We start from the raw sequence: 115,343 nt of genomic DNA on the forward strand, positions 1-115,343 counted from the left end.
CAAAAACACAGCACTGTGCAAACTCGCAAGAGGAAGTATACGGTGTGACGCCTGCCCGGTGCCGGAAGGTTAATTGATTGGGTTATCGCAAGAGAAGCTCATGATCGAAGCCCCGGTAAACGGCGGCCGTAACTATAACGGTCCTAAGGTAGCGAAATTCCTTGTCGGGTAAGTTCCGACCTGCACGAATGGCGTAATGATGGCCACGCTGTCTCCAGCCGAGACTCAGTGAAGTTGAAATTGCGGTGAAGATGCCGTATACCCGCGGCTAGACGGAAAGACCCCGTGAACCTTTACTATAGCTTGGCACTGAACATTGACCCTACATGTGTAGGATAGGTGGGAGACTTTGAAGCGGGAACGCCAGTTCTCGTGGAGTCAACCTTGAAATACCACCCTTGTAGTGTTGATGTTCTAACCTCGGTCCATGAATCTGGACTAGGGACAGTGCCTGGTGGGTAGTTTGACTGGGGCGGTCTCCTCCCAAAGAGTAACGGAGGAGCACGAAGGTTGGCTAAACACGGTCGGACATCGTGTGGTTAGTGTAATGGCACAAGCCAGCTTAACTGCGAGACAGACACGTCGAGCAGGTACGAAAGTAGGTCATAGTGATCCGGTGGTTCTGCATGGAAGGGCCATCGCTCAACGGATAAAAGGTACTCCGGGGATAACAGGCTGATACCGCCCAAGAGTTCATATCGACGGCGGTGTTTGGCACCTCGATGTCGGCTCATCACATCCTGGGGCTGAAGTCGGTCCCAAGGGTATGGCTGTTCGCCATTTAAAGTGGTACGCGAGCTGGGTTCAGAACGTCGTGAGACAGTTCGGTCCCTATCTGCCGTGGGCGTTGGAAGATTGAGGGGGGTTGCTCCTAGTACGAGAGGACCGGAGTGAACGAACCGCTGGTGTTCGGGTTGTCATGCCAATGGCATTGCCCGGTAGCTACGTTCGGAATCGATAACCGCTGAAAGCATCTAAGCGGGAAGCGAGCCCCAAGATGAGTCTTCCCTTGGACCTTGAGTCCACTGAAGAGCCGTCCGAGACCAGGACGTTGATAGGCAGGGTGTGTAAGCGTTGTGAGGCGTTGAGCTAACCTGTACTAATGACTCGTGCGGCTTAACCATACAACCCAGATGGGTTTCAGATGGTAGTAGATAGTCTTGAAGAAACCAGACTTGATTGAAGTGATAACTCAACAATACAGAATACCGGTCGCTTAGCTCAGCCGGGAGAGCACCTCCCTTACAAGGAGGGGGTCACTGGTTCGATCCCAGTAGCGACCACCATATTTACTGCAAAGCAGCTTTCCGAATTGCATGTTCTTGCCCAAAGGCGAGAACATAACGAATTTGTCTGGTGACAATAGCGCTCTGGTCCCACCTGATCCCATTCCGAACTCAGTAGTGAAACGGAGCAGCGCCGATGGTAGTGTGGGGTCTCCCCATGTGAGAGTAGGTCATTGCCAGACGCCTAATTCTGATTTTTACATTTTTAATGTGAAATCAAAGAGTTTGCTGATATGGCTCAGTCGGTAGAGCGCATCCTTGGTAAGGATGAGGTCCCCAGTTCGATTCTGGGTATCAGCACCATTATTCGCCGCCAAGTACTAAATGGCAGCAACAAAATTTGCTTGGAAACCATAGCGCTGTGGTCCCACCTGATCCCATTCCGAACTCAGTAGTGAAACGCAGTAGCGCCGATGGTAGTGTGGGGCCTCCCCATGTGAGAGTAGGACATTTCCAGGCTTCAAATACGAGAACCCCGACGGCAACGTCGGGGTTTTTCTTTATCTGGGCTTCGGAGGCCAGATGCTGTTTTTAAGAGGGTGTTACGGCACGGCTGACGTAACACCTCAGTAAAGCCTGTAGAGGAAGTTCAGCTAAAGTCTCGCAGTATTTTATCAAGGATCGGTTGGTTGGCATCCGGGAACTGATAGTCACTGATGTCACGCAGTGACACCCATTCGATTTGTTGCCCTTCGATACCGCTTGCTTCACCACTGAAGTCTTCAACCAGATGAATATCCAGCAGTACGTGCTTGTCAGGATAATTGTGGCTGATTTCCATATAAGGTTGGCTGGAGTGCACCGTCAGGCCAACTTCTTCTTTTAGCTCGCGTTTGAGGGCTTCTGAGGTGTTTTCACCTGCCTCCACCTTGCCACCGGGAAACTCCCATTTTCCACCCTGATGCAGATGGCCATGACGCTTCGCCAGCAAGATGTGCGAGCCTTGTTTAATGATGCCTACGGCAACGTGAACACGCTTAGTCATAAGATGACTCTCTGATAGTAAGTTTTGGAATTGGCCTTGGGTCAATCAGCAGTTTTAAAGAAGTCTGCTTCTTCATAACCGAGCTGATCCAGCAGCTCTTCGCTGATGTCATCTTTTACTGGAATGGCATGCTTCTCGGACGCCCAATCTCCTAAGTCAATCAGTTTGCAGCGTTCACTGCAAAATGGCTTGAAGGCGGAGGAGGCGTCCCAGGTAACAGGCTTTTGGCACTGGGGGCACTTAACCGTCAATGTCATAAGAAAAACCTTTTGGATGGAATAACAATCCCAAAATGGGGAAGGCCTTATGGTAAAGCCTTCAGGCGCAGGTCGCCAGTTTAAAGGCGATGGTCTTATCTGAATGACGTTGATCTGCGAATTGAACGAAGTGAATGGCATAGCGGGTTTTGTGGCCGCTAATGGTGGGATAACAACCCTGGGCCGAATCAATCTTCACCCGAATGAGCGAGAGTGGCTGGGCATTGGTCCCCTGATAGAAGCCGCCGGCTGCGGTGGCGTCCTGATACTCGGCCGTGCTGCGAATGAGGGAGAGAAGCAAGCTGACGGGGGTAAGCAGGGGAGCAAAATGTTCAACCCACTGCAGGTATTCACCTTTGCGCTCATCCCATGGCTTGGCGAGCCAATAATGCAGTTGAGGTAAGTCGAAGTTACAACAAGCGCCGGGCATACCGAATCGCTGCCGTAATGCACTTAAAAATCTATCCTGTTTCAGGGCGCTACCAATTCGTGAAGGATTCTGGAGCTGTTCTCTGGCTTTAGATAAGCCATCAACGACATTTTGGACTTGGGAGGCATCAACGTGGGGTAATAGTTGCCACTTGGCGAGAATAAAGAGTTGTTTGTCTATTTCTTTAAGAAGATCGCCACGGTAATCGCAACGTTCATTTAATTCGAGTAAAGAAAATAAAGGATAGAAACAGCGCTGCTGATGGTCGTTTTCCAGATTATGTTGCACCTGCTGGGCGAGATATTCGAGCCGCAGATAGCTGCGGATTTTTTCGTTCAGAGGTTGCTCATATATCAGTTCAGTCATGCGGTGCTTTTGATGCCGCCAGTGCTAAATAATACTGGTGGAGCCTATTAACCTGCTCCTTAAGGTCGGCTATCTCTCCTCTGTTGTCTATAATGTCGTCGGCTTTTTGCAGCCTCTCTTCACGGCTGATTTGGCTGGCGATAATGTTGGCGATTTGGGCCTCGCTCACGTTATCTCGTTCGACGGTGCGTTGGATTTGTAAATCAGGTGAAATATCAACCACCAAAGTTCGATCAACTAAGCTATCCAACCCATTCTCAAATAGCAAGGGCACAACCAAAATAACATAATCTGAATCAGCATTTTTTGCAGACGACAGCATGGTTTGGCGAATCATGGGGTGAAGTAAGTTGTTCAGCCAGAGCCGCTCAGATTCATCGGTAAAAATCCGCTCTCTCAGCTTGGCACGATCGAGACTGCCATCGGCTTGGAGAATGTCACTACCGAAGTGGTCTTCAATCGCCTTGAGCCCAACTGAACCGTACTCGACCACTTCACGGGCGATAACATCGGCATCAACCAGTTCAATGCCTTGTTCGTGAAAGAGGTTAGCAACAGTTGTCTTGCCGCTACCGATTCCGCCGGTGAGGCCCAGAATAAACTCGGCCATCAAAGAGAACCCAGATACCAGCTGACAATATCTTGTCCCCAAATAAGTGCTATCCAGCCAGCGGCCGCGATATAGGGACCAAATGGGATGGGATTTTCACGCTTATGGCTTTTCCAAACCATCATCAGTATGCCAACGACAGCACCGACCAGGCTTGAGAGAAGAATAATTAACGGCAGCATTTGCCAGCCGAGCCAAGCACCAAAGAGCCCCATGAGTTTAAAATCACCGTAGCCCATGCCCTCTTTGCCTGTGGTGAGCTTAAACAGCCAATACACAGACCAAAGCGACAGATAACCGGCTGCAGCACCAATGAGTGCATCTTCCAGAGTGGTAAATAGGCCATGATAATTAAGCAGTAATCCCAGCCACAGCAGAGGAAGAGTGAGGCTGTCTGGCAGTAGCATTTCATCCAGGTCGATTCCCGACATGGCAATTAAGCCAAAGGTGAGTAATGCTGCTGTGACAAATTGCCACGTGGGACCAAAGTGCCACGCCAGTGCTGCAACAGTCAGGCCGGTAAAGGCTTCCACTATGGGATAACGGCTGGAAATTGGGGCTTTGCAGGAAGCGCATTTACCGCCAAGGATTATCCAGCCCAGTACAGGCAGATTGTGCCAGGGCTTAATGATAGTACCGCACTTAGGGCAGGATGAGCCTGGCACAATCAGGTTATAACGTTCTGGATAGCTATCAATTGGCTTGTCCAAATTCGCTTTGCCAAGCTTTTTTACAAGTTCAGGTTGGTACTCTTCAAGATAGGCATTACATTCCTGCTGCCATTCTCTTTTCATCATCACAGGCAAGCGATGAATTACGACATTGAGGAAGCTACCAATGGTGGCTGCGAACAGGAATGCGAGCAAAATAAAGAGCCAGGGAAACTGGCTCATTAGGGAGATAAATTCAGTCATCTGTTAAAATTGTTATAAGTTTTAAAATAGTGCTATTAGCCAACCACATTACCCATCTGGAAGATAGGCAGATACATACCCACAATCAGGCCGCCGACAAGGGTACCGATAACCACCATCATAATGGGTTCAATCAGGCTCGAGAGGCCATCAACGGCATCATCCACCTGCATCTCATAGATGTTGGCAATTTTGTTGAGCATATTATCCAGCGAACCTGACTCTTCACCAATCATCACCATTTGAATGAGCATATCCGGGAAGAGGTTAACGGTACGCATGGCCACGTTCATTTGCATACCGGCCATCACTTCGGTGCGAATTCGCAAAAGTGCTTTACGGTAAACGGCATTACCAGAAGCACCTGCCGCAGACTCCAGGCCATCAATCAGGGGAACACCAGCTGCAAAGGTGGTCGCCAGGGTGCGGGCAAAGCGGGCCATGGCAGCCTTGTGTAAGATTTCTCCAATCACAGGGATTTTAAGCACAAACTCGTCTTGCCTATCGCGTACTGCTTGAGAATTCCGGTGGGCGCGGACATAGAGCCAGATAGAGCCAACGATGGCGGTGAGGAAGAAATACCAAGATGACTGCAGAAATCGTGAGATATTGATAATGAGCTGGGTGAATGCAGGAAGTTCAGCACCGAAACTGGTAAAAATTTCTTCAAACTGGGGTACTACGAAGAGCAGCAGCAAGGTGGTAACAGCAATCGCAACCACCACGACCGCAGCGGGATAAAACATGGCCTTTTTGATTTTGGACTTCAGGGCTTCTGCTTTTTCTCTATAAGTTGCAATCCTGTCAAAAACAGTATCCAGTGAACCCGAGTGCTCACCGGCGGCCACCAGGTCTACGTATAAGTCATCAAAGTAAATTCTGTGGGGCCGCAGTGCATCAGAGAGTGGAATACCTGCCTGAATGTCGTTAAGAATGGTGCCAAGCAATTCTCTCATCTTGGGCTTTTCATGGCCTTTACCGAGGATTTCTATGGTGGTCACCAAGGGCACACCTGCCATCAGCATGGTGGCTATTTGGCGGGTGACCATGGCGATGTCCATCGCATTGATCTTTTTATTGCTGGCACCAAAAAGGCCATCAGACTTCTTACGAACTACCTTGGGGTTTATACCCTGATTTTTAAGAAGGGTTTTAATTTCGGCAACAGACGCGCCCCTGAGCTCACCGCTGGATTTTTTGCCATCTCGGTTTAAGCCCTTCCATTCAAAGTTATAGACCTTGGGAGCTAGCTTTTGTGTCTGCTTTTTGGATTTGTTTGCGACGGCTGTGGCCATATCTATTTCCTTTAGAGCGCTCGCGTTGCGAGTTACTTGATTCTAGCTTCTAGATTCTAGATGCGGCAGTTAAAAACTGGTCACGCGGTTAACCTCTGCAATACTGGTTACGCCTTGTATCACCTTAAGGAGCCCTGATAAGCGCAGGTCCCTTACGCCCTGAGACTTGGCCATGCGAGCAATTTCAAGCGAATTACCGCCTTCCATAATGACCCTTGCAATTTCATCACTCATGGGCATGACTTCATAAATACCCACGCGACCTTTATAACCACCGGAACATAAATCGCAGCCGCAGGGCTTAAAAGCGGTGAAGCCTTCGGCAATCTGCGCCTGATTAAAACCCAGGCGCTCCAGTTCGTGATTGGGGATCTCTTCCGGTTGTTTACACTCTGGGCACAGGCGCCTAGCGAGGCGCTGGGCAATAATCAAATTCACCGAGCTCGCGATGTTATAGCCCGGCACCCCCATATTTAAAAGACGGGTAAGGGTTTCGGCGGCAGAGTTGGTGTGCAGGGTGGATAACACCAAGTGGCCGGTTTGAGCTGCCTTAATGGCAATCTCGGCGGTTTCCAAATCCCTGATTTCCCCCACCATCACCACGTCAGGGTCCTGACGCAAAAACGATCGCAAAGCAGACGCAAATGTAAGTCCTGCCTTGTTATTAATGTGAACCTGATTCACGCCTTCAAGGTTTATTTCTACCGGGTCTTCGGCGGTGGAAATGTTGCGCTCTTCGGTATTGAGGATATTAAGGCCGGTGTACAGGGATACGGTTTTACCCGAGCCTGTGGGGCCGGTCACCAGAATCATGCCCTGGGGTTTAGCGAGGTTATCGAGGTACAGCTGCTTTTGGTCTGGCTCGTAACCGAGCTTCTCGATACCAAGCTGGGCAGAAGAGGAGTCCAGAATACGCATTACAATTTTTTCGCCCCAGAGCGTCGGCAGGGTACTTACCCGAAAATCGATGCTCTTGGTGCGGCTGAGTTTCATCTTTATGCGGCCATCTTGGGGCAGGCGGCGCTCGGCAATGTCGAGTTTTGACATCACCTTTAAGCGTGCAGAAATGCGCCCTGAGAGGTTAATCGGCGGCTCAGACACTTCATGCAAAATGCCATCGATACGAAAACGGATGCGGTAGCGCTTCTCATAAGGTTCAAAGTGCAAATCTGATGCGCCGCGGCGAATAGCATCTGTCAAAATCTTGTTGATATAGATAACTATTGGGGCATCGTCGGCGCCTTCATTATCATTTTCCGGGCGCTTGTCGGTATCAGTAACTTCAATGCCAGCAAGAGCTTCTTCGTCCAAGCCCCCCAAATCCAGAGCGCTGATGTCTTCTTCAAGGATTTTCTCCAGCGCTTTGGCAAGCTTATCGTCTTCCACCAAAATAGCTTCGGCGTGCAAACCTGCTGAAAACTGAAAATCTTCCAGTGCGGGAATGTTGGTGGGGTCAGATGTACCTATATACAGCCGGTTGCCACGCTTAAACAGTGGCAGGCAGCGGTGCTTCTCGATGAGCTTTTTATTGAGAAAATCTTCGGGAATGCTGGAAACATCAAACTCGGCTAAATCCAGAAGCGGCGTGCCGTATTCTTCATAACAAAGCTCTGCAATTTCTCTTGCAGATATTAGCTTACTGATCACAAGAGTAGTGACCAATGAATGCCGATTTTTGCGTGATTGGGATACTGCTTCGGAGAGCTGCTCTTCTGTGAGCAGTCCTTTACGTAAAAACAGCGTCGACAATCCTAAGTGCAAGCCGGTTGTTGGCATTATTAACCCAGTAAGAACTGGGGACTTGATGTCCCCAGAATGCTACGTCGCTGTTAACACAAACCAGCTGCTTTACAGGTACCTGATGGTGCCCAGTCCATAGAGCCTCCGGCGTTTGGCGTGCCGGTTAGAATGTAAGTGTATGGACCATCGGTGAATACTGGGTTACCCACAGATTCCACAGTGATGATAATCACGCCAGCAGGATCCACAATCTGTGTACCAGGATTCGCTGGGTCATCTATCATTTGCGCATCAATGGATACACTGGTTACTAAGCTACTTGCCGCCCATCCAGTAGAGTCTTCTTGCAAATTGTCACAGCTAGTACCGGTTTGAACACAAACATCTACAGCGGTTTTTGCTGGAGTCGCTGCCAAAACAACTTCACTGAACTTTGCACGTTGAGTGTAAGTTTTGTAAGCAGGCAGCGCGATGGCGGCAAGGATACCGATGATGGCTACTACGATCATCAGTTCGATCAGGGTGAAACCCTTGGCGTTCTTTTTAAAATTGATACCTTTCATTTCTCTCTCCGTTTATTGCTAATTAGTCGTTGGCGCTCACGCAGTTGTGGCTATCCAACTTCTGTGCAAATTAACTTTACTGTTGTCCGTAAGCCCGTGTCTGTATGCCGGTATCTGTAACCCCGTCATGCAGGATGGCGATTTACATGCAGCAGTGTTATGACCAAATGGATGCAAGCTCAATTGCCTGCGCCAGTTCTCACCCTGTGCGGTTGGCCTTGGGATAACTGTTACTGAAGCTACTTTTACGGAAGCTAAAAGTCGCTTTGTTAGTTATGCCCTCGAACCTGCCACCTTGGTTTATTATTGCCCCATCGTACAGAATGTGTTGAGACTCAAAGCGTTATGCACAACAGCTTTTAGCTCATCACTATCCACCCGTTGAGGTAGAAACCGATTATGGCCCTTTCGGCTGTCTCGGTTGTGTTCGTTATACCGACAAAGTTACTGTCGCTTCTGGTTCAGCATCAGTCCACTGCGCGGGTTTACGCCGCCGTTGGTTTTTGGCCTTCGTTGGTTTTTACGCCGCCGAGTGAACCTTGCCTTACCTTTAGCCATCGCCACAGATGCTTGCCTTTATGTCAGCCAGACTAAGGTAGCCAAGGTTGACAAAATGTAAACATCGAGGTTAGGGCATAACGTACTTTATTCCGTAGGTGCAGTAAAGTGAGCTTGGTTGGTATCAGCGTCAATCTGTTCGGTCTCTGGTCGCCGTATCTTAGAAATCTACCGTGACCAAAAAACCTACTGTTTTCGCTGAAAGTGCCTTCGATTTCATCCATCAGTTACCTGAGGAATGCATCACTTACACACCCTTTTCGCTACCTTGTTGCAAAAGCTTTTGCTAAAAGCATGGTGCTTTTTTGTACCCGCCGGAAAGGCCATAAAGCCTAGGCTAAAGTTAGTACAAAGTTTGCAAAAATGAAACAAGAAATTGCACGAAAGTCTGTGCTATTCGCTTAATTTTTCTAAGGTAGTTTGTTTTGTATGCGAGTGGTTATAACAATTTTTTGACTGTGATGTGCGGCATGACGGTTTTGTGTTCAAAGTCAAAAAAGCGTCGCTTGAAAAGTCATCAAATTGCCAACAGAGCTGGAAGTATTGAATTACTGAAATACAACTTATGGTTGATGTGCTTGCAAACGTTGTTCTGAATATTGCAGTTCGTATCAGTCGATTCTGTGGTGTCGGACTTTATATGTTATGTCAGTTATTTCAAACAGTTTTTGACTCTGCTATTGGTCTCAGCCCTCGGCTTGATACTCTGCATCTTGTTGCTTCCTTAGACATTCATTTAGCTGTGTATTTATCGGTGTCTGTTCAGGAGTTCGTCTCAGCAGTTCTTCTTAGGCTTTCGGCATAAAGCACATCAATTTGCTCGCGTAGGCAGCAACCTCGAGCGAACACGGTGATTGAATCAGAGAAATGAAGATAATTGCGCAAAGCTGGTGCTCATAAGCGCCGCTCTAGAGTGCTTTCGGTTTACGTCGATTTGGATACCGGCAAAGCGTGGCGAATGCCCATACGGCATAATATTTGGGCCAAAAGGTCCAGCTCAGATGAAACGTGATCGCAGATTACAGCCGGGCAGTTACAGAGCAAGATTCATGTCTTGTAAGCAACTGCCCAAACGTCAGCTTGTTAGTGTTTAAGCCTCAGGGAAAGATCCATTGCGCGGACGTGTTTGGTGAGTGCACCAACGGAGATGAAGTCTACACCGGTTTTGGCAAACTCGCCGAGGGTGTCCAGGGTGACATTACCCGACACTTCCAGTTTGGCACCGCCACCTTGCACCTTGAATGCATCGTTAATGGCTACGGCTTCTATCATCATGGTGACGTCAAAGTTATCCAGCATAATGATGTCGCTGCCTGCCTGCAGCGCTTCAGTCAGTTCGGCCAGAGACTCGACTTCCACTTCAACCGGTTTGTCCGGGTGCAAGGTTCTTGCTTTATCTATGGCGGCTTTAATGCCACCGCAGGCCATGATGTGGTTTTCTTTAATCAGGAAGGCATCGTACAGACCAATGCGATGATTTTTACCGCCACCACAGCTTACCGCATACTTCTGGGCGGTTCGCAGGCCCGGTATGGTCTTGCGGGTATCGAGCAGGCGGCAATCGGTTCCGGCCAGCTTGTCCACGTAAACCCGGGTCAGGCTGGCGACACCAGACAGGGTTTGGATAAAGTTCATTGCGGTGCGCTCGCCTGTAAGTATGGCGCGCGCGGGGCCTGACAACTCACACAGTACTTGATTCGGCACTACCCAATCGCCATCGTCCACGTGCCAATGCAAGGCAACTGTGCCTCCCAGCTGATTGAACACTTGCTCTGCCCAGGCTTTGCCACAGAAGATCCCTTCTTCACGGGTAATCAGTGTTGCTTCGGCAATTCTATCTTCGGGGATGAGCTGAGCCGTGATGTCGGCGCTGGCATCGCCATGACCAAGGTCTTCATCCAATGCGGCTTTCACTGAGAGTCTGATGTCATTTTCCAGCATGACGACGTCCTTTGCTTTACTTATTCTGGCTTGCTAACGGGTTTTAGGGCGTAATTTTGAGAACGCCTTGATGCTAAAAGGATACCATGTGCGCTGGCCCAGGTGCAGTGATTGCTTTATTGAATGGTACAGTTTTTGGCGCGTTTTTAGCGCCGAGAACGCGTTACTCTGAGCCAAGGTGATAGTGGTGCAGGGTAAAAATCGCTACAATCACAGCCGGTTATACTTATATCTGCCTTGGTAAAAGCAACGCCGCCAGCGCTCTTGGGCTTTGTACATAGCCGCTGAGAAGAGGTGGATACTGAAAGTCGTCTTATTGTGAATACGGAAACCACATGTCGTTGCAGCCTTTAATACAGTGGCATCAAGGGTGGATAAACCGCGCCCGACATAGCCAGTCACCCTTCTTTAATTCCCGTCCTCAAGGGGAGATAAGTCTGCTGGTTATTCACAATATCAGTCTGCCCGCAGGCCAGTTTGGCTTACCTTATATAGAAGCGCTGTTTCAGGGCTGCTTAGACTGCGATGCACACCCCAGTTTTGCGGATTTGCAGGGGCTTGAAGTCTCCGCTCACTTTCTTATCCGCCGAAATGGCGAGCTGGTACAATTTGTGTCCTGTGAAGACAGAGCCTGGCATGCTGGCGTGTCCAAGTTCAATGGCCGTGAAGGTTGCAACGATTTTGCGGTCGGGATTGAGCTTGAGGGGACGGACGACCTTCCCTTTACCGATCTCCAATATCAGGTACTGCGTGAGCTGACACTGGCTCTGATGGCCGAGTATCCCGATATCACCCAAGACCGAATAGTTGGTCACAGTGACATTGCTCCGGGGCGTAAGACCGACCCGGGCCCCAAGTTTGACTGGGCGAGGTATTTTAGGGAATTATCTCAAGAGTTCAGTGGGTAAGAAGTGAGTGGTTTTAAGCTTGCGCTTACCGCACATGGATAAGCCCGGCACGGTGTAACGTTAATGGGAGAACCAGGATGGCACTATTTTCATTGTTGATGGCGATACTAGCCGAACGCCTTAAGTTTTTACCCGAGACCTGGCAATTCGACACCCTGATATCAAAATTGCATCGCCGGCTGTGGAAAGATGAATTTACTCAGGGTCAAGCGTCTGAGTTTCAGGTGTTGTTTGCCCTGCTGTTACCCGCGGTGTTGGTATATCTGGCACTTATAGTGGTCAGTGGGATTGCCTGGGGAATGCTCACACTGGCGGTGTGGGTGCTCACCGCTATGGTGTGTTTCAGTCATCAGGAACAACGTAAAGCCTTTAAGCGGTATATTCAGGCGGCATGCAGGGGCGATACCCAAGCCTGTTATCGTCATGGGTCAGAACTCGATTGCTCTTCCTGTCTTGAAGCCGTGACTGCCGATGAGCTGGGGCTAAAGGTTGGACAAAGTGTTGCCTGGATAAACTATCGCTTTTACGGCGCTGTGGCCCTGTATTTGATAGCCCTTGGCCCTGTTGCGGCGGTGCTCTACTGCAGCGTGCGTTACTACGAGCAGATGCAAAAGCGCAGTAATCTGCAGCTCCCTTATGTGGATGCGCTACTGACAGTATTGGATTGGCTGCCAAGCCGCATCTTTGCATTTGGTTTTGTGCTGGCAGGACAGTTCAGCAGCGCATTCAATCGTTGGCGCAAGCTGGCATTCGACCCATCTACTCCCGCCAGACAAATTGTTACGGAAACCGCGACCGAGGCTGAATCTATTCCACAGCCCTCATCAGCACCTGTATGCTTGCAACCCACATTAGTACTGCTCGGGCTAAGTAAGCGCAATTTTATACTGCTGCTGGCAGCGGTGTCCCTGCTGACCATTTTTGGGATCATCAACTGAAGTCAATGTGTTGGCTGAAACTACCTTAAATGCAGTACTTGCGTAGGGTTTGTTAATTGGTCTGACCCCATGACAATTTTTTTCAGCTATGCTCTCATGTCGTGGGTGATATGGATCACTGTATGGACTTTAAAACCGTGATTTGATAAAGTGCGCTCACTCGCATAAATTGGTAAGACCAATTTACAATGGAGCTGAGGGCCCACATGGCATATAGCAAAATAAACCAGCCGAAGATCTCCGATGTGATCATGCAGCAACTCGAGCGCATGATCCTTGAAGGCAGTCTCAAGCCCGGCCAAAAACTGCCCCCTGAGCGGGAGTTGGCCATTCAATTTGAAGTTTCCCGTCCTTCCCTGCGCGAAGCCATCCAGAAACTGGAGGCCAAAGGCCTGCTGATGCGTCGCCAGGGCGGTGGTACCTACGTGAAAGAGCAGCTGTGGCAAAGCATGGCCGACCCTATCGTAGAGCTCATGCAGAGCGACACCGAGAGCCAGTACGACCTGCTTGAATTCCGTCATGCCACCGAAGGCATGATGGCGTACTTTGCCGCGCTGCGCGGTACAGATGCCGACATGAATAACATCCAAAAAATGATTTTGGAAGTGGAAGAGGCCCAAACTATCGAAAGTAAGGCCGATGCCATCGTGCGTTTTTATCGCGCCGTGGCCGAAGCCTCCCACAATGTGGCCATGTTACATCTGGTTTTAAGTTTAACTCCGGTGCTGCACAAGAATGTGGCACAAAACCTGGAGCTTCTGAGCCGCCGCGAAGATGCCTCCAGAATGGCGAACGAACACCGCCGGGCACTGCTCGCCGCTATAGTTCGCCGCGATCCCGAAGCGGCCCGCGAAGCCTCGAATGAGCACTTGAGCTACATCGAAGAGGTGATGTTGGCGGTCAGGGAAGAAGATAGCCGGTTGCAGCGCAGCCTGCGCCGATTAAAGAGTGGCGCCTGATGGCCGGGATGGTGTTTACCAGTACCTTGCAAGCCACTTTTCCCATAAATATGTATATATAAGGACAGTCTCATGTCTGAACCTATGCAAATGCTACAAGACTTAGATCCCATCGAAACCCAGGAGTGGCTGGCGGCCCTCGAGTCCGTTGTTCGCGAAGAAGGCGTCGAACGTGCCCAATTCCTGCTGGAGCAAGTGTTGGAGCAGGCCCGTCTTGATGGTGTGGACATGCCAACCGGCATCACCACCAACTATGTGAACACCATCCCCTTGACTCAGGAACCGGCTTACCCTGGTGATATCACCATTGAACGCCGCATCCGTTCCATCATTCGCTGGAACGCCATCATGATAGTACTGCGCGCCTCCAAGAAAGATCTGGAGCTGGGTGGTCACATGGCGTCTTTCCAGTCGGCGGCTGCTTTCTACGAAGTGTGTTTCAACCACTTTTTCCGCGCCCCCAACCACAAAGATGGTGGCGACCTGGTTTACTATCAGGGCCACATTGCCCCCGGTATTTATAGCCGTGCTTTCCTCGAAGGTCGTCTGACCGAAGAGCAGCTGGACAACTTCCGTCAGGAAGTGGACGGCAAGGGTATTTCGTCTTACCCACACCCCAAGCTGATGCCTGAATTCTGGCAATTCCCAACCGTATCCATGGGTCTGGGCCCTATCTCTTCTATTTATCAGGCACGCTTCCTCAAGTACCTGAATGGCCGTGGACTGAAAGACACCACCGAGCAGCGCGTGTACGCCTTCCTCGGCGATGGTGAAATGGACGAGCCGGAAAGCCGCGGTGCTATCTCCTTCGCTGCCCGTGAGAAGCTGGACAACCTGTGCTTCCTCATCAACTGTAACCTGCAGCGTCTCGACGGCCCGGTAATGGGTAACGGCAAAATTATCCAGGAACTCGAAGGCCTGTTTAAAGGCGCGGGCTGGAACGTAATCAAGGTAGTGTGGGGCAGTGGCTGGGACAAGCTGCTGGCCAAAGACACCACCGGCAAGCTGCTGCAGCTGATGAACGAAACCGTTGACGGTGACTATCAGACCTTCAAGGCCAAAGATGGTGCCTACGTGCGTGAGCACTTCTTCGGTAAGTACCCAGAGACGGCTGCTCTGGTTGCCGACATGACCGACGAAGAAATCTTCGCCCTAAAGCGCGGTGGCCATGAGCCTTCCAAGCTGTACGCGGCATTCAAAGCTGCCCAGGAGACCAAGGGGCGTCCAACTGTGATCTTGGCCAAGACTGTAAAAGGTTACGGCATGGGCGATGCGGCCGAAGGCAAGAACATCGCGCACCAGGTGAAAAAGATGGACATGTCCCACGTGGCCAAGCTGCGTGACCGTCTGGGTGTGACGGATCTGGTCAGCGACGAAGATCTGGTTAATCTGCCATACATCAAGCTCGAAGAAGGCAGTGTTGAGCACACCTATTTGCACGCCCGTCGTGAAGCCCTGCACGGCTACACGCCCAAGCGTCTGCCTAACTTCACCGGCGAGTTTGTTGCCCCTGAACTGTCTGAGTTCAAGCCGCTGCTGGAAGAGCAGAAGCGTGATATTTCTACCACCATGGGCTTTGTTCGTACCCTGAACATCCTGCTCAAGGACAAGAATATCGGCAAAAACATCGTGCCTATTATCGCCGACGAAGCCCGTACCTTCGGTATGGAAGGTCTGTTCCGTCAGATTGGTATCTATAACCCCTACGGCCAGAACTACATTCCGGAAGACCGCGATATCGTGTCTTACTACAAGGAAGACACTTCAGGCCAGGTACTGCAAGAAGGTATCAACGAGCTGGGCGCCATGTCTTCATGGGTTGCCGCTGCCACCTCGTACAGCACCAACAACCTGCCAATGATCCCGTTCTACATCTACTACTCCATGTTCGGCTTCCAGCGTGTGGGCGATATGGCGTGGATGGCAGGCGACCAGCAGGCGCGCGGCTTCCTTTTGGGTGCCACTGCCGGTCGTACCACCTTGAACGGTGAAGGTCTGCAGCACGAAGACGGTCACAGCCACATCCTGGCCGGTACCGTACCTAACTGTATTTCTTACGATCCGACCTTTGCTTACGAAACTGCCGTGATCATTCAGGACGGTATCCGCCGCATGTATGGCGAGCAGGAGAACGTGTTCTACTACCTGACCCTGATGAACGAAAACTACGCCATGCCAGCCATGCCAGAAGGTGCCGAGGAAGGTATCCGCAAGGGTATCTACAAACTCGAAAGCCATACAGGTGGCAAGGGCAGTGCCTACAGCCCAGCGAAGCCATCAAAAGTGCAGTTGATGAGCTCAGGCACCATCATGAATGAAGTACGTAAAGCCGCGGTTATCCTGGCTGAAGAATACGGCATAGGTTCAGATGTGTTCTCCGTGACTTCGTTCAACGAGCTGGCCCGTAACGGTCAGGACTGCGAGCGTTTCAATATGCTGCATCCTGAAGCTGACGCCCGCGTACCTTACATCACCTCAGTACTGGGCAGCGAGCCTGCCATTGCCGCGACCGACTACATGAAGAACTACGCCGAACAGGTTCGTGCCTTCATGCCAAGCGTGTCCTACAAGGTGCTGGGTACCGACGGTTTCGGTCGCTCTGACAGCCGCGCCAACCTGCGTCGTCACTTCGAAGTGAACGCCGGTTACGTGGTGGTTGCAGCCCTGAACGAGCTGGCCAAGCGCGGTGACATCGAGAAATCTGTGGTGGTTGCTGCCATCAAGAAGTTCGATATCGACACCGAGAAGATGAACCCACTTTACGCGTAAGAGACGAGACAATGGCAATCGAAATTCATGTACCCGATATCGGCACTGATGAAGTCGAAGTGACCGAGATCCTGGTCAAGGTGGGTGATTCCATCACTGAGGATCAGTCGCTGATCACCGTGGAAGGCGACAAGTCTTCCATGGAAGTACCGGCTCCCAAGGCTGGTGTGGTCAAGGAAATCAAAATTGCGGTGGGCGACAAGGTCGCCACCGGCTCACTGATCATGATGTTTGAAGGTGAGCAAGCAGCTGCTGCTCCGGCGGCCCAGGCCGCTGCGCCAGTGCCGGTTGCTGCAGCCCCAGCTGCTACAGCGGTAGCCGCGCTGAAAGACGTATTCGTGCCTGACATCGGCGGTGACGAAGTTGAAGTCACTGAAATTCTGGTGAAAGTAGGCGACAGCATCACTGATGAGCAGCCACTGATCACAGTAGAAGGCGACAAGGCTTCTATGGAAGTGCCTGCGCCGTTCGCCGGTGTGCTCAAAGAAATCAAGGTCGCCACCGGTGATAAGGTAGCCACTGGCTCCCTTATCATGGTGTTCGAGACTCAGGCTGCATCCGCTGCTCCTGTGGCCGCAGCTGCTCCTGTGGCCGCAGCTGCTGCGCCAGCGCCGGTTGCCGCCGCGCCAGTTGCCGGCGGTGACAAAGACATTCACGTGCCGGACATCGGCGGCGATGAAGTGGAAGTGACCGAAGTGCTGGTGAAGGTAGGCGACACAGTTGCCGCCGACCAGTCGCTGCTGACAGTGGAAGGCGACAAAGCCTCTATGGAAGTACCTGCGCCGGTTGCCGGTGTGGTTAAGGCCATCAAGGTGGCTGCCGGTGACAAGGTGTCTACCGGTTCACTGATCATGGTGTTCGAAGTACAAGGTGCTGCTCCTGCTGCCGCGCCAGCTGCACCTGTGGCTCCGGCCGCTCCTCAAGCTGCGGCTCCGGCTGCCAATGCCCAGGCCCAGGCTCCGTCTCAGGGGCAAAGTAAGACTGGTGAGTTCGTGGAAAACCACGAGTACGCCCACGCGTCACCGGTTATCCGTCGTCTGGCCCGTGAGTTTGGCGTTAACCTTGCCAAGGTCAAGGGTACAGGTCGTAAGGGCCGAGTGGTACGTGAAGACGTGCAGTCTTACATCAAAGAAGCACTCAAGCGCCTCGAGTCAGGCTCTGCTACCGCCGCCGCGGGCGCTGCCTCCGGCGCTGGCCTGAACCTGCTGCCATGGCCGAAGGTTGACTTCAGCAAATTTGGTGAAGTTGAGACTCAGCCGTTGTCACGCATCAAGAAGATCAGTGGTGCCAACCTGCACCGTAACTGGGTGATGATCCCCCATGTGACTCAGTTTGATGAGGCCGACATCACCGAGCTTGAGGACTTCCGCAAGGCGCAAAACGCCGAAGAAGCCAAGCGCGATACCGGTATGAAGATCACCCCGCTGGTGTTCATCATGAAGGCGGTGGCCAAGTCGCTGGAAGCCTTCCCATCATTCAACGCGTCTCTGTCTGAAGATGGCGAGAGCCTTATTCTGAAGAAGTACATCAACATCGGCATTGCGGTGGATACCCCCAATGGTCTGGTGGTGCCTGTGGTACGTGATGTGAACAAGAAAGGCATCTATGAGCTGTCCCGCGAGCTGGCTGACATCTCCAAGAAGGCCCGCGCCGGTAAGCTTACTGCCTCTGACATGCAGGGCGGCTGCTTTACCATCTCCAGCCTCGGTGGCCTCGGTGGTACCTCGTTCACCCCAATCGTGAATGCCCCTGAAGTGGGTATTCTGGGTGTGTCCAAGTCTGAGCTCAAGCCCAAGTGGAACGGCAAGGAATTTGTGCCTCGCCTGATGTTGCCACTGTCGCTGTCGTACGACCACCGGGTGATCGACGGCGCCGAAGGTGCCAAGTTCACCACGTATCTGAGCGGTGTACTGTCAGACATACGCAAACTCGTTCTGTAACCGTAAAGGCTGTCCTGAATAGGACGGCCTTTTTATTGTGATCCGTGTCGAACGCGGGTTAAAATGCGGCCACCTTACAAGCGGGCCGATAGTTGGTTTAAAAAGTCGCCTCCCTCAAATGCTTGAGCAACTTTTTAAACGACGGAATGAAGAAAAATTCAGAGGAAAACATGAGTAATCAAATCAAAACTCAGGTAGTAGTGTTGGGCGCGGGCCCTGCGGGTTATTCCGCCGCTTTCCGTGCTGCCGACCTTGGTCTGGAAACCGTAATCATCGAGCGCTTCAGCACCCTGGGTGGCGTGTGTCTGAACGTGGGTTGTATCCCATCAAAGGCCCTGCTGCACATTGCCAAAGTGATTGAAGAAGCCAAAACTGCTGCCGAGCACGGCGTAGTATTCGGCGAGCCAAGCATCGATATCGACAAGCTGCGCGGCTACAAAGAGAAAGTGATCGGCCAACTGACCGGTGGTCTGGGTGGCATGGCCAAGATGCGTAAAGTGCAGGTGGTGAACGGTCTGGGTAAATTCACCGGCCCTAACAGCATCGAAGTAACAGGTGCCGATGGCGCCGCTACCGTAATCAACTTCGACAACGCCATCATTGCTGCCGGTTCACGTCCAATCCAGCTGCCATTCATTCCTCATGAAGACCCACGTATTTGGGACTCTACCGATGCGCTGGAACTGAAAGAAGTACCCAAGAAGCTGCTGGTGATGGGCGGTGGTATTATCGGTCTGGAAATGGGCACTGTTTACCATGCGCTGGGCAGTGACATCGACGTGGTTGAAATGTTCGACCAGGTTATCCCAGCCGCAGACAAAGACGTGGTGAAGGTTTACACCCGTAAGATCAGCAAGAAATTCAACCTGATGCTCGAAACCAAAGTCACCGCGGTTGAAGCCAAAGAAGACGGTATCTACGTCTCTATGGAAGGCAAGAAGGCCCCAACTGAGCCTGTGCGTTACGACGCCGTGCTGGTGGCCATCGGCCGTACTCCTAACGGCAAGCTGATCGATGCCGACAAGGCGGGCATCAATGTTGATGAGCGTGGCTTTATCAAGGTAGACAAGCAGCTGCGCACCAACGTGCCACACATCTTCGCCGTGGGCGACATCGTGGGTCAGCCAATGCTGGCGCACAAAGGTGTGCATGAAGGCCACGTTGCTGCCGAGGTGATCTCTGGCCTGAAGCACTTCTTCGATCCTAAGGTGATCCCATCTATCGCTTACACCGACCCTGAAGTGGCCTGGGTAGGTCTGACCGAGAAAGAAGCCAAAGAGAAAGGCATCGCTTACGAAACTGCGACCTTCCCATGGGCTGCTTCCGGCCGCGCCATCGCCTCTGATGCCAGCGACGGTATGACCAAGCTGATTTTCGACAAAGAAACTCACCGCGTCATTGGTGGTGCCATCGTGGGTGTGAACGGCGGCGAACTGCTGGGCGAAATCGGTCTGGCAATCGAAATGGGCTGTGATGCTGAAGATATCGCGCTGACCATCCACGCTCACCCAACTCTGCACGAGTCTGTGGGTCTGGCGGCTGAGGTTTACGAAGGTTCTATCACTGACCTGCCAAACCCAAAGGCGAAAAAGAAAAAGTAATTTTCTGAAAAGCCAAAAAAAGACGCCCAAGGGGCGTCTTTTTTTATGGCTCTATTTGTGAATGGTGTAAAATTTGTGTAATTATCTCGTGGTGTTAGGCAGTTAGTTTCTGCCTGTGCTTGGTGTTCGGGTCGTGCTGCGATAACAACTATGATAAAAAAAGTTGCTCAATCTCTGCTGCTGATATTCGCACTTCTGCTGCCTTGGCTGCACGTCAGTTATGGCGGTGAATTTGTGCAGCGGATTTTTGCCAGTCGCGACGGCCTCTCCAATGGCATGATTAACGCTATCGCCTTTGATTCTTACGGGTTTGTCTGGGTCGCCACCGAAGATGGCCTGTTTCGGATCAGTAAAACCGTGGCGCGCAGGGTAGACACCCAGCAAGGTGAAAACCGCCTTAATGATTCATACATAATGGATGTGGTGGCACTGGGGCAGGAGTATCTGCTTGTCAGCGTATCTGACTCGCTTTATCGCTACCATATTCCCTCAGATACCTTCGAAGAAATCGGCAGTGAGTCTCTATTTCCCGAATACGAGGGTGGCGGGATTATTGATCGCACCGTCGTCGACCAACACTCCTTGATGTTGCTCAACAGCAAAGGGCAAATCCTGAAGCTGGACCACCACAGCTGGCAATTGGAGAAGGTTATTCAACTGCAGCAGGACCCCGATTTACTCTGGGACAAACTGCTCTATCTTCCCTCTGGGCAACTCATCATTGGTAAGAGCGACCATCTTGAAATTCGTTCTGCTCAGGGTGAAAAGCTGGTTGATTTACCCTGGGTTGAGGCATCGGGTCAGGCCAAACGTCTCTTCCGCGACAGGGCCGGGAGGGTGTGGCTGACGGCAAGCGAAGGCCTGTTTGAAGTGCTGCCCGACACACAGCAGATTTTGCCTGTGCCCCAAGTGCCCTTTTATGTCACTGCCATTAACGAAGATGGCAAGGGTAACCTGTGGATGGCGAGTAGCTCCGGGGCGCTGAAGTGGTCTCCGGTCGATCAGACTTTAGAAAAGTTCGACAGCGATCTGCGTCAGTTTGCCAATATTGACTCCGTACAGGATGTCGCCATTGATAATCAGGGCTTAATTTGGTTGGGCGGCGCCGGTGAGGGGCTGGTACTTGCGGCGGATAAGCCCAGCTTCCTGAGGGGTACCTTTACTGATCAGCCACCCTATTCACTGGGAAACCAGATGATTTGGTCCATTTTCACCGAGGGCGATCGCTATTGGTTAGGTACTGATGCAGGCGTTGTCAGTGTCCAGGATGGGGTAGCTGGTTCGGTGCTAAGCACACCGGAAGAGTTTGAGCCCAACGACACCGTCTACGCTATTACCTCACTGAGTAGTGAATACCTGCTGCTTGCCACCACCAATGGCCTGTTTTTGCAGCATAAAACCACGAATCTGACTAAGCGGTTCCATGAGTGGAGCAGCGGCAGCGATTCACTTAAGCGCAAGTGGATATATCAAGTTTACAAGGATCCCGGGATCCCGGGGCGACTGTGGTTCCTAACTTCCACCGGCTTGTTCTATTGGGAGCCAGGCCTGTTTGACCCCCAGGAATATGCCATTGTGAGCCGCAGTGGTGAACGCCACCAACCCGCGATTTACAGCATGCTGAGGGGGGCGGATGGCAAGCTGTGGCTGGGTGGCCCCGATGAATTCGGTTATCTGGATGCTGATGGTTACTTCATCGATAAGCGTGAGCTGTTCAGCGGGAAGCGGGGAGATTTGCTTGTAGGGCATATCCTGGAAATCGCACCCGGTAAGCTGTGGTTGGGGACATCCTTGTTTGGGGTGGTGGAATACCAGGTCAACACGGATACCCTGACGTCATTGCAGGACAGGTGGAAACTCAGTTGCTACACCACCTATGGTCTGATCGATACACCGGATTATCGTGTGATTCTTTGTCCTCGCTCCTTGGTGCGAGAGCACAAAGGGACGTCCGAAGTACAGGTGTTTACCGTTGAAGATGGCGTGGTCAATAACGAGTTTAACGACGGCGCCTATGCCTACCGTGAGGATAAGGGACTGTTTCTGGGCAGCCCCAACGGGGTGCGTTTGCTGGACGTTAATGGCCTGAAAAATCGCATCACTGACGAACGGGTATTTCTGGAGTCGGTGACGGTTTTTTATGATAGCCACACCGAAAAATCCCTGGTGCCGAGCGACTTGACCATGGTTGAACCCGGCGCCCGGATGATTAGTTTGCAGCTGACCAGTAACGACTTTTTGGATGATTCACCCATTAGGCTTAAATACCGCCTTGGCAAGCAGGGGCAGTTGGTGGAACCCAAGTACCTGCTGCTGGATGGCCAGCCTCAGCTCAACCTCTCGGGGTTGGATGCCGGTAAGCTGGAACTTGAGATCCTGAGCCTTCGCAATCAAATCTGGAATGACACGCCCTATATCCACCGTCTGCATGTGCAGCAATATTGGTGGGAGACGGCGCTGTTTAAATGGTCGCTGATAGTGATCCTGATGTTGTTAACCCTGGCCATCATTCTGATACGACATCGACAGGTAGAACGTTTTCGTCATATGAACACGGCGCTGCTTGAGAGTGAAGACAGGCTGCGCCAGTCGCTGCGCGGCAGTGATTCGGATCTCTGGATGTGGACCCGCAAAGATAACGCCTTTTATATGGATAACCGCAATGGCGTGTTATCGGTAGAGCAGCAAGTCTTAAAGGTCAATTTTGAAGAGTTTCCAATCCACCCGGACGACAGAGACAGGGTGGTGTCCCACTGGCTGGCGGTGATCAATGGTGAGATTGAGCGTTTCGAAGCTGAATACAGATTCCAGCGACGCACTGGCACCTGGGGATGGCTCAGGGTGCGGGGACGCCCCAGTCAACTGAACAAAGAGACGGGTGAAGTTGAAAAAATCAGTGGTATCTACAGTGATATCACCCAGCACAAGTTGCTGCAGAACGAAGTCGACCTCTTGGCACAGGCGTTTGAAAACACGTCTGAAGGTGTGCTTATTCTCGACGCCGATGAGCAAATCAAGGTCGCCAACCGGGCAGCTCAATCCATTTTGGGCGCTGGCATGGCAGAACTTGCCGGCCGCAAATTTATTGCACTGCTTACTGAACACGGCACTAATCGCAGTGAGATAGCGACCCTGCTGGCCAATGGCATGAGTTGGACCGGCGAACGTGAGCTGCGGATCGGGTCCGGGCAGGTGTGCCCGGTGTGGCTTAACGTTTCAGTGATGTTGGGGCTGCAGGGCAAGGTACAGCACTATGTGGTGGTGTTTTCGGATATTACTGAACGTAAGCGCAGCGAAGCCGACTTACGCCGTCTTGCCAACTACGATGTGCTGACCGGTTTGCCCAATCGCTCCCTGTTTGCCGCCAGATTGAATCAGGCCATTCACAAGGCGACCCAGAATGAAGAAAAGCTGGCCTTGATGTTCCTGGATTTGGACAGATTCAAGCACGTTAACGATTCTTTTGGTCATGGCATGGGTGACGCGCTTTTGGTGGAAGCGGCGGCGAGGCTGCAATCTTGCATCGACCCTGAATACACCCTGTGCCGTTTTGGTGGCGATGAGTTTGTGGTTTTAATTCACGGTGCTGAGGTCGATACCCTGAATCATCTCGCCAATACCATTCTTGGCCAAATCGAAACGCCATTTAAACTCTTTGGCCGCGAGTTCTACATCTCCACTAGTATTGGGATTTCAATCTGGCCGGATGATGCCCGCCAGCCCGAGGCCTTGATCAAAAATGCTGATTTGGCCATGTATCATGCCAAAGAAGAAGGGCGCGGTAACTTCCAGTATTACTCTCAGGAGCGTAATGCCGAGGCGCTTTATCACCTGCGTTTGGAGGCTGATTTACGTAAGGCGCTGGAGCGGCAGGAGTTTTGCCTGCATTACCAGCCGCAAGTCGATGTGAATGATGACAATCAGGTCATAGGGATGGAAGCCTTATTGCGTTGGCAACATCCCAAAGATGGCTACATCCGAACCGACATTTTCATCAAGGTGGCCGAAGCCTGTGGCCTGGTCATCGACATCGACAAGTGGGTGTTGCGTCAGGCTTGTTTGGATGGCGCCCGCTGGAGCCGTAAACTTAAACGCCCCTTTAAAATCTCGGTCAACATCTCTGCCGTGCATTTCCGTCAGCCCGATTTTATCGACCATTTGCGCCGCACCCTCGAAGAGACATGTATTCCGGTAGAAAACCTGGCGCTGGAAATTACCGAAGGCGTGTTGATGAAAGAGCTGCATATTGCCCGCGATCACTTGCGCCTGCTTCGGGAAATGGGAGTGCAGGTTGCCATTGATGACTTTGGTACCGGCTATTCGTCGCTGGCTTATCTGCGCCACTTCGACGTGAATCTGCTCAAGATTGATCGCTCCTTTCTGATAGATATCGCCGACAATCAGGCGGATCAGGCGATAGTCTCCAGTATTATCGAGCTGGCCCGCAACCTGAAACTCAAGGTGGTGGCAGAAGGCGTTGAAACCCGTGAACAGCTCAATCAGGTGTTGTCCCGGGGTTGTCATGTGATTCAGGGCTACTACTTTGCCAAGCCTATGGCCCGTGACGATATGGATGCCTATTTGATGCTGGATGGACCGGCATCGGCTTCCCCCGATCAGGTCTGACGTGTTCGTTACTGTTCAGTAATTGCTCATGTTTTTAACTTAATTACGTCATGTCTGTTAGAATGGCGGCCACTGAAACCCTTTCACTTAGCTCCCGGGTCACATGAAGAAACTTCTGTCACTGCTGCTGTTATTTCCTCTCTCTCTTGCCCAGGCGGCAGACCGTCCCAAGGTGGGCCTGGTCCTCAGTGGTGGTGGAGCCAAAGGCGCTGCGCATGTAGGTGTGCTCAAGGTGCTGGAAGAGCAAAACATTCCGGTTGATTACGTCGCCGGTACCAGCATCGGGGCTTATGTGGCCGGTATGTATGCCCTCGGTTACAGCGCCAGCGAAATTGAAGCCATCATGATGAATGTGGATTGGAACAGGGGTTATTCGGATACCATCCCCCGGGAGGCACTTAGCTATCGCGACAAGCAGCTCAGGGACAAGTACAACATACCGCTGAATATCGGCTACGCAGATGCAGAAGTGAAAGCCCCCAGCGGCGTACTCCGGGGCCAGACCATGTCGCTATTACTGCGTGAGTCAACCGATGTGGTCCGTGAATTTACCAGTTTCGATGAACTCGCTATTCCCTACCGTGCCGTTGCCACCGATTTGGCCACCAGTCAGCCGGTTATCTTATCCGGCGGCAGTGTCATCAAGGCGATGCAGGCATCGGCCACCGTGCCCGGTGCATTGCAGCCCATGTTGATTGATGGACGCTTGCTGGTGGATGGCGGTATCGCCAATAACATGCCGGTGGATGTGGTCAAAGCCATGGGCGCCGATGTCGTCATAGCAGTGGACATAGGCTCGCCACTGGTGGGCAATGAGGAGCTCGATAGCACAATCGCGGTGCTGAACCAGTTGTCTACCATGTTGACTGCAGCCAGCACCGAGGCGCAGAAGAAATTGCTGACCGAGAAAGATGTGCTTATCCGTCCGGCCATCGATGCCCTCAGTACCACAGATTTCAGCATCATGAGTACCGCATTGTCTTTGGGGGAAGAGGCGGCAAGGGGGCAGCTCGCGCAGCTTCAGGGCCTGGGCATTGAGGCGCAGCAATACGCAGATTATCAGCAGAGCAAGCGGGGCAGGTCCAAGGTGTGGCTGGATGACATGCAGCGTCCTGTAGTCGACATTGTCTATGACAATCACTCCAGAGTCAGCGAAAGCCTGCTGGAAGATACGCTGGGCATCAAGCCCGGACAGGTTGTGAAACGCGAAGATCTGGAAGCGGGAGTGAATCAGCTATACGCCCTGAACCGATTCGAGCGGGTGGATGCCGAATTTACTGACACGCCAGAAGGACGGGTACTGACAGTCTCCACCAAGGCCAAGTCATGGGGCCCCAACTATTTTGATTTGGGCTTTAACTGGGAAGACGACTTTACCGCCGACTCCGCTGTGACCCTGGATACTGCCTACACCATGACCAATCTCAATGAGAATGGGGGAGAGTGGCGCAACGAGCTGAAACTTGGTTACGAAAAGTTGCTGGGTACCGAGTTTTACCAGCCACTGGACCGCGATCAGGAATTCTATGGCCGTGCCCGCTATCAGTATGAAATTACCGCATGGGAACTCTTCGACGCCAATAACAAGGTGTTTGAATTCGATAAAGACTCTCACCGAATCGACATGGGGCTGGGGCTTAATTTTGCCCAGCTGGGCCAGCTTGAGCTGGGTGTCACAGGTGAAAAGGGCAAAATTTCCAACGAGGCACTGCTAACAGAGGACTTAACGTTTTCATCCTATGGCGGTTATTTCCAGATTGGTTACGACAGCCTCAACAGCATCAGCTTCCCCACGTCCGGCAACAGGGTCACGCTGCGCGTCACTGTGCGCAAGGAAGACTATGACATAGACGACTATGAGCTGGAATCCAGTACTCAGGTTCAGGCCGATTGGAAAGGGGCTTTGGGCGTTGGTAACCATGCCTTTGTGGGCAAGGTGTCACTGGAATCCTCGGACAACGACGGCGAGTCCTATGTGCACCTTGCCGAACTCGGCGGGTTTTTGAACCTGTCGGGCTATCGAAAAGACTCCCTGGTGGGAGCCCACAAGGTCTTTGGTGCCTTTGTGTATCAATACGACCTGGGGCGTGATGCCCTCGGCATGACGGACTACCCCCTCTATCTGGGTGCCAGTCTTGAGGCCGGTAACGTCTGGTGGGAGATGGACGAAGTCTCTCTGCAGGACTTGATATATGCCGGCAGCCTTTACATAGGTACGGATACCGATCTTGGCCCCGCAGCCCTGGGTATTGGTCTTACCGATGATGGCCAGCGCTCCTTCTACCTGTTTGTTGGAAAGAATTTTTAGCAACTCACAGAAATTTACAAAAACCCGCTTCGAAAGGCCTGACATCTCCTGTTAGGCTGTGCGGGACCTTTCCGCCCGCAGCTTGGGCACATAACAGAAAAATATCGGGGATGAATATGACCAAGTTATCTACTCTGGCGCTGGGTGTTGCCCTGGGGCTGGGTTTGGCTGGCTGTGCCGACAATAACAAAGCACCTGAAGCTGCCGTCACCAAGGCCGTAGCCGTTTCAGGAATCGAGAAGCAAAACTTCGACGCCAATGTGCGCCATCAGGACGATTTCTACTACAGCGTGAACGGCACCTGGTTGAAAGAAACGCCTATTCCGGCCGACAAATCCAACTACGGCGCCTTCTCAGTGCTGTACGACGAGAGCCAAAAAGCGCTCAAGCAGATCGTGGAAGACGCTGCCGCCAAGCAGAACAAGGCTGCAGGTTCAAACGAGCAGAAAATTGGTGACTTCTATGCCAGCTATATGAACACCGATAAGTTGGAGCAATTGGGCGGCACACCAATTAAGGCGAGTCTGGATGCCATAGTCGCTGCAGGCGATCACAAGGCGCTGGCGGGACTGATGGGCAAACTGCTTACCAACGGCAGCTCTATTCCCTTCGGTTTTTGGGTTAACAACGATGCAAAAAATTCTACCCAATATGCCGTGTACATGAGTCAGGGCGGCCTCACTCTGCCAGACCGTGACTACTACCTGAAAGACGATGCCAAGTATGTGGCCAACCGTGAAGCCCTGGCCAAGTACGTAACCGAGGTGCTGACCGCTGCCGGTTACGCCAATGCCGAACGTGCCGCCAAGAGCGTTGCCGACATCGAGCTCTTTATTGCGCAAAACCAGTGGAGCCGTGTTGAATCCCGTGATGCCAACAAGGCCTATAACAAGCTGAGCCGTCAGGAACTGGCTGGCCTGTTTGGTGAGTTTGACTTTGAAGCCTTCGCCGCCAATGCGGGTTTGGGTGACAAGGTCGCCGACGTCATTGTACGTCAGCCTTCTTATTTTGAAGCGCTGGGCAAGGGCTACAGCAGTTTCCCCGTTGAAGCCTGGCAGGATTACCTGGCCTTCCACCTCACCGATGGGGCCGCTGAGCTGCTGAGCGACAACTTTGTGCAGCTGCACTTTAATTTCCACGCCAAGACCCTGGCGGGTGTAGAAGAGCAGGCACCACGTTGGAAGCGTGCCGTGGATGCGGCCGATCAGGTGATTGGTGAGCTGGTGGGTGCCGAATATGTGAAAGCCCACTTCAAGCCAGAAGCCAAGGCGCGCATGGAGCAGCTTATCCATAATCTGATCAAAGGCTTTGAAGTGAGCATTAACGATCTGGAATGGATGACACCAGACACCAAGATTGCCGCTCAGGAAAAGCTGTCCAAGTTCACTTACAAGATTGGCTACCCCGACAAGTGGAAGGATTACAGCGGACTGGAGATCAAGGCAGACGACTTGGTGGGCAACTATGTACGCTACGCCAACTTCGAATATGCCGACATGCTGGCTAAGCTGGGTCAGCCAATCGATCGCAGCGAATGGCACATGACGCCACAAACCGTGAATGCCTACTACAACCCTGTGATGAACGAGATTGTGTTCCCTGCGGCAATTCTGCAGCCACCTTTCTTCAACATGGCAGCCGATGATGCGGTGAACTACGGTGGTATCGGTGCCGTCATCGGCCATGAAATCAGCCACGGTTTTGACGATCAGGGCTCCAAGTACGATGGCGATGGCAACCTGCGCAACTGGTGGTCTGACAAAGACCGCGAAGAATTCCAGAAGCGTGGCAAGCAGCTGTCTGAGCAGTATGGTAAGTATGAGGCTTTGCCTGGCAAGTTTGTGAATGGCGACCTGACCCTGGGCGAAAACATTGGTGACCTCGGTGGTCTGACTGTGGCCCTGCGCGCCTATCAGATGAGCCTGAACGGCAAACCTGCGCCGGTTATCGACGGTCTGACCGGCGAACAGCGCTTCTTTATGGGCTGGTCTCAGGTATGGCGTCGTAACTACCGCGACGAAGAGCTGGGCCGTCGTCTGCTGACCGACAACCACTCACCAAGCCACTTCCGCGCCATGGGCACACCCCGTAACATCCCCGGCTTCTACGAGGCCTTCGGTGTGACCGAAAACGACAAGATGTACCTGCCTGAAGAGGCGCGGGTGAAGATCTGGTAACGGATTTTCCCCATGAAAAAGCCGGGTCGCTGTTTAAGGCGCCCCGGCTTTTTTATTGTCTTTTTACAGAATGTTAGCCCTGATTTGCCAGCAGCTTGGGCAGCGCGGTTAAATCCTCCGCTTTCACATGGGCCACGGCCCAGCGGGTTTGTTCTCGCTCATGGGCGGGGGGAATGGCCAGGGTCTGCATGGTCGCGGCGCGGGCGGCAATCAGGCCATTGAAAGAATCTTCCACCGCCAGACAGTGGCGTGCGGGTACGCCAAGGGCATCGGCGCACTTGAGGTACACTTCAGGGTGGGGTTTGCCAAACGCGAGGTGCTCGGCCGACTCCATGGCATCGAAATAGTCGCGGATATTCAGGGTATCCAGCACTGCATCGATAATGGCCCAGCTCGACGAGGTGGCGAGGCCAATCTTAAGACCCTTCTGCCTGCAGTAATCCAGCGCCTCTATCACGCCCTTCATTGGCACGCCTTCGCTGAGGATATGGGCCACTACGCCGTCGACAATCTGTTTGGCGACAGCAGCGTTGTCATAGTTATCCCAGGGATAACGGCGATACCAGTAGTCCACCACCATATCGATACGCAGCCCCACGGTGTCGTGAATGTCTTCGGGCTTGATGGGCAGACCGAGTCCAGCGAGTACTTCGTATTCGGCCAGCTGCCACACAGGCTCAGAATCGATAAGTATGCCGTCCATATCAAAAATCACGGCATCAATGCGGTTGGTTAACATGCTGTCTCCTCGGCTGAATGAGCCGATATTGTCGCTCGGGCAAAAAAAATTTTCAGCGCAATTTTGCTTCAACTGAAAAATGGTGTGTTGAATTTTAATGGATGGGTTATTGGTAACGTTTTGTATTGTATGAAATTTGCTCTTGTTTCAAACTATTGTCTAATTTCGTGCGTTTAATCGCTGGGATAAGGTGCCGCTTGCCCACAGAATTTCCGCAGATTTCCCCCGCACAAGAGTGTGAGCTGATTCATACTTTTTCAAAGCTGTAGTATACTGCAGCCCGGAAATCCGGGTCGTCCTGTCGGACTGTAGCCTTCATCCACGAAGACGTGCAGTTTCGTTGAGAGCGCCAAACAAAGAGGAATGTTGCCGTGCTAGAAGCATATCGTAAACACGTCGAAGAACGTGCTGCAGAGGGCGTTGTCCCTAAGCCACTCGATGCCCATCAGGTAGCCGAACTGGTTGAATTAGTAAAGAATCCTCCAGCTGGTGAAGAAGCCTTCATCCTGGACCTGCTTGAAAACCGTATTCCCCCCGGCGTTGACGAAGCCGCCTATGTAAAGGCCGGTTTCCTGGATGCCATTGCCAAGGGCACAGCCACTTCTCCCATCCTGAACGCCGAGCGTGCCGTTGAGCTGCTGGGCACCATGCAGGGTGGCTACAACATCGAGCCGCTGATCCATCAACTGGACAACGACAAGCTGGCCCCTCTGGCCGTTAAAGCCCTGTCACACACCCTGCTGATGTTCGACTCTTTCCACGATGTGGTAGAGAAGATGAATGCCGGCAATGCCCACGCCAAGCAAGTGGTTGAATCCTGGGCCAACGCCGAGTGGTTCCTGAGCCGCCCCAAGCTGGCTGACAAGATTTCTCTGACCGTATTCAAGGTAACCGGTGAAACCAACACCGACGACCTGTCTCCGGCCCCGGATGCCTGGTCTCGTCCAGATATCCCGCTGCACGCCCTGGCGATGCTGAAAAACGCCCGTGACGGCATTGTGCCCGATGAGCCAGGTGTAGTTGGCCCAATCAAGAAAATTGAAGAGCTGAAAACCCAGGGTTTCCCACTGGTTTACGTGGGTGACGTAGTAGGTACAGGTTCTTCCCGTAAGTCTGCCACCAACTCTGTGCTGTGGTTCATGGGTGATGACATCCCATTCGTGCCTAACAAGCGTGCCGGTGGTTTCTGTCTGGGCGGCAAGATTGCCCCTATCTTCTTCAACACCATGGAAGATGCCGGCGCGCTGCCAATCGAGCTGGACGTCAGCAAGATGGAAATGGGCGATGTGATTGATATCTACCCTTACGAGGGCAAGGTACGTCGCCATGGCAGTGATGAAGTGATTTCTGAGTTTGAACTCAAGACCGACGTGCTGCTCGATGAAGTTCGCGCCGGTGGCCGTATTCCGCTAATCATTGGCCGCGGTCTGACCGACAAGGCCCGTGAAGTGCTGGGTCTGGGCGCGTCGAAAGAGTTCGTTCGTCCGCAGGATGTGGCCGACACTGGCAAGGGTTTCACCCTGGCCCAGAAGATGGTGGGTAAAGCCTGTGGCGTGGCCGGTGTTCGCCCCGGTCAATACTGTGAGCCCAAGATGACTTCTGTTGGTTCTCAGGACACCACAGGTCCTATGACCCGTGACGAGCTGAAAGACCTCGCATGTCTTGGCTTCAGCGCCGACCTGACCATGCAGTCATTCTGTCACACCGCCGCTTATCCAAAGCCAGTGGACGTGAACACTCACCACACCCTGCCTGACTTCATCATGAACCGCGGTGGTATTTCACTGCGTCCAGGTGACGGTGTTATCCACTCATGGCTGAACCGCATGCTGCTGCCCGATACCGTAGGTACCGGCGGTGACTCGCACACCCGTTTCCCAATCGGTATCTCCTTCCCGGCCGGTTCCGGTCTGGTAGCCTTCGCTGCTGCCACCGGCGTTATGCCACTGGATATGCCTGAGTCGGTACTGGTGCGCTTCAAGGGTCAGATGCAGCCAGGTATCACCCTGCGTGATCTGGTGCATGCCATCCCGCACAAGGCCATCGAAATGGGCCTGCTGACCGTTGAGAAGAAAGGCAAGAAGAACATCTTCTCTGGCCGCATCCTTGAAATCGAAGGTCTGGAACACCTGAAAGTAGAGCAGGCGTTTGAGCTGTCTGATGCCTCTGCCGAGCGCTCTGCCGCCGGTTGTACCATCAAGCTGGATAAAGATCCTATCATCGAGTATCTGAACTCCAACATCGTCATGCTCAAGTGGATGATCGCTGAAGGCTACGGTGACCGCCGTACCATCGAGCGCCGCATCAAGGGCATGGAAGAATGGCTGAAGAACCCAGAGCTGATGGAAGCCGATAAGGATGCCGAGTACGCTGCGGTTATCGAAATCGACCTGAACAACATCAAAGAGCCAATCCTGTGTGCCCCTAACGATCCGGACGATGCCGTGCTGCTGTCTGCCGTTGCCAACACCAAGATTGACGAAGTGTTCGTCGGTTCCTGTATGACCAACATCGGCCACTTCCGTGCCACCGGTAAGGTACTGGACAAGTTCGCCAAGAGCCTGCCAACCCGTCTGTGGATTGCCCCGCCAACCAAGATGGACAAGGACCAGCTGACCGAAGAAGGCTACTACGGTATCTTCGGCCGTGTCGGTGCCCGTATCGAAATCCCGGGTTGTTCTCTGTGTATGGGTAACCAGGCTCGCGTAGCCGATGGCGCCACTGTGGTGTCTACCTCTACCCGTAACTTCCCGAACCGTCTGGGTACCGGTGCCAACGTCTACCTGGCCTCAGCGGAACTGGCCGCCGTAGCCGCCCTGCTGGGCCGTCTGCCATCGCCAGAGGAGTATCAGGTATACGCCAAGGAAATCGACGCCACTGCCGCCGATACCTACCGCTACCTGAACTTCGATGAGATTGAGTCCTACACCAAGAAAGCCGGTGAAGTGATCTTCCAATCTGCGGTCTAAGTACTGACGCTTTGAGTCAAATGAAAAGCCGGCGCAAGCCGGCTTTTTTGTGCCTTTTCCCGTGTGTGGTATGTTGGCTAAAGTGCAGGGCTGATAGTCGTGGTCATTCTGATTTTCTAGGATGTATTCTTCAACAGAAGTGTTTTGGATGTCCTGATTCTTTTTGGTTTAAAGGCCCAGTAGGCACGTTGGAAGATCTGAGCCGCTACTGCGAACACTTACAGCAGCGACGACAGCAAGTGGACGCCAATTGCCAGAAGTGGCTTTGCTGACCGAAATTATCCAATAAAGGCCAACACACTACCTATCAAAACATTCTGAGGCTTAGGCTGTTTGTCAGCCGAAAAACTGCAGTATAACGACTGAAAAGTCGTGCTTTATCCAGCTGTATATTCGCAACTCTCATCCCAAATAAGCTGCCAGCGGCCAGTTGCTATATGGGTTTGGTTTAGTCATCATAATTATGGGTGTCTTTATTACTTCTGGTAGAGGTTTGAAAGGTATCAGGTAAGAATATGATAATAACCCAATTGGCTTCATACAGCAGATTATAGATGTCCCAGATATAAACCCTAGGAGTAATTGAAAATGCGTTATTTTCAAGATTTTATTGTTGGCGGATATGCATATTACAGAAATAAAAAGCTTGAACACGGTAAAGCTGTGACAATGCTAATATTACCAGTGTTTGGCTTGCCTGCTTTAATTTTTTCAGGGGTGGTTTTTTATGTAATTAAAGACCTTTCTGTAATTTTTGATAAGTACGTATTCGAACTAGTTTTCATGTTTTTGGTTGTTGGGCTAATTACTATTTATAAGATGGATGAATTTCTAGAGGCATACCAAAGCGACGAGGTGTTGAAGACTTTATCGAGAGAGATTAGCATTCATAATGTAAGCGTTTATTCTCTAGTGGCCATAAATTTTTGCGTTTGGTATTTTTTAAGGTAAAAATTAGATTTAGTAGAGATATAATTAACGCATTTAAAATAACGGCCACGGCTGTCTGTGATGAGTATCTTTGATTAGCCAATCAATATCAGCCCAGGCAACTGGGTTAAGCTGTCAAAGGACTTTACCCGTCTGTTTAAAGGCCGGTAGGCACGTTCGGAAGAGTCAGGACAGCCATAACACTTCACTCGCAGATTGCACCAGCTTTTACCCCCATCGAAGCCGCTTTGGCGGTTGGGCTGAGTGAAACGGGCAAGCCGAGATAGGGATATCGAGGCAGAGACCGTCGAGCTTGGAGCGAGTCGGTCTTGGTGACCGTTTTCAGCCCATAAGGCCAAAGTGCTCGGCTTCGTCTGGGGCGGCAGGGACTCTTATTTATAAATCGGCAAGAGGGGATTGCTGTAGATCCCCTCTTGGTCGGGTGTGGGTTGAAGACCCACGACCTTCTGTCGCTTGCAAAGCGACCGTCCTCACTCATTGATTCCACAGCTCAGGCCGCTGCTTGCGGCCTCTTAGATTAGCCCCGTGGCTTGCCTGAGTCCTTGCCCTTTGGTGGCCCTGATCTGGCGGCGCTGGTTCCATGCCGTGGGTTTGCAGGTTTTTTTCGTTGCGCCGCTGCCCAAGGGCTTTTGGCAGCAGTGCCGCCTTCGCTTGCCCTTAGCTTTTCTGTGCGCGACTTTCGTTGAGAGCTGGGCTGAGAGTTGCGTTGAGGGCTGAGCTCAGAGCTGGGCTGAGCTTTTGGCTGAGATTTGGGCTTATAGTCGAGAATAGACACAGGGATAGGCTTTTTGGGCTCAAATCCCTCAATCACCCGCCTTTCAATCACATGCCCCAGACGGCTTTCAATCATACACAGATTCTTGAAATCATCTTTTGACAGTAAAGATACCGCTTCCCCTGTCATGCCCGCGCGGCCGGTACGACCGATACGGTGAATATATTCATCCGGCGGGAATGGCAGATCGTAGTTCACTACCCGCTCCAGTTTATCGACATCAATCCCCCGGGCGGCCACGCCGGTGGCTACCAGATACTGCAAACTGCCGTCTTTAAATTCACTCAACACCTGTTCACGCACCGCCTGACTGCGGCCACTGTGAAAGGCTTCGGCGTGAATGCCACGCTTTTCCAGCTGGCTGACCAACTTGGCCGCGCCATGTTTGGTTTCAATGAAAATCAGCGCCTGCTGCCATTGTTCCGTTTGGATAAGATGGCTCAGGAGGGCCGACTTGGTGTCCTTGTCGACCGTCACCAGCCACTGGGAAATCTCTTTTTTGCTGGGCTTGGCAATGGCAATTTCGACCGGATCCGGCACCGCGGTTTTGGCCAGCTCGCGAATGCGCGGGGATAAAGTTGCCGAAAACAGCAGATTCTGGCGGTTCGTGGGCATACGGCTGATAAGGTCGTTAATGACCTCAATAAAGCCCATATCCAGCATGCGGTCGGCCTCATCCAGCACCAGCACCTGGATTTCTTCAAAATACACGGCACGCTGATGGTACATGTCTTTGAGTCTGCCTGGCGTCGCCACCAGAATATCCACGCCCGCAATCAGCGCCTGCTTTTGGGCCTGCATATCCACACCGCCATACATGGCCAGCACGGTCAGCGGCAAGTTCGCCGCGTAGGCGCTCAGATTGTCAGCCACCTGCACCACTAACTCCCGGGTTGGCGCCAAAATCACCGCCCGTACCCGTTTTTTCCGTTCGGTCTTGCCCTGGCTTAGGCGTTCAATCAGCGGCAGTCCAAATGCTGCGGTTTTGCCCGTTCCGGTTTGAGCTGCGGCCAGCAGATTGCGACCACTTAAGGCTACCGGTATCGCCTTTTGCTGGATCTCGGTGGGCTGTTGATAGTTCAGCGACTCAAGTGCCGAAGTAATGGCGGGAGCTAATCCCAGACGGGCAAATGACATAGAAAATCCAACTTAGTATTAAGGGCGGTAGCCTCAGGATGGGCGCGCATTCTATCGCTATTCATCCGGGATTCAAAGCCAGCGGCGTTTGATAGGGCCAGCCGACATGGCATTAAGTCTGGCACAGAAAGGCAGGACAGATATGGACGTATTCCACAGATGCAGGCCGTTTTTAATTCGCGGATAGCCATCCGTTGTGTGAAGCAAAAGTGAGGACAGCTATAACACTTCACTCGCAGATTGCACCAGCTTTTACCCCATCGAAGCCGCTTTGGCGGTTGGACTGAGTGAAACGGGCAAGCCGAGATATGGATATCGAGGCAGAGACCGTCGAGCTTGGAGCGAGTCGGTCTTGGTGACCGTTTTCAGTCCATAAGGCCAAAGTGCCCGGCTTCGTCAGGGGTCGTTGGGGGATTGGACAAGGGCTCATGCTCGCCAGAGCATCCATGAGCGCGAACCATGGATGGTGAGCTGGCCCTTTTGCAAGGAGGCAATTGCAAGTCGATACTGCCCCCTTTCCCCGGGTGTGGGTCGGCGACCCACGACTTCGAGCAAACTTTCCGTCATTTAGTCAAACGACACCCAAAACGCGCAGACAGCCACTATTCGGCCATCCTGTCGAACATCATGAAACTGATACCGTTTGCATCTGAAGTAAGCGCCAATCCATCACTCTGCCTTACCGTGTATCCAATCCAGCACTGGGCTTAGCCATTCGGGTAGGGGTTGATAAAAGGCGCCGTGCAGTTTGCCGGTATCGATTTTAAGCTCCTTGAAGCTTACCGGTTTTTCGGGAAAGTCCATAAAGTGGCGACAGCTGGCGCCCAGGGTATCGCTCGCTTCATAAATCGACAGCACCTTGCCGGATAATCTTAAGCTGGGTGGCACTGAGCCTTCGGGGCAAGAGGCCAGCAGCACGTAGCGCAGCTCTGGGCGATGCAGGTAGCTCGATACCCGGGTAGTAATGCCGCCGCCCTTTGAAAAGCCGACCACCACTATGTTGTGCTCCGGCACGCCCGCCTCAATCAATTGCTCAATCTGCGCCACTATGGTGCCCGCATAGGCGTACATGTTGGTATTGGCCGGGCGCTGGGATGAAATCACCACCGCGCCACGGGAAGCCAAGGCATCCAGCACTGCCGGGTAATCATATAAGCCAAAGCGTGGGTCGGTTGGCCTGGGGCCGCTGTTTTCGATGATGCGGCCGTGTAAATAAAAGAGATAGGTTGCCGAAGGGCTTGGCTTTTCCGGCGCCGTGGTGACCACGGTCCCCGCATGTGCCTGCATGGCTAAACTGCTTATCAACACCCATGTTGCCAATCTTATTTGCATCACTACCTCGTCAGTGTGTTTTTCCGTTCACTCTAGGTCACACAAATTGGCCGGCTTGAGAACAGATAACATTCCGGATGGGAAGGGTATCGGCGCAAGCCGGCTTCTTTGTATCCTGAATTCCGCTGCAAAGTACTCACCCTGCCTTGAGATAAACGCTAACAGGCCGTGAGCACGCAAGGTTACGGATGTTCTATTTGGCCGCGCGGGCCTGATAGTAAGAGCTAACCACAGGGTCGGCACCGATGCGCTCTGCATAGGCTTGAAGGGAGGGCGCGATACGCGTGACGCTGTCTGTCGGAATATGATCAAGCTGTCCCGAACCCAGCCAGCGCAGCAACATAAACACCTTCAGATCCGCTATGGTCAGCTTGCCGTTGGCGAAGTAGTTACCCTGCGCGGCAAGCTTTTGTGCCATCCAACCCAGGTACAGGGTCAGGGGACCGGTGACAAAGGCTTCACGGGCACTCTTGAGGGCATCACCCTGCAGGCCGAAGCTGGCGACCAGTTTATTGGTGAGGTCTTCAGAGCCATCTATGATTTCATCGCACAGCAGCGCCTGAAACGGGTCCTGGGGATAAAGGTCGGCCGCCTTGCCAAAATAGCGCAGTAAAGCACTCGACTGGGTGTACTGCACTCCCTCTATGTTGACAGTGGGTACCTGGCCCAGTGGCGTGGTTTTCCGCACGTCGGCAAATTCACCATAGCCGAAACGGAAATCCTCAAACGGGATGCCGGCGGCGTGGAGTACGATACGGATTGGCTCGCCGCGGCCGCCATCAACATCGAAATAACTGACTTTAATCTGGCTCATTGTGCTCTCCTGAGATGTTCATGTTGCTGGATATGGATTCTGGTCGTTTTTATACCCTGAGGCTTACGACAAAGAGGGGGCTTGTATCGCCTTGCAGCGTGGTATGCATGTATAGCTTGTGCCTGAAACCTGTCTGGAAACAACAAAGCCGGCGCTGGCCGGCTTTGTCTAACATCTGCAAGGTATTCAAGAGTGTTTGCTGTGCAGCACTTCGAGCAGCTGATCTTCCAGCTGGAAGCGGGTCTCCATGGCATCCCCAAGGTGGGAGAGATCTTCGTCGAGCTGCATCAGCACATTGTCGTCATCCACGCCCGTATACTTGTCGTTGAAGTCCAGTGCCATATCTGTGGTGTTGTGAATTTTGGGAAGCAGGTTCTTGGCGATGTCCTGGCTTGACTTGCCATTGGTTTCACAGGCGCTGACCACCTTGTTATAAATCTCGAAGTGGCCTTCGGAAACATAATCGACCAAGAGGTCGCAAAAGGCTTTGACATGATCGAAGGAGGGAAGACGTGCGCGGTCTTCATAGGGAGGTAAACCCGCGATTTGGCAGTAATGCACCAACAGGTTTCTGCGGTTTTCCAGCCACTGGTCAATGAGCTTATTGGCGCCGCCCCATCTTTGTTCGGCTTTTTCCAGCTGACTCAGCATTTCGGGCCTCTCTTCCTTAGATGTCGTTCTCTTACTGTAGGAGAGAAATCGGGTCCTGATCAACTGATTTTTGACGCATTCAGTCTCAGGTATTGAATGGACAAACCAGTTGTTTTGTATACAAAAAAGCAAAAATAAAAAGCCCGGCTACAGAAATCTGTGGCCGGGCGAGTCGGAATATATGCGGGCTCGATGTGACGAGCTTCTTGATTGTTCTTGCTAGCGCAGACTTTTTATACCAAAGGGGATCTGCCCACGCAACTTTTTTCTGTCTTCCAATTCACATAAGCGTCATTTTCCCGTCATCCTTTTGATCCTGATCAGAAGATAGGCTGATAACTTTTGTCCGGCCATTGAGGCGCCGTGCAGCTCACAGAAATGAATTTTGAAAGGTTACTTTATTCCCGTAAATGCTAAACTACCGCGCAGCTTTCATAAGAACAGGAATCACGCCAAATGGCAGAATTGAAAAACGATCGTTACCTGCGCGCCCTGCTTAAACAACCCGTGGATGTCACTCCCGTTTGGATGATGCGTCAGGCGGGCCGTTATCTTCCTGAATACCGTGCAACCCGTGCCCAGGCCGGTGACTTTATGTCACTGTGCAAAAACGCCGAACTGGCCTGCGAAGTAACGCTGCAGCCACTGCGCCGTTACGAGCTGGATGCGGCTATCCTGTTCTCTGATATTCTGACCATTCCCGATGCCATGGGCCTGGGTCTGTACTTTGAAGCCGGCGAAGGCCCACGTTTCGAGCGCAAGGCCGACACCCTGGAAGCCATCAAGGCACTGCCTATCCCGGATCCCGAAGATGAGCTGGGCTACGTGATGCGTGCCGTGAGCACCATCCGCCGTGAGCTTAAGGGTGAAGTTCCTCTGATTGGTTTCTCCGGCTCGCCATGGACCCTGGCCACCTACATGGTGGAAGGTGGCTCCAGCAAGGCGTTCGAAAAAATCAAGCGTATGATGTACTCAGAGCCAATGGCATTGCACCTGTTGCTGGACAAGCTGGCCGACTCGGTCATCCTGTACCTGAACGCGCAAATCGCCAATGGTGCTCAGTCGGTGATGATTTTTGACTCCTGGGGCGGCGCCCTGTCTCACAGCGCCTACCGTGAGTTCTCCCTGCGTTACATGCAGAAGATTGTTGACGGCCTGACCCGCGAAGCCGATGGCCGCAAAGTGCCTGTGACCCTGTTCACCAAGGGTGGCGGTCTGTGGCTCGAATCTATGGCCGAAACCGGCTGTGATGCCCTGGGTCTGGACTGGACCGTGGACATCGCCGATGCCCGCCGCCGCGTAGGCCACAAGGTTGCGCTGCAGGGCAACATGGACCCATCCATGCTGTACGCGCCAATCCCACGCATCGAAGAAGAAGTTGAGCAAATTCTGGCTGGCTTCGGCGAAGGTACTGGTCACGTGTTTAACCTCGGCCACGGTATCCATCAGCATGTGGATCCTGAGCACGCAGGCGCCTTCATCAAGGCCGTACACGAGAAGTCGCGCAAGTATCACAAGTAAGCTTGTGCAACTGCAAAGGCCCGCGATAGCGGGCCTTTTGGTTTTGGCTGTGTCCCCATACTCTGCAAAGGGTTAGACATCAGGCATAACACTTTTTGGCACAGCACTCTGTATTGCTCCTTTCAGCCACCAAAATTGGGCAGTTCATTGTCTGCTCGCAGCGCTGCCGTTTCCCCTTGATAAGCGAGTTTCTGATTTTTGCGGGCAAGCATGGTGGCCTGTGTTGGCAGTTTCTGGCGTAACGCGGTGCGAGACTCTTTCCTCTATATCAGGTGCTAACAGGGCCTGAATTTGAAAAATCCATTATGAATCACACCCCTTGTGCGCGAATGCTGCGCTCTGTCACGGCAGACTGATGTGCTTTTGGGCAATCTGCTAAAGTTTTTGCCTTGGAAGGCTCTGGACTGGTTTCGGCGCGGCTGCAAATAGGGTATGTTTCGGCGCGTTAATGCAGTACCCGTGATCAGGCTTGATAGACGGGATATTCACAGCCGTGGTTTAAGATGCACATTGGCAAGAAGTTTTTGGTTTTTATCGCGGCCTTTTGTATACCGGCAATCTTGCTGGTGTATTGGGGCATGGGACTTTGGTTTGAACGCAAGGCCTCCTCATTTCTTGAGCAATCCATTGCTCATGAACTCGCCAATATTAATGAGCAATATCAGCGTAGCCTCCGACGGCAATTACTGCTGAGCCACATCTATGCCGGCCCGCTGAGCAGTCTCTCTCCGGATGCGCAGGCAAGTATGGATTCAGCCTGGTATGAACACACACACGCGCTTGGGCTGCATTTTTATCGTTATTCTGATGCAGGACTGATTTCCTTCGGTGTCGGCAACGATTATCCCTTATCTCCCGAGATGGTCTCTGCGCTGGTGAACGGAACTGAGGATGTTGCGGTCGCCCTGCTGCTGGACTCAGGTCCCTTACTGATCACCATCATTACGCAGGGCGACTCCCGGGTGCTTGTGTCCCGCAGCCTGTCTGAGGAAGAACTGACCAGATTCGGGCGCTCTGGCTTTGTGGAGCGTATCCGGCTGGTCGATTCGCGGGATGGCGGGCAATATCAAATCCCGGTAGCCGGTATCGGCTCAGCCAGTTTGGTGCTCGATGTCAGTTTCGGTTTGCGTGATGTCTCAAGCCCTGCCATTCAGCCCGACCGAATGGTGGCTGGCATTCTGATGATGGGCATATTGCTGCTTGCCCTGGGTTATGTGTGGATCCGCCGCAGTCTTGTGGTACCGCTTAATGGGCTCATGTCTCAGCTTGGCAATATGGACCCCAGTGCCAGCCGGTATCTTCCCCTCAGCGCCGATGGCTGCGCCGAAGTGCGGCATTTCTCCCGGGTCAGCAATAAGTTGCTGGCCGAAATTTTTGCCCAGAAAGAGCAGGCCAGGGTGATCCTCGAAGGCATTGCCGATGCAGTTATTCTTACCGATGCCAAGGGGGATGTGCTCTACCTCAATCCCCCCGCCTGCCGCTTGCTTGGTGGACAGGCCGCGGATTTTGCCGCGACTTCCGTCAGCGGTATTTTGGGCATCAAACCGTCGCTGCTGGACCGCTTTCTGAAAGAGCAGGGCCAGGCGTGTAAACAAATCTCCCTGCGCTTTGCCGGCCGCTTACTGCAGTGCACCCTGAGCGCCATCGAAGATCACCAACACACACGCACCGGCGCCTTGTTGGCACTGCGGGACGTGACTGCCGAAGAGCGCTTGAAGTCCGAGCTCAGACGTCAGGCAGAAGAAGATGCGGTCACTGGATTGCCCAATAGAACCACCTTCGAGGCGCGAATGAAGCGGCTGGCGTCGGGGCAGGAAACCGTGGCGTTGTGCTATCTCGACCTCGAACAATTTAAAATCATTAACGACAGCTGCGGTCATCTCGAGGGCGATCGCATGTTGTGTATGGTGGCAAAGACCTTCCAATCCTGTTTGGCACCCGGTGAATTGTTGGGGCGCGTCGGTGGGGATGAGTTTGGCATCTTGCTGTTGGGGCGCAGTGCCCATGAGGTTGCCCTGCTGCTCAAAACCCTGCAGCAAAAATTATCCATGCAGGTGCTCGAGAGTCAGGGGCAATGTCATAGGGTCGGCGTCAGTATTGGGGTAGCTTTTGCCCGTGCGCCGCTGCCCCCTGTGGGTGAGCTGTTCAAAGATGCCGATATTGCCTGCGTAGCCGCCAAGCAGAAGGGCAGCAACCAAATTCACTTCTACGACGATAAAGACAAAGAGCTGAATTATCAGCGTAATGCACCCAAATGGGCACTGCGTATTGCCAAAGCTATCCACAACCGGGAACTGGAGCTTTACTTTCAGCCCATACATTCACTCCATGGCGGCAGCCCCCGCAAGCGGATGGAAATTCTCCTCAGGATCCGAGAGAGCAATGGCCGCATCTTGCCGCCAGCGCAATTTATTGCCTCGGCGGAGCGCTTTAAGCTGATGCCGGAGGTGGACAAGGCCGTGGTGTCCATGGCCATGGAGTGGCTGGCGGCGCATCCCAACTTTTGGCACGACCATTGTCTTTCCATCAATCTGTCGGGCAATAGCCTGGGGGTGGAGGGCATGGAATCCTTTATCGTGGAACAATTGCAGCGAAACGGCATCCCTCCAGCCTGTATCTGTTTTGAAATCACTGAAACCACGGCTATTCAAAATCGGCAAAGGGCGTTGGATATGCTCAGAAGCCTTAGAAAACAGGGTTTTGCTTTTGCTATTGACGATTTTGGCAGTGGCTTCGCATCCTATGGTTATTTGCGGGAATTGCCGGTGGACTATGTGAAAATCGACGGCTGCTTTGTTCGCCAGCTGGCCAGCAATGCCAAGGATTATGCCATTGTGAAGTCTATCCATGATGTGTGCAGCGTGATGGGGATAGAAACCGTGGCCGAATTTGTGGAAAGCCAGGACATCATGGCGCGGCTCGAAGAAATCGGCATTAATTATGCGCAGGGGTATGCCGTGGGACGTCCAAAACCCTTGAAAGACTACGCGCCGTTTCCGTTGCGGCAACCGGCTTAAGATTGCAAGTCAGCAGGGATTGTGACAGTGTAACTATCTGTAAAATTAGAAAATCTTAATTCGGGGGGAACTATGGATGGCCTGATGGACAAGGTGGTGATTTTAACCGGGGCGTCGGAAGGTATTGGGCGGGCACTGGCGAGAGAGCTTGCCAGGCTTGGCTGCCATCTGGTACTCACCGCCCGCAGCGAAACCCGGCTGCAGTCGTTGGCACTGGAGTTGGCTCAGGAGCAGGGAGCACAGGCGGATGTTCTTGTTCACAGCGCTGATCTTACTCATCCCCATGAATGTCGTGAGCTCATCGATGCCTGTATCGCCCGCTTTGGGCGCCTCGATATTCTTATCAACAACGCCGGTATGACCATGTGGTCACGTTTCGATGAGCTGGAAGATCTCGCCATTCTTGAACAGATCATGGCCGTTAACTACCTCGCACCGGCGCGCCTCACCCACATGGCCTTGCCGCATTTGAAACACAGCCAGGGGCAGGTAGTGGCCATCGCCTCAGTGGCAGGCCTGACAGGCGTGCCAACCCGTAGCGGCTATGCTGCCTCCAAACATGCCATGATGGGCTTCTTTGATTCTCTCAGAATCGAACTCGCCGATGACAAGGTGGCCGTGACCGTGATTTGCCCCGACTTTGTGGTATCGCAAATCCATAAGCGCGCACTGGACGGCAAAGGGAATCCTCTTGGCACTACCCCAATGAAGGAAGACAAGATAATGTCGGCCGAAGCCTGTGCGGTAGCCATGGTTCCGGCCATCGCCTGCCGCGAGCGGTTACTTATTATGTCCCGCCGTGGCCGTCTTGGCCGCTGGGTGCGTTTGCTGTGGCCTTCACTGATAGATAAGCTGGCCAAAAAGGCGATAGCCGGAGGGCATTGAGGTTACTCAGGCCTGTAAACACGGTTGAGTTACCCATTAAAAAACGCCCCGAAGGGCGTTTTTTTGTTTTACAAACTGCAACTTGCCGGTGAGCTGCCATCGCGCCACTGGGTGCTGGCATCTGAGAGTGACAGTGGCAGGAAGCTCAGGCCTTCACTCATGTTGGCTGGCGGCAGGTCTGTCTCCAGCACATACATGCCCATCGGCAGACTGCCTTTGGTGGCATTGGCCTGGGCCTGGGTGGTCGCGAGGCTTGAGTAGCGCAGCCCCAATATAAACGCTGTGGCCTTCGAAGGGATGCGGTTCAAAACTCATACTTATTTCCTGATGCTTGGGCTTACTCGATGAAGTATGAGTCATAGTTGAGGGCGGGCAGTTTTGCGGGCATGCAACGACTCAGTGAGAGGCGCACTAACCAGCAAATTTCAGGATAATGGCTTATCTAATGACAAATATCATCCATGCTCCCAGCATTAAATTGCTTAAAATCTCAATGATTTGTTGTTCAATATTATATGTTTCATTTTCCTCTATTAAATCCAATAAGGTTTTAAATCTCATCAGAGCATGGCTCTACTTTTATATGTGAGTAAATGTTAAAAATATAATTATTGGTCATAATATTGGTAATAAAGTTAAATATAATATTTTCAATGTGGATTAATATGTATGCGCGCATATCTTGTCGTATTTTTGTGCAGCAGATATGAATGATTTGTCTATTGCTGTGTAGCACTTTTGGGTGAATTTATTTTATAGGTGTATGGTGTTTATTTATAACATTTTGATTATCTTGTGTAATTTTTGATTATGATATAGATGTAAGTTATATGTGCACGTATTGATATACTGATTTGTTCAAGTTGAATGTAAATATTAAATTAGTGACTAATATTATTCGGCCAATGTTGTCATGGCATTATTTTAGTGTGTTTTTTCAGCTTTTAATGTGGAGAGTATGGAAATGGCTAAGTTTAATATCGGACGTTTATCACTTATTATGCTATTTTATGGGGTGTCAAGTAATGTTTTTTCTGCTCCTGTAGAGTACATTGCTAATGGCGACTTTGAAACCGGAGATTTCTCTGGTTGGAATATTACGGACTCTGGCTCCGGGGCTTGGGTTATCAATGATGGCACATTTGACCCAACAGGACCTGGGGAACCGCTACCACCCATTTCAGGCACCTATGATATTGTGAGTCATCAAGGGGGACCTGGCTTGCACATAGCAACTCAACCCATATCCCTGCCGACTGCGATCAAATCTGCAACCCTCAGCTGGGCCGACCGAATTCGCAGTTATGCTGAGTTCAGCGATCCAAATCAGGAATGGCGTGTATTGGTTGAGGATACCAACGGCAATCTGCTGCAAGAAGTTTTTTCTACCAATCCCGGTGACCCAACCCAACAAATAGGGCCAAATAACCGAAGCTTTGATTTAACTGCCCTACTGCAAACCTATCAAGGACAGCAGGTGGTTATCAGTTTTGAAGAGCAGGATGATCAGTTATATTTTAATGCAACATTGGATGATGTCAGTCTTGAAATTACCCAACTAACTCTGTCGTGTGTGGGTGGTGGGTTTGAACCTCCATTCTCTGACCCCATAGTGATATTTGGCAAAAAGAATATGGCGATTCCGGTTAAATTTAAGCTAATCGATGCTGACGGTGTTGAATATACTTTTGACGATATAGCACCACCTGTCGTGAATATCTCTTATTCACCATTGGTTGCCGGACCTACTATAGATGTTACCGACGATTTGTTGCCATTAGGTAATGCCAATGACGATAATATTTTTCGTTGGGATGTGGATGGTCAGAAATGGATTTATAATTTAGGCACCAAACCCTATAAGTCTCTAGGCACTTATACTGTATCAGTAGCACCGGGTTCCTCTGATTACACTGTTGATTCAAGTTGTGAACAGATTTTTGAAAGACAATAGTGTGAATTAAGCAATAAACAAGCGCCTGAAAGAGCGCTTGTTTATTCTAATGGGCTATAATGTTTTTCATATAGTTGCAGAATTAATCATACATCAATTGTTATTTCAGTATGTGTCTGATTATTTGATATTAAATAATGCCCAAAAAAAGCCGGCGGATGCCGGCTTTCTCAAGGACGGGTGTTTACTGTTTTTCGCGGGCAATGGCGCGATAGCCAATGTCGGTGCGGAAGTACATTTCATCCCAATGGATTTCATCCACCAGAGGGTAGGAAGGTTTTTGCGATTCGGTCACGCTGTAGTACCCAGCGCAGTAGCACATGACACACGGTATATGTAAGCGGCGCCTGCTATCGCCTGTCGCGAGCGCTTGCTTATCATGTCCCGCCGTGGCCGCCTCGGTCGCTGGGTGCGTCTGCTGTGGCCTTCGCTGATTGATAAGCTGGCCAGAAAGGCGATAGCCGGCGGGCATTGAGGTTACTCAGGCCTGTAAACACGGTTGAGTTACTCATTAAAAAACGCCCCGAAGGGCGTTTTTTTGTTTTACAAACTGCAACTTGCCGGTGATCTGCCATCGCGCCACTGGGTGCTGGCATCTGAGAGTGACAGCGGCAGGAAGCTCAGGCCTTCACTCATGTTGGCTGGCGGCAGGTCTGTCTCCAGCACATACATGCCCATCGGCAGGCTGCCCTTGGTGGCATTGGCCTGGGCCTGGGTGGCCGCGAGGCTTGAGTAGCGCAGCCCCAGCATATCGAAGTGGCTCTGCCAGTTGATGCCGGTGAGCTTGCTTAACGACACCAGCATAAAGTCGTTGCCCGGAATGCCCGCCACGGTGCGACCACCGTAGACGGCGTGGCCGCTGTAAGGGTACAGGCCAAAACCGAGGCGGTCTTTATTGGCATCCCAATCGGCCTGATTACCACTTAAGGAACCAAAGATGCGCTGGTGTTGGTACAGCAGGGTAAAGATGTTGAAACCATTGGCCAGACGGGTGCCATCGGAGAGCAACATGCCGTGGGCGCGCAGCGCCATCTGGATGTAAAACGCCATCCGATAGCCGTTGTGCACCGCATAGTCGTTGCTCCTCCAGGGGGCTTCGTAACGGTCGCTACCCGCGTCCAGCACCTTGCAATTTGCGCCCAGCACCACCCGGTTGCCGCTGCTGTCTTTCACGCCAGCCGCATCCGACATAAACACATAAAACAAATCTTTATGGTTCATATGGCCATCGGTGATGGGCGTGGTGTTGCCGTCACGCAGATAATGAGCCTGCCATTTCACCACGTAGGGGAAGATATTGTTGGAGTTCTCCCCGGCGCGGCTGCCGTAACCGGCCCAGTTGTCTCCGTCGCCTGCGGCAGCATATTGCACATTGAGGCGGTTGGTTTGCAGGTTGTGGCCCAGTTCGTGGTTATCGCCCCAGCCGGTTGGGCTGATGTTCCAGGCCGCATCCCAGGGGTTGCCGCTGCAACCGGCGCCGCAGTGGGCGTTCTGGTCGTAGTTGGCGTGCTGAATGATTTTACGGGTATGCAGGGTTTCATCAAGACACGCGTTGCCAAGTAGATTCGCGCAGGCGGCGTTCACATCGGCAGGCAGAGATTCAGCCAGGGTTTTGCCCTGAATTTTAAAGCCGGCCAGGGTGTAGACCGCATTGATATGATCTTCAGAGATGCTCTCAAGCAGTGCATTCACATCGGCCACGGCGCCGCCGATGGCATTGGTAAAGCGGTCGCGGCGCATATGCTGCTCGGCGCCATCGGTACGCAAATCCACATGGGGCAGTTCGGTCTGGCTCAGGCGCTCATTGAAGGCGGTGATTTGACTGGCATCGCTGAAATTCATGATAGCCGGATGACGGGTCACGCCGCTGGCACTGATGTCTGTGCTCAGGGCTTCACCGCTGCCACCCAGATACAGGTACAGAGGACCACCATAGGGGCTTGAAAAGCTGATGCTTTCGCCCTTTTCCAGTCGCAGGCGCTGGGTTGCCAGCTCCAGTGGCGCCCGGTACACCTTTTGCTCGAAGGCGCGGTTGGTGTTGCGTCTGTGGTAGTTGAGTTTGATTTCCACCCGCGCATCGCTGTTATCCAGTCGCTTCAGGATCACCGTTTGCCCCGGCAACACATACCAACCGGTGGTGGTCCACTGGTTGGGGTAGGGCACGCCTATGGTCTTGCGTTCGGTGACTGTGGCCGGGTGGGCGTAACTGGCGTGGCTACCTTTGGCGAGATTGTTCCTGTCGGTCACGTACTCACCGAGGTCGGGCTGAGCCGGGTTGTCGGTGCGGGCATAGTTTACCAGCCAGTCGGCGAACATGGCCTGTTGCCAGCTTTGCGGTTCTTCCCAGCCGATGGGGTAGTCGATGGCAGCGCGGTATTTGTCGGCAAGCAGCACGGCAGCATGCAGGGTGTCTGCACCACTCAGCGCCAAGGCATCCTGGCCCATATTGTCGAGGGTAATGGCGGCGCCTCTCAGCCAGTCGGCACCGGCTTTGAAGGCGTCGACAAACCCTTCCTCATCACATGAAAGGAAGTTGCCGCCACAGTTGGCCAGCAGTGCCGTATCGAAGTTACCTGAGCCGAGGTTGGCCAGCAGGCGGTCGACTGCTGCCAGGTTGGCATCGCTGGCGCGGATGTCGCTCACGGCCAGGTTCTCGGCATTGAGTTTTGACCAATAGTTGCCGTAAGTCACCAGCCCCATTTGCTGATACAGCGGGCTGAGCATAGGGCTGGCTTCACGCCAGTAGTTGGACAGCAGCAGCGGGATCCCCGCGGCCTTCGCCTTGGTGACGGCCGCGGCTATGCCCTCATGACCAAGCGATTGGCGGTCTATGTCCGACAGGATAATCAGGTCGGGCTTGAGGTTGTCTATGCAAGTAGATAATTCGTTGTAATCACAGACATTAGCATCGTTAATGCTGTGGGTGTTGGCATAGTTGTTCGCCAGCCAGGTGCGGATCCCTTCGTTATGGGGGAAGTACCAGCTGTCGGCGCGACTTGGCATTTGCGCCGTGACTATGCTGAGGCCATCGGTTTGGTCGGCGCCCTTGGTGAGCCAGCCAATGAGGCGTTTGAGCAGCATATCGGTTTCAGTGGAGGTGCTGACCGAAAACAGGTTTGCTGCCATGGCAGCGCTGTGGTACTCACCGTCTTGTGACACCATCACCAGGCCACGATTGGCGCTGTTACCGCTGCCATCTTTATTGGCGGGCAGTAAGCTGTGGGTGCGTTCCGGCTGGAAGCTGGTGAAGGTGATGGAGTCGTGGCTTGGGTGCCAGCTGATGTGGGAAATGCCCCGATACAAGTCATCGACCAGTGCCTTGCGTGCGTTCTCGGCCGCAGCAACGGCGTCTCTTGCGTGAGTGATAAGCTCGGCGTCACTGGCAAGGCTGTGGTCGCGGTGGCGAATGGCGTTGGCGGCATTGGTGATAAAGCTGGCGCTGACGGTGCAATCTGCGCCCATGGCTGCGGTGGTGTAGCCATTGTCCGACAAGGTGCCGCCACATCCTTCAATAGTATCCAGGGTATAGCCGCTGCTTGTGGTTACAGTGAAGCGACCCTGTTTGCCAGCTTCAATGCTGAGACTGGCGGGAGACAGCTGACCACCATTGCCACTTTGGGCCTTGGCGGTGTACAGGGTGACAGCGGGTGGCGTGGTGGTGCCTCCTTCACTGTCGGAAGAACCGCCTCCTCCGCAGCCATAAAGGCCCAGGCTCAGGCTAAGGGCGGTGAAAACCAGGGTATTTCGCTTGGCCACTGTGTTTCTCATGGGTATTCCTTGTGGACTTTTTGTACTGTTATTGTGCGGGCATTATAACCTTTCCCTCTTGGCTTTAAAGGATTAAGTATAATAAATTCATTGATTTACAGGGTGGTATCTTTGACGATCGTCAAAATGCAGGCACAAAAAAAGCCGGCGCATGCCGGCTTTCTCAAGGACGGGTATTTACTGCTTTTCGCGGGCAATGGCGCGATAGCCGATGTCGGTACGGAAGTAGACATCGTCCCAGTGAATTTCATCCACCAGAGCATAGGCGGCTTTTTGCGCCTCGGTGACTGTGTTACCAAGGGCGGTGGCACACAGTACGCGGCCGCCGTTGGTCACCACGCGGCCATCGACCATCTTGGTGCCGGCATGGAACACCTTGGCGTCGTTGTTGCCAAGGGACAGACCTTCAATCACATCGCCCTTGCGGTACTCATCCGGATAACCACCGGCGGCCAGCACCACACCCACGGCGGCGCGGCTGTCGTACTCAGCGGTCACCTGGTCCAACTCACCACGGCAGGCGGCCAGACACAGCTCAACCAGATCAGACTTCAGACGCATCATGATGGGCTGAGTCTCGGGGTCGCCGAAGCGGCAGTTGTATTCCAGCACCTTGGCCTGGCCCTGAGGGTCGACCATCAGACCGGCATACAGGAAGCCGGTGTAGACATTGCCTTCAGCGGCCATGCCATCCACAGTTGGGCGAATAACGTTGGCCATCACCCAGTCGTGTACGTCCTGAGTCACCACAGGGGCTGGGGAGTAGGCACCCATGCCACCGGTGTTGGGACCATGGTCGGCGTTATCGCGGGCCTTGTGATCCTGGCTGGTGGCCATGGGCAGAATGTTTTTGCCGTCCACCATCACGATAAAGCTGGCTTCTTCACCCTTGAGGAATTCTTCTACTACCACGCGGGAACCGGCTTCGCCGAACTTGTTGCCAGCCAGCATATCGTCGATGGCGGCATCGGCCTCGGCCTGGCTCTGAGCGATAATCACGCCCTTACCTGCGGCCAGACCATCGGCCTTGATAACCACAGGGAAACCGGTCTTGCAGGCAAGCTCGGCCACAAAGGCCTTGGCGGGCGGGATTTCGGTGAAGTTTTGGTAATCCGCGGTTGGGATCTGATGACGGGCCAAAAAGTCCTTGGTGAAGGCCTTGGAGCCTTCCAGCTGAGCGGCGCCCTGGGTAGGACCAAAAATGGTCAGGCCTTCGGCACGAAACGCATCCACAACACCAATCACCAGCGGCGCTTCCGGGCCAACTATGGTCAGGGCGATATTGCTTTGTTTGGCAAAGGCGAGCAGCGCAGGGATGTCGGTGGCGTCAATGGCCACGTTTTCCACTTTGGGCTCGAGGCTTGAACCGGCGTTGCCGGGGGCCACAAATACGGTATTTACGTCGGCATTCTGAGCGGCTTTCCAGGCCAGGGCGTGTTCGCGGCCACCACTGCCAATTACGAGAATATTCATCTGCTTATTCCTTAAATCTTGAATGCGAAAGGCAGCCCTAGGGCTGCCTCAATATTATCAGTGGCGGAAGTGGCGCATGTTGGTGAACACCATGGCCATGCCGTGCTCGTCGGCGGCGGCAATCACTTCCTCGTCGCGGATAGAACCGCCGGGCTGGATGATGCAGCTGATCCCGGCAGCCGCTGCGGCGTCGATACCGTCGCGGAATGGGAAGAAGGCGTCGGACGCCATCACAGAGCCCTCAACCACCAGACCTTCGTCGGCGGCCTTGATACCGGCAATCTTGGCACTGTAGACGCGGCTCATCTGGCCTGCGCCCACGCCTATGGTCATGCCTTCTTTGGCATACACGATGGCGTTGGATTTCACGAACTTGGCCACTTTCCAGCAGAACATCAGATCTTTCAGTTCAGCTTCGGTCGGTACACGCTTGGTCACGACCTTGAGTTCGGCCTCGGTCACCATACCCTGATCGCGGTCCTGAATAAGCAGGCCGCCGTTTACGCGCTTGTAGTCCAGACCCTTGGTCTGCGCAGTCCATTGACCACATTCCAGCAGGCGCACGTTGGTCTTCTTGGCAACCACGTCACGGGCGGCTTGGCTCACCACAGGGGCGATAATCACTTCCACAAACTGACGCTCAACGATGGCGGCGGCGGTTTCGCCGTCCAGCTCGCGGTTAAAGGCGATGATGCCACCGAAAGCAGAAGTGGGGTCGGTCTTGTAGGCGCGGTTGTACGCGTCCAGCAGGTTGTCGCCCAGGGCCACACCACAGGGGTTGGCGTGCTTGACGATAACGCAGGCTGGGGCGTCGAATTCTTTTACGCACTCAAGGGCGGCATCGGTGTCGGCGATGTTGTTGTAAGACAGAGCCTTACCCTGCAGCTGAGTGGCGGTGGCCACAGAGGCCTCGTCGCTGTTCAAATCCACGTAGAAGGCGGCGCTCTGGTGGCTGTTTTCGCCGTAGCGCAGGTCCTGCTTCTTCACCAGCTGGGTGTTGAAGGTGCGTGGGAATTTGGAGTCGTCGTGGCACTCGTCGCTGCTGTGAGCCGGAACCATGGTGCCGAAGTAGTTGGCAATCATGCCATCGTAAGCGGCGGTGTGCTCGAAGGCGGCAATGGCCAAATCGAAACGGGTAGCGTGGCTGGTAGAGCCGCCATTGGCGCTCATTTCGGCCAGTACGCGGTCGTAGTCTTTGGCGTTCACCACAATCACCACGTCTTTGTGGTTCTTGGCGGCAGCGCGCACCATGGTAGGGCCGCCGATATCGATGTTCTCGATGGCGTCTTCCAGGGTACAGCCAGGCTTGGCTACGGTGGCAGCAAAGGGATACAGGTTAACGGCAACCAGATCGATAGGGCCAATGTTGTTGGCAGCCATCACGTCTTCGTCCTGGCCGCGACGCGCCAGAATGCCACCATGCACCTTGGGATGCAGGGTCTTGACCCGACCGTCCATGATCTCAGGGTGACCTGTGTAGTCAGAAACTTCGATCACAGGTACGCCGTTATCGGCCAGCAGCTTGGCGGTGCCACCGGTGGACAGCAGTTCTACGCCCTGTGCGTGCAGCGCCTGGGCAAACTCGAGGATACCTGTTTTATCGGACACGCTCAGCAGCGCGCGGCGAATGGGTCTGGCATTATTCATTTTGGGTACAGTTTTCCGCTGTTAAGGGTTCAAGGATCTTTCGGAAAACAAAACAACATCAAGGTTTTATTTTCCAAAAGCCCCTCGCGTTCCCCTTACGCGAGTTTATTTGTCTGCCAAGACACCTTTTTATGGGCGCGTATTCTACCGTAAAACGCTACCCGGCGCTGTTTTTTCTGCGTGATTTCACAATATCGTTCTGCGAACGACACGTCAGACAATACAGACCCTTGACCTTGGATTAAACTCCAAGGTTTATACTTGCGCCATTGTTGGAAATTCGGATTAACACATGTATCGCATTGGTGAATTGGCGAGCCTCTGTGAGGTGAAAGCCGATACCTTGAGGTTTTACGAAAAGCACGGCTTGCTGGCGCCCTCGATGCGCAGCGATTCGGGCTATCGGCTTTACAGCCGCGATGATGCCGCCCGGCTCAAGTTTATTCTGCGCGCCAAGGCGGTGGGCTTCAGCCTGAATGAAATCACCGAGCTCTTGTCTATCGAGCTGAATAAGGCTGAGTGGGCCTGCGCCGATGTGAAAGGCATGGTGGATGACAAGCTGGCGCAGGTCAGTACCAAAATTGCTGAGCTCACGGTGTTTCGTGATTCCCTCAAACGCCTGTCGGACGCCTGCTGCGGCGGCCCAGAGAGTGCCGAACATTGTTCCATTCTGGAAGCGCTGGAGACCAATCATCAGGTGCGCGCCGAATCCCATGGCGCATTGGCAAAGGCTTCCCAAGAAAAAAACTCCGGCGATAACGTATCCACAGAACACTCGCCCGCAGTTAACGCGGTAAAGCCAAAGGGTCATGATTCATGCTGCTGAACAACTTTCTTCACCTGTTTTTGGAGTCAGCCCCCTGGCTGCTGCTGGGGCTGTTTCTGGCGGGCATGCTGAAAATGTTTGTGCCCATGGCGTGGATGCAAAAGCAGCTCGGTGGACATGGTTTTAAGGCCACGGTTAAGGCTGCGCTCTTGGGCGCGCCCTTGCCGCTGTGTTCCTGCGGGGTGATTCCAGCCGCAGTGGGCCTTCGGCGCAGCGGCGCTTCCAAGGCGGCCACTACCTCGTTTTTGGTGTCTACTCCTGAGACTGGCGTGGATTCTGTGACTGTATCCTACGTGCTGCTTGGCCCCTTTATGGCGATAGTGCGGCCGATTGCCGCTGTGACCAGCGCCATAGTGGCAGGGCTGCTGGTAGGCCGCGATGAGGATACGCCGGATAATGCATCCCAATCCGCTGAAACATCGTCTGATAAGCAGTCTGATAAGCCAATAACCCAGGCCGCCAAGCCCGCCATGAGCTTCAAACCGGTTGCTGCAAACAGCCCGCTGATGACCCCTACCGGCGCCAAACTTGCAGCCGCCCCAGCGGTGAGCTTCAAGCCAGTTGCCGAAAACACTGGCAGAAGCTGCTGCTCAGGTAACGCCGAAGCTGAGCCAAAGCCCGAATCCAAGCCCCAGCCCAAGTCCGAACTCAGGCAAGAGTCTTGCTGCGCGCCGAAGGCGGTTGCGGCTTCTTGCTGCGATACTAATGCTTCCTGCTGCGATGCCAAGCCCGCCGCTGAAACGGCCTCTTGTTGCAGCCCCAAGGTCGTAGTGCCCGAGGCCTCAAGCTGTTGCGCTGCTTCATCTACATCCGCATCCACGGCTACATCGGCCGATACAGGCTGCTGTGGCAGCACGGAACAAGATGCTCGCCCAGCGAACCAGCCCGCCTCTGTGATTGAGCGGATTTGGGATGGCCTTGTGTATGCCTCAACCGACCTGGTGCGCGATACCGCCATCTGGCTGCTGATAGGTCTTTTCTTTGCCGCCTTGGTACAAACCTATGTACCGGCAGACTTTCTAGCGCAGTGGGGCAACGGTATCCTCGCCATGTTGGTGATGGTGCTGGTGTCCATTCCCATGTATATCTGCGCTACAGCTTCGACCCCCATTGCCGCTGGTTTGCTGCTGGCCGGGGTGTCACCCGGCGCCGTACTGGTGTTTATGATGGCAGGCCCTGCCACCAATATCGCCACGCTCGGAGTCGTAACCAAGGAGCTGGGTAAGCGGGCACTGTTTGGCTACCTCGGTGGTGTGCTTGGGGTGGCTTTGGTGTTTGGCGTGCTGGTGAATTATCTGGTTGCCACTTTCGGCTTCGAAGTGGCGCCGCAGATTGGTGAAGAGCATGCCATGCTGCCCGACTGGTTGGTGGCCTCATCCGGGCTGCTGCTGGCTTTCCTGATGGGTCGGGTGCTGTGGCAAAAGCTGCCACGCAAACAAAAAACCGGCGGTTGCTGCAGCTAAGGTTCACCACACTGCATCAAAAGGCCCCGCACCGGCGGGGCCTTTTTGTTCGCCTTGATGCCATAAAGGCGGTGTTGAACTTGCTGTTGGTTATTGTATTTGTTTACAAAATAGACTTGTTTTCGTGGCATTGGCATTGAATGATGTGGAGGTTCCTGCGGTAACGGACTGACCTTATTACAAAGAGGGATATACATGAAAAAGACCCTGCTGACACTCAGCCTGACTGCGGTGGCGCTGGCTGGTTGCCAATCGCCCCAATCCAATCAGGCAACGGATACGGCGGCGACTGCCAACGTCACCAATCATCAGAATGCCGCCACGGCCAAGCAGCCCTACGCCAAGCCCTTGCTGCTGGCACACCCCAATTACGATGCCAAAACCTTTTTTGATACCACGTCTTACACGGGCTCCAGCATTTCTGCCGACGGCAGCGCTGTGCTGGTGGGTTCGGATGAATCGGGTATTTATAACCTGTATCGTCTTAGCTTGCTCGATGGCAGCAAAACCCAGCTGACCAACTTTGAAGACAGTACTTTCCCGGTGCGTTGGTTCCCCGGGGATGACAGGGTGCTGTTGAGTAAGGACAAGGGCGGTAATGAGCTGAACCACCTGTATGTGCGGGAACTGGATGGCAGCGTGAAAGACATGACTCCGGGAGAGAATACCCGGGCGAGCTTTGCTGGATTCAGTGGTGATGGCAAGGCGTTTTTTGTGCAGACCAACGAGCGCAATCCCAAGTTTATGGATTTGTATCGCTACGATGCCAGTACCTATGAGCGCACTCTGGTCTTCCAAAACGATGAAGGCTATTCACTGGGTGATATAGACCGCAGTGGCCGCTTCGTTGCGCTGAATAAGTCGGTCAGCAACAAGGATATCGATATTTATCTGCTGGACCTCAGAAGCCGTGCTCTCAAACCCGTGATGGTGAGTGAGCCAGGGCTGGAGGCCGCAGAGGAGGTATTCAGCTTTGCCCATAATGGCCAAACCCTGTATTACGGCAGCGATGCCAAATCCGAATTTAACGAGGTGTGGGCATACGATATCGCCTCCGGCAAGCGTCAACCGATCGCCAGCCATGATTGGGATGTCAGCTACTACGGTTTTTCGGAAAGTGGTCGCTATCAGGCCATGGCGGTGAATGCCGATGCCAGCACCAAGGTCACCATCACAGATACCCAAACCGGCAAGGCTTTGGCCCTGCCGCCTTTGCCACCGGGGGATTTCCGTGGTGTAAGTTTTTCTAAAGACGATAAAACCATGGTGTTTTATCTGAATTCAGATATTTCACCGTCTGAGCTGTATGTCTGGCAGATAGGCGAGCCTTCGGTAAAGCGGCTTACCAAGGCCCTCAGTCCTGCCATGGACAGCGCCAATCTTGTACCTTCTGAGGTGGTGAGGTTCAAGAGTTTTGATGGGCTGGAGATCCCAGGGCTTTTGTATCGACCCAAGCTGGCCCACGCCGCCAGTCCGTCCCCTGCAGTGATTTATGTGCACGGCGGCCCGGGTGGACAGAGCCGCAGTGGTTACAATCCTGCCATTCAACATCTGGTCAATCACGGCTACGTCGTCTTTGCCATTAACAACCGCGGTAGCTCGGGCTATGGCAAAACCTTCTTCCATCTGGATGACAAAAATCACGGCGATGGCGACCTGAAAGATATGGTATGGGGCAAGAAATACCTCCAGAGCCTGGATTGGGTGGATAAGGAGCGTATCGGCATTATGGGGGGCAGCTACGGTGGCTACATGGTGGCGGCCGCGCTGGCCTTTACCCCCGAAGAGTTCAAGGTGGGGATAGATATCTTCGGTGTTACCAACTGGGTGCGTACCCTGAACTCCATCCCGCCCTGGTGGGAAAGTTTCCGTAAGTCGTTGTACGACGAGATGGGTGACCCTGCGACAGATGCCGAGCGACACAAGGCCATTTCGCCGCTATTCCATGCCGAAAACATTGTTCGCCCCCTGATGGTCATTCAGGGCGCCAACGATCCGCGGGTACTTCAGGTGGAAAGCGATGAGCTGGTCGAAAAAGTCCGCGCCAATGGGGTGCCGGTGGAGTATGTGCTGTTCGATGACGAAGGCCACGGCTTTACCAAGAAAGCCAATAGGATCACCGCATCCGAAGCGTACCTCAAGTTTCTGGATACTTACCTGAAACCCTGAGATGAAGGCAATCAAAAAAGGCACTCATTGAGTGCCTTTTTTATTGGATAAGGTTATGACCTTATTTGCTTTTTTTGCCGAGGTTTTCAACCTTTCCGCTGCTGACCACCTGCTTTTTGGCTTGTTTGGCGGCGCGCTTTTCCTTCATGGATTTTTGGGGCTGTTTTTTCTGATCTCTGCTCATGGTGGCTTCCTGCGTTGGTGTGAACTTTTGCCAGGACATTTTTTGTTCGGCAAGAACCAGAATAGAGAATTGACATTGGCGCGGATAGATTATTTTAAGCTAAGCCGACGTTGCTTATATCGACAAATACTAGCCGGTCATACTGGCAAATTAAGGGCAGAAAAAAGCCCCTGAAACAGGGGCTTTGGACACTGATTATCAGCTGGCGGGAGTAAAGTCACCCGGGAAGTTGCGAATAGTGGTTTCGCCCTGGGTTACAGTGACGTCCTGCTCATCGGCATGGATGAAGAAAGGCATTTCAACATCGGTTGGCGCATTGTCGGCTTCCGGATCGTCGTTCTGGGCAACACAGGTGTAGCCCAGCGCGTAATCACCGGTAACCACGAAACCAAACTCGTAGTCATGGCCGATAACGGCTTCTTCTGCATTCATGATTTCGTTCACGCGGGCAACTGCCAGCGGAGCTACCATGGGTTCGGTAACCGCTGGGCGGATATCACTCATGTTGTCCAGCAGGGTTGCGGCTGGATAGAGGTACACGGCGGGGGCGAACTCGCTGCCTCCAGCGGCAGTTTCACAGGCTGCCATCAGATCGTCGCTGACCTGGCCGCTGATGTTGCCAACTTCGGCGCGGTTAACCAGTTGCACGGAGGTAGGCTTCAGGGTCCAGTAGTCTTTGTTGCCATGGGGCGCCTGGATGCCACGGGCGAGGTCAAACTCGGCCACGTAATCGTTGGCACCGCTGGCAATGACGAAAGACTTGTTGAAGAACAGACGACCTGTATCGGCCTCATCGGCGCCAACGCCACCACAGCTGCCGTTGCTGTTGGTCACCAGACCGTGGTCGTTGCCATCGTTGGTTTTAACGAATGAGCTGGCGGTATCCACGGTTTCACGGTTTTCCATGTAGATACACATCTGGTATTCACCAACAGGTACCTGAACGCCTTCTACCAGGGTTTCGGCTGAGCTGCCCTGAAACGACAGCAAATCAACCTGCTTGGGGTTTCCGTCGCTGGATACGTTAAAAGAGTAAGTGCCTTCGGCGTTTTTCAATACCACCTGTTTGAAGGCAATATTGACCTGGGTTGCATCGGCTGGGTTGTCAGACACGCCCAGACTGAAGCTGCCCATCTGAGGTTGTGGATCTGAGTCACTGCCACCACAGGCTGCGAGCAACGAGGTCAGGGTGACGGCGATAAGCGTTTTGGTGAGTTTCATGTTGCACCTTTTTGTTATTCAGAGTTCCATTTTTCCATTTTCTTGAGGTTGTCTTCTTCCATGATCCCCCAGCCCTGAGCGTCAGGGCATGCCTAACAGGATAAGCAATCATGCGGTAAACGCAATCTTTTGCCCATTAAACCTGAGATGAATTGATGTTAATGAAGTCAGGTATTTCAAGCACCTGATCACCGAACTGGGCAACCAGGTGCTGATAAATAAACGCGATAAATACCCGGTATCGTCTTGGTAAATATGCACTTTGCGGATAGCTGAGGGTAATTTTCGCCTGATGCATGGGATAGTCTTCCAGCACCGGGACCAGTTTACCTGAGGCGAGGGCCTCGCTGGCGATGAGGGTTGGCACGGTCGCTATGCCCAAGCCCTCGATGGCGGCCTCCCTTGCCAGGGTGACATTATTGACGGTGAGCTGGGCCACGGGTTCGTAAACCTGCCACTGTTTACCATCAAATATCTTCCAGACGCCGTCGATATGGGCCGATACCAGCCGAATAGCCCTGTGGTGTGCCAAATCGGCCGGTGTCTTTGGTGTGCCGAATTGTGCCAGATATTCGGGGGAGGCAAGCAGCATCTTGTCTGCCTTTACCATGGCATGGCAGGTGAGGCGAGGATCCTTGGGTTCGGCGATTTGAAACAACATATCGATATCTTCTTCAATCACGTCGACCCGGCGATTGGTGAGTTCGGTATTGATTTGGATATCGGGATATTGCTTTAAAAAGCGGGCGAGAATACTGCCAAGAAACAACTGCCCCAGTTCTATGGGGCAGACAATTTTCAACTTGCCGCGGATATTTTGCTGACTGGCGCTCAGCTGGGTTTCGGCCTGCTGCAGCTCCGACAGCACACGGCTTACCCTGTGGTAATAGTTACTGCCCGCTTCAGTTAACTTGAGCGCGCGGGTGGTGCGAAACAGCAGCTGGACACCGGCGTTTTCTTCAAGCTCGGCGACTTTACGGCTCACCGTGGCTTTGGTGATCCCCAGTGCGGTGGCTGCGGCGGTAAAGCTGCCATGCTCCACCACGGCCGCAAATATCTGCACGCGATTCAAATCCATTATTGTTACACCTGTGAAACAGTGGGTTGAATTTTCACTGACTAATAATATTTAAGAGACAGTTTTACAATAGCAGCCACTGATTAAGGAGTCTATTGTATGAGCAAGTCAAAAGCCCTGGTGCTGTTACCCGTACTGCTGGTGCTGGCCGGTGGTGGCTTCTATCTGTGGCACAGCCTCAGATTTATTGAACACACAGACAACGCCTATGTTGAAGCCGATATTTCCCAATTAAGCGTTAAAGTGCCGGGGCTGGTCGTGCAATCTGAGGTGCAGGACAACCAATATGTCACCGCCGGAACCCTTTTGGCGAAGCTGGATGACAGCGAGTTTCGCGCCAGAGTATTGCAAAGTGAGGCCAGGCTGGCCAGCGTGGGCGCAGAGCTCGCGACCCTGGAAGCCAAGCTGCTGCTGCAGGCATCCCTGATTGCCCAGGCCAAAGCGGGAGTGCAGGCGACAGAGGCCGATGTCCGCCGGGTACAGCAGCAACTGACACGCGCCAGCGAGCTGCGTCGTCGTGATTACAGCTCTCAGGATGATGTTGATCGTCTGACCGCGGAGTTTGACGGGGCTGAGGCTCGTCTTGCCGAGTCCAGGGCATCACTGGCTGCCAGAGAGCAGGAGCTTGGGGTGCTCAAGGCCCAGCGTGAGCAGCTTTTTGCTGCCCGTGCCGAAGCCAACGCGGGGCTGGAGCTGGCCCAACTTCAATTGAAAGATACCGAAATTCGCGCGCCCTTCAATGGCATTGTGGGTAAGCGCGGCGCCTTTGTCGGCCAATATGTGCAGCCGGGGCAGGCGCTTTTCAGTTTGGTACCGGACGGAACTGTATGGATTACGGCGAACTTTAAAGAGACCCAAATCCAGGCCATGGTTCCGGGCCAGCCGGTGGCAGTGTCACTCGACGCGTTTCCCGACCATGATTTCCATGGAGTCATCGACAGCCTGTCACCGGCTTCCGGCGCCAAATTCAGCTTATTGCCCGCCGAAAATGCCACTGGCAATTTCACCAAAATTGTACAGCGCATTCCTGTTCGTATCCGTCTTGAGCTGCCACCCGGAGAGCAAAAGGTGGTACCGGGGCTCAGCGCCGTAGTGTCCGTGGATACGGCCGCAACGCCCGCGCTGACAGTGACCGCCGGTCGCTGAGGGGACGGGCATGAGTGCGAGTATCGCGTTGCCGCAAACCGATGTGGATTACGGTGTAGGCAGTCGCCGCGCCTGGATTGCCGTGATGGGCGGCCTTATCGGGGCATTTATGGCGATTCTGGACATCCAGATCACCAATGCCTCCATGAAGGAGATCCAGGGCAGCCTGGGGGCGACTCTTGAAGAGGGCTCTTGGATTTCAACCGCTTATCTGGTGGCTGAAATGATAGCCATTCCCCTGTCGGGATGGCTCAGTACCGGTTTGTCGGTGCGCCGTTACCTGCTGTGGAGTACTACCGCCTTTATTCTCAGCTCGCTGCTTTGTTCCATGGCATGGGATTTAAACTCCCTGATTGCATTTCGTGCCCTGCAGGGATTCTTTGGCGGCGCCCTCATTCCGCTGGCGTTTCGTCTGATTGTGGAATGCCTGCCTTTTGAAAAGCGTGCCATGGGGATGGCGCTCTTTGGGGTCACGGCAACCTTTGCGCCTTCCATCGGGCCTACTCTGGGTGGCTGGCTAACCGAGCATTTCAGCTGGCATTTTCTGTTCTATATCAATGTGCCACCCGGACTTCTTGTACTGTGGATGCTGGCCTATGGCCTGCAAAAAGGCCCCATCGATTGGGGCAAACTTGGCAAGGTGAGCTGGGTTGGTATCGCCACCATGGCGCTCGGCCTTGGCTGCCTTGAAGTGGTGCTGGAGGAGGGGAACCGAAAAGACTGGCTCGGTTCCGACGTTATCCGTGATTTGGCCATCATAGCCGCCATCAACCTGGTGCTCTTTGTCTATTTGCAGCTGAGGAGCCGCAACCCGCTGGTTAACCTGCGTCTCTTAGCCCACAGGGACTTTGCGTTGTCGTCGTTGTCGTATTTTTTGCTGGGACTGGGGCTTTTTGGCGCGATTTACCTTATTCCGCTTTACCTGTCGCAGATCCATAATTATTCGGCGCTGGAAATTGGCAAGGTCATCATGTGGATGGGGTTCCCCCAGCTTTTGGTGCTGCCTCTGGTACCTAAGTTGACCCAAAAGCTGGATCCCCGCTATCTGGCGGCCTGGGGCTTTTTGTTGTTTGCTTTGAGTTACTATCTCAATGCCCATATGACGGCCCAGTACGCCGGTGAGCAGATGATTCTGGCGCAAATCGTCAGGGCGCTCGGGCAGCCATTCGTGCTGGTACCCATCGGTATGATAGCGACCATGCATTTGCGTCAGGAAGATACCCCAAGCGCGTCTACGCTACTGAATCTTATCCGAAACCTCGGTGGTGCCTGTGGCATTGCGCTGGTGGCGACCATGCTGGATAACCGTTTCCGCCAGCATCTGGCGTACTTGAAAGAGTCGCTGCCTGCGGTCAGTCAGCAGGCGCATACCTTCCTGCAACAGCAGGCAAGTAGCCTGTTTGCAGCCGGGGCCGATCCTATGGCGGCCGATTCGATGGCCCGGAAGATGCTGTCTGACACCCTGGTGCGGGAAGCTTACATGCAGGCCTACAACGATGTGTTCTTTGCCATCGGGGGCTTGCTGTTGGTTGCCGTCGTGGCTGTGTTGCTCATCAGACCTTCTTCTCAGGCTGGCAATAGCGGCGCAGCCGGACACTGAAGCCGGTATTTGTGTTGGTGGAAGTGGCTGTATGGCTAACTGTCCACGGCGGTGCTGCAAGGGGCTGATAGCGATGATAGACTGACCGCGGTCAATCATCCGGAGGCCCCTATGATCCGCTGGCAAACACAGGCTTTTGCCGACCTCGACGCCCTGACGCTCTACCGTATATTGAAGCTCAGGGTCGATATCTTTGTGGTAGAGCAGCATTGTCCCTATCCCGAACTCGACGACAAAGATTTGCATCCTCAGTCGATGCATCTGCTGGGTTGGCAGCAAGATACGCTGGTGGCCTATGCACGCGTACTGCCGCCGGGGCTCAGTTACCCCGAAGCCAGTATCGGTCGGGTTGCTGTGGCCGAATCGGTGCGCGGTAGTGGCATGGCAAGAGTGTTAATGAACAAAGCCATTCAACATGCTCTGCAAACATGGCCTGACGCCGGCATTCAAATTGGGGCGCAGGAATACCTGCAGGCGTTTTATACCTCACTTGGTTTTATACCAGCCTCCGACGTTTACCTTGAAGATGGGATCCCCCATCTGGATATGCGCTTTCATCAAAGGACATGAGAAGATGACAAACTATGTGATTAACCGCCGCCAACTGGTGTGTGTGGCGAGCTTTTTAGCGTTTCCCGGCAAAGAAGAAGCCCTGATTGAGGCCCTGGGGGCACTTATTCCCGATACCCGCCGGGAAGTGGGTTGCATCCGCTACGAGTTAAACCAAAGCCGCGACGAGCCAAGGCGTATTACTTTTATCGAAAAGTTTGTGGATGTGGAGGCGTTTGACAGCCACTGTGCCAAGGATGCCATTCAGCATTATTTTCATCAGCAAATGCCCGAGCTGGTGGAGTCCTTCAAGGTAGAAACCTACCACGAGATCATTGTTTGAGTCGGTTGAGATTTGGCCCCGGGCTGCAGTAGTAGCAAGACGTTAAAAAGCCCCTGAACGGGGCTTTTTTAATGCTGGAAAGCGGCGGTAGTTATCTTTTATTGGCCGCGCAGCACTATTTGTGGATTGGTATCCAGCTCGCCATCGGCAGTGATGGCTGCCAACTCTTGATCCTGCGCTATCACCGCCAGCGGTCCCCTTGGCATGCTGCGCACAAACAACAACCTGTATCCCCAAGCCTGTAAGCGGTAAAAACTCATTTTTTGTTCAGCAGTCATGATATTCCAATGCTGCTGAAACGTTGGGGCGCTCCCTCGCCTGTCTTGCTCCACCAATGCGGTTTGATTCATCATGACTCGCCTTTTAGGTGAAAACTGGCACAGTTGCCGCGCATTTTAACAGCAGTTGTATGGTTAAAATTTGCGCTGGCGCATATTTGTAAGCATTTCTTATGACTGAATAGTCAAAGGTTCCCGTTCATGCTCAATTACATAGCTCCGGTATTTCGTCCACCCTCTGAATGGCAATCGCTGATCCTCCAGGTGACCAACGGCTGCAGCTACAACCGTTGCCGCTTTTGCGACATGTACACCGCCGAGCAAAAGCGTTTCCGTGCCTTCAAAGAAGATAAAATAGAAGCTGACCTGAAGCAGGCCGCTGCGTCAGGCGTGCCCATAAGGCGGGTGTTTCTGGCCGATGGTGACGCCATGACGCTGCCATTTTCCCGCCTGGAAGCCATTCTGCTGCTCATCCACAGATACCTGCCCGATGTGAGCCGGATAAGCAGTTACTGCCTGCCTAGAAACCTCAGTAACAAATCGGTGGAACAGCTTGTCCGCCTCAGAGAGCTTGGGCTCAGTCTCATGTATGTGGGCTGTGAGAGCGGTGATGACGAAGTGCTGGCCCGTGTCGAGAAGGGTGAAACCTTTGCGTCCTCTTTGGCGGCACTGGAGAAAATCCGCGCTGCCGGGATGAAGTCCTCGGTGATGATCTTAACCGGCCTTGGTGGCATACACTTGTCGCAGCAACATGCCATTAATTCTGCCCGGCTGATGAATGCCGCCCAGCCCGATTATTTGAGCACCTTGGTGGTTACGCTGCCCCTGGGAAAGGCACGCATGGATGAGGGTTATGACAAGGACTTTCGCTTGCCGGAACAGCGAGGCCTGCTGGAAGAAATGTATACCCTGCTCGCACACCTTGAACTGTCGCAGACAGTGTTTCGATCGGACCATGCCTCGAATTATCTGGTGCTTAAGGGCATTCTGGGGCGGGACAAAGACAAGTTGCTGTCGCAGGTGCGTTTGGCGTTGGATTCTCCGGGCGCTGTGCCACTCAGGCAGGAATGGCAGCGGGGGCTGTGAGGCGCTCAAAGAGCGCCCCGGACCAGCTTATTCACCGAGAAGATGAGCATCCCTGCTAAGTGACGGTATCTTGATGGCGGCGGCTTTCAGTGCCCCATGAATGGCCTGATGGGTGATGTATTTGTCCTGAAAATAGCTCTGGGTGGGCAGCCAGTATCTAAGGCCAATCTCAATACCCAGATTGTTAAACCCGTTAATCCCCACCTGGGGAGGCTGCTCGGCATGAAGCTTTCCGCTGCCAAGCAGTGCCTTGTTCACCAAGGCAATAACGGCATCGGCATCCTGGTCGTAGCAGATGTTGAATTGGCTTTCTACCAGCTTGTATTCAAAGGAGTTGTGCAGGATTTCTCCGACGATGTGCTTGTTGGGAATGCTGATCTGTTCGCCTTCTTCATTGGTCAGTATGGTCATCCCCAGCAAGATGTCTTTCACCACCCCGGTCACGCCGCGCACGCTGATGGTGTTACCTACGGCAAAGGGGCGGGTTACTATGATGGTGATACCGGCGGCATAGTTTGACAGCATCCCCTGAATGGCCAGACCGGCGCCAAGTGAAGCAGCGCCTATCGCGGCGACCATTGGGGTCACGCTGATCCCAAGCTTACCCAGGGCGACTATGGCCACCATGATGATAATCAGAATGCGTACAAGATGCGTCACAAAGCTGGCAAGCGTGATATCGACCCGGTACTTTTCCAGTTGTTTATTGACCATGCCGGCGACCTTGGCAGCAAGCCAGAGGCCGAGCAAAAAGATAAGCAGGGCGCCAATCAGCTGAAAACTGTACTGCACCAAAAACTCGGTGATAAGGTCATAGACGTTTTGCAGCTGAGCCAATTCCTGTTGCAGTCCCTGCTCCAGACCTGTGTTATTCATATTTCCTCCGCGGCTTCCTTAATTTGCCGATGAATTCACCCGCAGGTGCCCACATCTGCTTCAAATATCCTGTCATTTTGCCTGTTGGCGACGGGAAATAGAATGCCTGTGCCGCGCCCGGGCAAGGAGGCTGACTTCCCATCAGCCCAGTTTCAGGCTCAGCATGCTGATGGCACCCATGGTCAAGTGGTTGTTGAACAGGGTTCTGGGCTCATCCGGGTAGCCTGCGCCCAGCAGATAAAACAGCGGCCTTAAGTGCTCGTCTGTAGGATGGCAGAGCCGGGCGGTATCGGCATTCACCAGACGGGTGTAATCCAATATGGCGTCATCGGCCTTATCCAGCAGCCGTTGGCCTATTGTTTCGTTGAAAGCTGATGCCCAGGGATAGGCACCGTCGCCGGGAACCAGCGCCCGCAGGTTATGCACAGTATTGCCCGAACCGATAATCAGCACGCCTTGCTCTCTCAACGTCCGTAATGCCCGTCCTGTGCCATACTCTTGTTCTGGCGTGAGTTGCATGTCCAGGCTCAGTTGCAATACCGGAATATTTGCCTCAGGGTATAGATGAACCAGGAGTGACCAGGCACCGTGGTCCAAACCGCGGCTGTGATCCAGGCGGCTGCTGGGTAACAGCGCAGCTATTTGCGCCGCCAGCTCAGGCGCACCTGGTGCGGGATATTCCATGGCATAGAGGGCATCGGGAAAACCGCCGAAGTCGTGAATGGTTTCGGGCTGGGTGGCCGCCGATACCAAAGTGCCACGGGTGTTCCAGTGGGCCGAGATCATCAATATGGCCCTGGGTCTGGGCAGGGTTTGACCAAGCTCGCGCCAGGCTTGGCTGATGGGAGTATGTTCGAGCGCATTCATTGGGCTGCCGTGGCCAAGAAAAAGGGCTGGCATGGGTAAGGTTGACATTGGGACTCCATTGATTGGTTTGTCGGTCCAGCATAGTCCGGCACATCCATCAGGAAAATTGCAAAATTCTCGTCAAAACTGCTCAGAAAATCGAACAATAAAAGAGACAGGTAAACTGATACTCAAGTTACTGATTAAACTGGTAAAAAATTGCAGTCATTGAAGTGGAAAATGAGTGGAATAAAAATTTGCTTTTATGGCATAAAAATTCGTTGCATCTTCAGCGAAAATAGCGTCTACTTCGCACGTTTTTTACCATCACATTGATGCCATCCACTCGGGCTAAGTACAGGAGAACCAAGGCCAATGAGCCAGTTTCAATCTATTGACGTTGCTGATTTTTACGATAGTGAAACCTTTGCACGAATTCAGGAATTCGCCAAAGACAAGGCAACCCCTTTTGTGGTGATTGATACCAATATCATCGCGAAACAATACGATGACATGGTGACCAACTTCCCGTTTGCCAACGTTTATTATGCAGTTAAGGCCAATCCCGCCAAAGAGATCCTGACCCTGCTGAAAGATAAAGGCTCCAACTTTGATATCGCATCTATCTACGAGCTGGATATGGTGATGGCCGTCGGTGTGACTGCGGATCGCGTCAGCTTCGGCAACACCATCAAAAAACGCAAAGATGTCCGTGCCTTTTATGAGCGTGGCGTGCGTTTGTTTGCTTCTGACTCTGAGGCCGATTTGCGCATGATTGCCGAAGAAGCCCCTGGCTCTAAAGTGTATGTGCGTATCCTGACAGAAGGTTCGCAAACCGCTGACTGGCCGTTGTCGCGCAAGTTCGGTTGCCAAAATGAAATGGCCTATGAGTTGCTGGCGCTGGCAAAAGAGCTGGGCCTGGATCCTTATGGCATATCCTTCCACGTGGGTTCTCAGCAGCGCGATATCGGTGCCTGGGATGCCGCCATCGGTAAGGTGAAGGTACTGTTCGATCGTCTGCGTGAAGATCACGGTATTGTGCTGAAGATGATTAACATGGGTGGCGGTTTCCCGGCCAACTACATAGACAAGACCAATCAACTCGGTGTTTACGCTCAGCAAATCAAACACTTCCTTAAGGAAGACTTTGGTGATGAGCTGCCTGAAATCATTCTGGAGCCTGGTCGCTCGCTGATTTCAAATGCCGGCGTGCTCATTTCTGAAGTGGTACTTATCAGCCGTAAGTCTCACACTGCGCTGGAGCGTTGGGTATACACAGATGTGGGTAAATTCTCAGGTCTGATTGAGACCATGGACGAAGCCATCAAATACCCCATCTTCACCGAAAAGAAGGGTGAACTGGACAAGTGTGTGATTGCCGGACCAACCTGTGACAGTGCCGACATCATGTATGAGCACTATGCCTATGGTTTGCCGGCGGATCTCGCCATCGGTGACCGCCTGTACTGGCTGACCGCCGGTGCCTACACCACCACCTACTCGGCGGTGTGTTTTAACGGCTTCCCGCCGCTCAAGGATTACTACCTGTAATCGGCGTTTCCGGCGAAACCGTAATACAAAAAGAAGGGTGCCATTAAGGCACCCTTTATTTTTGAAGCCAGCTGGCAGTTGGACATCAGTTGTCGTATGACTTGAGGATCTGTTGCAGTTCCTCTTTCAAGTGCAGCTTCTTTTGCTTCAAAACTTTTAATTCTGGGGTGGCATCACTGGAAAGATGTTTTTCCAACTCCTTTACTTCTTTATCCAGCTCATTGTGCTCGTTGAATATTTTTAAAAAATGCGCATCTTCGGTTTTTAATCTGGTAATCAGATCCCGGTATTCTGGAAACATCTACTCTTCCTTCTGCTGTGCGTTTTCTCCTGGGTTCAAATCAACCCTACGCCCAGTTGATGGCGATAAAAGTGATCCGGATCACTAAGTCGAACTATTTGCTGTATGTTGTTGATTAATATTTAATTATTATGTATCCATTTTGCTAGGCTAAGTCTTGTTTTACCCTGCGGTTAATCCGTCATTCGGGCCATGGCGTATCCCCCCACGGCTGCTATCTTAATAGTCAGTAAGGTTGATCCGGGGGCGGAAAAGTAGCCCGGGCAACGCTTAAACGTCTCAACGCGGTATTCGTAGTCTTATTGGTAATTGGATTACGTTTTTTGTCATAAAGTTTGGCGGAAAATTCGTGATCCAGTTAACCTTATCCGCTTCGATACTAGGTTAAAGTCGAAGCTATTAGAATTTTATTATCAAAAATGAAAGGGGTTTTCACCATGGCTGATGTATTTCACCTGGGTTTAACAAAAAACATGTTGGATGGTGCCACGCTGGCGATTGTGCCTGGCGACCCAGAGCGTGTGAAACGTATTGCCGAATTGATGGATAAGCCAACCTTCCTGGCCAGCCATCGGGAATTTACCAGTTACCTGGCGTATCTGGATGGCAAACCTGTTGTGGTTTGTTCAACCGGTATCGGTGGTCCATCGACCTCTATTGCTGTCGAAGAGCTGGCGCAGCTGGGTATCAACACCTTCTTGCGTGTCGGTACCACGGGTGCGATTCAGCCCCATGTGAACGTAGGTGACCTGATTGTGACCCAGGCGTCAGTGCGTCTGGATGGTGCCAGCCTGCACTTTGCCCCGATGGAGTTCCCTGCGGTAGCCAACTTTGAGTGTACCACTGCCATGGTGGCGGCCTGTCGTGATGCGGGTGTTGAGCCCCATGTTGGTGTGACCGCTTCCAGCGATACCTTCTATCCTGGTCAGGAGCGTTACGACACAGTATCAGGTCGCGTGACCCGCCGTTTCGAAGGCTCCATGAAAGAGTGGCAGGAAATGGGCGTGCTGAACTATGAAATGGAGTCGGCCACTCTGTTTACCATGTGTGCTTCCCAGGGCTGGCGCGCTGCCTGTGTGGCGGGTGTGATTGTGAACCGTACTCAGCAGGAAATCCCTGATGAGGCGACCATGAAAAATACCGAAGTCAGTGCTGTGTCTGTGGTGGTTGCTGCTGCCCGCAAACTCTTGGCTTGATAGCCATTGAATAAAAAAGGCGCCCCTGGGCGCCTTTTTTATTGGTGGTTCAACTCATCAGAAATGGTACTGGGCAATGATGGAATAGGTGCTCTGGTCTACGCCGTCCACGCCGTATTTGTTTTTCCAGTAGTCGTATTCGATACCGACCAGCAAATGATCTTTCCTGGCATCACCAAAGAGAGTGGCACCCAGGTCGTATTTGATTTGCGGGTTGAAGTGGAAGTTCTCTTCATAGCCGTCTTCATCGGCGACAAATACCCAATCGATAAAGCCATCGAGGACAATTTTGCTGCGGCCGGCAGGGATATCAATCCGGAATACCGGGGTCAACTGCCAACCGTCACTGATATTGGCACTGTTTTGTGCGTCGCGGCGGTAAGTGTTGAGTTGGAAATAGGTGAAAAACGGCAGTTTAAAGTCCATGCCCACACCATAGAGCAGGGTTTCTACCGGGCCTTCGCCTTCTTCCAGGGTCAGAGCCAGTGACATATCCGTCACAGGGCCAAAGCCGACTGACTTACCGAGGATTTTACCGGCACTGAAGCGAGTGGATATTTCACCGTAGGTGGTGCTGTCTTTACCGCCATTGTGGCCGTTAAAGTTGATAAAGTCCTGAAACGCAAACCAATCACCGTACTTCCAGCCACCGGCGGTTTCCAGAGTGATTGTGGTTTGTTCATCTGAGGGAGCTAAATCGTAATTGGTGCCATAGAGTGCGGTGACGCTGGCGTCCCACCATTGAACCAATTCATTACTGTACGCCTGGGGCGACAACAGCAGGGCAAGACACAGACAGGTTTTTTTCATTATTCATTTCCCTTGGGTAGAGGCAGATGCAGATTGCATTCGCCCGGTATACATGAGTGCCTGCTGGCCTCCGGCATTTTTGTGTCCGGTCCGGGTCGAAAAGCCAAGGCAATATAGGGAAAAAGTGCTTCGGGCTCAAACCCTTTTTTTACCGCGAAGCTCGGCCGTTTTTTCTCCATTTTATTTAACAAAATTATTATCTTATAAGCGATTTTTTGATGTTTTTTTACCTGTTGCATCGGATACAAACAGAGATAACGTCTTGATTTTGTGACCTTGCTCCCTCCTGTGTCCCATTTTATCCACCGGCAAAAAGTCCTGGTTGACATAATATGTCGCATTGCGACAAAACTGCTGTTATAGTCGGCACAAGGATGCTCTGCATTGGAGGGGGAGATGGAGTTTTCTAATCCGGTACTGATATGGGCGGGGATTGGCGTAGTGCTGATGCTGGCCGAAGTCATAGTGCCAGGTGGCATAGTGATACTGCTCGGGGCTGCGTGCTTGGTGGTTTCGGGGGCGTTGGGACTGGGCCTGGTGGACGGTTTCATCCAGAGCATGACGCTGTGGTTTATCGCGTCCATGGTATTGCTGCTTGGCTTTCGTCATATTACCCAGCGTCTGGTGGGGGGAGACTCCCATGTAGACAACACAGATGAGGCGCTGGATATCTATAACCAGACTGCGCTGGTCAAGGCCGACATAGGGCCGGGTGAAAAGGCCGGCAGGGTGGAGTTTCAGGGAGCCGATTGGCCTGCTCTGGGTGATGGCACTCTGATCCCGAGTGGCACCCAGGTACGGGTGATCTGCAGGGAAAACATTTCTTTGATTGTTGAGGCGCTTCCTGCGCAGCACATCGTCTGATTTTGCAAGGAGGGAACCATGTTGCTGTTAACCATAGCTTTTCTTTTTATTCTTTTCATTTTGTACAAGTTGATGCTCATCGTTCAAATGCGGGAAGTGGCCGTGATTGAGCGTCTCGGTAAATTTCGCACTGTGCTGGAGCCGGGGTTTCACTTCCTGATCCCCTTTGTCGATCGGGTTGCATACCGCCATGACACCCGTGAGCAAGTGTTGGATGTACCGGCCCAAAGCTGTATCTCCAAGGACAATACCCAGCTGGAGGTTGATGGTCTGGTGTATCTCAAGGTGATGGACGGCAAGCTGGCGAGCTACGGGATTGAAGATTATCGCCTTGCCGCGGTAAACCTGGCTCAAACCACCATGAGATCGGAAATTGGTAAGCTCACCCTGAGCGAAACCTTTTCTGAGCGTGACCGCCTGAACGAGTCCATAGTGCGCGAAATCGATAAGGCCTCTGAGCCTTGGGGCATCAAGGTGTTGCGCTACGAGATTAAAAACATCACACCTTCAAGGCATGTGATCCACACCCTTGAGAAACAGATGGAAGCCGAGCGTCGCAAGCGCGCCGAGATTACTCTGGCCAATGCCGAAAAGGCGGCGATGATCAACCTCTCAGAAGGTGAGCGCCAGGAAGCTATTAACCTTTCGGAAGGGGAAAAACAGAAGCGTATCAACGAGGCCAAGGGCACAGCGGCTGAAATCGCCATCATCGCCCGCGCCAAAGCCGAGGGCATGGGCATGGTATCCAGTGCGCTGGCGGTGCAGGGCGGAACCAAAGCCATGAATATGCAGCTCAAAGAGCAGTTTATTAAACAGATAGGCGAAGTGATGAAGAATGCCGAAGTCTCTGTGGTGCCGGCGGAGCTGGCGAAGATGGAAGGCTTTTTCGAAGGCATGGACAAAGTCAGCCATGCGCTGACTGGTAAGGTATAAGGAGAGCCACAGATGCAACTAGCAGTGAACGAAGACCTGATCGTGATGGCGATTTGGGGACTTATCTTCTTTATCTTTATTATCAAGCTGTTCCAGTCTATTCGTCTGGTGCCAACCAAGTCGGCATATATAGTCGAGCGACTGGGCAAATACCATTCAACTCTGGATGCGGGCTTTCACGCCTTGATCCCCTTTGTGGATAAAGTTGCCTATGTTCATGATCTGAAAGAGGAGACTATCGACGTGCCACCGCAGGAGTGTTTCTCCAGTGATGAGGTCAAGGTCGAAGTCGATGGTGTTATCTATATTTCGGTGGTGGATCCGGTGAAAGCGAGCTATGGCGTGACCGACTATCGCTATGCGGCTATTCAGTTGGCCCAAACCACCACCCGCTCTGTCATTGGTACTCTGGAGTTGGACCGTACCTTTGAAGAGCGTGACGTTATAAGTGCCAAGGTAGTTGAAGTGCTGGATCAGGCAGGTGCTCTCTGGGGTATCCGCGTGCATCGTTATGAAATTAAAAATATCCAGCCACCTGAAACCGTGAAAAACGCCATGGAAATGCAGGTGAACGCAGAACGTGAGCGCAGGGCCTTGCTGGCAAAGAGTGAGGGTGACAAACAGGCCAAGATTAACCGCTCTGAAGGTATCAAGGCCGAAACTATCAACCGTTCTGAGGGTGAGATGCAAAAACGCATCAACGAAGCAGAAGGTAAGGCCGAAGAAATCCTCGCCATCGCCAGGGCCACTGCAGAGTCCATTGAACGCCTGGCCGAAGTGATTTCCGCTCCCGGTGGCCAGAATGCCCTGCGTTTACAACTGGGTGAGCAGTACCTGACGCAGCTTAAAGGCCTGGGACAGCAGGGCAGCCGTGTTGTGGTACCCGCCAATATGGTGAACTTTGATCAGTGGATGGACGCCATGGGCTTGAAAGAGCAGCGTTAACCTTAAGCGCGCAGCGTTATAAAGTGAGGCGCTGCGCAGGAAATAACATGAAGGTTCTCCCTGCCCGGGGAGGACCTTTTTTATTTGGGGCCTATAGTTAAGTAATAGCGAATAGAGACGTCAGCCAGCATCGCACCGGCAGTTAGCCTCTGGTACAGGTGCCTTTCGTCATCAGGCAAATCAAGGGTGCAGAGCCGTTTTAACACATCCTCTATGGGAACCCTCTTCACATCCGAGGCAATGGACCGCCGACGACCCGTGACGAACAGCCACAGGCAGTGGCGGTTTGAACAGCGGGCTATGACCCTGTCCATTTCTCAGAGGTGTTTATGGGTATCTATCGCACCCAACTGCCACAACTTGATGGCGGCGTATTCCTCACCGATGGTGGTATCGAGACCACCCTGATATTCCATGAAGGGTTTGAACTGCCTTACTTTGCAGCCTTCGAGCTGCTGAAAACTCCCCAGGGGCGAGATGCCTTAACTCACTACTTTGTGACCTACGTGAAATTGGCCGGATTATTTGACACCGGTTTTATTCTCGAAAGCCCAACCTGGCGTGCCAGCAGTGATTGGGGGGCGCTATTGGGTTACACGAAAGAGACCCTGGCCCAGGCGAACCGTGAGGCGATAGCGCTGCTTGAAGTCATACGTGAGGCACATTCTGGGCGTCTGCCTGTCGTCGTCAGTGGTTGTATCGGCCCCCGTTTTGACGGCTATCTGCCAGACAAAAGCATGACGGCAGAGGACGCCAGGCATTACCACAGCATCCAGATTGAGACCCTCGCCTCCACCTCTGCTGACATGATCTGTGCTTTGACCCTGAATCGTGTTGAAGAAGCCATCGGCATAGTGGAAGCCGCGAGGGAAGCGGCCATGCCCGTGGTGATTTCATTCACCCTCGAGACTGACGGCCGCTTACCCACAGGGCAAAGTCTGGGTGATGCCGTGGTGCAGGTGGATGAAGCCACCGCAGGCTATGCCGCGTATTTTATGATTAATTGCGCCCATCCGAGTCATCTGGAGACAGTGCCACAAGATGCGCCCTGGCTTGCAAGGGTGAAAGGATTTCGCGCCAACGCATCGTCCCTAAGCCACGCCGAGCTAAACGACGCCACGACTCTGGACGATGGAGATCCCCATCAGTTGGGGCAGCAGTATGCGAGCTTGATGTCGACCAGGCTTAAGGGACTGAATGTGCTGGGAGGTTGCTGTGGTACAGATCATCGTCATTTGGAACAGATAGCCAAGGCATGCATTAAGCCAAGATGATCGTGGAATGATATAGACAGGGGATTATCTGGTGAGGTTAACCAAGAGATAGAGGCTTGTGGCGATAAGGACGATTAATAGCAGAGCCAACAACATAGCCTTCGTCTCCCAATATCAGCGATGAAGAGGTGGGTTGGCGGCGCCCTGGTCATCCATGACCATGGTAGAAAACTGGCTCGACTCCAGTTTCTTCCACTGCGGGCGCCATCTTGAAGGGTTCTCCCAATCCCCTTTGTGCCGGGACAACGCTTGCAATAGGCGCTGACGTCGGACACCAAGGTTATAGCATTCGTTGTTGCTGAAACGGGTTTGAAACTTTGTGAATTTTTTTGAATCTATTTTAAATCAATTGCTTGTGTCGGTTTTTGTGAGCGGGGTATTCCGTTCGTCTTCACGGGGCGCTGTCGATTTTATGCCCCAGTTGACCCGTTCAAGCAGGGCAAACAGGGCCGTTTCATCCACGGCCACGCCCTGTGCGCCATGTTCCAGCACCAATTGTCGCTGGGCATCGGACGGTAATATGGTGTACAGAAAAAACGGCGTTTGGTCACCGCTTTGTCTGAGGCTTTCCACCAGTTTCAGTCCGGCCAGGGAATCATCAGAGCGCCCCATATCTGAAATCACCGCATCGTAGCGATACATGGACAGTAACATCAGAGCTTCTTCAGTACTCAGCGTGGTATAGACAGCGATATTGGCATCCCTGAGTCTGGCTATTTCGGCAGTGTTGTTTTCGGGATGATCGTCCACCCAAAGAATGCGACCTTTGACATTGGCAGGCTCACCTATCAACAACCCCTGGGGAGATTGGCCCACATACTGCACAATCGCGGCCACCAACAGTGAGGCTGCCAATGCCGCCCAGGCCAAAGGACGGGTTTTGGGAACGCGGACCGCGCCGGTGTTGCTGTCCTGGACATGACTTTGGAGTTTGGCGGCCAGTTCTGGCTCAAGCCGGTAACCCCGGCCGTGGAGTGTTTGAATGACCGACTCTTCCATGCCGGCATCTTTGAGCAATTTACGGGCATCGGAGATAAGCCGGGTGACCGACCAGCTGCTGACGACCGTATTTGGCCACAGCTTTTCCAGCAAAGCGCTGGTTTCCAAGGGCTCAGGATAGGATTCAATCAGCAGCTGAAACAACATCAGAGTGCGTTCATCGCACTGAAGCTTGCATCCTTTGTACGTCAGGCTGCGTCCCTGCACATCCAATGTGAGTGGATAGAGTGAATAGATCATCTTGGCGAAAGGTTCATCTCAATGATTGGCGTTTGCAGCTCTATCATAGCCACAGTTTCAGGCATTTGCCCAGCCCAACTCTCAGGGGCAATTCCACCCATTGCCGCAGGCTTCTGATATAATGCCGCCTCGACTTTTGGGAGGCATGAATGGACGTTTCTTTTTTGCTGGATGGCCTGAACGATAAGCAGCGCGAAGCCGTGGCTGCACCCCAGTCCAGCATGCTGGTGTTGGCCGGTGCCGGCAGTGGCAAGACCCGGGTGTTAACCCACCGAATCGCCTGGCTGTTGCAGGTGGAGAACCAGAGTCCCTATTCGATATTGGCGGTAACCTTCACCAACAAGGCCGCGGCCGAAATGCGTGAGCGGGTCGAAAAAATCGTTGGTCACAATACCGGTCGCATGTGGATAGGTACTTTCCACGGCCTGGCCCATCGCCTGCTGCGCACCCACTGGCAGGACGCAGGTCTGCCACAAAGTTTCCAGATCATGGACTCAGACGATCAGCAGCGTCTGCTGAAACGCATTCTCAAGAGCATGAATCTGGATGAAAAACAGTATCCACCGCGTCTGGTTGCCGGGTATATCAACGGCAAAAAAGATCAGGGACTGCGCCCAGCCCATATAGACGCAGGTCCATTCCCTATGGAGCAAAAGCTGCTGGAACTGTACCGTATCTATCAGGACAGTTGTGACCGGGCTGGCTTGGTGGACTTTGCTGAAATCCTGCTGCGTGCCCATGAGCTTTGGCTCAATAAACCCCATCTGCTGGCCCACTATCAGGACAGATTCCGCCATATTCTGGTGGACGAGTTTCAGGATACCAACGCCATTCAGTACGCCTGGATCCGGGTGCTGGCCGGCAACACGGCAAATGTGATGATTGTGGGGGATGATGACCAGTCGATTTATGGCTGGCGCGGCGCCCAGATTGAAAACCTGCATCGCTTTTTGCAGGACTTCCCCGGCGCCAAGACCATACGCCTGGAGCAAAATTACCGCTCCACCGGCAATATTCTCAAGGCCTCCAACGAACTTATCGCCAACAACCCCGACCGTATGGGCAAGGAGTTGTGGACCGAAGACAAGGATGGCGAGCCAATCTCCCTCTACTGCGCCTTTAACGAGATGGACGAGGCCCGCTTTATTGTCGGCCGCATCAGCGACTGGCAGGACAAGGGCGGCATGCTCGGTGAGTGCGCCATTCTGTACCGTTCCAACGCCCAGTCACGGGTGCTGGAAGAGGCCTTGCTCCACAAGGGAATGCCCTATCGTATCTATGGTGGCCTGCGCTTCTTCGAACGGCAGGAAATCAAGGATGCCATGGGCTATCTGCGCCTTATCTCCAACCGCGACGACGATGCTGCTTTTGAGCGTGTGGTCAATACGCCGGCCCGAGGCATAGGTGAGCGAACCCTGGATATTTTGCGCAGTACCGCCCGCAAAGAGCAGCTGACCCTGTGGCAGACCTCGCTGCGTCTGCTCGAGGAAAAGGTGCTGTCGGGCCGCGCTGCCAATGCGGTGAAAGGCTTTTTGGATTTGATAGTCCAGCTTCGAAGCGACACCGACGAGTTGCCGCTCTACCGCGTGGCAGATCATGTGATTCAGCACTCAGGGCTTAAGGCCATGTACGAGGCCGAAAAGGGCGAAAACGCTCAGGCCCGGGTAGAAAACCTTGAGGAACTGGTCACGGCCGCCCGCAGCTTTGAGATGCCGGAAGAGCTGGAAGACATGGGCGAACTCAATGCCTTTTTGTCCCATGCGGCACTGGAGGCGGGGGAAGGTCAGGCCGATGCCCACACAGATGCTGTGCAACTGATGACGCTGCACTCCGCCAAGGGACTGGAATTCCCCATGGTGTTTATGGCCGGGGTGGAAGAAGGCATATTCCCCAGTAAGCTGGCTCTGGAGGAGGGCGACCGCCTCGAAGAGGAGCGCCGCCTGTGCTATGTGGGTATGACCCGGGCAATGCAAAAGCTTTATATCACCTATGCCGAGTCACGCCGTATCTATGGCCGCGAAGACTATGCCAGACCCTCGCGCTTTATCCGCGAAATTCCCCCCGAGTATGTGGAAGAGATTCGCCTTAAAGCCCAGGTCTCGGCGCCACTGGTGGCCAATCGTTTTGCCCATGCACAGCAAACCTTTAATGATTCCGGCTTAAAGATTGGCGGCCGGGTACGGCACTTTAAGTTTGGTGAAGGCACTGTCACCAACTACGAGGGCAGTGGCCCCCAGGCGAGGGTACAGGTGCAGTTTGACGATTTCGGCAGCAAATGGCTGGTGGTCAGCTACGCCAAGCTGGAATCCCTGTGAGCCCAAGGGCAAAGATGCCAGAGCAAAACACAAAAGATAACAACCGCGCGATGACCCCAAATGGGGACAAGGAAAGACAATGAGCAAAATGGCGCAAAAATGGGATGCCTATTACCGATTGATGCGACTCGACAGACCCATAGGCACCATGCTGCTGCTGTGGCCCTGCCTGATGGCACTGCTGCTGGCCGCTGACGGAATGCCCGACTTACGGGTGCTTATCATCTTCATCATTGGAGTGGTGGTGATGCGCGCCTGTGGTTGCATCATCAACGACTACGCCGACCGCAAGCTCGATTCCCATGTGGCCCGTACCCGGTCGCGGCCTCTGGCCAGCGGTGAGGTCACGGTTGCCGAGGCCCTCACCCTGTTTGTGGTGTTGGGGTTGTTCGCCTTTTCGTTGGTGTTGTTGCTCAACCCTCTGGTGGTGCAGCTCTCGGTGGTGGGCATTATTCTGACCATCATTTATCCCTTTACCAAACGCTGGACCAATATGCCGCAGATGTTTTTGGGGGTGGTGTGGAGCTGGTCCATTCCCATGGCCTATGCGGCACAAACCGGTGAAGTGCCTGCCTCTGCCTGGTGGCTCTTTGCGGCCAACTGGTGCTGGACAGTGGCCTACGACACCATGTATGCCATGGTTGACCGGGATGACGACCTCAAGGTGGGGATTAAGTCCACCGCGATTTTATTTGGTCGCTTTGACCGTGAAATTATAGGCGCGTTTCAGCTTGCGGCCCTGGGCTGCTTTATCGCGGCGGGCTGGAGTGGCGATCGCGGCCTGCTGTATGGTCTGGGTGTGCTGACCTTTGTGGGCTTTTCTGCCTATCAACAACGGCTCATTTATGGCCGTGAACGGGGCGATTGTTTCAAGGCTTTTTTAAACAACAACTGGGCCGGGCTCAGTCTGTTTTTGGCGCTTGGAGCTGACTACGCCTTTGCAGCGCTGTAGCGCCGCCGATGGGGGAGAGATCCTGATGGATCATCCACTGATGTTCCGGCGGCAGTGTCAGACTTAAATCTGCCGCTGCCAGATTTTCACTGGTCAGTACCTGAATCACCGGACTGACAAGTCGCGGGGCGCTGCCCTGTTCCAGCCATTGCACAGCCAGATCCACCGACACCCTGGCCTGCAGTACCGGTGAGTCGGTGACTGTGGCCTGCAGCGTGCCATCCCGGACCAGCTCTATGGTCTGTGGATTGGAGTAAAAGGCTATGACCTTGGTTTTGCCCCGGTTACCGAAATATTTGGCCGCCACGGTAGCCGCTACCGCGTTGGCGATGATGTATTCGGCCTGAATGCGGCTGACCAAACCACGGACCAAGTCTGCCTGAACAAAGGTTTCCGTCATGCCATAGCCGCCGTGCACCAGCCTGATATCTTCCCCCACTATGGCTTCAGCCAATCCCGTTTCGGCATCTTTTACCCAGGCAGCACCATCGGGGCCGGGAAACCAGGCTACATTGAGGGGGCGGTTGGGCTCGGTTGCCAGCATGTACTTGGCGGCGGCAGTAGCCATATCGACAAAGGATACCAGTGAGCGGCTGCTCACCTCACTGTTCATGCCGTTGACCAGATCGATTACAGGAATGCCATCGGCCATCAAAAGTTCCACTTCGGCCGAAAGACCATCGGCGGTGATAGCTGCAATGATGTAGCCGTTGGCTTTCAGACGGTGACACTGTTTCAGTTGCCTTTTTTGTTCGGCCAGCTTGTCGTAGCCCCCGGCGTCATAAATGCCAATCTCTATCCCCAGCCGCTGTGCTTCCTGTGACAATCCCCAGGCAACCCCCCACCAGTAATGATCCTTGCCATGGGGCAGGAGTGCACAGATACGCCATGGGCGGGTCGCTTTCTCGGGTGCCTGGTAAATCCCGGCGTTACCGTCGATATGCATCTCCAGGCCGGGGCCCTCAGCAAAGGCGGTCAGGGCAATAAATGCAATAAGCAGGGTTACGATTTTCATGTTCCCTTGGGTGTCAGTCATCCTTTAGATTAAGCCTAGTCGCGGGGTCTTGAATTGACAGCAGCTGAAACAGAAATTCTACGGTACCAATAAAAAAGCCCCGTTGACGGGGCTTTTGGGGTTGAACGCTATATCAGCCAGAGATCAGTGCGCTTAAGTTGGCGGGGCGGTAGTACACAGATTTAAGCACCTTGCCCTGGCGCACGGTTTTGCCCTCCAGCTCAACGTCTTTTGCGCACTTGGCAATGAGGAAATCCCCCTGACGACTACCCACAATGTCAACGCCCTGTGTGGCGTAGTGGGCAATGGTGTCGGCCAGTTCTTGCTCGGTGCGGCAAACCTTGCTCATGTTGCTCGAGTGCACTTCATCCCAGCAGATTTCGAAATTGATGCCTCGGTTGGCGGCAACATGCAGAAGTACATCGATAAAGTAGCTGATTTCCAGGCAGGCATCGGCAGATTTGGCGCCCAGATGTACGGCGCGGCCCATGAGTACATAAACGCTGTCCACTATGGCGTCTGCCTGCTCTACTTTGCAGCCGGCTTCCGCAAGCTCAGTCAGTTCTTCAATGATCAATGAAGAGTGCAGGGTATCGGCTTTGGCATCCAGGCTGGCAGTGTCTTCCACTGGTAAATCGAAGGTGGTGCGAAATTCGCGGATATCCCGGTACAGCTTTTCATAGAGCGCCGGAGTCAGCATGGTCAGTTTCATGGCTCGCCTTTTTGCGAAAATTACGTGAGACTCGGGATGATAAAGAATTGCCTCGCCCGAGGCAAAGAAAGCTGCAAGGCAAGGATAGAGTAGAGATGAACCCGGACAAGGTTGATAGAAGTCGTTTACGCAAGCTTACCGATCTGCCCAATGTAGGTCCGGCCACGGCCAAGGACTTGGTACTCTTGGGGGTTCACAATGTGGATGGCCTGAAGGGACAGGACCCCATGGCCCTGTACCTGAAATTGTGTGAGCTTACCGCGCAGCGCCATGATCCCTGTGTGCTGGATGTCTTTATGTCTCTGGTGGCCTTCAGTGAGGGGGAAGAACCCAAGCCCTGGTGGCATTACACTGATGAGCGTAAACGTCTGTGGCCGGAGCTTTAACCGGGGGACGTTTTCACTGCAGGTACTTTTGGGTAATGGTTGCCCAGCCGCTGGTTGCGTCTGCCAGAGGTGTTTTGAGCGTATCCAGGGCGTGCTGCAGTTGCACCCGCAATGCTTCGGGCACGTCGCGGCTGAAGGCATAGTAGAGCTCGGCATCTCTGAGCAGATACACCACCTCAAAGTCATCAAAGCTCATCCCCGACTCTTTGATGAGCCATTTGGCGACGGTTTCTTCGTAGGCCCAAAGATCGATACGTCCACGGGCCATCATCTTCAGCAGCAAGTCGGCGCTGGCATTGGATTGAAGTTGGTCCGCCAGGCCAAGTTGGGCCAGCACTTCTTCCCCAATGTCGTTGGTGACCACACCAATGCGCTTATCTTTTAAGTCTGCCAACGAGTTAATGCGGATATGCCGCTGCCTGGGAGCTATCAAGACTATCCGCATGGGGGCTATGGGGCCGACCCAATGAAACAGTGACTCCCGCTCCGCAGTGCGGGTGGTGGAAAACAGCACCATGTTATGGCCACGCAGCGCCATGGCGTAAGCCCGGGTCCAGGGATACACGCGGATGGATTCGTGGCTGATGCTTTGCCCCTCAAGGGCGGCCGCGCTTAGCAGCAAGTCCACGGCGATCCCCTGCACCTTGCCATCGCGGGTGAAGTTAAACGGGGGGTACTCTTCGGTCAGAAATGACAATGAATTCAGTTTTTCTTGGGCCAGGGGCGCAGTGATACCGGGCAACACAGTCAGGAGCAGCAGCAAAAGCCTGAAGGAATGGTGCATAGAGACGCCCTCATTGCCTGGATTCTTTGAGTGTAGTTCTCTCGAACTCGGGCGTAAAAAATCCCGGCAAAGGCCGGGATTTTGCGTCTTGCTTTCGTGCCCCGTTACTTGATAAAGGCGAAGGCATCACCGTACAGGTGGGCTTCATCCACACCCATCTCGCGGAATTGTTCCCGCGCGGCCCCGACCATGTTGAAACGACCGGCAATGTAGATGTCGTAGCTGACGAGGCTAATGAAATCGGCCTTGATTTGTGCCAGCAGGTTATTGGTTTTGCCATCCCAGCCTTCAGAAGCCTCTTCTACTACGGGTACAAAGTGCAACCAGGGATAATCCTGGTGCCATTGACGGGCTATAGACTCGTAATACATGGCGTCCTGGGTACGGCAGCCCCAGTAGAGAGTGGTTTCGACTTTTTGCCCCAGCGCAATCTGCTGTTCGACGATACTCTTGATATAAGAGAAACCCGTACCACCGGCGATAAGCAGGCGTGGACGATGACTGTCTTCCCGCAGGAAGGCGTCACCGCCCGGAGCTTCGATGTCGATATGGCTTTCGGTCTTCAGGCGCTCCACTACCTGCATGGGGTAGCTTTCACTGACGGCAGCACCTATGTGCAGCTCCAGAGTGTCATTGCCGGGGGCCGAGGCGATGGAGAAAGGGCGCTTGTCCTTTTCACCCATCACCACGCACAGGTATTGGCCAGCCTTGAACTCCAGTGGCGTTTCCGGGGCCAGGCTAACCTGATACACGGCGTCGTTGAACGGCGTGATACTGAGGACTTTACAACGAATGCTGTTCATCTGTGCTCTTTGAAACCTCTTGGTATGCTTTCCCTTTCTGTGAAGGGTTTCTCTTTACTGTGTCTTTAGTATAGGTGCCGCAGTGCGGCACCCGGGTTTTGGTATGTTCAGAGACTAGAGGGTAGGGGACTGTTCGATACCGAGTTCGTCCCAGATATCGTCGACCCGGCGTTTTACCGCCTCGTCCATCACTATGGGTGTGCCCCATTCGCGATTGGTCTCACCTTCCCACTTGTTGGTGGCATCCAGACCCATCTTGGAGCCAAGGCCCGCCACCGGAGAGGCAAAGTCGAGATAATCGATAGGGGTGTTATCTATCATCACGGTATCGCGGGTGGGGTCCATACGGGTGGTAATGGCCCAAATGACGTCCTGCCAGTCACGGCAATTCACATCTTCATCCACCACCACAATAAATTTGGTGTACATAAACTGGCGCAGGAACGACCAGGCACCCATCATCACCCGCTTGGCATGACCGGGGTACTGCTTGCGGATGGAGATCACCGCCATCCGATAGGAACAACCTTCGGGTGGCAGATAGAAATCAACGATTTCAGGATATTGCTTACGCAAAATCGGCACGAACACTTCGTTCAGCGCCACCCCCAGCATGGCTGGCTCATCCGGTGGGCGGCCAGTGTAGGTGCTGTGGTAGATGGCATCTTTCCTGTGGGAGATGTGAGTCACGGTAAACACAGGGAAACTGTCGGTCTCGTTGTAATAGCCGGTATGGTCGCCGTAGGGACCTTCTTCGGCCATCTCGCCGGGGGCGATATAGCCCTCAAGGATGATTTCGCTGGTGGCCGGTACTTCAAGATCGCAGGAGAGGGCCTTGACCACTTCGGTGCGCTCGCCGCGAAGTAGACCGGCAAAGGCATATTCGCTCATTGAGTCGGGCACAGGGGTCACGGCGCCGAGTATGGTCACGGGATCTGAGCCCAGCGCTACCACCACAGGGTAGTTCTCGCCTGGATGCTTTTCCTGAAAATCACGGAAATCCAGCGCGCCACCCCGGTGGGACAGCCAGCGCATGATGAGTTTGTTTTTGCCCAAAAGCTGCTGACGGTAGATGCCGAGGTTCTGACGTTTCTGGCGTGGGCCCTTGGTGATGGTTAGTCCCCAGGTCACCAGTGGCGCAACATCGCCTGGCCAGCAATGCTGAATCGGCAGCTTGGTCAGGTCGACATCATCACCGGTCATCACCACTTCCTGACAGGGGGCTCGGCTCACCGTCTTGGGCGGCATATTCAGCGCTTGCTTGAACATGGGGATTTTGGCAATGGCATCTTTAAAGCCGCGGGGTGGCTCAGGTTCTTTGAGGAATGCCAGCAGCTCGCCCACGTCGCGCAGCGCCAGCGGGTCTTCTTTGCCCAGTGCCATGGCAACACGCTTGGGTGTGCCAAAGAGGTTTGCCAGTACCGGCATGCTGTGGCCTTTTGGCTGTTCGAACAACAGCGCCGGGCCACCGGCACGCAATACGCGGTCGGCGATTTCGGTCATTTCAAGATAAGGATCAACCGGATAGCTGACGCGCTTAAGCTCACCGCACTCTTCGAGGTGGCTGATAAAGCTACGTAAATCCTTAAAACTCATATGGAAATGCCTCTGTTTGCAAAACCCTTTTGTGGCGCGCACTATACCACTAAAGCCCCGTTGGCGGAATCAAAAGCGCCCCGGGCAGGAGGGGAGTATGACAAAGCCTTGGTGTTCTGTCGCTGTGGTGGCACTGCTGGCCCTGTCCGCCGCACCCTTGCCGGTATTGGCTGATCTAAGCACCTCGGTGTGGATTGGCAACCACAATGGATTGGGACTGAGTTTTTCCAGCGGCGGTTATGGCCACTGGCGCTACCCGGGGGCGTACTGGAACGGCGGCTGGGGTTGGCGCGACCCCATTTATCGGGATCCCTTTTGGCGTTATAACGACAGCTGGTACTGGCAACACAGGGCCTGGGAGCAGGAACGTCAGGCGCAGCGGGATGCACGCGCCGAGCGAGAGCGCCAGCGGCTGATGACGCAGCCAAGGGTGGTGCCGCCAGCCATGATCACCCGTTCCCGGGAACAGGTTGAGGGCTTGGCCTCTTTGCCGCAAAACGCCCGGGTGCTGATGGTGGATGGAAAACCTCAGTATGAATGGCAGGGGCAGAGATACAGTTTCGACTGGCATACCCAGCGTTATATGCCGGTGCCGCCAGTGCCCTCAAGCGAGTCCAGATAATAGAAAACGCCGTCCACTGGACGGCGTTTTCAGTTTAAACCGGTTTGCTTATCAGAAGCTTACGGTTTCAATGTCGGAGCAACCACCATCGGAGTTGCACACCTGGAAGGTGACGCTGCTGCCGGCAGTGGCAGTGAAGCGGTCAACATAGCTGTTGGCGCTGGTGGTGCCGACGGCTTCACCGTTACGCAGCACAGTGTAAGAGGCGCTGTTACCTGTCCATTCCAAACCGATACGGGCGCTGCCACGGCGTGACACGTTCACCTTGGTGATGCTCAGATCCATCTCGGCGGCAGGCACTTCCACGTTGAACACTTCAGAGGTGCTGGCGGTGGCGCCATCATCGTCGGTAACGGTCAGGGTGACAGTGTAGCTGCCACTCACCAGATACTGATGGCTTGCAGCAGAACCGGTAGCCGTTTCACCGTCACCGAAGTCCCAGCTCCAGGCGACCACGTTGCCGTCAGAGTCGGTAGCAGTGCTGGTGAAATTGTACAGGGCACCCGTGTAGTCGGCGGTGAAGCTGGCAACCGGGGCTTCGTTTGGCTCAGTGCTGCCGCCATCGAAGCTGCCTACCAGGGTCGTGCCGCTGTACGAACTGTAGCCGTTCAGCATCACCCAGTAAGTACCTTGCTGGACATTGCTGATGGCACAGTTTTCATTGTTGCCTGCTGCATAGGGGCGGCAATCGTAGTCAGTGCTGGTTGGGTTGGCGCCAAACTTCACATAGAGGTCGGCATCGCCCGAGCCACCGGACAGGTTGAACACCAGATTGCTGGCACCGGCCGGGACATCGAGAGTCCAATACTGCTTGCTGCCTGAAGCGCCGCTGATGTCCGTCACGGCTACGCCATTTTGCAGTACCTCAGCTTCTGGTGGTGGCGGTGGTGGTGGAACTTCGCAGGGGGTGATCCCCACGGCTGCGAATGCTGCATCTACGTCAGCAGTGCTGTAGCCCTTATCGGTGGCGGCATTTCTCACGCCACAGGCACCTTCATACATCAGGCTGTTGGGCGTCCAGTACAATTGGTTGGCGATAACGAAGACTTCAAAGGCTTTGCGGGTATCCCAGCCTTCGGTGGTAGCCAGGGTGTAGAAGGCTTTATTGAACACACCTGAGCTGTAGTGCACATCCAGACCATCGTAGTAGTCGTCGATATGACCGATAGACTTGCCGTCCTGAGTTGGGTCAGCCATGTAGCGCAGTGCGCCATCGCCTTTGAAGATATCGGCGCCAACCAGCCAGTCGTTGCTGCCTTTCATAAAGAATTCGGCCGCTTCACCTGCCATGTCCGAGAAGGCTTCGTTCATACCACCGGATTGGTTGGCATACACCAGGCCCGAGTTCTGTTCGGTAAAGCCGTGGCTCACTTCGTGGGCTGATACGTCCAGAGACACCAGTGGGTAGAAGTAGCTCTGGCCATCACCGAAGGTCATGGCGCTGCCGTCCCAGAAGGCGTTTTCATAGTTGTTGCTGTAGTGCACGCGCATGGTCAGCTGGAAGGACAGGGGCGCTGTGCCATACCACTGATCGTACATGTCATACACCACGCCACCGAAGTAGTGGGCATCGTTCAGCGGTGAGTAGGCACCGTTGATTTCTTTTACCGTGTTGCGTGGGCAGGTGTAGCTGAATGCCGTATTGCCGCTGGTGCCGTGGTTCAGGTTCACGGTTTTCACGTTGGCATTGTTCATGGTGCAGGTGTCACCATTCACTTCCACATCCAGGTTGCCGAAGTCAGTGCCGTACTCATACTGGCCGGTTTTGGCGTTACCGCCGGGGCCGGTACCTGTGCCGGCATGGTTCAGACCTTCCCAGCGCTCCAGTACTTCACCTGTGTGGGCGTCTACCATGGTGAATGGACGGCTTGGGGTATCGCCATCAACCACGTAAGAGGTGATATACACCAGTCGTGGCTCCTGCGCTTTGCCGTACAGGATGATCCATGGCTGGGCGCTGTCGTTACGGGTCTTGCCGGCCTTAAGACCATGGCCACCCTTGGCGGCCTTGGCGATTTCCAGGGCTTTGTCTTTGCTCAGGCTGGGCTTGGCAAAAGCCGCATCCTTGTCGATATTGGCCAGCATCTGGCCTTTGAGGTTGCTGTAGAAACCCATCTCAGAGCGATCAGCGGCCACAGTGAAACCATAAACAGGCACTCCGTGGAAGTATTGCTGCAGACGCTCTTTTTTCAGGCCTTTGCCCAGATCCAGTTGTTTTGCGGTGCGGAACTCGTGGCCGGGAGCCAGTTGCAGTACGCTGCCGATGTCGCCAGTGGCGTGGCGCATCTTGGCCACGTCCACTACGTTGGCGGCATAGGCTGATGTACCCAGGGTTGCCGAAACGGCGATAAACAAGAGTGAGAGTTGTTGCTTGCGCATAGGTGACTTGTCCTTGTTGTGTTGCGGCTAGGCTGCCGCGAAGCACTTCCTTAGTGCCATCAACCGGTGTACCGGCGAATGGCCATAGCTCAACAGGTTTTTGCGGGATATTGAGACCCGCTGTTACAGGGTTTTAACCTGAACGAAACCTCATGTTATGGAGCTGTAAATGGATGGGCAATTGCACAAATGCACTATACTGGCGGCTTTTCGTCCGTGGGGGATGCTACTTTCGACTAGGTGGCCGGATGATTATTCCGGCCGTCCCGGTCGTCACAAAAATTAGCGATAGCTGATATTCATGGGAATCATTGGCTCTCTGGAGCCTTTTTCGGCACGCAGGCGCGCCAGATACTGTTCCCACAAATTTAATTGATTGGTGGCGAGTTGATGCAATACCTGCCACGAATAAAGTCCGGTATCATGGCCATCATCAAACACCAATTTAACCGCGTAGTTACCTACAGGTTCGATGGCCGTGATGTTGACGTCCTTTTTATGGGTAACCAGTACCGGGTTACCGTGGCCGTGAACTTCTGCCGATGGGGAGTAAACCCTCAGGAATTCGCAGCTCAGCTGATACTGGCTGCCATCGTCAAATCCCACTTCCAGCAGACGTGATTTTCGTTTCAGCTTAAGGGATACAACCTGGGGATGGCTCATGGGGGCTCCTGACCGTGGATTAACCCGGATATGGTCGCTCGCTTTGCGATGATTGTGAACCCCGAAACACAGAAAAAGGTGTGGCTTTCCAGCCAAGGTCACAGAGGGCTTCAAAGGGATGACAGAGACGATTTTCTTCTTCGGCGACTGGCAGGTTTCGCCCCAAAGCAATCGCGTCAGCCGCGGCAGTATCAGCCGCCAGCTGGAGCCCAAGGCCATGGAGGTACTCTTGTATCTTTGCCAGCGCCAGGGAGAGGTTGTCAGCAGTGATGAACTGTTGGATGCCTGTTGGGCCGGGCTTGAGACAGGCGATAATCCGCTGCATAAAACCATCGCAGTGCTGCGCCGTGCATTGGATGACAGTGCCACCAATCCCCAATTTATCGAAACCTTGCGCCGCCGTGGTTACCGTACCCTGGCACCTGTTTCATTTCCTTCTGGTCATGAACAGGGGGCTGCCGAAGGCGTTTGGCAGGCGGGATCACCTTTTCCGGGGCTGCGCCCCTTTGGCAGCCAGGATGCCGATGTATTTTTCGGCCGCCGGGAGCAAATCAATACCCTGCTTGAGAATATCCATCGGCAGGTTCGCAGTGGCAGGGGCCTGTGTTTGCTGCTTGGCCCCAGTGGCAGCGGGAAAACATCGCTGATCCACGCCGGTATTCTGCCTAACCTCAGTACCCCCCAGGGAGTTAATGGCATCGGCCTGGTCTCCAGCGCCGGGCTCGATATGGCCGATGTGGCCCCGGGTGCGCTGATGCTGGAGCTGGCATCGGCCATGCTGGACTGGGAGGTGGATGACAAGCCAGTCTTTGAGGGCGAAAGTGCCGACAGCCTGGCCCTTATGTTTGGCGAGAGCAGCGAGTCTGTCACGGGGCGTTTATTGGCGGCCTTACCCTCCGGACGCTGGGAAAAACCGCGTTTTGCACTGGTGGTAGACCGGCTCGAAGTTCTGCTTTCTTCGCCTGCGTTTGATGAAACAGACAGAAGCGCGTTTCTGGCGTTGCTGGATACCTTTTCCCGCAGTGGGGCCGTGCTGGTGCTCTGCGCTTGCCGTAACGACTTTTATCCGCTGGTGGTAAGCCACAGCGTGCTGATGACCGGCAAGGGCAATGGCGCACACTTTGACCTCGAGCCACCCAGCCGTCAATCGCTGCTGCAAATGATCCGTTTGCCTGCGGCGGCAGCCGGGCTCAGTTGGGAATATGACAAAGACAACGCTCTGGGGTTGGATGAGCTTCTTTGCCGTGAGGCGGCCGAGAGTCCGGATGCCTTGCCCATGCTGCAATACCTGTTGCAGGCGCTGTATCTGGCGCGGGATGAATCCAATCAGTTGAAGCTCGATGTCTACCACAGACTGGGTGGCATCGAAGGCGCCATCGGTCGCGCCGCCGATGAGGCCATTGCCGAACTCAGTGCGTCAACCCGCGATGCCTTGCCCGGCGTGTTGGCGCGGCTGGTGACTCTCAAGGAAGACGAGTTGTCGGTAACCAGTCGCAGTGCCCGATACAGTGAGCTTTCCACCGAGGATGAGCGCCGACTGGTACAGGCGCTGGTGGACAGCCGCCTGTTTGTCTCCCACCTTGATGGCGCCGAACCCAGTTTCAGTGTGGCCCACGAAGCCTTGCTGCGGCGCTGGCGCCGTGCATCGCGCTGGATTGAAGAACATCGGCAGTTGCTGGCGCTCCAGTCGCGCCTGTTTCATCAGGCCAGCCGCTGGCACGGTGCAGGGCGTGAACGTGACTATCTGCTCGGGCCGGGCAAGCCCATGCTGGAAGCAAGGCAACTTCTCCAACACCGCCAGTTGGTATTGGATGCCCAAAGCCGTGAATTCATTCAGGCCTCCCTAGCCAGGGACGTACGCCGCAGTTGGATAAAGCGCGGCACAGTGGCACTGCTTGGGGTACTGACGCTGATTTCTGTGGTAATGGGCGTAAGAAGCATGCAAGCCGAGCGTCTTGCCACAGAGCGGCGCCTCGCGGCGGAAGACTTGCTTGGCTTTATGGTGGGCCAGTTTGCTGACCGGCTGCGCAGCATCGGCCGTATGGACTTGCTCGACGGGGTCAGCAACAAGGCGCTGGATTATTTCAGTACGCCCGACGCCAGTTTGTCGGTGGCTGCCCTGTTTCGTCATGGTCAGACTTTGGAGGCCATGGGTGAGGTGGCTTACAGTCGTGAGAAGCCCGATGAGGCCAGGGCCGCGCTGCTGGCAGCGCGGGATAAGCTATTGCCGCTGCGGGGGCGTGATGTGCCTCAGCTCGAACTGTATAAAACTCTGGGTGCCAACTCATTCTGGCTGGGGCAGATCGAGTACGACAACAATAACTGGGAAGAGGTAAAAATCTGGTTCGGGGCTTACCTGGAGTACAGCGAAGCCATGGTGAAACTGGCACCCGAAAGCCGGGATGCGCGTTTGGAGCTATCTTATGCCGAAAACTCCCTCGGCAGTCTCGCCCTGAAGCTGCAGGATTATCCCTTGGCGCAGCAAATGTTTGAGGCCTCCCTCGCCCTTAAGTTGCAGCTGCTCAGCGACGCCCCCGACGATGGACAGCTGATTGCCGATGTGGCCGATACCCAATCCTGGCTTGCCAGCGCGGCCATGGCCACGGGGAATATTCCCCTTGCAGTGCAGCTGCATACGGATATCGGCACCCTGCTTGGTCGCTCCAGTGAGGCCTACGCCCTCGACCGCCTTTCCCACAGTCAGGCCAATCTTGCCCGCCTGTATGAGTGGCTTGGCAATAACGATGCCGCCAGGGACGCCATCCTCAGGGCCAAAGCCATTCGCATACAGGCTCTGGCCAAAGATCCGGGTAATCAATCCTGGCGCTATGACTTGCTGATTATCGGCCTGCACGAGATTGAACTCGGCATAGCTGCCAGCTCGGAAACCGAACTGGATGCCAGCAGGCAGTTGCTCAGCGCCGAGGCTGAGTCCCTGTCGGCCCAGCGCCAGCAAAAATTTGCCGAGCTGTATCCGCTTGCGGCTGGCAGAAGGTTGTTGCAACTTGGGCATTTTGCCGCCGCCGAAGCCATGGCCGAGCAGGCAATCGTTGTGTTGTCGGCAGGGGCTGCGCAGGAGTCCGATGACTGGGAAGATAAGGCCCGTATGGCGGATGCCGAATTGCTGTTGGCACAGAGCCAGTCGGCGCAGGGAAAAGGTGAGACAAGGTTGGCTATGTGTCAGTCGGTGAAAACCCGCCTCGCCCCTGTTATCGCCGTGTCACGGGCACCACGCTTTGTGCGTCCCTATGTGATGGCATTGGAATGTCTGGGGCAGACGGATGCCGCCGATGCTCTTAAAGGCCCGCTTGCTGCTCAGGGGGTTAGGTTCCAGGCTTTCTGATTTGGTTTTATAAAATAAAATCAACAAATTATCCCGTAAGCTTGCCGGAAGGTGTCATCAGGTAAGCTTGTTAGTATGGCCTTGGCAGCCCCCACGGCGGGGGCGTATAGACAGAAAAATAAAGGAAAACCTATGTCAGTTCAGAATATTCAGGTCACTGTGTCTCTCGATGCCAGTAACACCCCGGTATTTAACTATGCGCCGGCAGGGCCCGTGGTCGTGACAGAATCAGGCACCCAGATAGTGTATTCGCTGCAGGACAAGACCGGCAAAGGTCTGAGTTTTGCCGGCGCGGCCTTTGCTACCCCGTTTGATCGGGTGATAGATGCGGTGGAATTGCTGAATGAAACCACCCTGGCCCTCTATGACACGGATACCATAGGTGGCGAGACAGGTTTCAGGCTGGTGTTCAACATTGCCGGCAGCACGCTGCAACTTTGCAGCCCTGATCCTCAGGTCATCAATAAAGACGTGAAGTAATGTGGTACGACAAACACACCCGGCCCTGTGCCGGGTGTGTTTGTTTTAGGGCACTGCAATGACGGGGAGAAACACGGGCGTGGGCGCTTTTTGGGGAAAAAGATGGCCTCAAAGCGGAAATCAGTTTTCGGAAGGTATGTTTTTTATTTTTAATATCAGTATCTTGCGTCGTAAGCTTGCGGGAAGGTTAAAGTTGACGTCGCATTCTAAAGTGGTTGGCATAGGACACACCGTCAGGAGCCAGCCATGTACCCCGTCCATGAAAATTATTGTGAATTTGCCGCCGTTGCCGAGGTTGTTCAGTGCCTTCAGCAACCCATGGCGTTGGCCGATGCCTCCGGTAAGGTGCTCTGCGTGAATCAAGCCGCAGCAGCATTACTGGGGGACGAAGCAGAGACCTTTATTGGGGAGCTGTGGCCAAGTTGGCTGGAGAGTGGATATCAGGGCCTCTACCGGGAACTGCAATCTGCAGCCGATGGGCAATATCATGCTCTGCAACACGGTGCCAGGGAAGTGCAGCTTCGGCGGGTGGACGGTGCCCTCTTGTGGGTGAAGCTGAGTCTGTCGTTTGTGCAGGGGCTGCTGCCGCTGTTTCTGGTGGGTTTTGAGGATTTGTCCTCGCAAAAGGCGGAGGTACAAAGGCTCACTGCGCTGGCGGCCACCGATTATTTAACCGGCCTTGCCAATCGACGCACCCTGATGGAGGTGCTGGAAAAACAGTGGCGACAGTGTCTGGCCCGTCGTCACCCCATTAGTGTGGTGATTGTTGATGTGGACTTTTTCAAGCAATTCAACGATCTCTATGGTCATTTAAAGGGGGATGAGTGTCTCAGACAGATTGCTGCGGCCTTGGCTTCTACCCTGCCTTCACCCCAATGCCTGGCTGCGCGATTCGGCGGCGAAGAATTTGTCCTGCTGCTCCCTGGCTTTAATGCGGCCATGGCGGAATTGATTGCCAGACAGGTGTCTGAGGCGGTAGCAGCCATAGATATTGCTGCCATGGGCTTGCCACAGGGGGCCCTGCTGACCGTCAGTCAAGGGATTGCCTGTGAGATAAGTGGCCAGTTTCGCACCGCCGATGCCATGCTGCTGGGGGCCGATACGGCGCTGTACCGGGCCAAGCGCGAAGGCAGAAACAAGATAATACTGTCGGACTGAGCGGGGAGGGATGCCATGAACTGGCTGGCGATTTCCAAGCTGGGCTGCGGTCGTAAGCGGGCCGAAACTTTCCTTGAGCTGCAGCGCAAACGCTATGGCCGAACGCCGCAACAGGCGGCGCTGTCGTTGTGGAAGGGGATTTGCACCGAGCCGTCGGCCAGGTGCATCGTTATGGATCTGAAAAATCTATCCCGACAACCCCATCTCGGCGGCAGCGACAAGGCCTATTTACACGGGGTGCTCAATCATTTTGAGCACCTGTGTTGAAAGGGCGACAAGGGGTCTCAGCCCTTGAACACCTTGCCATCTTTCATCACGAAGCTGACATTCTCCAGCAGGCGGATATTGTCCAGTGGATTGCCATCTACCGCGATGATATCGGCCAGAAACCCGGGTTTCAGCTCGCCTAAATCCTGCTGCTTGAGCAAAGCGGCACTGGTGAGGGTGGCTGCCTGAATCGCCTGCAGTGGCGTCATGCCAAATTGCACCATGGTGGCGAACTGCTTGCCGTTATCGCCATGGGGGTAAATGGCGGCATCGGAGCCAAACACCATTTTCGCACCAGCCTTGGTGGCCTTACGGAAGCTGTCGCGCTGGGCCTGGGACACCTGTTTTTCTTTATTGATGTTTTCCTCGGGCACACCGTTGGCGGCACCAAAGGCGAGGGTGTACTCAGTGTTGTAAATATCGCAGCTCAGATAAGTGCCGTTTTTGATGGCCAGCTTGATGGCCTCATCGTCGAGAAAACTGCAGTGTTCGACACTGTCGATACCGGCGCGGATGGCGGCCTTGATGCCGTTTGTGCCATGGGCGTGGGCGGCGATGATAAGCCCGCGCTGATGGGCTTCTTCAGCGGCGGCCCTGAGTTCATCCTCGGTATATTGTTGCACGCCCACCTTGGTACCCTTGGAGAACACGCCACCGGTGGCGCAAATCTTCAGGGTATTGGCGCCGTATTTGATATTTTCCCGCGCCTTGGCCCGGACCGCCCAAGGGCCGTCGGCCACACCACCTGCCACCGAGTGCATTTCGGGTGCGCTGAAGTTGTCATCGCAGTGGCCACCCGTGATTGACAGGGCATGGCCCGCGCTCCAAATGCGTGGGCCGGGGATTTCACCGGCATTGATGCCATCACGCACTGCAATCACGCTGTAGCCTGCATCGCCCAGATCCCGCACCGTGGTAAAACCCGCTTCGAGTGTCTTCTTGGCGTTTTTCACCGCCTTGACCGTTTGACGGGGGATTGAGTAGTTCATCGACTCGAGGAAGTTGTCTTCGGCGTCGCTGCCAAGGTGCACGTGCATGTCCATCAGCCCCGGCAGCAGGGTCTTGCCTTTGAGTTCAATCAGCTCGCTGCCGGCTGGGATGTCGAGCTTGCCCTGGGTCGCCAGTTCCACGATGCGACCTTCTTCAATTTTCAGTAGCGGTGAGTCAATCAGCTTGCCGCTGCGTACGTCCAGCAGAGCATCGGCGCTGATAAAGGTGGCAGCCAGTGCTGAAAAGGGCAGCATGGCCGCCGACAAAGTCAATGACACTGACAAATAGGACAAGCGGGACAGGGATGAGGTATGGCGCATCGGATGTTCTCGTTGTTGTTCGGCAAAGTGGCCCGGCAGGGGGCAGATTTTCGAGCATACCTCAGCGACCCGGGCGCAACAACGCCCGGGCTGGAGTCTTTACTTTCAAGGGCTTCAGCTCAGGAGAGAAACCTTAGCAGGATATCCGGTGCAGGCGGCTTTGACTGAAATAATAAAAGGCATCCTGGGGTTTATCCTGGCGCCACATCTCGTCATCGCCGAGATTTTGCAGCAGGCCCCTGAGTACCACACCGGTCACCCCGTGTGACACCAAAATGACCTTTTGCGGTGTGGCCGGGTCCTCAAGCCAGTGAAGCAGGCGCTCACGCAGTGCACTCAATGGTTCGGCACCGGGGCCTTTTATATACCAGCCCGGTATGGCTTCAAGTCCCGGCCAGCTGCTGTGGATATCGGGGATATGTTCTTGTTCCCACTCACCCAAGCCAGCTTCTTTTACCCTTTGGTCCGGTATGACACTCTCAGGATCGCGCCCAAGGGTTTGGGCGACAATGGCCGCCGTTTCCATGGCCCGCCCCAGCGGGCTTGCAATCAGCGCATAGTCATCGAGGTCGCCGCAACGTTTGAGAGCCTGCCCGTAGGCTCTGGCCTGCTCTCTGCCCAAGAGGGTGAGCGGCGAGTCGCAATGGCCCTGAAGGCGGCGCTGGGCGTTGAATTCGGTTTGGCCGTGGCGAAGCAGGAAAATATCGGTGGGCATGGTAAACCTTAAACAAATTACAGCGGTAAAACCGGACTCTAGCCGAGCTGACAGGCAGCGGCAAGTGGATTGGGATGCAGAGCCCGGACCCGACTTGAGTTATGCCCAAACCCGGCGGTCAGTGTGGTCCACTTCCGTTGGTAGGGGGCGACTGGCAATTTGCCTGGCAGCAAACTAGAGTTTTGATTGATTTTTATACGACTAATCAACCAGACAAGGACGCGACCATGAAAATTGGATACTTAGGCATTCCCCTCATCTTAGTGCTTGGCGGCTGCGCTACAGGCTCGACTCCCGAGGCCAAGAAGGCCAATGCCAGCAAAGAAACCGCCGCTGCGCTGCAGGATATCTATAAAGATCATCCCACAGCAAAGTCTGCGGTATCTTCCAGTTTGGGCTACCTGGTATGCACCGGCAGCGACAGTTACCTGTTTGCGGCCTCTACCGGAGGGGGTATCTGCACCTTCACTAGTGGTGGCCAGAGTGAATACTACCGTTTCGCGTCCCTCGGTGCCGGGTTGGGGATAGGGTTTAAAAAGGTGGCCTTCCTCTATACTTTCCACGATGCAGCGGCCATGGAGCGTTTTCGTACTGAGGGCTGGGATGCGGGTGCCCGTGCCGAAGCCACGGCCCGGCACGAGGAAGAGGGGGGCCAGGTGGCGGCGAATACTTCCTACGATGTGGGCGGTGTGAAGGTGTTCCAGTCGGCCATCTGGGGCGCTGCCGCCCAGGCCACGGTGCAGGGGTATAAATTCTGGCCCACTGACTTTACCCAGGATGTGACTGAATACAATTAGGCCAGTGATGTTTCCGGTAGTGTCTGCTTGGTCACTACCGGAATACAGAGTTTGAATTTTGTACGTAATTACATACAATCAAGTCCATAGCTTCAGGGAACAGGCAATCATGGACTTAAACGAATTTATCCTGCTGGTGGATGACGATCAGGAACTGACCGAGCTGCTCAGTGACTTTCTGACCAAGAACGGCTTTGAGGTCAGAACCGAATCCAATGGTCTCAATGCGGCCAGACGCATCGTAGAAGAGCGCCCGCGACTGGTGGTGCTTGACGTGATGCTGCCAGACATGGATGGGCTGTCCATTTGTCGCAAGGTGCGTTCTCAATACGCCGGGCCCATTTTGATGCTGACCGGCCTTGGGGACGATATCGATGAGGTGGCGGGGCTTGAAACCGGTGCCGATGACTATATCGCCAAACCCGTCCGTTCCCGGGTTCTGCTCGCCCGCATTCGCAGCTTGCTGCGCCGCTCAGAATTGCAGGAGACCCAACTTCAGGACGCACCGGCTTCCAGTGAATCGCGACTCGTGGTCAATGGGCTTATTCTCGATAAGCTTGAGCGCACGGCGGCTCTGCACGGTGATAATCTGGAATTGACCCTGGCTGAATTTGAGCTGCTGTGGCTCTTAACCAAGCACGCTGGCCGCATCTTGGATCGTGACGCAATTTGCGACCACTTCAAAGACATTGGCTACGACAGTACCCCCCGTACTATCGATCTCAGGGTGTCGCACCTGCGCCGCAAAATGGGCGACGATCCCCGTGAGCCAGCACTCATCAAAACCATGCGTGGCCAGGGCTACGTACTGACCTTGAATTGAAATGACGCAGTCATCGGCAGTACCCCACCCTGAAGGACGCCGCTCGCGGTTGGGTGGGATGCCATGGCTGTCGGCGCTCTCGTCCTGCGTGCCGGCAATGATGCTGGCAATGATGATGGCCTTGTTCCTGTCTGGCTGTGGCGAAAATCAGGCCGGGGCAGCTGCCAGCACTGAGATAAGCGGTGATGCGAGAGTGCAGGAGCTACTCACGCTCGCTGCCGCTTCCCGCAATGACGATCCCCACAAAACCATCGACTACAGCAGCCAGGCATTAACGCTGCTGAAAGAAATACCCGAACCCGCCTCGGAAGTGATGGCGCTCAGCAACCTCGCCTGGGCCAAGATGTTATTGGGAGACTTTACCGAAGCCGCGCAATACGGCGAGGCCGCATTAACGCTGGCGGAGAATCAACACCAGCCCGAGATGCTGGTGGTGCCCCTCAATGTGACAGGCCTTATTTACTGGCGTCAGAGTCAGCTGGACAAGGCGCTGACCTATTATCAGCGGGCACTGGAGGTGGCCAAAGGACTCAATAAGCGCTCGTTTGAGGCGACCACCTATAACAATATGGGGCTTATCCACAGCGATAAGGCGGAGTATCAACTGGCGCTGGAATGTTTTACCCGGGCGCGGGACATACACCAGGGGCTGGGGGACGAGCGGCCTTTGGCAACGGCGCTGAACAATATTGCCGGTATTCATGCCACCCTCGGAGATTATGGTGAGGCGCTGGCCAATCAACAGGCATCGCTGCGGATCCGCGAAAAGTTGGATGATAAGCCCGGCGTTGCCGAGTTGCATCACAATATGGGCATTACCTATGAGCAGATAGGGGATTTGAAGGAGTCCATGCTTCAGCTGCAACAGGGGCTGAGAGGATTTGAGGCGCTGGGGGATAAAACCGGCATGGCGCAGGCCCTGACAGCCTTGGGTATGGTCAATCAGAAACTGAAAAATGACGTCGATGCCAGGATCTCCATGGAGCAGGCACTTGCCTACGGAGAAGAGCTTAATGATGGCAATATCACGGCCACAGCCCTGATGAGCCTGGGTAAGCTGGCGTTGGCCATGGGGGATGCTCAGGGAGCAAGGCGCTATCTGGAGCGCGGGCTGGCCATTGCCGATCGCCTGGGACTGGTCGCCTTGCAGGCTCAGGGGCGACTGCGACTTGCGGATTATTTTCTGGTCACCAGCGAGGTGGATGTGGCGCGGGAGAGGGCGCTGCAGGCACAGCAATTGGCTCTGACCAGCGGCGATCGCAGTCTGCTGAGGGATACCTATGAGATCCTTTCTCAAATCTATGAGAGAAAAGGGGATTATCAACAGGCACTTGCCAGCCACAAAGAATTCAAAAGCATTAATGATGCCCTTTTCAATGCCAGTTCACAGGATCGCCTTGCCTGGCTTCGCAGCTCCTTTGAGGCAGAAAAACGCCAGCGTCAGATAACCGAGCTCGAGAGCGAAAAAGCGTTGCAGGCGGAGGTGATAAAACAGCAGCGGGTGGCCCGTAACCTCTGGATTTTGGCGTTGATTGCGGTTGCAGCCATCATGCTGCTGCTCTACGGTCGGCACAGTCAGGCCCGGGTTAATCAGGCACTGCAGCGCTCTATTCAGATGCAGCGGGACTTGATGCAGGCGGTGGCCCATGAATTCAGGGCACCGTTGGCGAGGGTACAACTGGCTTTCGATATGCTGATGGAAGCCGATGCCAAAGAGCAGCCTCAGTTGGAAGACAGGGTGCTGCGTGGGCTCGAAGAGCTGGACGAACTTATCCGCGAAATCGTCAAACTTATCAAAGCAGAAGGCAGCCCGCGCCGCGCGCCGAGTGAATCTCTGTCGTTGGCGCCCCTGCTGCAAACCCTGGTAGCACGCCAGCATCAGCTGTTCCCCGAAAAGCATCTTGAATTGGCGGCAATCGATGAGGACTTACGGCTCACCGCCAGTAAGAAACATCTGGAGTGGGCCATCAATAATTTACTCTCCAACGCCCTGCGCTACAGTCGGGAGCAGGTCCGGGTCAGCTGCCAGCGAGAATCGGAACACCTCTGCATCATTGTGGATGATGACGGGCCGGGTGTACCGGCATCTGAGCGGGAGCGTATTTTCGAGCCTTTTGTGCGCCTTGATCCCAGTCGTACCCGGGCCACCGGTGGTATTGGCCTTGGGCTGGCGATTGCCCGCCGGTTGGCGGAAAACGCCCATGGCCATATCCGGGTTGGCGACAGCCCCCTGGGCGGCGCCCGTTTCGAGCTTATCTGGCCCTACTGACGCTTTTGCGCGTTAACCTGCCTGTAATCTTCTTTGTATTCGAAAAAATACACTTATCCCGAACCCCTTATATTTGCTGATAAAAAGCGCACTCCGACAGGCTGTAGCGATCTTTTTTGTCTAAAAAGTGTCATTTTTGTTTGAGTTTTGTTTCTTGTGTGTCTAAATTGTATGTGTTCGCATACATAATCATTATAGCGAACACTCTTAATCACAGGAGACCACACATGAGAAAGCTGCACCCACGCCTGAGCCGATTGACTTTGGCCATGCTCTCAACTTCCCTGATGGCTGTTACCGCTCCGGCGCTGGCCGCCAAGAAGGTTGAACCCAAACAAGACTTCGACAATTCCTCTGTTATCGTTAAATTCAAAGAAACCGCAAAGAAAGCGGACCGCAAGCAGTTGCTTGCTCAGTACGGTGTGTCATTTAAAGACAAAAATGACGACGGTGTGGATGACCGTTTCCGCAATATCGCCAAGGGACGTCTGGCTGAACTCACGGTGCCCCGGGGGCTGGATGCCCGTCTTATGGTGGAGCGTCTCAAGCACAATCCCCACATTGAATACGCCGAACTCAACCACAGATTCTATCCCTCAGTGGTGCCAAACGACCCAAGCTACAGCCAGCTCTGGGGCATGCCAAAAATCCATGCCGAGCAGGCGTGGGAAATGGAAATGGGCTCACGAGAGATAGTGGTTGGTGTGATTGACACTGGTTTTGACTACAACCATCCGGATCTGCGCGACAACATTTGGGTTAACCCCAACGAAGTGCCCAACAACGGGATCGACGATGATGGCAACGGCTATATCGACGATATGCACGGTATTTCGGCTATCAATGACAACGGTAATCCTCAGGACACTCACTATCATGGTACTCACGTTGCAGGCACCATAGGCGCCACCGGTAACAATGGCACCGGTGTGGTTGGTGTTAACTGGAACACCGCCATGGTGGGCTGTTCCTTCCTTGGCAGTCAGGGTGGCACCACCGCCGATGGTATCCAGTGTATTGATTACATGGTTGATTTGAAAAACCGTGGCGTGAACATCCGCGTACTGAACAACTCATGGGGCGGTGGCTCCTTCAGTCAGGCGCTGGAAGATGCCATCACGGCGGCCAACAATGCCGATATCCTGTTTGTGGCCGCAGCCGGTAACGATGCCGTGGACAACGATGTCAACGACAGCTGGCCTGCCAACCATGATGTGCCCAACGTGATGTCGATTGCCTCCACCACCCGTGATGACCAGATGTCCTACTTCTCCCAGTGGGGCTTGAACACTGTGGATATGGGCGCGCCTGGTTCTGATGTGTACTCCACCATTCCCGGTAGCGATTACAACACTCTGAGTGGTACTTCCATGGCAACGCCCCACGTGGCCGGTGCCGCGGCGCTGATTTTGGCAGCCGATCCCTCGCTGACCACGGCTGATGTGAAAAACATCCTGATGGCCTCCGGTGACCCCATTGCCGCGCTGGAAGGCAAGACAGTGACAGGTAAGCGCCTGAATCTGGAAGGTGCGCTGAACATGGCTGGTGCAGGTGGCCCAGGCTACTACCTGCTGGTGAGCCCTGCCAGCCGCACTGTGAATCAGGACTCTTCAGTTACCTTTGATATCGATATGAACGCCGTGGGTGGTTACAACGGCAATGCCAGCTTCAGCGCCGATGTGCCTGCTGGGCTGAATGCGGCCGTGACCTTCTCCAGCAGCACTGTGCCTGCCGATGGTCGCACTACCATGACAGTGTCCACCGATGCCAACACGAGTTTGGGTAACCACGTTATCACCATCAATGCGGTGGACGGTGATATCCACAAGAGCATAGATGTGAGCCTCTTGGTGTATCCTGCCGGTACCTTCAGCACTACTTACAGCAACGATAATCCCGTGGCCATTCCCGATGACAATGCCGATGGTGTGAGCAGTGTTATCAATGTACCCCTGAACCTGACTCTGACGGATCTGGTGGTGAATGTGGATATCGCCCACACCTACATTGGCGATTTGACCGTTACCCTCACATCGCCAAGTGGCCGTGCCGTCACCCTGCATAACCGCACCGGTGGCAGCGCCGATAATCTGGTGGCCAGCTACTCAGTGGAAGACTTTGATCTGGAAGATGCATCAGGTGATTGGACCTTGCATGTTGTCGACTCAGGTTTCCGTGACGTGGGTACCCTCAACAGCTGGAGCATGGATGTCACCGGTGGTTCTCAGCCCGGTACCAACCTGCCACCGACCGTGACCATCGGCGCCAACCTGCAAAATGCCCTGTATCTGCCGGGCGATGTTATCAACTTCGTGGCCGATGCGACCGACTCTGAAGACGGTGACGTTCGCGCCTCGCTGGTGTGGACCTCCAGCCTGGATGGCCAGATTGGCACGGGTGGCAGCTTCTCCCGCTCGGATTTGAGCCAGGGTACACACCTGATCACTGTGGCCGCGTCTGACAGCCAGGGTGTGGTGAGCAGCCGCGAGTTCTTTCTGTACGTTGTTAGTGACGGTACCGTTGTTTCCTACGAGGACACGAACCGTCAATCTATTGTGGACCTGGGAACTGTAGTGGCCGAGATTGAAGTGCCCCTCGGACTGAAGATCAAGGACATGAGCCTGTTCGTGGATATTCAGCACAGCTTTGCCAACGATATGCTCATTCATCTGGTATCGCCCAACGGTACCCGCGTGGAGATTTTCGATCGCAAAGAGTCAGGCGAATACTATCGTGACTTGGTGAAAACCTTCTACCCAGTTGAATTTAATGGCGAAATGGCCGCGGGCACTTGGCAGCTCGTCATCAAGGATGAGTGGAGCAATAACTCCGGCTGGCTGAACCGTTGGGTTTTGGGCTTTACCCATGATGGTGGCACTACTACCCCAGACAACCAGGCACCAGTGGTGAGCATCAATGCTCCCGTGGGTGGCAGCAGTGTTATCGAAGGTGACACAGTAACCTTTGTTGGCTCTGCGATGGATGCCGAAGACGGTGATGTGACCAACACTCTGGTATGGAGTTCCGATCTGGACGGTGTGATTGGTAATGGTGCCTACTTCAGCACCAACAACCTGAGCGTGGGCCAGCACACAGTGACCGCCAGCGCTGCCGACAGTGAGGCAGCCAGTGGTAACGCCATGGTTACCCTGACGGTAGAAGCCGCCCCGGTGAATGAGTTGCCTGTGGCTGAGTTCAGCTTCCAAGTGAATCATCTGGATGTGACCTTTACCGATGGCTCTGGTGATGCTGATGGTTCCGTGGTTGCCTGGGCATGGGACTTGGGTGATGGCAACACATCATCACTGGCGAATCCAAGCCACAGCTATGCCACCGGTGGCAGCTATCAGGTGACGCTGACAGTGACCGACAACAATGGCGCCAGTCACAGCATCAGCAAGCAGGTCTCTGTGAAAGCCTCCATCAGTCTTGATGCCGCTGGCAGCACCGACGGTAACAAGGTAAACATCAGCCTGAGCTGGAGTGGTTCTACCGCCCGCAACGTTGATGTGTATCGCGATGGCCAGCTGATCAACAGTGTCCGTGACCGTGGCAGCTTCAGCGACCGCTTCAACAGCAGTGAAGGCAGCTTTGCCTATCAGGTCTGTGAAGCTGGCAGCGATATTTGCTCCGAAGTCATCACAGTGACCCCTGTGTTAAACACCCGCGGTAAGGGTAAGTAACACTGAGTTCCTTCGCTGTCAGGCTGCTCGCCAGTCAAGTGACTTGGTCAGGGAGGACAATCCGATAGTGTATCGGACGTAACGAAAAAGGCCGGGAATCATCCCGGCCTTTTTATGCTTAAGCGCTTTGTATTATCAAATAAAACATCCCAAGCAGATGGCTTACAGAATAAAGCGGCTCAAGTCTTCGTCCTGCACCAGGTTATCCAGATGCGCATTCACGTAATCGGCATCTATAGTGAATTTGCTGCCTGACTTGTCGCTGGCTTCGAAGGAAATGTCTTCCATTAGCCGCTCCATGACCGTGTGCAGACGGCGGGCACCGATGTTTTCGGTGCGCTCGTTCACCTGCCAGGCGGCCTGGGCGATGCGGTCGATGCCGGTCTCGGTAAACTCGATGGTCACGCCTTCGGTGGCCATCAGCGCCACGTATTGCTCGGTGAGCGAGGCGTGTGGCTCGGTGAGAATACGCTTGAAGTCGGAAGCGGTGAGGGCATCCAGCTCAACCCGGATGGGCAGGCGGCCCTGCAGCTCGGGAATAAGATCCGATGGTTTGGACATCTGGAATGCGCCCGACGCGATAAACAGGATATGGTCGGTTTTCACCATGCCGTGCTTGGTGTTAACTGTGCAACCTTCCACCAGGGGCAGCAGGTCGCGCTGTACCCCTTCGCGGGATACATCTGGGCCTGAGGTTTCGCCGCGCTTACAGATTTTGTCGATTTCATCGATAAAGACGATACCGTGCTGCTCCACCAGTTCGATGGCCTTTTCTTTCAGATCTTCCTGATTCACAAGCTTGGCGGCTTCTTCATCCACCAGTTGCTTGAGGGCCTCTTTGATCTTCATCTTCTTGCGCTTGGCAGGCGCCTGACCCATGTTCTGGAACAGGCTCTGCAGCTGATTGGTCATTTCTTCCATGCCGGGTGGTGACATGATTTCCACACCAATTTGCGGGCCAGCAATATCGATTTCGATTTCTTTATCGTCCAGCTGACCTTCACGCAGCTTTTTGCGGAAGATTTGACGGCTGGAAGAATTGTCATCGCTGTTGTTGTCCCAATCGTTTTTCGGGCGGGGCAACAGGGCATCCAGTACCCGCTCCTCGGCGGCCTCTTCGGCGCGGGTGCGGCACTTTTTCATTTCTACTTCGCGGGTAAGCTTAATGGCGGTGTCGGTCAGATCGCGAATGATCTGCTCCACTTCCTTACCCACATAGCCCACCTCGGTGAACTTGGTGGCTTCCACCTTGATAAAGGGCGCGTTGGCGAGCTTTGCCAGGCGGCGGGCAATTTCGGTTTTACCCACGCCGGTAGGGCCAATCATCAGGATATTCTTGGGGGTCACTTCGTGACGCAGGGCGGCGTCCAGTTGCATGCGGCGCCAGCGGTTACGCAGGGCCACGGCCACGCTGCGTTTGGCTTTTTGCTGACCAATGATATGGGCGTCCAGCTCGTGAACAATCTCGCGGGGAGTCATTTCAGACATGATGATTCCTCAGTAACTCAGTTCTTCGATGGTCTTGAACTGGTTGGTGAATACGCAAATATCGCCGGCGATGGTCAGTGACTTTTCGGCAATCTCGAGGGCGCCAAGGTCGGTGTTTTCCAAGAGCGCAGTGGCGGCGGCCTGGGCGAAGTTACCGCCGGAGCCGATGGCAATCAGGTCGTTTTCGGGCTGCACTACGTCGCCGTTACCGGTAATGATGAGTGAGCTTTCGGCATCGGCCACGGCCAGCAGGGCCTCGAGTTTTCTCAGCATGCGGTCGGTGCGCCAGTCTTTGGCGAGCTCCACCGCTGCGCGCATTAAATGGCCCTGGTGCATTTCCAGCTTGGCCTCAAAGCGCTCGAACAGGGTGAAAGCATCAGCGGTGCCACCGGCAAATCCGGCCAATACCTTGCCGTGGTACAGGCGGCGTACCTTGCGGGCATTGCCCTTCATCACGGTATTGCCGAGGGAGACCTGGCCATCACCTGCGATGACCACCTGATTGTTACGGCGGACGGATACGATAGTAGTCACAATGGATCCTCTTTTAGCGTCCGAAGAATAAGCCTTCGGGGACGGATAGAGCTTATATGGGGTCGTGGTCGGGCTTTTCAAGGGATAAAACAAAGCCACCCGAAGGTGGCTTGCATAACATGTGTGCTGTGGCTCAGTTTTGCCACAACCAGAAATGTCGGACAGGTGTTCATGCCGCTGGCTCGCTGAACTTATGAGCTGATGCTCAGTTTTGCCACAACCAGATTTGGCACGTGTTCATGCCGATGGCCTGCAGCTTGTGGCGGGCCCGCTCAGCATCGCGCTTGCGCTCATAGGGGCCAATTACCACCTTGTACCAGATGCCGCTGCCACCCTGCACCTTGCGAATTTGCGCTTCCATGCCCTGGAAAGCGATAACCGCCTTCATCTTCTCGGCCTGGGACTCTTCGCGGAATGAGCCACACTGCATCTGATAGGGGCCGGTGGAGCGCAAGGTTTCCGGTGGCGGCACATCCACCTCGACCTGCTTATTCTCCAGCTCTTTCAGATAGGTCCACTCTTCCTGCGGCTGGGGAGGCAGAGCGTTGGGATCCTTTTTTGGCTTACCGGCCTTGGTTTCGGCCCTGGCCGGTTCAACCTGGTCGGCACTGCCCTTGATGGTCCACAGGAAATAGCCGAATCCTGCCACTAATGCGACAACCACAATCAGCGCGATCCAGGGCTTGTGCCCCGGCGAGCGGGCATTCTTGTTGCTGCCACGACCTTTACTCCGTGGCGCTCGGTTGGCGTAATCGCGACTCATGGATTACATGCGCTCCAGAGTCTCGATGCCGAGCAGCGACAGGCCCTGCTTGAGGGTGTCGGCGGTCAGGCGCGATAGCAGCAAACGGCTGTCGCGGGCGGTTTCGCTGTCGGCGCTCAGCACCGGGCAGGCCTCGTAGAAGCTGGAGAAGGCGCCAGCCAACTCGTACAGGTAACCACAGAGAATGTGCGGTTGGCCCTTGTCCACCATGCGTGCAAGGATTTCACCGAACTGTGCCAGCTTGTTGCCCAGCTCTTTCTCTTTGTCATGATCCAGCACCAGCTCGGCGTTGGTCAGGTCGATGTTTTCGGCTTTCTTGAAGATACCGGCCACACGGGTGTAAGCGTACAGCAGATAGGGGGCTGTGTTGCCTTCGAAGCTCAGCATCTGCTCGAAGCTGAAGATGTAATCGCTGCTGCGGTTCTTGGACAGGTCGGCGTATTTTACCGAGGCAATGCCAACCACGCGGGCGATTTCTTTGACTTCAGTTTCATCCATATCGGGGTTTTTACTGCGAACCAGCTGCTCGGCACGCTCAACGGCTTCATCGAGCAGGTCAACCAGCTTCACCACGCCGCCGGAGCGGGTCTTGAAGGGACGACCGTCTTCGCCGTTCATGGTGCCAAAGCCCATGTGCTCGAGGGTCATGTTGTCACGCACGAAACCTGCGGTGCGGGCCAGGCTGAATACCTGCTGGAAGTGCAGCGCCTGACGCAGGTCTACAAAGTAGAGCACACGGTCGGCATTCAGCACACCTGAGCGGTAGCGCATGGCGGCCAGATCGGTCGTGGCATACAGGAAGCCGCCATCGGCCTTCTGGATAATCACCGGCAGTGGCTCGCCATCTTTGTTACGGAACTCTTCCTGGAATACCACCTTGGCGCCGTCACTGATGGCGAGCAGGCCCTTGGCATCCAGATCGGCCACAACCTGAGCGAGGTCGGCGTTGTAGGCGCTCTCACCGTGTACATCTTTACGGGTCAGGCTCACACCCAAACGCGCATACACGTCATGACAGTGGCTCAGGGAGATGTCGTTGAACTCGCGCCACAGCTTGTTGCAGTAAGCATCACCGCTTTGCAGCTCAACCACCAACTGACGGGCGCGGGTGGCGAATTCGTCGGATTCGTCAAAACGCAGCTTGGCCGCACGGTAGAAGCTTTCTAGGTCTGACAGCTCCAGATTGGCCTTGTCATCGCCCTGGGCACGCAGCTCTTCCATGTAGGCCAGCAGCATGCCGAACTGGGTACCCCAGTCACCCACGTGGTTTTGACGGATGACTTTATGGCCGAGGAATTCCAGCGCGCGGACTACGCTGTCGCCAATGATGGTGGAACGCAGGTGACCCACGTGCATTTCCTTGGCGAGGTTGGGGGAGGAGTAGTCCACCACCACGGTTTGTGGTGCTGCGGCTTTCACGCCCAGCATGGCATCGCCGAGCGCGGCCTTGAGCTGGTTGGCCAGGGCGTTGTCGTCGATAAAGAAGTTGATAAAGCCGGGGCCAGCAATCTCGACCTTGGCCACCTGCGCGGACGCGGGCAGGTTGTCGATGATGAGCTGCGCCATTTCACGTGGCGGTTTACCGGCAACCTTGGTCAACATCATGGCCAGATTGGTGGCCAGATCGCCATGGCTCTTGTCCTTAGTTCGGTCGACCTGAATGCGCGCTTCAAAGTCGGCGGGCACAATGCCCTGGGCTTTCAAGGATTCAAGGGTTTGTTCGAGCAAGGATTGAATGAGTTCTTTCATCGGCCTGTATCTATTGACTGCAAGGTTTAACGGGAATAACCGGGAATTGTAGCCTCTGCGCCCCCCGGCTGGCTATTGGCTGAAGGAACTTTTTGAGCAAAAAGACAAAGCACCCGGGTGATTTTTATAGATGAACATTAATTCATGCGTTGCCAAGGGGAAGTTCATGGTGACTGGTGCATAGTGTCGACATGGTTCGTTAGACATGGATGTTGGTTATGCTGGATAGCTTGTTCTTGTTAGCGCAGACATACTGACCGGCGACTTATGGCCTCACAGAGGCGATAGAGTGAAATGCAGATTCGCTCTGGCGTGTCCTCTGTGGCCATGTTTTTTTCACCTGTTTCTCACTCCTGTTTGCTTTTGTGAACAGAACTCATTGACATCCCACCTTGCGCGGCTTTTTAGCCGCGATTTTTTTATCTGTGATTCATGTAAAAAAATGCAGCCCTGAGGCTGCATCCTGTCACTGGTTATTTCGGTCGGTTCAATTGGCAGATTCAGCCATCATCTGGCTTTGCCACAGCGAGTCTTCATCTTCCGATGACGTCAAAGAGATAAGTACGGCATTGGGTTTCCCTGCAATCGGCGCCAGTACCATGACAAAGGTCGTTGCACTGGTGTCGGTATAATTTATCTCGATGGAGCCTGCTGAATTGATGTGCCAGCTCATCGCCAGGCTGGGTTCTTCACCTTCCCAGATGGTGCCCATGCCGTCAGCGCCGAAAGCGACATGGAAGGTACCTGTGTCGCCGTCGAAAAGTTTGAAATCCATACTGAATTGCCGGGCCAGTACATCGGCGTCACTGAAGCCCTCGGAGCTGCGCACCAGACTCACCTGACCGAGTGGATGGTTGCTGTCGTAATCCTGCAGCATGGCAGCGAAGCGTTCGAGTTTCGGCAGGCTGTAGCGACCATCTTCGGCATCCTGGAACCATATTTCGCCAAAAGGTTTAAGCATCAGAGTGTCACCCGAAGTTGAGCTGTCTTTATCGTAGAGGCCACCGGGACCATCGGCATCCACTGTGATGCCAGTGACGCTGAAGCTGCTGCCATCCCATTGATATTGACCAAACTCACCGGAGAGTGCCTGCGGCGTGGACTCGCCATAGCTTTCCTGATTGTTGGTGTGTACCAATGCGTACTCGGTGCCTGATAGAAACACCACCACAGTGAGGTTGTCGTCGCTCTCTTCCCATACTGTCCATGAGCCGATGAGTGGGTTGCTGCCATCATCGATTCTGCTCAGCATAATGCTGTCTTCGCTGAACTGAATGGTCAGCGACTCACCCAGTGTCATGGTTTTTGCTTCGTGGCTTCCGCCATCGAAAAAGCCGCCGCTGTTGTCCGACTCATCAAAAAGAGTCAGGCTGAGGGCGCCAGTTTCAGGATCCCACTCGTATCCCCCCAGTTCAGCGCTGCCAGCCAGCTGATCGCCATCATCGGTGTGTTCGTGGAGAATCAAATAGTGGCTGTCATCTATGAAGGTGAGAATGTTGCGCATGCCTTCGCCTTCTTTATATAGCCAGCTGCCACGCAGTTGTTGCCGCAGCGAGGTTTCAACGTGGGCCTTCGCGTCGGCATCACTCACCAGAGTGCGGTTATCCAACGTTGTCAGCACAGAGGCAACGGCATCGGCAAAGCCGGTGCTGCCGATGTCCAGTGCCGTGCCGTTAAAGGCTTCTGTGGTGGCCTGAGACAGGGTAATACCGTTGCTGGGGTCTTCATCTTCATCCAGCGTTTGCAGTATACGGGCGATGTTGGAGACCGTGGTGTCATCGCCATCGGCAAAATTATTGGGGGTAACCAAGCCTGTGGCTTCAACAGCAGGAAACGTCAGATCGCCAATGAAAAACACCACGGTTTCGCCGGGCAAATACTGGTAGCGCCCCATGGCATCGGTGACACCACTTTGGGTTTCGGTGCGATAACCTATACCCGCTACCGGGCTGTCGAGGAATAGCCCGGCCTGTGCACTGGCGCAACTGACTTGAGCGGCGTTGGCATTGGCGCTGCTGAGGGTTCCGCTGGCACCTGTGATGCTGCAGACCTGTCCTTCTGGTTGACTGCTGATACTGATGCTGAATCCCGTGCCTTCGGCCACGGTATTGGCGAACTGGAAACTGCTGCCTGTGACATTTTGCGTTTGAGTGCTGCCGGCGGTGAGTGTCAGTCCCAGAGTGCCATTCAGGCCGCTGATGCTGCCGCCTATCTTCAGTTGGGCGGGTTCGGTGGGTTGCTCTGTGTCCTCATCCTTGTCGCTGCCACCGCAGGCAGCCAGGCCAAGTGCCAGTGGCAGCAGCAGGCCACCACGTAATAAGAGGGATATTTGCATGATCTGATCCTTAATGTATGCGTCCGTTCAGTCCCTGTTGGGAGTTTGGGTTGTGCGCCCAGATGACAGCATAAGAAAGACCGATAAAAGTGAGATGTGATTCTTTTTGAAAAGATTTGAATCTTTTTAAATCAGTTAATTACAGGTTTGGTGGCGCGGAGGTTAGAGCAGGTCCTGCGGATCTCTGTCCAGGCTCCACCGACAACGCTTTGCCTCGGGCAGAAGATCGATGGCGGGCAGAATCGCTTCCAATGCCTGCTGTAATCCCTGACGCTGCTCGGCCTGAAACATCAGCTGGCGTCGGTGCTTGCCAGCCTTGCGGTCCATGGGCGCGGGCAGGGGCCCAATCACTTCAAATCCCCTGTCCCTTGGCAACATGGCCGCGATGGCTGCCAAAAAGGCTTCGGCATCTTCAGCCCTGTGGGCTTCGGCCCGTGCCAGCACCATGTGCCACGCCGGTGGCAGTGCCGCCTGTTTGCGCTCACTGAGCTGGCCGCGGGCAAAATCGCCATAACCCTTATGCATCAGCTCCCGTAATATCGGGTTATCGCTCTGGTGAGTTTGCAGCAGCACAGTGCCGGGTTTGGCGGCGCGGCCCGCACGACCGGCCACCTGGGTGTAAAGTTGGCCAAAGCGTTCCGGCGCTCGAAAATCGGCGCTGAACAGGGCACCATCCACATCCAACAGACCCACCAGAGTCACGTCCGGGAAGTGGTGGCCTTTGGCCAGCATCTGGGTGCCCACCAGGATTTTGTAGTCGCCTCGATGAATGGCCTGCAGGTGATTTTCCAGTGAGCCCTTGAGGCGGGTGGTGTCTCTGTCGATGCGTACCACAGGATATTTGGGGAACTCTTCTTTCAGCACTTGTTCCAGCTGCTCTGTGCCTATCCCCTGGCCCATCAGCATGGTGGAGCCGCAGTTGTGGCACTGGCGCGGAATGGCATATTGGTTGCCGCAGTGGTGGCAGCGAATTTCGCCAAGCTTTTGATGCACGGTAAAAAAGGCATCGCAGCGATCGCACTCATGCAAATGGCCGCACTCGTGACACAGGAGCGCCGGAGCAAAGCCGCGGCGATTCAAAAACAGCAGCACCTGATTGCCGGCATCCAGATGCAGCCGCATTTCGTTGAGCAGCGCCGCCGACATACCAGCCTTCAGCGGTTGGTTGCGGATATCGATAATGCCCTGACGTACTTTTTTGGCGTTACCGGCGCGCTCCCCCAGATGCAGGTGCCGATAACGGCCCGAGAGGGCGTTTTGAAGCGACTCCAGCGAGGGTGTGGCCGAGCCCAGTACCACGGGAATATTCTCCAGATGGCCACGCATCACCGCCAGATCGCGGGCGTGGTAGCCCACACCTTCCTGCTGTTTGAACGAGCTGTCGTGCTCTTCGTCGAGGATGATAATGCCGGGGAACGCCATGGGCGTGAATAAGGCGCTGCGGGTACCGATAATGATGGCAGCTTCGCCGCTGCGCCCTGCACGCCAGGCATCGAGGCGTTGATTGTCGGTGAGGTTGGAATGGATTACCGCCACTTCAACCTTGAAGCGGCGACGGAAGCGGTCAATGGTCTGGGGCGTCAGGCCTATCTCAGGCACCAAAATCAGCGCCTGTTTGCCTTCGCTCAGTATCTTTTCCAATACCGAAAGGTACACCTCTGTTTTACCTGAGCCCGTGATGCCCTCAAGCAGTGCGCACGCGTACCCCTCGGCGGCGTTGATGGCAGCGACTGCCACAGCTTGTTCCTTGTTGAGCTTATGGGGCGTTTCACCAAGCTCAAGCGCTGTTCGCCAGCCGAGGTTAATGTCTACCGGCACCTGTTCCCGCTGTACCCAATCCTTGTCTTCGAGACCTTTCAGGGCGGCCTTGCTGAGCTCCATGGCGTTGAATTCATCCAGACTCAGGGGATGCTGCCACAGCATTTCGGCGAGCTTTTGTTGGGCTGGTGCCCGCTTCAGGGTGGTGATGCCGGCCTCTCTGGCCTTGTCGGTCAATTTAAGCCAGGTGCGACTCTTGGGGGCGGCATCCGCGCCTTTGCGCAGTGCCACCGGCAATGCCTGGGTCAGCATCTGTCCCTGACTGCAAAAATAATACCTTGCGGCCCACAGAGTCAGTTTATAGAGTGGTTCAGACAATGCCGGCTCATCATCGATTATCTCAATGATTTCTTTGATTTGGGCATCGGGCAGCTCGCAACTGTCTTTGGTTGCGGTAATAAGACCTATCAGTTGTTGTTTGCCAAAGGGCACCTTGACCCTTTTGCCGGGGCAGGGTGAAGTGCTTGGTTGTGCTGGCAATCGATAGCTGTAACTGCGGCGCATGGGAACCGGCAGAGCAACTTCAACAAACTGTGGCATAATCAGGTACATCTGGCTTGAGTTGCCTCTAGTGTAACGGCAGCGTGGGAACTCAGCCACAGCTAATGCAGCCCAGTAACTATGCAAGAAAAACAATGCAAGAAAACGATGCAGGAAAAACAATGACAAGACTTTTCATCCTTGCCTTGCTGTTGATGGTTCAGGCCCTGACGCCTGCACAGGCGCGTTTATCCCATGTCAGTATCAATAAAAGCCAATTCACTTTGGGCGAATACCCGCGTCTGCGAGTCAATATTGTGTCTGAGCGCAGTGACCTGTCGCGGCTGGAGTTTGTGGTGCGCCAGGGTACCCGGGAAGAAAAGCTCATGGTTGAGCCCCTGAACAACTTTATGTTGTTGCTGTTTGGCGTCGACAATGTGACAGACGCCAATGCCGAACTGGTGGTGCGCGAATACGTGGTCAATCAGTGGCAGGAATATAAGGTTATCCCGCTGTTTGGTGGCACGGAGCGAGTCGCGAAAGCACCGAGCGCGTCCCCGAGAAAGGCCGCCGAGCTGTTGGCTCCCGAGTCCGTACCTGTGGCGAAACCCACTCCCGTGCAAATGTCGCTTGCCAGCGCGGCCAACGACAGCGGTGGCTGCGCCGTTGAGTACCAGCCAGGGGAGACCCTCTGGCGCATTGCCAGTCGTTATGCGCCCCGCTGGAATACCAACGTATACAGCACCATGATGGCATTGTTTGATGCCAATCCCCGCGCCTTTACCAAGGGCAAAATCAGTGGCCTCAAGCAAGATGCTAAGCTGGAGTGCCCATCACCGGCGCTGCTGGGGCGTTATCCGGATACCCGAGAGGCGAGACGCATTTTTGAAGCCAAAAGCCTGGAGTGAATCGCTGGCTTTTTAAGCGACGATCTGCTTGTCAGTATGGGTGAGATCCTGTACCATTCTGCGCCCTAACATACTTGTTATTAACTGCATGTGGTGTCCGACTTCGGGTTGGAAGAGCGACATGGCCTTTACTTTGAGGTAATCCCGATGAAACCAGGTATCCATCCTGAATACGCCCAGATCACTGCCACCTGTACTTGTGGTAACGTTATCAAGATCAACTCCACTGTAGGTAAAGACCTGCACCTGGACGTGTGTGGTGCTTGTCACCCATTCTACACAGGTACTCAGAAAGTGGTTGACACCGGTGGTCGTATCGACAAGTTCAACAAGCGTTTCGGTATGCTTGGCAAGAAGTAATTGCAACAGCAATGAATTCATAAAAAGGGCACCTTCATGGTGCCCTTTTTGCTTTCAGCCTGATCCGGTTTTTCATTTTGCCACCAACCCGGCCGCGAACAGAGTTGTATGCACCGAGGTCAGATGAGTTTATTTTCCGAGCGATGATTTTACGACTTTCGGCTGTGATTTTCGGCGAAGTCATGAAAATGGAATTAAATTTGGTAATTTTGCTACATAAATGGCTTCTTATCGCACCATTAAGGCGGTTTTCACGAGTTGCTTAAGTATAAAAACAACAAAGTTAATTAATGGTTTGGCTTTTGTTTGCCCAAGTTAATTGCTGAAAATGGCGCTTTGATGTGTTCGCGGCGATCAAGTCCCTGAAATTTGTTGAAGGTTGGTTTCAAAGCCCTGGTAATTCGCGTAATCTTTATGGCCTTAGTAAAGGGGCCCGAATTTGCTGTTGCGATGCCCTTTTGCCCGCGGATTTACCCATAAAAACGTCGTTCAGGATTAAAAAATGGCAGACCTTCGTCAACAAGCACTCGATTATCATGAATTTCCGGTTCCTGGAAAAATGGCTGTGTGTCTCACCAAACCCGCTGAAACCAGTATGGATCTGGCGCTGGCTTACAGCCCGGGTGTGGCCGAGCCGGTGCGTGAAATCGCCTCTAATCCTGCCGACGCATACCGCTACACCGCCAAGGGCAACACGGTTGCCGTGATTTCCAACGGTACCGCCATTTTGGGTCTGGGAAACCTGGGACCATTGGCCTCCAAGCCTGTAATGGAAGGTAAGGCATTGCTGTTCAAGCATTTTGCCAATATCGATGCCACCGATATTCAGGTGAAGCATCGCACGACAGAAGAGTTTATCAATACCGTTGAAGCCATTGCCGACACCTTCGGTGGCATCAATCTGGAAGACATCAAGGCACCCGAGTGTTTCGAGATTGAGCGTGAGCTGATTGAGCGCTGCGCCATTCCGGTATTCCACGATGATCAGCACGGTACCGCCATAGTCACTGCTGCAGGTATGATTAATGCGCTGGAAATTCAGGGTAAATCCATCGATAAAGCCGTGTTCGTGTGTATGGGGGCCGGCGCCGCCGCCATCGCCTGTATGACCATGCTGGTCAAATGTGGTGCCCAGCGTGAAAATGTGTACATGCTGGATCGCAAAGGTGTCATCCACACCCGCCGTGATGACCTGAATGAATACAAGGCTCTGTTTGCCAACAACACCGACAAGCGCACTCTGCAGGATGTGATCAAGGGCGCCGATGTGTTCCTGGGTCTGTCCGGTCCGGATGTACTGGGTGCCGACGATGTGCTCTTGATGGCCGATAATCCGGTGATCTTTGCCTGTTCCAACCCGGATCCTGAGATCAAGCCTGAACTCGCCCACGATATCCGTAAAGACATCATCATGGGTACCGGCCGCAGCGATTACCCCAACCAGGTAAACAATGTGCTGTGCTTCCCCTTCATCTTCCGCGGTGCGCTGGATGTTCGCGCTTCACGCATCAACGATGAGATGAAGATTGCCGCCGTGCATGCCCTGGCCGATTTGGCGAAAGAGCCTGTCCCTGCCTCTGTGCTGGCTGCCTATCCCAATGTCAGCAGCCTGAGTTTTGGCCCTGAGTATGTGCTGCCAAAGCCCATGGATCCACGTTTGCTGCCAAGGGTTGCCCGTGCTGTTGCCCAGGCTGCCATCGATTCCGGTGTTGCTGCCATCGACCCTCTGCCAGAGAACTACCTCGCCTGATCTAAATCCCTTAGTGGTAAAGACAGACAAAAGGCAACCCTTGTGGTTGCCTTTTGTTATTGAGTACCTGATAATTTTTAACAATTTGCAGTGTCCCGCCGGGGCCTTGCCGGCACATAAGAACTAAAACATCAGGACGGCCTCATCTCATGCAACTGACTCGCATGCTGACCAAAAAACTCATCAGCTTCTGGATGATGTCGCTGGCGGCAGTCGCTTTTGTGTTTTTGCTCAGCGCCCTGATGAGTTTTGTACAGCTGACCTACCGCTTTCAACAGCAAAAGGTCGCCGAGCTGGAAACCATGTTGGTTAACCATTATCAGCACCAGAGCAGTTGGGAGCTGGATAGCTGGTTGCCGCCCATGCTGCTGGCCTATAACACAGTGAGTTTCCGTTTAACCCGGGGAGATGAACTGGTATTTGAATATCAGGGCAATCTGGGTTCGGATCAGACTGTAGTTTACGAGCGTGCCCTCTATGCCAATGATGCGCTCGAGATGCGAC

86 protein-coding genes, 2 tRNA genes, 3 rRNA genes and 2 pseudogenes (2 of these 93 cut by a window edge) are annotated in these 115,343 nt (G+C 53.9%); 51 read left to right on the top strand and 42 right to left on the bottom strand.

The features are described from left to right. The 5 genes from SAMA_RS01955 to rrf (SAMA_RS01975) form a co-directional block, all read left to right on the top strand. Window positions 1-1,124: ribosomal RNA gene (locus SAMA_RS01955) — 23S ribosomal RNA — on the top strand (it extends 1,770 nt beyond the left edge of the window). Between the two features lie 86 nt (window positions 1,125-1,210). After that, window positions 1,211-1,286, top strand: a tRNA-Val gene (locus SAMA_RS01960). A 66-nt stretch (window positions 1,287-1,352) separates the two neighbouring features. Further along, window positions 1,353-1,468 (top strand): 5S ribosomal RNA (gene rrf / locus SAMA_RS01965). Between the two features lie 45 nt (window positions 1,469-1,513). Further along, window positions 1,514-1,589, top strand: a tRNA-Thr gene (locus tag SAMA_RS01970). Window positions 1,590-1,629: 40 nt separating this feature from the next. Beyond that, window positions 1,630-1,745, top strand: a 5S ribosomal RNA gene (gene rrf, locus SAMA_RS01975). Between the two features lie 130 nt (window positions 1,746-1,875). Here rrf (SAMA_RS01975) and mutT read toward each other — a convergent pair. From mutT to nadC, 9 genes are all read right to left on the bottom strand, one after another. Next, a complete protein-coding gene (gene mutT, locus SAMA_RS01980; protein WP_011758484.1) occupies window positions 1,876-2,271 on the bottom strand; it encodes an 8-oxo-dGTP diphosphatase MutT in 396 nt (131 codons plus the stop codon). 41 nt (window positions 2,272-2,312) lie between these two features. Then, a complete protein-coding gene (gene yacG / locus SAMA_RS01985; protein WP_011758485.1) occupies window positions 2,313-2,528 on the bottom strand; it encodes a DNA gyrase inhibitor YacG in 216 nt (71 codons plus the stop codon). Between the two features lie 61 nt (window positions 2,529-2,589). Then, window positions 2,590-3,324: a cell division protein ZapD gene (zapD, locus tag SAMA_RS01990; protein WP_011758486.1), complete on the bottom strand. Its 735-nt coding sequence runs from the start codon at window positions 3,322-3,324 to the stop codon at window positions 2,590-2,592. Next, the gene (coaE, locus tag SAMA_RS01995) at window positions 3,317-3,934 is read right to left on the bottom strand and encodes a dephospho-CoA kinase (protein WP_011758487.1); all 618 of its coding nucleotides are present in this window, start codon (window positions 3,932-3,934) and stop codon (window positions 3,317-3,319) included. Before coaE ends, zapD begins: the two co-directional genes overlap by 8 nt. Then, window positions 3,934-4,848: a prepilin peptidase gene (locus SAMA_RS02000; protein ID WP_011758488.1), complete on the bottom strand. Its 915-nt coding sequence runs from the start codon at window positions 4,846-4,848 to the stop codon at window positions 3,934-3,936. The genes coaE and SAMA_RS02000 overlap by 1 nt, the downstream gene beginning before the upstream one ends. 35 nt (window positions 4,849-4,883) lie before the next feature. Then, on the bottom strand, window positions 4,884-6,143 hold the full coding sequence (locus SAMA_RS02005) for a type II secretion system F family protein (protein WP_011758489.1): 1,260 nt from the start codon (window positions 6,141-6,143) through the stop codon (window positions 4,884-4,886). Between the two features lie 69 nt (window positions 6,144-6,212). Next, a complete protein-coding gene (gene pilB, locus SAMA_RS02010) occupies window positions 6,213-7,919 on the bottom strand; it encodes a type IV-A pilus assembly ATPase PilB (RefSeq protein WP_011758490.1) in 1,707 nt (568 codons plus the stop codon). 53 nt (window positions 7,920-7,972) lie between these two features. Continuing rightward, complete coding sequence (locus tag SAMA_RS02015; RefSeq protein ID WP_011758491.1) at window positions 7,973-8,446, bottom strand: pilin; 474 nt, start codon at window positions 8,444-8,446, stop codon at window positions 7,973-7,975. A gap of 1,641 nt (window positions 8,447-10,087) precedes the next feature. Further along, window positions 10,088-10,945 carry a carboxylating nicotinate-nucleotide diphosphorylase gene (nadC, locus tag SAMA_RS02020; RefSeq protein ID WP_011758492.1) on the bottom strand — a complete coding sequence of 286 codons (858 nt, stop codon included), beginning with the start codon at window positions 10,943-10,945 and terminating at the stop codon, window positions 10,088-10,090. A 335-nt stretch (window positions 10,946-11,280) separates the two neighbouring features. On the opposite strand from nadC, the gene ampD reads away from it, so the two are divergent. The 9 genes from ampD (at window position 11,281) to SAMA_RS02065 (ending at window position 29,171) form a co-directional block, all read left to right on the top strand. Further along, the gene (gene ampD / locus SAMA_RS02025) at window positions 11,281-11,853 is read left to right on the top strand and encodes a 1,6-anhydro-N-acetylmuramyl-L-alanine amidase AmpD (RefSeq protein ID WP_011758493.1); all 573 of its coding nucleotides are present in this window, start codon (window positions 11,281-11,283) and stop codon (window positions 11,851-11,853) included. Between the two features lie 77 nt (window positions 11,854-11,930). After that, window positions 11,931-12,791, top strand: coding sequence for a beta-lactamase regulator AmpE (ampE, locus tag SAMA_RS02030; RefSeq protein WP_011758494.1), 861 nt, complete (start codon window positions 11,931-11,933; stop codon window positions 12,789-12,791). A gap of 206 nt (window positions 12,792-12,997) precedes the next feature. Next, window positions 12,998-13,750 carry a pyruvate dehydrogenase complex transcriptional repressor PdhR gene (gene pdhR, locus SAMA_RS02035; protein WP_011758495.1) on the top strand — a complete coding sequence of 251 codons (753 nt, stop codon included), beginning with the start codon at window positions 12,998-13,000 and terminating at the stop codon, window positions 13,748-13,750. Between the two features lie 72 nt (window positions 13,751-13,822). Then, on the top strand, window positions 13,823-16,519 hold the full coding sequence (aceE, locus tag SAMA_RS02040; protein WP_011758496.1) for a pyruvate dehydrogenase (acetyl-transferring), homodimeric type: 2,697 nt from the start codon (window positions 13,823-13,825) through the stop codon (window positions 16,517-16,519). Between the two features lie 11 nt (window positions 16,520-16,530). Beyond that, on the top strand, window positions 16,531-18,459 hold the full coding sequence (gene aceF, locus SAMA_RS02045; RefSeq protein WP_011758497.1) for a pyruvate dehydrogenase complex dihydrolipoyllysine-residue acetyltransferase: 1,929 nt from the start codon (window positions 16,531-16,533) through the stop codon (window positions 18,457-18,459). A 170-nt stretch (window positions 18,460-18,629) separates the two neighbouring features. Further along, window positions 18,630-20,060, top strand: coding sequence for a dihydrolipoyl dehydrogenase (gene lpdA / locus SAMA_RS02050; protein ID WP_011758498.1), 1,431 nt, complete (start codon window positions 18,630-18,632; stop codon window positions 20,058-20,060). 150 nt (window positions 20,061-20,210) lie between these two features. Next, window positions 20,211-24,686, top strand: a complete 4,476-nt coding sequence (locus tag SAMA_RS02055) for an EAL domain-containing protein (RefSeq protein ID WP_011758499.1) — start codon at window positions 20,211-20,213, stop codon at window positions 24,684-24,686. 103 nt (window positions 24,687-24,789) lie between these two features. Then, complete coding sequence (locus SAMA_RS02060) at window positions 24,790-26,994, top strand: patatin-like phospholipase family protein (protein ID WP_011758500.1); 2,205 nt, start codon at window positions 24,790-24,792, stop codon at window positions 26,992-26,994. A 116-nt stretch (window positions 26,995-27,110) separates the two neighbouring features. Next, entirely contained in the window at window positions 27,111-29,171 is a 2,061-nt protein-coding gene (locus SAMA_RS02065; RefSeq protein WP_011758501.1) for a M13 family metallopeptidase, read from the top strand. 73 nt (window positions 29,172-29,244) lie between these two features. Here SAMA_RS02065 and hxpB read toward each other — a convergent pair whose 3' ends face one another. Beyond that, window positions 29,245-29,910 (bottom strand): hexitol phosphatase HxpB, encoded by a 666-nt coding sequence (hxpB, locus tag SAMA_RS02070; protein WP_011758502.1) that lies wholly within the window; start codon window positions 29,908-29,910, stop codon window positions 29,245-29,247. A gap of 371 nt (window positions 29,911-30,281) precedes the next feature. Here hxpB and acnB point away from each other — a divergent pair, with 371 nt between their 5' ends. Together acnB and SAMA_RS02080 are read left to right on the top strand one after the other, a co-directional pair. Further along, a complete protein-coding gene (gene acnB, locus SAMA_RS02075) occupies window positions 30,282-32,879 on the top strand; it encodes a bifunctional aconitate hydratase 2/2-methylisocitrate dehydratase (protein WP_011758503.1) in 2,598 nt (865 codons plus the stop codon). A gap of 588 nt (window positions 32,880-33,467) precedes the next feature. Further along, complete coding sequence (locus SAMA_RS02080; RefSeq protein ID WP_041409643.1) at window positions 33,468-33,830, top strand: hypothetical protein; 363 nt, start codon at window positions 33,468-33,470, stop codon at window positions 33,828-33,830. Between the two features lie 517 nt (window positions 33,831-34,347). Here SAMA_RS02080 and SAMA_RS02085 read toward each other — a convergent pair. The 4 genes from SAMA_RS02085 to SAMA_RS02100 form a co-directional block, all read right to left on the bottom strand. Further along, entirely contained in the window at window positions 34,348-35,742 is a 1,395-nt protein-coding gene (locus SAMA_RS02085; RefSeq protein ID WP_011758504.1) for a DEAD/DEAH box helicase, read from the bottom strand. Window positions 35,743-36,411: 669 nt separating this feature from the next. After that, on the bottom strand, window positions 36,412-37,074 hold the full coding sequence (locus tag SAMA_RS02090) for an alpha/beta hydrolase (RefSeq protein WP_011758505.1): 663 nt from the start codon (window positions 37,072-37,074) through the stop codon (window positions 36,412-36,414). A gap of 193 nt (window positions 37,075-37,267) precedes the next feature. Further along, entirely contained in the window at window positions 37,268-37,888 is a 621-nt protein-coding gene (locus tag SAMA_RS02095) for a glutathione S-transferase family protein (RefSeq protein ID WP_011758506.1), read from the bottom strand. Window positions 37,889-38,074: 186 nt separating this feature from the next. Further along, the gene (locus SAMA_RS02100) at window positions 38,075-38,539 is read right to left on the bottom strand and encodes an Rsd/AlgQ family anti-sigma factor (RefSeq protein ID WP_011758507.1); all 465 of its coding nucleotides are present in this window, start codon (window positions 38,537-38,539) and stop codon (window positions 38,075-38,077) included. A 456-nt stretch (window positions 38,540-38,995) separates the two neighbouring features. On the opposite strand from SAMA_RS02100, the gene hemE reads away from it, so the two are divergent. From hemE to SAMA_RS02115, 3 genes are all read left to right on the top strand, one after another. Next, a complete protein-coding gene (gene hemE, locus SAMA_RS02105) occupies window positions 38,996-40,060 on the top strand; it encodes a uroporphyrinogen decarboxylase (protein WP_011758508.1) in 1,065 nt (354 codons plus the stop codon). Between the two features lie 578 nt (window positions 40,061-40,638). After that, on the top strand, window positions 40,639-43,077 hold the full coding sequence (locus SAMA_RS02110) for a putative bifunctional diguanylate cyclase/phosphodiesterase (protein ID WP_232280512.1): 2,439 nt from the start codon (window positions 40,639-40,641) through the stop codon (window positions 43,075-43,077). 72 nt (window positions 43,078-43,149) lie between these two features. Next, window positions 43,150-43,962, top strand: a complete 813-nt coding sequence (locus SAMA_RS02115) for an SDR family oxidoreductase (RefSeq protein WP_011758510.1) — start codon at window positions 43,150-43,152, stop codon at window positions 43,960-43,962. A gap of 68 nt (window positions 43,963-44,030) precedes the next feature. Here SAMA_RS02115 and SAMA_RS02120 read toward each other — a convergent pair. Beyond that, window positions 44,031-44,237: pseudogene (locus SAMA_RS02120) on the bottom strand (hypothetical protein); the annotation flags it as partial. A 689-nt stretch (window positions 44,238-44,926) separates the two neighbouring features. On the opposite strand from SAMA_RS02120, the gene SAMA_RS02125 reads away from it, so the two are divergent. Then, complete coding sequence (locus SAMA_RS02125; RefSeq protein ID WP_011758512.1) at window positions 44,927-45,916, top strand: hypothetical protein; 990 nt, start codon at window positions 44,927-44,929, stop codon at window positions 45,914-45,916. Between the two features lie 184 nt (window positions 45,917-46,100). Here the strand turns inward: SAMA_RS02125 and SAMA_RS19900 are convergent. The 4 genes and pseudogenes from SAMA_RS19900 to purH all read right to left on the bottom strand — a co-directional run. After that, window positions 46,101-46,246: pseudogene (locus SAMA_RS19900) on the bottom strand (phosphoribosylglycinamide synthetase C domain-containing protein); the annotation flags it as partial. Between the two features lie 213 nt (window positions 46,247-46,459). Beyond that, window positions 46,460-49,684 carry an ImpA family metalloprotease gene (locus SAMA_RS02135; RefSeq protein WP_011758513.1) on the bottom strand — a complete coding sequence of 1,075 codons (3,225 nt, stop codon included), beginning with the start codon at window positions 49,682-49,684 and terminating at the stop codon, window positions 46,460-46,462. A gap of 177 nt (window positions 49,685-49,861) precedes the next feature. Continuing rightward, window positions 49,862-51,157: a phosphoribosylamine--glycine ligase gene (gene purD / locus SAMA_RS02140; protein WP_011758514.1), complete on the bottom strand. Its 1,296-nt coding sequence runs from the start codon at window positions 51,155-51,157 to the stop codon at window positions 49,862-49,864. 57 nt (window positions 51,158-51,214) lie between these two features. Then, complete coding sequence (gene purH / locus SAMA_RS02145; RefSeq protein WP_011758515.1) at window positions 51,215-52,804, bottom strand: bifunctional phosphoribosylaminoimidazolecarboxamide formyltransferase/IMP cyclohydrolase; 1,590 nt, start codon at window positions 52,802-52,804, stop codon at window positions 51,215-51,217. A 292-nt stretch (window positions 52,805-53,096) separates the two neighbouring features. On the opposite strand from purH, the gene zntR reads away from it, so the two are divergent. The 4 genes from zntR (at window position 53,097) to SAMA_RS19560 (ending at window position 57,620) form a co-directional block, all read left to right on the top strand. Beyond that, complete coding sequence (gene zntR / locus SAMA_RS02150) at window positions 53,097-53,630, top strand: Zn(2+)-responsive transcriptional regulator (RefSeq protein WP_011758516.1); 534 nt, start codon at window positions 53,097-53,099, stop codon at window positions 53,628-53,630. Next, window positions 53,621-55,093, top strand: coding sequence for an SO_0444 family Cu/Zn efflux transporter (locus SAMA_RS02155; protein ID WP_011758517.1), 1,473 nt, complete (start codon window positions 53,621-53,623; stop codon window positions 55,091-55,093). The genes zntR and SAMA_RS02155 overlap by 10 nt, the downstream gene beginning before the upstream one ends. Window positions 55,094-55,288: 195 nt before the next feature. Next, a complete protein-coding gene (locus tag SAMA_RS02160; RefSeq protein WP_011758518.1) occupies window positions 55,289-57,262 on the top strand; it encodes an alpha/beta hydrolase family protein in 1,974 nt (657 codons plus the stop codon). Between the two features lie 55 nt (window positions 57,263-57,317). After that, complete coding sequence (locus SAMA_RS19560; protein ID WP_157608290.1) at window positions 57,318-57,620, top strand: hypothetical protein; 303 nt, start codon at window positions 57,318-57,320, stop codon at window positions 57,618-57,620. Between the two features lie 24 nt (window positions 57,621-57,644). Here the strand turns inward: SAMA_RS19560 and SAMA_RS02165 are convergent, their stop codons facing one another. Together SAMA_RS02165 and SAMA_RS02170 are read right to left on the bottom strand one after the other, a co-directional pair. Then, window positions 57,645-58,667 (bottom strand): DUF4382 domain-containing protein, encoded by a 1,023-nt coding sequence (locus tag SAMA_RS02165; protein WP_011758520.1) that lies wholly within the window; start codon window positions 58,665-58,667, stop codon window positions 57,645-57,647. 136 nt (window positions 58,668-58,803) lie between these two features. After that, the gene (locus SAMA_RS02170) at window positions 58,804-59,745 is read right to left on the bottom strand and encodes a LysR family transcriptional regulator (RefSeq protein WP_011758521.1); all 942 of its coding nucleotides are present in this window, start codon (window positions 59,743-59,745) and stop codon (window positions 58,804-58,806) included. A gap of 99 nt (window positions 59,746-59,844) precedes the next feature. On the opposite strand from SAMA_RS02170, the gene SAMA_RS02175 reads away from it, so the two are divergent. From SAMA_RS02175 to SAMA_RS02190, 4 genes are all read left to right on the top strand, one after another. Then, window positions 59,845-60,891 carry an HlyD family secretion protein gene (locus SAMA_RS02175; protein ID WP_011758522.1) on the top strand — a complete coding sequence of 349 codons (1,047 nt, stop codon included), beginning with the start codon at window positions 59,845-59,847 and terminating at the stop codon, window positions 60,889-60,891. Between the two features lie 10 nt (window positions 60,892-60,901). Further along, window positions 60,902-62,491: a DHA2 family efflux MFS transporter permease subunit gene (locus tag SAMA_RS02180; protein ID WP_011758523.1), complete on the top strand. Its 1,590-nt coding sequence runs from the start codon at window positions 60,902-60,904 to the stop codon at window positions 62,489-62,491. Window positions 62,492-62,605: 114 nt separating this feature from the next. Next, the gene (locus SAMA_RS02185) at window positions 62,606-63,061 is read left to right on the top strand and encodes a GNAT family N-acetyltransferase (RefSeq protein WP_041410032.1); all 456 of its coding nucleotides are present in this window, start codon (window positions 62,606-62,608) and stop codon (window positions 63,059-63,061) included. A 4-nt stretch (window positions 63,062-63,065) separates the two neighbouring features. Next, on the top strand, window positions 63,066-63,383 hold the full coding sequence (locus SAMA_RS02190; RefSeq protein ID WP_011758525.1) for a putative quinol monooxygenase: 318 nt from the start codon (window positions 63,066-63,068) through the stop codon (window positions 63,381-63,383). 98 nt (window positions 63,384-63,481) lie between these two features. Here the strand turns inward: SAMA_RS02190 and SAMA_RS02195 are convergent, their stop codons facing one another. After that, entirely contained in the window at window positions 63,482-63,661 is a 180-nt protein-coding gene (locus SAMA_RS02195) for a hypothetical protein (protein WP_232280513.1), read from the bottom strand. Between the two features lie 201 nt (window positions 63,662-63,862). On the opposite strand from SAMA_RS02195, the gene SAMA_RS02200 reads away from it, so the two are divergent. Continuing rightward, complete coding sequence (locus SAMA_RS02200) at window positions 63,863-64,747, top strand: radical SAM protein (RefSeq protein WP_011758527.1); 885 nt, start codon at window positions 63,863-63,865, stop codon at window positions 64,745-64,747. A gap of 27 nt (window positions 64,748-64,774) precedes the next feature. Here SAMA_RS02200 and SAMA_RS02205 read toward each other — a convergent pair whose 3' ends face one another. After that, the gene (locus tag SAMA_RS02205; RefSeq protein WP_011758528.1) at window positions 64,775-65,623 is read right to left on the bottom strand and encodes a mechanosensitive ion channel family protein; all 849 of its coding nucleotides are present in this window, start codon (window positions 65,621-65,623) and stop codon (window positions 64,775-64,777) included. Window positions 65,624-65,764: 141 nt separating this feature from the next. After that, on the bottom strand, window positions 65,765-66,538 hold the full coding sequence (gene ygiD, locus SAMA_RS02210) for a 4,5-DOPA-extradiol-dioxygenase (RefSeq protein WP_011758529.1): 774 nt from the start codon (window positions 66,536-66,538) through the stop codon (window positions 65,765-65,767). A gap of 306 nt (window positions 66,539-66,844) precedes the next feature. Here ygiD and SAMA_RS02215 point away from each other — a divergent pair, with 306 nt between their 5' ends. Beyond that, window positions 66,845-68,020 (top strand): type III PLP-dependent enzyme, encoded by a 1,176-nt coding sequence (locus SAMA_RS02215; RefSeq protein ID WP_011758530.1) that lies wholly within the window; start codon window positions 66,845-66,847, stop codon window positions 68,018-68,020. An 85-nt stretch (window positions 68,021-68,105) separates the two neighbouring features. On the opposite strand, the gene SAMA_RS02220 is transcribed toward SAMA_RS02215, so the two are convergent. Continuing rightward, window positions 68,106-68,321, bottom strand: a complete 216-nt coding sequence (locus SAMA_RS02220; protein WP_011758531.1) for a YdcH family protein — start codon at window positions 68,319-68,321, stop codon at window positions 68,106-68,108. A 437-nt stretch (window positions 68,322-68,758) separates the two neighbouring features. Between SAMA_RS02220 and udp the strand changes: the two genes are divergently transcribed. Then, window positions 68,759-69,517 (top strand): uridine phosphorylase, encoded by a 759-nt coding sequence (gene udp / locus SAMA_RS02225; RefSeq protein ID WP_011758532.1) that lies wholly within the window; start codon window positions 68,759-68,761, stop codon window positions 69,515-69,517. A gap of 57 nt (window positions 69,518-69,574) precedes the next feature. Here the strand turns inward: udp and SAMA_RS02230 are convergent, their stop codons facing one another. Further along, complete coding sequence (locus SAMA_RS02230; RefSeq protein ID WP_011758533.1) at window positions 69,575-70,327, bottom strand: outer membrane protein OmpK; 753 nt, start codon at window positions 70,325-70,327, stop codon at window positions 69,575-69,577. A gap of 396 nt (window positions 70,328-70,723) precedes the next feature. Here SAMA_RS02230 and SAMA_RS02240 point away from each other — a divergent pair, with 396 nt between their 5' ends. The 4 genes from SAMA_RS02240 (at window position 70,724) to SAMA_RS02255 (ending at window position 74,343) form a co-directional block, all read left to right on the top strand. Then, a complete protein-coding gene (locus SAMA_RS02240; RefSeq protein ID WP_011758534.1) occupies window positions 70,724-71,191 on the top strand; it encodes an NfeD family protein in 468 nt (155 codons plus the stop codon). Between the two features lie 18 nt (window positions 71,192-71,209). Then, complete coding sequence (locus tag SAMA_RS02245) at window positions 71,210-72,124, top strand: SPFH domain-containing protein (protein WP_011758535.1); 915 nt, start codon at window positions 71,210-71,212, stop codon at window positions 72,122-72,124. Between the two features lie 12 nt (window positions 72,125-72,136). Further along, on the top strand, window positions 72,137-73,069 hold the full coding sequence (locus SAMA_RS02250; RefSeq protein WP_011758536.1) for an SPFH domain-containing protein: 933 nt from the start codon (window positions 72,137-72,139) through the stop codon (window positions 73,067-73,069). Between the two features lie 329 nt (window positions 73,070-73,398). Further along, the gene (locus SAMA_RS02255) at window positions 73,399-74,343 is read left to right on the top strand and encodes a homocysteine S-methyltransferase family protein (RefSeq protein ID WP_011758537.1); all 945 of its coding nucleotides are present in this window, start codon (window positions 73,399-73,401) and stop codon (window positions 74,341-74,343) included. Between the two features lie 345 nt (window positions 74,344-74,688). Here SAMA_RS02255 and SAMA_RS19050 read toward each other — a convergent pair whose 3' ends face one another. Next, entirely contained in the window at window positions 74,689-75,582 is an 894-nt protein-coding gene (locus SAMA_RS19050) for a winged helix-turn-helix domain-containing protein (RefSeq protein ID WP_011758538.1), read from the bottom strand. A 149-nt stretch (window positions 75,583-75,731) separates the two neighbouring features. On the opposite strand from SAMA_RS19050, the gene uvrD reads away from it, so the two are divergent. Together uvrD and ubiA are read left to right on the top strand one after the other, a co-directional pair. Continuing rightward, on the top strand, window positions 75,732-77,897 hold the full coding sequence (uvrD, locus tag SAMA_RS02265; protein ID WP_011758539.1) for a DNA helicase II: 2,166 nt from the start codon (window positions 75,732-75,734) through the stop codon (window positions 77,895-77,897). A gap of 79 nt (window positions 77,898-77,976) precedes the next feature. Continuing rightward, window positions 77,977-78,849 (top strand): 4-hydroxybenzoate octaprenyltransferase, encoded by an 873-nt coding sequence (gene ubiA / locus SAMA_RS02270; protein ID WP_011758540.1) that lies wholly within the window; start codon window positions 77,977-77,979, stop codon window positions 78,847-78,849. Here ubiA and torT read toward each other — a convergent pair. Then, the gene (gene torT, locus SAMA_RS02275) at window positions 78,800-79,864 is read right to left on the bottom strand and encodes a TMAO reductase system periplasmic protein TorT (protein ID WP_232280514.1); all 1,065 of its coding nucleotides are present in this window, start codon (window positions 79,862-79,864) and stop codon (window positions 78,800-78,802) included. The two genes, ubiA and torT, sit on opposite strands and share 50 nt — an antisense overlap. 133 nt (window positions 79,865-79,997) lie before the next feature. Then, on the bottom strand, window positions 79,998-80,576 hold the full coding sequence (locus SAMA_RS02280; RefSeq protein ID WP_011758542.1) for a nucleoside triphosphate pyrophosphohydrolase family protein: 579 nt from the start codon (window positions 80,574-80,576) through the stop codon (window positions 79,998-80,000). A gap of 95 nt (window positions 80,577-80,671) precedes the next feature. Between SAMA_RS02280 and SAMA_RS02285 the strand changes: the two genes are divergently transcribed. Beyond that, a complete protein-coding gene (locus SAMA_RS02285) occupies window positions 80,672-80,962 on the top strand; it encodes a helix-hairpin-helix domain-containing protein (protein ID WP_011758543.1) in 291 nt (96 codons plus the stop codon). A gap of 13 nt (window positions 80,963-80,975) precedes the next feature. Here SAMA_RS02285 and SAMA_RS02290 read toward each other — a convergent pair whose 3' ends face one another. The 3 genes from SAMA_RS02290 to ubiD all read right to left on the bottom strand — a co-directional run bounded on the left by SAMA_RS02290 (window position 80,976) and on the right by ubiD (window position 84,145). Continuing rightward, window positions 80,976-81,746, bottom strand: a complete 771-nt coding sequence (locus tag SAMA_RS02290) for a substrate-binding periplasmic protein (protein ID WP_011758544.1) — start codon at window positions 81,744-81,746, stop codon at window positions 80,976-80,978. Window positions 81,747-81,850: 104 nt separating this feature from the next. Continuing rightward, window positions 81,851-82,549, bottom strand: a complete 699-nt coding sequence (gene fre, locus SAMA_RS02295) for an NAD(P)H-flavin reductase (protein ID WP_011758545.1) — start codon at window positions 82,547-82,549, stop codon at window positions 81,851-81,853. 114 nt (window positions 82,550-82,663) lie between these two features. Continuing rightward, window positions 82,664-84,145, bottom strand: a complete 1,482-nt coding sequence (gene ubiD / locus SAMA_RS02300) for a 4-hydroxy-3-polyprenylbenzoate decarboxylase (RefSeq protein WP_011758546.1) — start codon at window positions 84,143-84,145, stop codon at window positions 82,664-82,666. A gap of 97 nt (window positions 84,146-84,242) precedes the next feature. On the opposite strand from ubiD, the gene SAMA_RS19055 reads away from it, so the two are divergent. Next, window positions 84,243-84,767 carry a hypothetical protein gene (locus tag SAMA_RS19055; protein ID WP_011758547.1) on the top strand — a complete coding sequence of 175 codons (525 nt, stop codon included), beginning with the start codon at window positions 84,243-84,245 and terminating at the stop codon, window positions 84,765-84,767. A gap of 51 nt (window positions 84,768-84,818) precedes the next feature. Here SAMA_RS19055 and SAMA_RS02310 read toward each other — a convergent pair whose 3' ends face one another. After that, the gene (locus tag SAMA_RS02310) at window positions 84,819-87,146 is read right to left on the bottom strand and encodes a M4 family metallopeptidase (protein WP_011758548.1); all 2,328 of its coding nucleotides are present in this window, start codon (window positions 87,144-87,146) and stop codon (window positions 84,819-84,821) included. 282 nt (window positions 87,147-87,428) lie between these two features. Then, on the bottom strand, window positions 87,429-87,809 hold the full coding sequence (locus SAMA_RS02315) for a gamma-butyrobetaine hydroxylase-like domain-containing protein (protein ID WP_011758549.1): 381 nt from the start codon (window positions 87,807-87,809) through the stop codon (window positions 87,429-87,431). 118 nt (window positions 87,810-87,927) lie between these two features. Between SAMA_RS02315 and SAMA_RS02320 the strand changes: the two genes are divergently transcribed. The 4 genes from SAMA_RS02320 (at window position 87,928) to SAMA_RS02335 (ending at window position 93,057) form a co-directional block, all read left to right on the top strand. Continuing rightward, window positions 87,928-91,152 (top strand): nSTAND1 domain-containing NTPase, encoded by a 3,225-nt coding sequence (locus SAMA_RS02320; RefSeq protein WP_011758550.1) that lies wholly within the window; start codon window positions 87,928-87,930, stop codon window positions 91,150-91,152. A 132-nt stretch (window positions 91,153-91,284) separates the two neighbouring features. After that, a complete protein-coding gene (locus SAMA_RS02325; RefSeq protein WP_011758551.1) occupies window positions 91,285-91,632 on the top strand; it encodes a DP-EP family protein in 348 nt (115 codons plus the stop codon). 246 nt (window positions 91,633-91,878) lie between these two features. Next, the gene (locus SAMA_RS02330) at window positions 91,879-92,790 is read left to right on the top strand and encodes a GGDEF domain-containing protein (RefSeq protein WP_011758552.1); all 912 of its coding nucleotides are present in this window, start codon (window positions 91,879-91,881) and stop codon (window positions 92,788-92,790) included. A 15-nt stretch (window positions 92,791-92,805) separates the two neighbouring features. Further along, window positions 92,806-93,057: a hypothetical protein gene (locus tag SAMA_RS02335; protein WP_011758553.1), complete on the top strand. Its 252-nt coding sequence runs from the start codon at window positions 92,806-92,808 to the stop codon at window positions 93,055-93,057. Between the two features lie 17 nt (window positions 93,058-93,074). On the opposite strand, the gene SAMA_RS02340 is transcribed toward SAMA_RS02335, so the two are convergent. After that, window positions 93,075-94,367: a Xaa-Pro dipeptidase gene (locus SAMA_RS02340; RefSeq protein WP_011758554.1), complete on the bottom strand. Its 1,293-nt coding sequence runs from the start codon at window positions 94,365-94,367 to the stop codon at window positions 93,075-93,077. A gap of 133 nt (window positions 94,368-94,500) precedes the next feature. Continuing rightward, window positions 94,501-95,082, bottom strand: a complete 582-nt coding sequence (locus SAMA_RS02345) for a histidine phosphatase family protein (RefSeq protein WP_011758555.1) — start codon at window positions 95,080-95,082, stop codon at window positions 94,501-94,503. Window positions 95,083-95,309: 227 nt separating this feature from the next. On the opposite strand from SAMA_RS02345, the gene SAMA_RS02350 reads away from it, so the two are divergent. The 4 genes from SAMA_RS02350 to SAMA_RS19065 all read left to right on the top strand — a co-directional run bounded on the left by SAMA_RS02350 (window position 95,310) and on the right by SAMA_RS19065 (window position 102,654). Beyond that, on the top strand, window positions 95,310-95,879 hold the full coding sequence (locus SAMA_RS02350; protein ID WP_011758556.1) for a lipid-binding SYLF domain-containing protein: 570 nt from the start codon (window positions 95,310-95,312) through the stop codon (window positions 95,877-95,879). Between the two features lie 109 nt (window positions 95,880-95,988). Next, window positions 95,989-96,702: a response regulator transcription factor gene (locus SAMA_RS02355; protein WP_011758557.1), complete on the top strand. Its 714-nt coding sequence runs from the start codon at window positions 95,989-95,991 to the stop codon at window positions 96,700-96,702. A gap of 1 nt (window position 96,703) precedes the next feature. Then, a complete protein-coding gene (locus SAMA_RS19060) occupies window positions 96,704-98,971 on the top strand; it encodes a tetratricopeptide repeat protein (RefSeq protein WP_011758558.1) in 2,268 nt (755 codons plus the stop codon). 227 nt (window positions 98,972-99,198) lie between these two features. Further along, window positions 99,199-102,654, top strand: coding sequence for a S8 family serine peptidase (locus SAMA_RS19065; protein ID WP_011758559.1), 3,456 nt, complete (start codon window positions 99,199-99,201; stop codon window positions 102,652-102,654). Between the two features lie 162 nt (window positions 102,655-102,816). On the opposite strand, the gene hslU is transcribed toward SAMA_RS19065, so the two are convergent. The 6 genes from hslU to priA form a co-directional block, all read right to left on the bottom strand. Next, entirely contained in the window at window positions 102,817-104,142 is a 1,326-nt protein-coding gene (hslU, locus tag SAMA_RS02370; RefSeq protein WP_011758560.1) for an HslU--HslV peptidase ATPase subunit, read from the bottom strand. 9 nt (window positions 104,143-104,151) lie between these two features. After that, on the bottom strand, window positions 104,152-104,676 hold the full coding sequence (gene hslV, locus SAMA_RS02375; protein ID WP_011758561.1) for an ATP-dependent protease subunit HslV: 525 nt from the start codon (window positions 104,674-104,676) through the stop codon (window positions 104,152-104,154). 205 nt (window positions 104,677-104,881) lie between these two features. Next, window positions 104,882-105,439 carry an SPOR domain-containing protein gene (locus SAMA_RS02380; protein ID WP_011758562.1) on the bottom strand — a complete coding sequence of 186 codons (558 nt, stop codon included), beginning with the start codon at window positions 105,437-105,439 and terminating at the stop codon, window positions 104,882-104,884. A gap of 3 nt (window positions 105,440-105,442) precedes the next feature. Next, a complete protein-coding gene (gene argS, locus SAMA_RS02385; protein ID WP_011758563.1) occupies window positions 105,443-107,188 on the bottom strand; it encodes an arginine--tRNA ligase in 1,746 nt (581 codons plus the stop codon). Between the two features lie 487 nt (window positions 107,189-107,675). Beyond that, window positions 107,676-109,523 (bottom strand): hypothetical protein, encoded by a 1,848-nt coding sequence (locus SAMA_RS19070; RefSeq protein WP_011758564.1) that lies wholly within the window; start codon window positions 109,521-109,523, stop codon window positions 107,676-107,678. Window positions 109,524-109,685: 162 nt separating this feature from the next. Next, complete coding sequence (gene priA / locus SAMA_RS02395) at window positions 109,686-111,881, bottom strand: primosomal protein N' (protein WP_041410044.1); 2,196 nt, start codon at window positions 111,879-111,881, stop codon at window positions 109,686-109,688. Window positions 111,882-112,003: 122 nt separating this feature from the next. Here priA and SAMA_RS02400 point away from each other — a divergent pair, with 122 nt between their 5' ends. From SAMA_RS02400 to csrD, 4 genes are all read left to right on the top strand, one after another. Then, on the top strand, window positions 112,004-112,729 hold the full coding sequence (locus tag SAMA_RS02400) for a FimV/HubP family polar landmark protein (protein WP_011758566.1): 726 nt from the start codon (window positions 112,004-112,006) through the stop codon (window positions 112,727-112,729). 147 nt (window positions 112,730-112,876) lie between these two features. Continuing rightward, a complete protein-coding gene (gene rpmE, locus SAMA_RS19305; protein WP_011758567.1) occupies window positions 112,877-113,089 on the top strand; it encodes a 50S ribosomal protein L31 in 213 nt (70 codons plus the stop codon). A gap of 502 nt (window positions 113,090-113,591) precedes the next feature. After that, entirely contained in the window at window positions 113,592-114,839 is a 1,248-nt protein-coding gene (locus SAMA_RS02410; protein ID WP_011758568.1) for a malic enzyme-like NAD(P)-binding protein, read from the top strand. A 149-nt stretch (window positions 114,840-114,988) separates the two neighbouring features. Beyond that, window positions 114,989-115,343: the beginning of an RNase E specificity factor CsrD gene (gene csrD, locus SAMA_RS02415; protein ID WP_011758569.1), read on the top strand. 1,553 nt of this gene lie beyond the right edge of the window; the window shows 355 of its 1,908 coding nt (coding positions 1-355); the start codon lies at window positions 114,989-114,991; the stop codon falls past the right edge of the window.

It is taken from the genome of Shewanella amazonensis SB2B (assembly GCF_000015245.1).
Taxonomy (GTDB): domain Bacteria; phylum Pseudomonadota; class Gammaproteobacteria; order Enterobacterales; family Shewanellaceae; genus Shewanella; species Shewanella amazonensis.

Coding starts and splice junctions, on each gene's coding strand:
- mutT (WP_011758484.1), bottom strand. CDS start 2,271: ATGACTAAGCGTGTTCACGTTGCCGTAGGCATCATTAAACAAGGCTCG.
- yacG (WP_011758485.1), bottom strand. CDS start 2,528: ATGACATTGACGGTTAAGTGCCCCCAGTGCCAAAAGCCTGTTACCTGG.
- zapD (WP_011758486.1), bottom strand. CDS start 3,324: ATGACTGAACTGATATATGAGCAACCTCTGAACGAAAAAATCCGCAGC.
- coaE (WP_011758487.1), bottom strand. CDS start 3,934: ATGGCCGAGTTTATTCTGGGCCTCACCGGCGGAATCGGTAGCGGCAAG.
- SAMA_RS02000 (WP_011758488.1), bottom strand. CDS start 4,848: ATGACTGAATTTATCTCCCTAATGAGCCAGTTTCCCTGGCTCTTTATT.
- SAMA_RS02005 (WP_011758489.1), bottom strand. CDS start 6,143: ATGGCCACAGCCGTCGCAAACAAATCCAAAAAGCAGACACAAAAGCTA.
- pilB (WP_011758490.1), bottom strand. CDS start 7,919: ATGCCAACAACCGGCTTGCACTTAGGATTGTCGACGCTGTTTTTACGT.
- SAMA_RS02015 (WP_011758491.1), bottom strand. CDS start 8,446: ATGAAAGGTATCAATTTTAAAAAGAACGCCAAGGGTTTCACCCTGATC.
- nadC (WP_011758492.1), bottom strand. CDS start 10,945: ATGCTGGAAAATGACATCAGACTCTCAGTGAAAGCCGCATTGGATGAA.
- ampD (WP_011758493.1), top strand. CDS start 11,281: ATGTCGTTGCAGCCTTTAATACAGTGGCATCAAGGGTGGATAAACCGC.
- ampE (WP_011758494.1), top strand. CDS start 11,931: ATGGCACTATTTTCATTGTTGATGGCGATACTAGCCGAACGCCTTAAG.
- pdhR (WP_011758495.1), top strand. CDS start 12,998: ATGGCATATAGCAAAATAAACCAGCCGAAGATCTCCGATGTGATCATG.
- aceE (WP_011758496.1), top strand. CDS start 13,823: ATGTCTGAACCTATGCAAATGCTACAAGACTTAGATCCCATCGAAACC.
- aceF (WP_011758497.1), top strand. CDS start 16,531: ATGGCAATCGAAATTCATGTACCCGATATCGGCACTGATGAAGTCGAA.
- lpdA (WP_011758498.1), top strand. CDS start 18,630: ATGAGTAATCAAATCAAAACTCAGGTAGTAGTGTTGGGCGCGGGCCCT.
- SAMA_RS02055 (WP_011758499.1), top strand. CDS start 20,211: ATGATAAAAAAAGTTGCTCAATCTCTGCTGCTGATATTCGCACTTCTG.
- SAMA_RS02060 (WP_011758500.1), top strand. CDS start 24,790: ATGAAGAAACTTCTGTCACTGCTGCTGTTATTTCCTCTCTCTCTTGCC.
- SAMA_RS02065 (WP_011758501.1), top strand. CDS start 27,111: ATGACCAAGTTATCTACTCTGGCGCTGGGTGTTGCCCTGGGGCTGGGT.
- hxpB (WP_011758502.1), bottom strand. CDS start 29,910: ATGTTAACCAACCGCATTGATGCCGTGATTTTTGATATGGACGGCATA.
- SAMA_RS02080 (WP_041409643.1), top strand. CDS start 33,468: ATGCGTTATTTTCAAGATTTTATTGTTGGCGGATATGCATATTACAGA.
- SAMA_RS02085 (WP_011758504.1), bottom strand. CDS start 35,742: ATGTCATTTGCCCGTCTGGGATTAGCTCCCGCCATTACTTCGGCACTT.
- SAMA_RS02090 (WP_011758505.1), bottom strand. CDS start 37,074: ATGCAAATAAGATTGGCAACATGGGTGTTGATAAGCAGTTTAGCCATG.
- SAMA_RS02095 (WP_011758506.1), bottom strand. CDS start 37,888: ATGAGCCAGATTAAAGTCAGTTATTTCGATGTTGATGGCGGCCGCGGC.
- SAMA_RS02100 (WP_011758507.1), bottom strand. CDS start 38,539: ATGCTGAGTCAGCTGGAAAAAGCCGAACAAAGATGGGGCGGCGCCAAT.
- hemE (WP_011758508.1), top strand. CDS start 38,996: ATGGCAGAATTGAAAAACGATCGTTACCTGCGCGCCCTGCTTAAACAA.
- SAMA_RS02110 (WP_232280512.1), top strand. CDS start 40,639: ATGGGACTTTGGTTTGAACGCAAGGCCTCCTCATTTCTTGAGCAATCC.
- SAMA_RS02115 (WP_011758510.1), top strand. CDS start 43,150: ATGGATGGCCTGATGGACAAGGTGGTGATTTTAACCGGGGCGTCGGAA.
- SAMA_RS02125 (WP_011758512.1), top strand. CDS start 44,927: ATGGCTAAGTTTAATATCGGACGTTTATCACTTATTATGCTATTTTAT.
- SAMA_RS02135 (WP_011758513.1), bottom strand. CDS start 49,684: ATGAGAAACACAGTGGCCAAGCGAAATACCCTGGTTTTCACCGCCCTT.
- purD (WP_011758514.1), bottom strand. CDS start 51,157: ATGAATATTCTCGTAATTGGCAGTGGTGGCCGCGAACACGCCCTGGCC.
- purH (WP_011758515.1), bottom strand. CDS start 52,804: ATGAATAATGCCAGACCCATTCGCCGCGCGCTGCTGAGCGTGTCCGAT.
- zntR (WP_011758516.1), top strand. CDS start 53,097: ATGTATCGCATTGGTGAATTGGCGAGCCTCTGTGAGGTGAAAGCCGAT.
- SAMA_RS02155 (WP_011758517.1), top strand. CDS start 53,621: ATGCTGCTGAACAACTTTCTTCACCTGTTTTTGGAGTCAGCCCCCTGG.
- SAMA_RS02160 (WP_011758518.1), top strand. CDS start 55,289: ATGAAAAAGACCCTGCTGACACTCAGCCTGACTGCGGTGGCGCTGGCT.
- SAMA_RS19560 (WP_157608290.1), top strand. CDS start 57,318: ATGACCTTATTTGCTTTTTTTGCCGAGGTTTTCAACCTTTCCGCTGCT.
- SAMA_RS02165 (WP_011758520.1), bottom strand. CDS start 58,667: ATGAAACTCACCAAAACGCTTATCGCCGTCACCCTGACCTCGTTGCTC.
- SAMA_RS02170 (WP_011758521.1), bottom strand. CDS start 59,745: ATGGATTTGAATCGCGTGCAGATATTTGCGGCCGTGGTGGAGCATGGC.
- SAMA_RS02175 (WP_011758522.1), top strand. CDS start 59,845: ATGAGCAAGTCAAAAGCCCTGGTGCTGTTACCCGTACTGCTGGTGCTG.
- SAMA_RS02180 (WP_011758523.1), top strand. CDS start 60,902: ATGAGTGCGAGTATCGCGTTGCCGCAAACCGATGTGGATTACGGTGTA.
- SAMA_RS02190 (WP_011758525.1), top strand. CDS start 63,066: ATGACAAACTATGTGATTAACCGCCGCCAACTGGTGTGTGTGGCGAGC.
- SAMA_RS02195 (WP_232280513.1), bottom strand. CDS start 63,661: ATGACTGCTGAACAAAAAATGAGTTTTTACCGCTTACAGGCTTGGGGA.
- SAMA_RS02200 (WP_011758527.1), top strand. CDS start 63,863: ATGCTCAATTACATAGCTCCGGTATTTCGTCCACCCTCTGAATGGCAA.
- SAMA_RS02205 (WP_011758528.1), bottom strand. CDS start 65,623: ATGAATAACACAGGTCTGGAGCAGGGACTGCAACAGGAATTGGCTCAG.
- ygiD (WP_011758529.1), bottom strand. CDS start 66,538: ATGTCAACCTTACCCATGCCAGCCCTTTTTCTTGGCCACGGCAGCCCA.
- SAMA_RS02215 (WP_011758530.1), top strand. CDS start 66,845: ATGAGCCAGTTTCAATCTATTGACGTTGCTGATTTTTACGATAGTGAA.
- SAMA_RS02220 (WP_011758531.1), bottom strand. CDS start 68,321: ATGTTTCCAGAATACCGGGATCTGATTACCAGATTAAAAACCGAAGAT.
- udp (WP_011758532.1), top strand. CDS start 68,759: ATGGCTGATGTATTTCACCTGGGTTTAACAAAAAACATGTTGGATGGT.
- SAMA_RS02230 (WP_011758533.1), bottom strand. CDS start 70,327: ATGAAAAAAACCTGTCTGTGTCTTGCCCTGCTGTTGTCGCCCCAGGCG.
- SAMA_RS02240 (WP_011758534.1), top strand. CDS start 70,724: ATGGAGTTTTCTAATCCGGTACTGATATGGGCGGGGATTGGCGTAGTG.
- SAMA_RS02245 (WP_011758535.1), top strand. CDS start 71,210: ATGTTGCTGTTAACCATAGCTTTTCTTTTTATTCTTTTCATTTTGTAC.
- SAMA_RS02250 (WP_011758536.1), top strand. CDS start 72,137: ATGCAACTAGCAGTGAACGAAGACCTGATCGTGATGGCGATTTGGGGA.
- SAMA_RS02255 (WP_011758537.1), top strand. CDS start 73,399: ATGGGTATCTATCGCACCCAACTGCCACAACTTGATGGCGGCGTATTC.
- SAMA_RS19050 (WP_011758538.1), bottom strand. CDS start 75,582: ATGATCTATTCACTCTATCCACTCACATTGGATGTGCAGGGACGCAGC.
- uvrD (WP_011758539.1), top strand. CDS start 75,732: ATGGACGTTTCTTTTTTGCTGGATGGCCTGAACGATAAGCAGCGCGAA.
- ubiA (WP_011758540.1), top strand. CDS start 77,977: ATGAGCAAAATGGCGCAAAAATGGGATGCCTATTACCGATTGATGCGA.
- torT (WP_232280514.1), bottom strand. CDS start 79,864: ATGAAAATCGTAACCCTGCTTATTGCATTTATTGCCCTGACCGCCTTT.
- SAMA_RS02280 (WP_011758542.1), bottom strand. CDS start 80,576: ATGAAACTGACCATGCTGACTCCGGCGCTCTATGAAAAGCTGTACCGG.
- SAMA_RS02285 (WP_011758543.1), top strand. CDS start 80,672: ATGAACCCGGACAAGGTTGATAGAAGTCGTTTACGCAAGCTTACCGAT.
- SAMA_RS02290 (WP_011758544.1), bottom strand. CDS start 81,746: ATGCACCATTCCTTCAGGCTTTTGCTGCTGCTCCTGACTGTGTTGCCC.
- fre (WP_011758545.1), bottom strand. CDS start 82,549: ATGAACAGCATTCGTTGTAAAGTCCTCAGTATCACGCCGTTCAACGAC.
- ubiD (WP_011758546.1), bottom strand. CDS start 84,145: ATGAGTTTTAAGGATTTACGTAGCTTTATCAGCCACCTCGAAGAGTGC.
- SAMA_RS19055 (WP_011758547.1), top strand. CDS start 84,243: ATGACAAAGCCTTGGTGTTCTGTCGCTGTGGTGGCACTGCTGGCCCTG.
- SAMA_RS02310 (WP_011758548.1), bottom strand. CDS start 87,146: ATGCGCAAGCAACAACTCTCACTCTTGTTTATCGCCGTTTCGGCAACC.
- SAMA_RS02315 (WP_011758549.1), bottom strand. CDS start 87,809: ATGAGCCATCCCCAGGTTGTATCCCTTAAGCTGAAACGAAAATCACGT.
- SAMA_RS02320 (WP_011758550.1), top strand. CDS start 87,928: ATGACAGAGACGATTTTCTTCTTCGGCGACTGGCAGGTTTCGCCCCAA.
- SAMA_RS02325 (WP_011758551.1), top strand. CDS start 91,285: ATGTCAGTTCAGAATATTCAGGTCACTGTGTCTCTCGATGCCAGTAAC.
- SAMA_RS02330 (WP_011758552.1), top strand. CDS start 91,879: ATGTACCCCGTCCATGAAAATTATTGTGAATTTGCCGCCGTTGCCGAG.
- SAMA_RS02335 (WP_011758553.1), top strand. CDS start 92,806: ATGAACTGGCTGGCGATTTCCAAGCTGGGCTGCGGTCGTAAGCGGGCC.
- SAMA_RS02340 (WP_011758554.1), bottom strand. CDS start 94,367: ATGCGCCATACCTCATCCCTGTCCCGCTTGTCCTATTTGTCAGTGTCA.
- SAMA_RS02345 (WP_011758555.1), bottom strand. CDS start 95,082: ATGCCCACCGATATTTTCCTGCTTCGCCACGGCCAAACCGAATTCAAC.
- SAMA_RS02350 (WP_011758556.1), top strand. CDS start 95,310: ATGAAAATTGGATACTTAGGCATTCCCCTCATCTTAGTGCTTGGCGGC.
- SAMA_RS02355 (WP_011758557.1), top strand. CDS start 95,989: ATGGACTTAAACGAATTTATCCTGCTGGTGGATGACGATCAGGAACTG.
- SAMA_RS19060 (WP_011758558.1), top strand. CDS start 96,704: ATGACGCAGTCATCGGCAGTACCCCACCCTGAAGGACGCCGCTCGCGG.
- SAMA_RS19065 (WP_011758559.1), top strand. CDS start 99,199: ATGAGAAAGCTGCACCCACGCCTGAGCCGATTGACTTTGGCCATGCTC.
- hslU (WP_011758560.1), bottom strand. CDS start 104,142: ATGTCTGAAATGACTCCCCGCGAGATTGTTCACGAGCTGGACGCCCAT.
- SAMA_RS02380 (WP_011758562.1), bottom strand. CDS start 105,439: ATGAGTCGCGATTACGCCAACCGAGCGCCACGGAGTAAAGGTCGTGGC.
- argS (WP_011758563.1), bottom strand. CDS start 107,188: ATGAAAGAACTCATTCAATCCTTGCTCGAACAAACCCTTGAATCCTTG.
- SAMA_RS19070 (WP_011758564.1), bottom strand. CDS start 109,523: ATGCAAATATCCCTCTTATTACGTGGTGGCCTGCTGCTGCCACTGGCA.
- priA (WP_041410044.1), bottom strand. CDS start 111,881: ATGCCACAGTTTGTTGAAGTTGCTCTGCCGGTTCCCATGCGCCGCAGT.
- SAMA_RS02400 (WP_011758566.1), top strand. CDS start 112,004: ATGACAAGACTTTTCATCCTTGCCTTGCTGTTGATGGTTCAGGCCCTG.
- rpmE (WP_011758567.1), top strand. CDS start 112,877: ATGAAACCAGGTATCCATCCTGAATACGCCCAGATCACTGCCACCTGT.
- SAMA_RS02410 (WP_011758568.1), top strand. CDS start 113,592: ATGGCAGACCTTCGTCAACAAGCACTCGATTATCATGAATTTCCGGTT.